The 113,056-nt window shown below is 72.6% G+C and carries 105 protein-coding genes (1 of these 105 cut by a window edge); 48 read left to right on the top strand and 57 right to left on the bottom strand.

The genetic code is table 11. The features are described from left to right. From AC2H4J_RS19965 to AC2H4J_RS19925, 9 genes are all read left to right on the top strand, one after another. Positions 1-155, top strand: the 3' portion of a protein-coding gene (locus AC2H4J_RS19965; RefSeq protein WP_487466652.1) for a zinc-dependent alcohol dehydrogenase. 901 nt of this gene lie to the left of the window's left edge; only the last 155 of its 1,056 coding nucleotides appear in the window; its start codon lies beyond the left edge, outside the window; it ends in the stop codon at positions 153-155. A 28-nt stretch (positions 156-183) separates the two neighbouring features. Next, positions 184-1,038, top strand: coding sequence for an FAD binding domain-containing protein (locus tag AC2H4J_RS19960; protein WP_487466651.1), 855 nt, complete (start codon positions 184-186; stop codon positions 1,036-1,038). Further along, entirely contained in the window at positions 1,035-1,532 is a 498-nt protein-coding gene (locus tag AC2H4J_RS19955; RefSeq protein ID WP_487466650.1) for a (2Fe-2S)-binding protein, read from the top strand. Before AC2H4J_RS19960 ends, AC2H4J_RS19955 begins: the two co-directional genes overlap by 4 nt. Beyond that, positions 1,529-3,862, top strand: a complete 2,334-nt coding sequence (locus AC2H4J_RS19950) for a xanthine dehydrogenase family protein molybdopterin-binding subunit (protein WP_487466649.1) — start codon at positions 1,529-1,531, stop codon at positions 3,860-3,862. Before AC2H4J_RS19955 ends, AC2H4J_RS19950 begins: the two co-directional genes overlap by 4 nt. A gap of 37 nt (positions 3,863-3,899) precedes the next feature. Continuing rightward, positions 3,900-5,186, top strand: coding sequence for a Tm-1-like ATP-binding domain-containing protein (locus AC2H4J_RS19945; protein ID WP_487466648.1), 1,287 nt, complete (start codon positions 3,900-3,902; stop codon positions 5,184-5,186). 80 nt (positions 5,187-5,266) lie between these two features. Next, positions 5,267-5,923, top strand: coding sequence for a histidine phosphatase family protein (locus AC2H4J_RS19940; RefSeq protein ID WP_487466647.1), 657 nt, complete (start codon positions 5,267-5,269; stop codon positions 5,921-5,923). Positions 5,924-6,163: 240 nt separating this feature from the next. Further along, positions 6,164-7,036 (top strand): MBL fold metallo-hydrolase, encoded by an 873-nt coding sequence (locus AC2H4J_RS19935; RefSeq protein ID WP_487466646.1) that lies wholly within the window; start codon positions 6,164-6,166, stop codon positions 7,034-7,036. Between the two features lie 23 nt (positions 7,037-7,059). After that, positions 7,060-7,845, top strand: coding sequence for an SDR family NAD(P)-dependent oxidoreductase (locus tag AC2H4J_RS19930; RefSeq protein WP_487466645.1), 786 nt, complete (start codon positions 7,060-7,062; stop codon positions 7,843-7,845). Next, positions 7,842-8,957, top strand: coding sequence for an NAD(P)-dependent alcohol dehydrogenase (locus tag AC2H4J_RS19925; protein WP_487466644.1), 1,116 nt, complete (start codon positions 7,842-7,844; stop codon positions 8,955-8,957). The genes AC2H4J_RS19930 and AC2H4J_RS19925 overlap by 4 nt, the downstream gene beginning before the upstream one ends. Positions 8,958-9,031: 74 nt before the next feature. Here the strand turns inward: AC2H4J_RS19925 and AC2H4J_RS19920 are convergent, their stop codons facing one another. From AC2H4J_RS19920 to AC2H4J_RS19895, 6 genes are all read right to left on the bottom strand, one after another. Further along, positions 9,032-10,132, bottom strand: a complete 1,101-nt coding sequence (locus tag AC2H4J_RS19920) for a transaldolase family protein (RefSeq protein ID WP_487466643.1) — start codon at positions 10,130-10,132, stop codon at positions 9,032-9,034. Between the two features lie 79 nt (positions 10,133-10,211). Beyond that, on the bottom strand, positions 10,212-11,588 hold the full coding sequence (locus tag AC2H4J_RS19915) for an ABC transporter substrate-binding protein (protein WP_487466642.1): 1,377 nt from the start codon (positions 11,586-11,588) through the stop codon (positions 10,212-10,214). Between the two features lie 234 nt (positions 11,589-11,822). Next, positions 11,823-13,313, bottom strand: a complete 1,491-nt coding sequence (locus tag AC2H4J_RS19910; RefSeq protein ID WP_487466641.1) for a CoA-acylating methylmalonate-semialdehyde dehydrogenase — start codon at positions 13,311-13,313, stop codon at positions 11,823-11,825. 40 nt (positions 13,314-13,353) lie between these two features. Then, positions 13,354-14,061 carry a GntR family transcriptional regulator gene (locus tag AC2H4J_RS19905; RefSeq protein ID WP_487466640.1) on the bottom strand — a complete coding sequence of 236 codons (708 nt, stop codon included), beginning with the start codon at positions 14,059-14,061 and terminating at the stop codon, positions 13,354-13,356. 155 nt (positions 14,062-14,216) lie between these two features. Further along, entirely contained in the window at positions 14,217-15,044 is an 828-nt protein-coding gene (locus AC2H4J_RS19900; protein ID WP_487466639.1) for a phosphoenolpyruvate hydrolase family protein, read from the bottom strand. Beyond that, positions 15,041-16,252 (bottom strand): Tm-1-like ATP-binding domain-containing protein, encoded by a 1,212-nt coding sequence (locus AC2H4J_RS19895; protein ID WP_487466638.1) that lies wholly within the window; start codon positions 16,250-16,252, stop codon positions 15,041-15,043. Before AC2H4J_RS19895 ends, AC2H4J_RS19900 begins: the two co-directional genes overlap by 4 nt. A gap of 171 nt (positions 16,253-16,423) precedes the next feature. Here AC2H4J_RS19895 and AC2H4J_RS19890 point away from each other — a divergent pair, with 171 nt between their 5' ends. Genes AC2H4J_RS19890 through AC2H4J_RS19875 form a run of 4 tightly spaced genes read left to right on the top strand, consistent with a single transcriptional unit; the run spans position 16,424 to position 20,019 of the window. After that, a complete protein-coding gene (locus AC2H4J_RS19890; RefSeq protein WP_487466637.1) occupies positions 16,424-17,449 on the top strand; it encodes a branched-chain amino acid ABC transporter permease in 1,026 nt (341 codons plus the stop codon). A 59-nt stretch (positions 17,450-17,508) separates the two neighbouring features. Then, the gene (locus AC2H4J_RS19885) at positions 17,509-18,540 is read left to right on the top strand and encodes a branched-chain amino acid ABC transporter permease (RefSeq protein WP_487466636.1); all 1,032 of its coding nucleotides are present in this window, start codon (positions 17,509-17,511) and stop codon (positions 18,538-18,540) included. Further along, positions 18,540-19,301: an ABC transporter ATP-binding protein gene (locus tag AC2H4J_RS19880; protein ID WP_487466635.1), complete on the top strand. Its 762-nt coding sequence runs from the start codon at positions 18,540-18,542 to the stop codon at positions 19,299-19,301. Before AC2H4J_RS19885 ends, AC2H4J_RS19880 begins: the two co-directional genes overlap by 1 nt. Further along, on the top strand, positions 19,294-20,019 hold the full coding sequence (locus AC2H4J_RS19875) for an ABC transporter ATP-binding protein (RefSeq protein ID WP_487466634.1): 726 nt from the start codon (positions 19,294-19,296) through the stop codon (positions 20,017-20,019). Before AC2H4J_RS19880 ends, AC2H4J_RS19875 begins: the two co-directional genes overlap by 8 nt. Positions 20,020-20,039: 20 nt before the next feature. Here AC2H4J_RS19875 and AC2H4J_RS19870 read toward each other — a convergent pair whose 3' ends face one another. Next, a complete protein-coding gene (locus AC2H4J_RS19870) occupies positions 20,040-20,702 on the bottom strand; it encodes a GntR family transcriptional regulator (RefSeq protein ID WP_487466633.1) in 663 nt (220 codons plus the stop codon). Positions 20,703-20,974: 272 nt separating this feature from the next. On the opposite strand from AC2H4J_RS19870, the gene AC2H4J_RS19865 reads away from it, so the two are divergent. Genes AC2H4J_RS19865 through AC2H4J_RS19845 form a run of 5 tightly spaced genes read left to right on the top strand, consistent with a single transcriptional unit; the run spans position 20,975 to position 26,192 of the window. Next, positions 20,975-22,738, top strand: coding sequence for a PEP-utilizing enzyme (locus AC2H4J_RS19865; protein ID WP_487466632.1), 1,764 nt, complete (start codon positions 20,975-20,977; stop codon positions 22,736-22,738). A gap of 6 nt (positions 22,739-22,744) precedes the next feature. Beyond that, positions 22,745-23,608, top strand: coding sequence for a PEP/pyruvate-binding domain-containing protein (locus AC2H4J_RS19860; RefSeq protein WP_487466631.1), 864 nt, complete (start codon positions 22,745-22,747; stop codon positions 23,606-23,608). A 5-nt stretch (positions 23,609-23,613) separates the two neighbouring features. Then, positions 23,614-24,492, top strand: coding sequence for a fumarylacetoacetate hydrolase family protein (locus AC2H4J_RS19855; RefSeq protein WP_487466630.1), 879 nt, complete (start codon positions 23,614-23,616; stop codon positions 24,490-24,492). A 1-nt stretch (position 24,493) separates the two neighbouring features. Beyond that, positions 24,494-24,787: a putative quinol monooxygenase gene (locus AC2H4J_RS19850; RefSeq protein WP_487466629.1), complete on the top strand. Its 294-nt coding sequence runs from the start codon at positions 24,494-24,496 to the stop codon at positions 24,785-24,787. Further along, positions 24,780-26,192 carry an NAD-dependent succinate-semialdehyde dehydrogenase gene (locus AC2H4J_RS19845; RefSeq protein ID WP_487466628.1) on the top strand — a complete coding sequence of 471 codons (1,413 nt, stop codon included), beginning with the start codon at positions 24,780-24,782 and terminating at the stop codon, positions 26,190-26,192. Before AC2H4J_RS19850 ends, AC2H4J_RS19845 begins: the two co-directional genes overlap by 8 nt. 68 nt (positions 26,193-26,260) lie before the next feature. Here the strand turns inward: AC2H4J_RS19845 and mgrA are convergent, their stop codons facing one another. After that, positions 26,261-27,292, bottom strand: coding sequence for an L-glyceraldehyde 3-phosphate reductase (gene mgrA, locus AC2H4J_RS19840; protein ID WP_487466627.1), 1,032 nt, complete (start codon positions 27,290-27,292; stop codon positions 26,261-26,263). A 108-nt stretch (positions 27,293-27,400) separates the two neighbouring features. On the opposite strand from mgrA, the gene AC2H4J_RS19835 reads away from it, so the two are divergent. Continuing rightward, complete coding sequence (locus AC2H4J_RS19835; RefSeq protein WP_487466626.1) at positions 27,401-28,927, top strand: alpha/beta hydrolase family protein; 1,527 nt, start codon at positions 27,401-27,403, stop codon at positions 28,925-28,927. A gap of 5 nt (positions 28,928-28,932) precedes the next feature. Here the strand turns inward: AC2H4J_RS19835 and AC2H4J_RS19830 are convergent, their stop codons facing one another. Then, positions 28,933-29,628 (bottom strand): hypothetical protein, encoded by a 696-nt coding sequence (locus tag AC2H4J_RS19830; RefSeq protein WP_487466625.1) that lies wholly within the window; start codon positions 29,626-29,628, stop codon positions 28,933-28,935. A gap of 133 nt (positions 29,629-29,761) precedes the next feature. Here AC2H4J_RS19830 and AC2H4J_RS19825 point away from each other — a divergent pair, with 133 nt between their 5' ends. Genes AC2H4J_RS19825 through AC2H4J_RS19815 form a run of 3 tightly spaced genes read left to right on the top strand, consistent with a single transcriptional unit; the run spans position 29,762 to position 31,905 of the window. Next, positions 29,762-30,274, top strand: coding sequence for a hemerythrin domain-containing protein (locus tag AC2H4J_RS19825; protein ID WP_487466624.1), 513 nt, complete (start codon positions 29,762-29,764; stop codon positions 30,272-30,274). 60 nt (positions 30,275-30,334) lie between these two features. Continuing rightward, positions 30,335-30,505 (top strand): hypothetical protein, encoded by a 171-nt coding sequence (locus tag AC2H4J_RS19820; RefSeq protein ID WP_487466623.1) that lies wholly within the window; start codon positions 30,335-30,337, stop codon positions 30,503-30,505. A gap of 53 nt (positions 30,506-30,558) precedes the next feature. After that, a complete protein-coding gene (locus tag AC2H4J_RS19815; protein WP_487466622.1) occupies positions 30,559-31,905 on the top strand; it encodes an adenylate/guanylate cyclase domain-containing protein in 1,347 nt (448 codons plus the stop codon). 6 nt (positions 31,906-31,911) lie between these two features. Here AC2H4J_RS19815 and AC2H4J_RS19810 read toward each other — a convergent pair whose 3' ends face one another. Genes AC2H4J_RS19810 through AC2H4J_RS19800 form a run of 3 tightly spaced genes read right to left on the bottom strand, consistent with a single transcriptional unit; the run spans position 31,912 to position 34,349 of the window. Then, on the bottom strand, positions 31,912-32,490 hold the full coding sequence (locus AC2H4J_RS19810) for an MBL fold metallo-hydrolase (RefSeq protein ID WP_487466621.1): 579 nt from the start codon (positions 32,488-32,490) through the stop codon (positions 31,912-31,914). A 24-nt stretch (positions 32,491-32,514) separates the two neighbouring features. Then, on the bottom strand, positions 32,515-33,177 hold the full coding sequence (locus AC2H4J_RS19805) for a response regulator (RefSeq protein ID WP_487466620.1): 663 nt from the start codon (positions 33,175-33,177) through the stop codon (positions 32,515-32,517). Beyond that, positions 33,174-34,349, bottom strand: coding sequence for a sensor histidine kinase (locus AC2H4J_RS19800; protein WP_487466619.1), 1,176 nt, complete (start codon positions 34,347-34,349; stop codon positions 33,174-33,176). Before AC2H4J_RS19800 ends, AC2H4J_RS19805 begins: the two co-directional genes overlap by 4 nt. Before the next feature lie 191 nt (positions 34,350-34,540). Here AC2H4J_RS19800 and AC2H4J_RS19795 point away from each other — a divergent pair, with 191 nt between their 5' ends. Continuing rightward, positions 34,541-35,191 carry a hypothetical protein gene (locus tag AC2H4J_RS19795; protein ID WP_487466618.1) on the top strand — a complete coding sequence of 217 codons (651 nt, stop codon included), beginning with the start codon at positions 34,541-34,543 and terminating at the stop codon, positions 35,189-35,191. Here the strand turns inward: AC2H4J_RS19795 and AC2H4J_RS19790 are convergent. The 8 genes from AC2H4J_RS19790 to AC2H4J_RS19755 form a co-directional block, all read right to left on the bottom strand. Continuing rightward, positions 35,119-36,000 (bottom strand): DUF817 domain-containing protein, encoded by an 882-nt coding sequence (locus tag AC2H4J_RS19790; RefSeq protein ID WP_487466617.1) that lies wholly within the window; start codon positions 35,998-36,000, stop codon positions 35,119-35,121. The genes AC2H4J_RS19795 and AC2H4J_RS19790 overlap by 73 nt on opposite strands. Before the next feature lie 70 nt (positions 36,001-36,070). Beyond that, entirely contained in the window at positions 36,071-36,772 is a 702-nt protein-coding gene (locus AC2H4J_RS19785; RefSeq protein WP_487466616.1) for a phosphatase PAP2 family protein, read from the bottom strand. Positions 36,773-36,940: 168 nt separating this feature from the next. Continuing rightward, positions 36,941-39,403, bottom strand: a complete 2,463-nt coding sequence (locus AC2H4J_RS19780) for a DUF6185 family protein (protein ID WP_487466615.1) — start codon at positions 39,401-39,403, stop codon at positions 36,941-36,943. A 180-nt stretch (positions 39,404-39,583) separates the two neighbouring features. Then, entirely contained in the window at positions 39,584-40,210 is a 627-nt protein-coding gene (locus AC2H4J_RS19775; RefSeq protein ID WP_487466614.1) for a PQ-loop domain-containing transporter, read from the bottom strand. A gap of 300 nt (positions 40,211-40,510) precedes the next feature. After that, entirely contained in the window at positions 40,511-43,399 is a 2,889-nt protein-coding gene (locus AC2H4J_RS19770; protein ID WP_487466613.1) for a vitamin B12-dependent ribonucleotide reductase, read from the bottom strand. Positions 43,400-43,559: 160 nt separating this feature from the next. Then, positions 43,560-44,045 carry a transcriptional regulator NrdR gene (gene nrdR / locus AC2H4J_RS19765; protein ID WP_487466612.1) on the bottom strand — a complete coding sequence of 162 codons (486 nt, stop codon included), beginning with the start codon at positions 44,043-44,045 and terminating at the stop codon, positions 43,560-43,562. 412 nt (positions 44,046-44,457) lie between these two features. After that, on the bottom strand, positions 44,458-45,204 hold the full coding sequence (locus AC2H4J_RS19760; protein WP_487466611.1) for a hypothetical protein: 747 nt from the start codon (positions 45,202-45,204) through the stop codon (positions 44,458-44,460). A gap of 176 nt (positions 45,205-45,380) precedes the next feature. After that, a complete protein-coding gene (locus tag AC2H4J_RS19755; protein WP_487466610.1) occupies positions 45,381-45,959 on the bottom strand; it encodes a LysM peptidoglycan-binding domain-containing protein in 579 nt (192 codons plus the stop codon). 198 nt (positions 45,960-46,157) lie between these two features. Between AC2H4J_RS19755 and lexA the strand changes: the two genes are divergently transcribed. Then, positions 46,158-46,913, top strand: a complete 756-nt coding sequence (lexA, locus tag AC2H4J_RS19750) for a transcriptional repressor LexA (protein WP_487466609.1) — start codon at positions 46,158-46,160, stop codon at positions 46,911-46,913. Positions 46,914-46,934: 21 nt separating this feature from the next. Here the strand turns inward: lexA and AC2H4J_RS19745 are convergent, their stop codons facing one another. Genes AC2H4J_RS19745 through hflX form a run of 3 tightly spaced genes read right to left on the bottom strand, consistent with a single transcriptional unit; the run spans position 46,935 to position 50,166 of the window. Next, positions 46,935-48,005 carry a hypothetical protein gene (locus tag AC2H4J_RS19745; protein ID WP_487466608.1) on the bottom strand — a complete coding sequence of 357 codons (1,071 nt, stop codon included), beginning with the start codon at positions 48,003-48,005 and terminating at the stop codon, positions 46,935-46,937. Beyond that, entirely contained in the window at positions 47,977-48,699 is a 723-nt protein-coding gene (locus AC2H4J_RS19740) for a phosphatase PAP2 family protein (RefSeq protein ID WP_487466607.1), read from the bottom strand. Before AC2H4J_RS19740 ends, AC2H4J_RS19745 begins: the two co-directional genes overlap by 29 nt. Before the next feature lie 51 nt (positions 48,700-48,750). Then, entirely contained in the window at positions 48,751-50,166 is a 1,416-nt protein-coding gene (hflX, locus tag AC2H4J_RS19735; RefSeq protein WP_487466606.1) for a GTPase HflX, read from the bottom strand. Positions 50,167-50,304: 138 nt separating this feature from the next. Here hflX and AC2H4J_RS19730 point away from each other — a divergent pair, with 138 nt between their 5' ends. Then, on the top strand, positions 50,305-50,517 hold the full coding sequence (locus AC2H4J_RS19730) for a hypothetical protein (protein WP_487466605.1): 213 nt from the start codon (positions 50,305-50,307) through the stop codon (positions 50,515-50,517). 7 nt (positions 50,518-50,524) lie between these two features. Here AC2H4J_RS19730 and dapF read toward each other — a convergent pair whose 3' ends face one another. Genes dapF through AC2H4J_RS19715 form a run of 3 tightly spaced genes read right to left on the bottom strand, consistent with a single transcriptional unit; the run spans position 50,525 to position 53,045 of the window. After that, positions 50,525-51,403 (bottom strand): diaminopimelate epimerase, encoded by an 879-nt coding sequence (gene dapF / locus AC2H4J_RS19725; RefSeq protein WP_487466604.1) that lies wholly within the window; start codon positions 51,401-51,403, stop codon positions 50,525-50,527. Next, positions 51,400-52,323, bottom strand: coding sequence for a tRNA (adenosine(37)-N6)-dimethylallyltransferase MiaA (gene miaA, locus AC2H4J_RS19720; protein WP_487466603.1), 924 nt, complete (start codon positions 52,321-52,323; stop codon positions 51,400-51,402). Before miaA ends, dapF begins: the two co-directional genes overlap by 4 nt. Then, positions 52,320-53,045, bottom strand: a complete 726-nt coding sequence (locus tag AC2H4J_RS19715; RefSeq protein ID WP_487466602.1) for a class III extradiol ring-cleavage dioxygenase family protein — start codon at positions 53,043-53,045, stop codon at positions 52,320-52,322. Before AC2H4J_RS19715 ends, miaA begins: the two co-directional genes overlap by 4 nt. Positions 53,046-53,086: 41 nt before the next feature. Between AC2H4J_RS19715 and AC2H4J_RS19710 the strand changes: the two genes are divergently transcribed. Further along, complete coding sequence (locus AC2H4J_RS19710; RefSeq protein WP_487466601.1) at positions 53,087-54,775, top strand: DUF349 domain-containing protein; 1,689 nt, start codon at positions 53,087-53,089, stop codon at positions 54,773-54,775. Between the two features lie 24 nt (positions 54,776-54,799). Here the strand turns inward: AC2H4J_RS19710 and miaB are convergent, their stop codons facing one another. Next, entirely contained in the window at positions 54,800-56,251 is a 1,452-nt protein-coding gene (gene miaB, locus AC2H4J_RS19705; protein WP_487466600.1) for a tRNA (N6-isopentenyl adenosine(37)-C2)-methylthiotransferase MiaB, read from the bottom strand. Positions 56,252-56,399: 148 nt separating this feature from the next. On the opposite strand from miaB, the gene AC2H4J_RS19700 reads away from it, so the two are divergent. From AC2H4J_RS19700 to ctaD, 5 genes are all read left to right on the top strand, one after another. Then, entirely contained in the window at positions 56,400-57,152 is a 753-nt protein-coding gene (locus tag AC2H4J_RS19700; protein ID WP_487466599.1) for an amino acid ABC transporter ATP-binding protein, read from the top strand. A gap of 16 nt (positions 57,153-57,168) precedes the next feature. Continuing rightward, complete coding sequence (locus AC2H4J_RS19695; RefSeq protein ID WP_487466598.1) at positions 57,169-58,062, top strand: glutamate ABC transporter substrate-binding protein; 894 nt, start codon at positions 57,169-57,171, stop codon at positions 58,060-58,062. Positions 58,063-58,137: 75 nt separating this feature from the next. After that, positions 58,138-58,788, top strand: coding sequence for an amino acid ABC transporter permease (locus AC2H4J_RS19690; protein ID WP_487466597.1), 651 nt, complete (start codon positions 58,138-58,140; stop codon positions 58,786-58,788). Continuing rightward, the gene (locus AC2H4J_RS19685; RefSeq protein ID WP_487466596.1) at positions 58,785-59,690 is read left to right on the top strand and encodes an amino acid ABC transporter permease; all 906 of its coding nucleotides are present in this window, start codon (positions 58,785-58,787) and stop codon (positions 59,688-59,690) included. Before AC2H4J_RS19690 ends, AC2H4J_RS19685 begins: the two co-directional genes overlap by 4 nt. Before the next feature lie 188 nt (positions 59,691-59,878). After that, positions 59,879-61,633, top strand: a complete 1,755-nt coding sequence (gene ctaD, locus AC2H4J_RS19680) for an aa3-type cytochrome oxidase subunit I (protein ID WP_487466595.1) — start codon at positions 59,879-59,881, stop codon at positions 61,631-61,633. A gap of 11 nt (positions 61,634-61,644) precedes the next feature. Here ctaD and AC2H4J_RS19675 read toward each other — a convergent pair whose 3' ends face one another. The 7 genes from AC2H4J_RS19675 to AC2H4J_RS19645 all read right to left on the bottom strand — a co-directional run bounded on the left by AC2H4J_RS19675 (position 61,645) and on the right by AC2H4J_RS19645 (position 71,458). Then, a complete protein-coding gene (locus AC2H4J_RS19675; protein WP_487466594.1) occupies positions 61,645-62,145 on the bottom strand; it encodes a hemerythrin domain-containing protein in 501 nt (166 codons plus the stop codon). A gap of 79 nt (positions 62,146-62,224) precedes the next feature. Beyond that, positions 62,225-63,469, bottom strand: a complete 1,245-nt coding sequence (locus tag AC2H4J_RS19670; protein WP_487466593.1) for an MFS transporter — start codon at positions 63,467-63,469, stop codon at positions 62,225-62,227. A 150-nt stretch (positions 63,470-63,619) separates the two neighbouring features. Continuing rightward, complete coding sequence (narI, locus tag AC2H4J_RS19665) at positions 63,620-64,360, bottom strand: respiratory nitrate reductase subunit gamma (RefSeq protein ID WP_487466592.1); 741 nt, start codon at positions 64,358-64,360, stop codon at positions 63,620-63,622. After that, positions 64,357-65,061 carry a nitrate reductase molybdenum cofactor assembly chaperone gene (gene narJ / locus AC2H4J_RS19660; protein ID WP_487466591.1) on the bottom strand — a complete coding sequence of 235 codons (705 nt, stop codon included), beginning with the start codon at positions 65,059-65,061 and terminating at the stop codon, positions 64,357-64,359. The genes narI and narJ overlap by 4 nt, the downstream gene beginning before the upstream one ends. Further along, the gene (narH, locus tag AC2H4J_RS19655) at positions 65,058-66,776 is read right to left on the bottom strand and encodes a nitrate reductase subunit beta (protein ID WP_487466590.1); all 1,719 of its coding nucleotides are present in this window, start codon (positions 66,774-66,776) and stop codon (positions 65,058-65,060) included. The genes narJ and narH overlap by 4 nt, the downstream gene beginning before the upstream one ends. Continuing rightward, positions 66,776-70,477, bottom strand: a complete 3,702-nt coding sequence (locus tag AC2H4J_RS19650; RefSeq protein ID WP_487466589.1) for a nitrate reductase subunit alpha — start codon at positions 70,475-70,477, stop codon at positions 66,776-66,778. Before AC2H4J_RS19650 ends, narH begins: the two co-directional genes overlap by 1 nt. 252 nt (positions 70,478-70,729) lie before the next feature. Next, positions 70,730-71,458, bottom strand: coding sequence for a helix-turn-helix transcriptional regulator (locus AC2H4J_RS19645; RefSeq protein WP_487466588.1), 729 nt, complete (start codon positions 71,456-71,458; stop codon positions 70,730-70,732). Between the two features lie 87 nt (positions 71,459-71,545). Between AC2H4J_RS19645 and AC2H4J_RS19640 the strand changes: the two genes are divergently transcribed. Beyond that, positions 71,546-71,896, top strand: coding sequence for a cupin domain-containing protein (locus AC2H4J_RS19640; protein WP_487466587.1), 351 nt, complete (start codon positions 71,546-71,548; stop codon positions 71,894-71,896). Positions 71,897-71,906: 10 nt separating this feature from the next. Here the strand turns inward: AC2H4J_RS19640 and AC2H4J_RS19635 are convergent, their stop codons facing one another. Next, complete coding sequence (locus AC2H4J_RS19635) at positions 71,907-72,989, bottom strand: tellurite resistance/C4-dicarboxylate transporter family protein (RefSeq protein ID WP_487466586.1); 1,083 nt, start codon at positions 72,987-72,989, stop codon at positions 71,907-71,909. 52 nt (positions 72,990-73,041) lie between these two features. After that, a complete protein-coding gene (locus tag AC2H4J_RS19630; RefSeq protein WP_487466585.1) occupies positions 73,042-73,866 on the bottom strand; it encodes a DUF2249 domain-containing protein in 825 nt (274 codons plus the stop codon). 63 nt (positions 73,867-73,929) lie between these two features. On the opposite strand from AC2H4J_RS19630, the gene AC2H4J_RS19625 reads away from it, so the two are divergent. The 4 genes from AC2H4J_RS19625 (at position 73,930) to AC2H4J_RS19610 (ending at position 79,132) form a co-directional block, all read left to right on the top strand. After that, positions 73,930-74,658 carry a helix-turn-helix transcriptional regulator gene (locus AC2H4J_RS19625; protein WP_487466584.1) on the top strand — a complete coding sequence of 243 codons (729 nt, stop codon included), beginning with the start codon at positions 73,930-73,932 and terminating at the stop codon, positions 74,656-74,658. Continuing rightward, entirely contained in the window at positions 74,655-75,824 is a 1,170-nt protein-coding gene (locus AC2H4J_RS19620; protein ID WP_487466583.1) for a hypothetical protein, read from the top strand. The genes AC2H4J_RS19625 and AC2H4J_RS19620 overlap by 4 nt, the downstream gene beginning before the upstream one ends. Next, positions 75,821-78,442, top strand: a complete 2,622-nt coding sequence (locus AC2H4J_RS19615; protein WP_487466582.1) for a multicopper oxidase domain-containing protein — start codon at positions 75,821-75,823, stop codon at positions 78,440-78,442. The genes AC2H4J_RS19620 and AC2H4J_RS19615 overlap by 4 nt, the downstream gene beginning before the upstream one ends. 156 nt (positions 78,443-78,598) lie before the next feature. Beyond that, the gene (locus AC2H4J_RS19610) at positions 78,599-79,132 is read left to right on the top strand and encodes a flavodoxin domain-containing protein (protein WP_487466581.1); all 534 of its coding nucleotides are present in this window, start codon (positions 78,599-78,601) and stop codon (positions 79,130-79,132) included. Positions 79,133-79,157: 25 nt separating this feature from the next. Here the strand turns inward: AC2H4J_RS19610 and AC2H4J_RS19605 are convergent, their stop codons facing one another. The 5 genes from AC2H4J_RS19605 to AC2H4J_RS19585 all read right to left on the bottom strand — a co-directional run bounded on the left by AC2H4J_RS19605 (position 79,158) and on the right by AC2H4J_RS19585 (position 83,802). Further along, complete coding sequence (locus AC2H4J_RS19605; protein WP_487466580.1) at positions 79,158-79,808, bottom strand: regulatory protein RecX; 651 nt, start codon at positions 79,806-79,808, stop codon at positions 79,158-79,160. Between the two features lie 8 nt (positions 79,809-79,816). Continuing rightward, entirely contained in the window at positions 79,817-80,854 is a 1,038-nt protein-coding gene (gene recA / locus AC2H4J_RS19600; RefSeq protein WP_487466579.1) for a recombinase RecA, read from the bottom strand. Positions 80,855-81,051: 197 nt separating this feature from the next. Continuing rightward, positions 81,052-81,246, bottom strand: a complete 195-nt coding sequence (locus AC2H4J_RS19595; RefSeq protein ID WP_487466578.1) for a DUF3046 domain-containing protein — start codon at positions 81,244-81,246, stop codon at positions 81,052-81,054. Between the two features lie 145 nt (positions 81,247-81,391). After that, entirely contained in the window at positions 81,392-82,660 is a 1,269-nt protein-coding gene (locus AC2H4J_RS19590) for an MFS transporter (protein ID WP_487466577.1), read from the bottom strand. Next, positions 82,657-83,802, bottom strand: a complete 1,146-nt coding sequence (locus AC2H4J_RS19585; protein ID WP_487466576.1) for an acyl-CoA dehydrogenase family protein — start codon at positions 83,800-83,802, stop codon at positions 82,657-82,659. Before AC2H4J_RS19585 ends, AC2H4J_RS19590 begins: the two co-directional genes overlap by 4 nt. A gap of 148 nt (positions 83,803-83,950) precedes the next feature. Here AC2H4J_RS19585 and AC2H4J_RS19580 point away from each other — a divergent pair, with 148 nt between their 5' ends. Further along, positions 83,951-84,631 (top strand): LamG domain-containing protein, encoded by a 681-nt coding sequence (locus AC2H4J_RS19580; RefSeq protein ID WP_487466575.1) that lies wholly within the window; start codon positions 83,951-83,953, stop codon positions 84,629-84,631. Between the two features lie 45 nt (positions 84,632-84,676). Beyond that, positions 84,677-89,260, top strand: coding sequence for an ATP-dependent helicase (locus AC2H4J_RS19575; RefSeq protein WP_487466574.1), 4,584 nt, complete (start codon positions 84,677-84,679; stop codon positions 89,258-89,260). 81 nt (positions 89,261-89,341) lie between these two features. On the opposite strand, the gene AC2H4J_RS19570 is transcribed toward AC2H4J_RS19575, so the two are convergent. Next, entirely contained in the window at positions 89,342-89,923 is a 582-nt protein-coding gene (locus tag AC2H4J_RS19570; RefSeq protein ID WP_487466573.1) for an antibiotic biosynthesis monooxygenase, read from the bottom strand. 82 nt (positions 89,924-90,005) lie between these two features. On the opposite strand from AC2H4J_RS19570, the gene AC2H4J_RS19565 reads away from it, so the two are divergent. Then, complete coding sequence (locus AC2H4J_RS19565) at positions 90,006-90,857, top strand: DNA-formamidopyrimidine glycosylase family protein (protein ID WP_487466572.1); 852 nt, start codon at positions 90,006-90,008, stop codon at positions 90,855-90,857. Between the two features lie 28 nt (positions 90,858-90,885). Here the strand turns inward: AC2H4J_RS19565 and AC2H4J_RS19560 are convergent, their stop codons facing one another. Together AC2H4J_RS19560 and AC2H4J_RS19555 are read right to left on the bottom strand one after the other, a co-directional pair. Then, the gene (locus tag AC2H4J_RS19560; RefSeq protein WP_487466571.1) at positions 90,886-91,392 is read right to left on the bottom strand and encodes a cupin domain-containing protein; all 507 of its coding nucleotides are present in this window, start codon (positions 91,390-91,392) and stop codon (positions 90,886-90,888) included. A 19-nt stretch (positions 91,393-91,411) separates the two neighbouring features. Beyond that, on the bottom strand, positions 91,412-92,254 hold the full coding sequence (locus AC2H4J_RS19555) for a PspA/IM30 family protein (RefSeq protein ID WP_487466570.1): 843 nt from the start codon (positions 92,252-92,254) through the stop codon (positions 91,412-91,414). A 118-nt stretch (positions 92,255-92,372) separates the two neighbouring features. Between AC2H4J_RS19555 and AC2H4J_RS19550 the strand changes: the two genes are divergently transcribed. Next, positions 92,373-93,401: a PfkB family carbohydrate kinase gene (locus tag AC2H4J_RS19550; RefSeq protein WP_487466569.1), complete on the top strand. Its 1,029-nt coding sequence runs from the start codon at positions 92,373-92,375 to the stop codon at positions 93,399-93,401. Next, the gene (locus tag AC2H4J_RS19545; RefSeq protein ID WP_487466568.1) at positions 93,398-93,868 is read left to right on the top strand and encodes a GNAT family N-acetyltransferase; all 471 of its coding nucleotides are present in this window, start codon (positions 93,398-93,400) and stop codon (positions 93,866-93,868) included. The genes AC2H4J_RS19550 and AC2H4J_RS19545 overlap by 4 nt, the downstream gene beginning before the upstream one ends. Before the next feature lie 3 nt (positions 93,869-93,871). On the opposite strand, the gene AC2H4J_RS19540 is transcribed toward AC2H4J_RS19545, so the two are convergent. The 3 genes from AC2H4J_RS19540 to AC2H4J_RS19530 all read right to left on the bottom strand — a co-directional run bounded on the left by AC2H4J_RS19540 (position 93,872) and on the right by AC2H4J_RS19530 (position 95,478). After that, a complete protein-coding gene (locus AC2H4J_RS19540) occupies positions 93,872-94,378 on the bottom strand; it encodes a TetR family transcriptional regulator (protein WP_487466567.1) in 507 nt (168 codons plus the stop codon). A 70-nt stretch (positions 94,379-94,448) separates the two neighbouring features. Then, positions 94,449-94,856 carry a helix-turn-helix domain-containing protein gene (locus AC2H4J_RS19535; protein ID WP_487466566.1) on the bottom strand — a complete coding sequence of 136 codons (408 nt, stop codon included), beginning with the start codon at positions 94,854-94,856 and terminating at the stop codon, positions 94,449-94,451. Between the two features lie 148 nt (positions 94,857-95,004). Next, the gene (locus AC2H4J_RS19530) at positions 95,005-95,478 is read right to left on the bottom strand and encodes a CinA family protein (protein WP_487466565.1); all 474 of its coding nucleotides are present in this window, start codon (positions 95,476-95,478) and stop codon (positions 95,005-95,007) included. 107 nt (positions 95,479-95,585) lie between these two features. Between AC2H4J_RS19530 and AC2H4J_RS19525 the strand changes: the two genes are divergently transcribed. Next, positions 95,586-96,323, top strand: a complete 738-nt coding sequence (locus tag AC2H4J_RS19525) for an AfsR/SARP family transcriptional regulator (RefSeq protein ID WP_487466564.1) — start codon at positions 95,586-95,588, stop codon at positions 96,321-96,323. Positions 96,324-96,395: 72 nt separating this feature from the next. Here AC2H4J_RS19525 and pgsA read toward each other — a convergent pair whose 3' ends face one another. The 3 genes from pgsA to AC2H4J_RS19510 are packed head-to-tail and all read right to left on the bottom strand — an operon-like array spanning position 96,396 to position 101,095. Then, on the bottom strand, positions 96,396-97,067 hold the full coding sequence (pgsA, locus tag AC2H4J_RS19520) for a CDP-diacylglycerol--glycerol-3-phosphate 3-phosphatidyltransferase (protein WP_487466563.1): 672 nt from the start codon (positions 97,065-97,067) through the stop codon (positions 96,396-96,398). 5 nt (positions 97,068-97,072) lie between these two features. After that, a complete protein-coding gene (locus AC2H4J_RS19515) occupies positions 97,073-98,542 on the bottom strand; it encodes a MiaB/RimO family radical SAM methylthiotransferase (protein ID WP_487466562.1) in 1,470 nt (489 codons plus the stop codon). 57 nt (positions 98,543-98,599) lie between these two features. Further along, positions 98,600-101,095 (bottom strand): FtsK/SpoIIIE family DNA translocase, encoded by a 2,496-nt coding sequence (locus AC2H4J_RS19510; RefSeq protein WP_487466561.1) that lies wholly within the window; start codon positions 101,093-101,095, stop codon positions 98,600-98,602. Positions 101,096-101,184: 89 nt separating this feature from the next. On the opposite strand from AC2H4J_RS19510, the gene AC2H4J_RS19505 reads away from it, so the two are divergent. Next, entirely contained in the window at positions 101,185-103,119 is a 1,935-nt protein-coding gene (locus AC2H4J_RS19505; protein ID WP_487466560.1) for a prolyl oligopeptidase family serine peptidase, read from the top strand. Here AC2H4J_RS19505 and AC2H4J_RS19500 read toward each other — a convergent pair. The 5 genes from AC2H4J_RS19500 to AC2H4J_RS19480 are packed head-to-tail and all read right to left on the bottom strand — an operon-like array spanning position 103,091 to position 107,590. Beyond that, positions 103,091-103,663 carry a DUF1697 domain-containing protein gene (locus AC2H4J_RS19500; RefSeq protein ID WP_487466559.1) on the bottom strand — a complete coding sequence of 191 codons (573 nt, stop codon included), beginning with the start codon at positions 103,661-103,663 and terminating at the stop codon, positions 103,091-103,093. The genes AC2H4J_RS19505 and AC2H4J_RS19500 overlap by 29 nt on opposite strands. Continuing rightward, positions 103,660-105,360, bottom strand: coding sequence for a ribonuclease J (locus tag AC2H4J_RS19495; protein ID WP_487466558.1), 1,701 nt, complete (start codon positions 105,358-105,360; stop codon positions 103,660-103,662). Before AC2H4J_RS19495 ends, AC2H4J_RS19500 begins: the two co-directional genes overlap by 4 nt. Continuing rightward, the gene (gene dapA, locus AC2H4J_RS19490; RefSeq protein WP_487466557.1) at positions 105,357-106,256 is read right to left on the bottom strand and encodes a 4-hydroxy-tetrahydrodipicolinate synthase; all 900 of its coding nucleotides are present in this window, start codon (positions 106,254-106,256) and stop codon (positions 105,357-105,359) included. Before dapA ends, AC2H4J_RS19495 begins: the two co-directional genes overlap by 4 nt. A 9-nt stretch (positions 106,257-106,265) precedes the next feature. Further along, positions 106,266-106,772 carry a dihydrofolate reductase gene (locus tag AC2H4J_RS19485; protein ID WP_487466556.1) on the bottom strand — a complete coding sequence of 169 codons (507 nt, stop codon included), beginning with the start codon at positions 106,770-106,772 and terminating at the stop codon, positions 106,266-106,268. Beyond that, positions 106,769-107,590 carry a thymidylate synthase gene (locus AC2H4J_RS19480; RefSeq protein ID WP_487466555.1) on the bottom strand — a complete coding sequence of 274 codons (822 nt, stop codon included), beginning with the start codon at positions 107,588-107,590 and terminating at the stop codon, positions 106,769-106,771. Before AC2H4J_RS19480 ends, AC2H4J_RS19485 begins: the two co-directional genes overlap by 4 nt. A gap of 114 nt (positions 107,591-107,704) precedes the next feature. Here AC2H4J_RS19480 and AC2H4J_RS19475 point away from each other — a divergent pair, with 114 nt between their 5' ends. Continuing rightward, entirely contained in the window at positions 107,705-108,205 is a 501-nt protein-coding gene (locus tag AC2H4J_RS19475; RefSeq protein WP_487466554.1) for a ribonuclease E inhibitor RraB, read from the top strand. Here AC2H4J_RS19475 and thyX read toward each other — a convergent pair. Next, positions 108,192-108,944: an FAD-dependent thymidylate synthase gene (gene thyX / locus AC2H4J_RS19470; protein WP_487466553.1), complete on the bottom strand. Its 753-nt coding sequence runs from the start codon at positions 108,942-108,944 to the stop codon at positions 108,192-108,194. The two genes, AC2H4J_RS19475 and thyX, sit on opposite strands and share 14 nt — an antisense overlap. Positions 108,945-109,020: 76 nt before the next feature. Between thyX and AC2H4J_RS19465 the strand changes: the two genes are divergently transcribed. Next, positions 109,021-109,503 (top strand): toxin-antitoxin system HicB family antitoxin, encoded by a 483-nt coding sequence (locus tag AC2H4J_RS19465; protein ID WP_487466552.1) that lies wholly within the window; start codon positions 109,021-109,023, stop codon positions 109,501-109,503. A 29-nt stretch (positions 109,504-109,532) separates the two neighbouring features. After that, positions 109,533-110,357: a DUF4097 family beta strand repeat-containing protein gene (locus AC2H4J_RS19460; RefSeq protein WP_487466551.1), complete on the top strand. Its 825-nt coding sequence runs from the start codon at positions 109,533-109,535 to the stop codon at positions 110,355-110,357. A 6-nt stretch (positions 110,358-110,363) separates the two neighbouring features. Here the strand turns inward: AC2H4J_RS19460 and AC2H4J_RS19455 are convergent, their stop codons facing one another. Then, positions 110,364-111,593, bottom strand: coding sequence for a winged helix-turn-helix domain-containing protein (locus tag AC2H4J_RS19455; RefSeq protein ID WP_487466550.1), 1,230 nt, complete (start codon positions 111,591-111,593; stop codon positions 110,364-110,366). 108 nt (positions 111,594-111,701) lie between these two features. Here AC2H4J_RS19455 and AC2H4J_RS19450 point away from each other — a divergent pair, with 108 nt between their 5' ends. After that, positions 111,702-112,304 carry an N-acetyltransferase family protein gene (locus tag AC2H4J_RS19450; RefSeq protein ID WP_487466549.1) on the top strand — a complete coding sequence of 201 codons (603 nt, stop codon included), beginning with the start codon at positions 111,702-111,704 and terminating at the stop codon, positions 112,302-112,304. Further along, the gene (locus AC2H4J_RS19445; protein WP_487466548.1) at positions 112,301-112,969 is read left to right on the top strand and encodes a DUF2461 domain-containing protein; all 669 of its coding nucleotides are present in this window, start codon (positions 112,301-112,303) and stop codon (positions 112,967-112,969) included. Before AC2H4J_RS19450 ends, AC2H4J_RS19445 begins: the two co-directional genes overlap by 4 nt. Positions 112,970-113,056 lie beyond the last annotated feature (87 nt).

Raw genomic sequence — 113,056 nt, 5'->3', positions numbered from 1 at the left:
GCGAGATGCGGCGGGTCATGCCGTTCGTGGCCAACGGCCGGATGCGCGTGGACGAGCTGATCACCCACACCTTCCCGCTGTCGGAGTACGAGAAGGCGCTCGCCACGTTCAACGACCGCTCCAGCGGCGCCATCAAGATCATCATCCACCCCTGACCGGTCGCGACCGGAAAGGACGGCAACGATGCCGAAGTACTACCGGCCGACGACCCGGGCCGACGCGCTCGCCGCGCTCGCCGAGGCGGGCGAGCGGGCGCGGCCCCTCGTCGGGGGCACCGACCTGCTGGTCGGCCTGCGGCACCACACCCTCGAGCCGGACCTCCTCGTCGACCTCAAGGGCGTGACGGACCTGCCGGACCCGATCGCCGTCGGCGCCGAGGGCGTGCAGGTCGGCGCCACGTACACCCTGGGCGAGCTGGTCCGGCAGCCCACGGTCCAGGAGTGGTACCCGGCCCTGGTCGAGGCGGCGCTCACCGTCGGCTCGGTCGCCATCCGGAACCGGGCGAGCCTGGTCGCCAACTCGTGCAATGCGTCGCCGGCCGCCGACACCGCTCCCCCGCTGCTCGTGCACGGGGCCCGGGTGACCATCGCGTCGCTGGACGGCGACCGCACCGTGTCGCTGGACGACTTCTTCCTCGGTCCCCGCCGGACGCTCTGCGGGCCCGGCGAGCTCGTGATCCGGATCGACCTGCCCCGGCCCGCCCCCGGGTCGGGGTCGGCCTTCCGCCGCCTCACCCGGCGCCGTGGGGTCGACCTCGCGACGGTCAGCGTCGCGGCCGGTGTCGGTGGCGACGGCCGGCTCGTGCTCGGCATGGGTGCGGTCGGGCCGCGGCCGCTGCGCGTGGAGACGCCGGGTCCGGTCGACCTGGCCGACGACGCCGCCCTGGGGGAGGCGCTCGACCGGCTGGTGTCGGCGGCCACCCCCATCTCCGACGTCCGGGGCAGCCGCGAGTACCGACTCGCCACGCTCCGCGTCCTCGCCTTGCGCGCGGTGCTCTCCGCGGCGGCCCGACGGAACCCCGAGGAGATGGCCTCATGACCCACCAGCAGAGCGACGACGCGCTGCAGACGGTCACCCTGACCGTCAACGGCAGCGAGCGGACGGTCGCCGTCCCCACCCACCGCACCCTCCTCGACGGGCTGCGCGACGAGATCGGGCTGCCCGGCACCAAGAGCTGCTGCGCCGAAGGTGAGTGCGGCGCCTGCACCGTGCTGCTCGACGGCAAGGCGGTGAACTCCTGTCTCGTCCTCTGCGTCGAGGCCCAGGGGCACGAGGTGACGACCGTCGAGGGGCTGTCGGCCGACGGGCTCACCGACCTGCAGGAGGAGTTCCTCAACGCCGGTGCCGTGCAGTGCGGCTTCTGCATCCCCGGCCAGGTTGTCGCCGCGGAGTACCTGCTGCGCACGAACCCCTCACCCGACGAGGCCGAGATCCGCGAGGGGCTGTCGGGCAACCTGTGCCGCTGCGCCGGCTACCAGCGCATCGTCCGCGCGGTGCAGGCGACCGCCGTCCGGAGAGGAGCGGCGCGATGACCACGGCCCCGGAACGCGCCATCGAGCAGCGCGACGAGATGGGCGAGCCGTCCGACCTCTACCCGGGCGGCCAGGTCGGCCGGCCGGTGCTCCGGTACGGCGGCGGCGAACGGGCGTCGGGTGCCCAGCGGTTCCTGGCCGACCTCCGCTTCCCCGGCGCGCTGCAGGTCGCCCTCGTGACGGTGCCGGTCGGCTGCGCCGACGTGCTCGGCATCGACGCGACGGCCGCCCGGGCGATCCCCGGCGTGGTGGACGTCGTCACCGCCGCCGACCTGCCGTCGCCGATGCCGCGGTTCGGCGTCTCCCACACCGACCGTCCGGTGCTCGCCGACGGGCGGGTCAACTACCACGGCGAGCCGGTCGCGGCCGTCGTCGCCGAGACGCTCGACGCGGCCCAGGCCGCCGCGCGCGCCGTCGTCGTCGACTACCGGGAGCTGCCCGGGGTCTACACCCTCGACGCGGCCCTGGCCCCGGGCGCCCACCTCGTGCAGGACCCGTCGATCCGCCCCGGGCACGCCCTCGCCGAGACGAACGTGCTCGAGGACGCGCACTACGCGTGGGGCGACATCGAGGCCGAGGAGGGGCGCACGGCCGTCGTCGTCGAGAACACCTACACGTTCCCGATGGTCACGCACTTCCCGATCGAGCCGGGCGGCACCGTCGCCGTCCCGACCGAGACCGGCGGCCTCGACGTCTACTCGCCGGTGCAGCACCCCTACCTGCTGCAGCGCACCATCTCGTCGGTCCTCGGCCTGCCGCTGAACCAGGTGCGCGTCTTCGCGCCCGACCCCGGCGGCGGCTTCGGCGGCAAGCAGAACCCCAAGCTGGAGCCGCTGCTGGCCTTCCTCGCCCTGCACACCCGGCGGACCTGTCGGATCGTGCTGTCGCTGGAGGAGACCTTCCAGAGCATGCGGCGCGCCGGCTGCCGGATCCATGCCCGCACCGGCTTCACCGACGACGGCGAGCTCACCTTCCACCGGCTGGAGGCGGACTTCCAGATCGGCGCCTACGCCGACGTGGCGCCGCGCGTCATGGGCAAGGGCAGCTACGTCGCGGCCGGGCCGTACCGCATCCCCGGCGTCCGCATCGACGCCCGCGCGGTCATGACCAACACGACCCCGAGCACCGCGTTCCGCGGCTTCGGCGCCCCGCAGGTCTCCTGGGCGACGGAGTCGCAGCTCGACGCCGGGGCGCGGCTCCTGGGTCTCGACGGCCTCGAGATCAGGCGGCGGAACCTGGTGGCCAAGGGCGAGGCGTTCATCCGCGGCGAGTCGGCGGCCGCAGCGGACGGCGACTGGCGACAGAGCCTGGACAAGGCCGCCGAGCTGATCGGCTGGGGGACGCCGCTGCCGCCGAACCGGGGCCGCGGCATCGCGGTGGGCATCAAGCCCGGCGCGACCTCGGGCCTCTCGCAGAGCCTGGTGCGCCTGCTGGCCGACGGCAGCGCGATCGTCTACGCGGGCACGTCCGACATGGGCCAGGGCGCGCGCACCCTGTGGCAGCAGATCGTCGCCGACGAGCTCGGGGCGCCGCTGGAGCACGTCTCCGTGGTCAGCGGAGACACCGGGACCGTGCCGTTCGACCTGCAGACCTCGGCGAGCCGGTCGACCGTGTTCATGGGCTCGGCCGTCCTCGAGGCGTGCCAGGACGTGCGCCAGCGGGTGCTGGAGCTCTACGCCGAGTCGACCGGGATCGACGCCGACCATCTCGCGGAGCGGCCCGGCATGCTCGTCACCCCCGACGGCGACCTGCCCCTGCCCGAGGCCGCCCGACTCGCCCTCGGCTCCCTGCGCGGCGAGTTCATCGGCCAGGGGACGCGGCGGCTGCGCGGCAAGAGCAAGCACCCGCTCGGGGGCGACGCCGCGTTCTACGAGTTCAACGCCACCGCGATCGAGGTGGAGGTCGACCGCGAGACCGGTGAGCTGCTGCTGACCCGGCACGTGACCGTCAGCGACGTCGGCACCGAGCTGAACCCGCTCCAGGTCGTATCGCAGGACGAGGGCGCCGCGATCATGGGCCTGGGCCACAGCCAGATGGAGCAGCTGCTCCTCGACGACCACGGCCGCATCCGCAACCTGGGCGCGCTCGACTACCGGATCCCCACGTTCAAGGACGTCCCCGTGGAGCTGCTCAGCGCGGCCGTGGAGAACCACGACGGTCCCGGGCCGTACGGCTCCAAGGGCATCAGCGAGGGCGCCCTGCTGTGCACCGCGGGCGCCCTGGGCGCCGCGGTGGCCGACGCCATCGGCGTCGTCATCCGCGACCTCCCGCTCACTCCGGAGCGGGTCTGGACGGCGCTGCAGGACACAGGCGCCGACCGCTCCGAGTAACCCGCTCCACCCCCTCCCCCGTCACGAAGGAGTGACCATGTCCCGCAAGCCCGTCGTCTGCCTCGCCGGAACCCTCGACACGAAGGGGACCGAGTACGAGTTCGTGCGAGACGAGCTGCTCGCCAGCGACGTCGACGTCCTCGTCGTCGACTGCGGGGTCCTCGGCGAGCCGTACTTCACCCCCGACATCCCCTCCGCCGAGGTGGCCGCCCGGGCCGGCGTGGACCTTGCCGACTTCGCCGCCGGCGTCGAGGGCGGCGCCGGCGGCCGCAACGTGGCCATCACGAAGATGAGCGAGGGGCTGCGTGCGGTCGTCGCCGACCTGTGCGCGGAGGGCCGGATCGACGCGGTCCTGGGCCTCGGCGGCACCGGCGGCACCGACCTGCTCGGTGGCGCGCTGCAGAACCTGGGGATCGGCGTGCCCAAGCTGATCGTCAGCACGATGGGGTCCAACAACACCCGGCCCTACGTCGGGCACTCGGACATGATGATCATGAACGCCGTCACCGACATCGCCGGGCTCAACCGCATCTCCAAGCAGGTCCTCAGCAACGCCGCCCACGCGGCGGCCGGCATGGCCCGCGGCTACGAGGCCACCAAGGCGCAGGCCGAGGCCAGCAAGCCGCTCGTCGCCATCTCGATGTTCGGGGTGACCACGCCCGGCGTGATGCGGATCCGGGAGCAGCTGGAGGAGAACGGCTTCGAGGTCGTCACCTTCCACGCCGTCGGTGAGGGTGCCGGCATGGAGCACCTCATCGACACCGGGGCCATCGATGCGCTGATCGACTACACGCTGCCGGAGATCATCAACCACTGGAACAAGGGCATCTTCGACCCGGGCTGCGAGCGCATGGAGGCCGCGGTCCGCACGGGCATCCCGCTGGTCGTCGTACCGGGGGCGGCCGAGTGCTTCAACTTCGGGGCGCGGAACACCATCCCGGCGGAGTTCGACACCGACGAGCGCAACATCATCATCCACAACCCGAACATCACGTCGCTGCTCGCGACGCCGGACGAGATGCGGCGGCTGGGCGAGTACATCGCCGAGCACGTCAATGCGGCGCCCGGCCCGAGGGCGGTCGCGCTGCCGCTGAACGGCCTGGACAACTACTTCAAGGAGGGCAGCCAGTGGCACGGCGTGGACGTCTCGCCGCTGCTGGACGCCATCCGCGCGACCCTCGACACGGGTATCGAGGTGGTCGAGATGGACAACAACATCAACGACACCGCGTTCGCCGACGCCGTGTTCGAGCTGTTCACCAAGCAGTGGGAGCAGCGGCGGGCGGCCGGCGTCCCGGTGGCCACCGCGACGGCCGCCTCCTGACTCCCGGCCCCGCCCCGCGCCGGGACGCCGCCCCACGGGACGGCGTCCCGGCGTATTCGTCCCCCCACCTGGAGGCATCCATGACCCAGCGGCTGTTCCTGCTCCGCCACGGCGAGGTCAGCTCGCACCGCGGCGACGTCCCCGTCACCGAGGCCGGCCTGCAGACCGCCGTCGAGGTCGGCCGCCGCCTCGCCGGCCGGGCCGAGGGCGCGATCCGGGTGATCAGCGGCGAGACCCGCCGCACGCGGGACACCGCGGCCGCGGTCGCCCGGGGAGCCAGGGAGGCCGGCGCCGAGGTGCGGGAGGACGGCGTGGCCTTCGCGCTGCGCAACCCCGACCTCTACCTCGCCGGCGTCCGCGTCGACATGGTCAGCAGCGAGGAGGCCTTCGCCGCCCAGGTCCCGGGGTTCACCGAGGCCGACGTCGCCAAGGCCGGGTTCTTCGCCGACTGGCTGACGGTCCCCGACCGCGTCGGCTGGTGGGTGCGGCACCCCGAGCCGCCGGGTGACGACGCCGCGGCGGTGGCCGCCCGCATCCGCGCCTTCGCCGCCAGCCTCGCCGACCGGGAGGACGACACCGCGTTCACCGTGGGTGTCACCCACTCCCCCGTGCTGCGTGCCTGCGCCCTCGAGGTCGCCGACGGCGACATCGGCGAGCCGATGTGGCTCGCCGGGCTGGAAGCCGAGATCCGGGCGGATCGCTCGGTGAGCCTGCGCGTGCTCGCCGAGGCACCCTGACCACCTGCGCTCCCGGCCGACGATCGAGGGCCCGGCGACCGACGGATCACCGTGGGCCGCCGGGCCCTCCGCCGTCCGTCCGGGTTCGCCGAACAACATCCCGAGCACGGTTGACAGCCAAGGGATCGAGAATCGATTATAGGTGCGTACCGGTCAGCGCCGACCAGGCGGCAGCACCCGCTGCACCGGGAAGGTGGCGCCGGGGCGAGCCCGGCCGCCGGTGCTCAGGGAGGTTCCGTCGTGCAGCGCGTGACGCCCCATGTCTTCACGTCCACCGAGATCCGTGGCTGCAATCCGAGCTACGTCGTGACGTCGGCCGGCGTGGTGGTCATCGACACGCCTCAGCTGCCGACGAAGGCGGTCGCGATGCGCGCCGCGGCCGAGGAGCACGGGCCCATCCGGTACGTGGTCAACACCGAGCACCACGTCGACCACATCTTCGGCAACTACTGGTTCAAGGGCGCCGGCGCGGTCGTGCACCACCGGGGCGTCGCCGACAACTTCATGCTGCCCACGCCCGACCTGGACCCCTTCGCGTACGCCCTCGAGGCCATTCCCACCGACGACCCGGAGGCGGCCGGCATCGTCCCCGACCGGGACACCTACTACGAGGACCCGAACGCCGGCGACCTCGTGTTCACCGGCGACCTGGAGATGAAGGTCGGCGCGACGACCTTCCACCTGATCCACACCCCGGGGCACACGCCGGGCCAGGTCGCCGTCTACGTGCCCGACGAGCGCGTCGTGTTCACCGGCGACACCGTCTTCTCCGAGTGCCAGACCTGGCTCATGACCTCCGACATCGACCAGTGGGTCGGCGCCCTCGACCTGATCGCCGGCCTCGACGTCGACACCGTCGTCCCCGGCCACGGCCCGGTGACCACGCCGGCGTACCTGGCCACCCAGCGGGCCGTCCTGCTCGAGTGGACCAGCGCCGTCGCCGAGGCCGTGGCCAAGGGCTGGTCGCGGGAGGAGACGATCGCGCGGGTCGACTTCCGCGACAAGTTCGGGCCGGTGGACGTCGGCCAGGGCTACATGATGGACCACATCCAGACGCTCAACGCGGCCTCGCTGTGGGACAAGTTCACCGCCAAGCGCGCCCCCGTCCGCTGACGTCCCGGAGGAACCGACCAACCATGGATGAACTGCAGCGCTTCACCCTCGCCGACCGCGTGGCCGTCGTGGCCGGCGGCTCCGGCGGCGTCGGCGTGCGCACCTGCGGCGCCCTGGCGGGCGTCGGTGCGAAGGTGGCCATCATCGGCCGCTCGGAGGAACGGCTGGCCGAGGCCCGCAAGGCGGTCGAGAACGCCGGCGGCGAGGCCCTCGTCGTGACCGGCGACATGACGGACGAGGCCACGGCGAACGACGCGATCCAGCAGACGCTCGACGCGTTCGGCCGGGTCGACATCCTGGTCAACGGCATCGGCGGGGGCGCCGGCACCGCGCTCCACCCGGCCGAGGACTACCCGAAGGCGGAGTGGGACCGCATCCTCGACCTGAACCTGACGACGGCGCTGCTCGTCTCCCAGGCCGCCGCGCGAGCGATGATCGCCGGTGGCCGCGGCGGATCGGTGCTGAACATCAGCTCGGTGCGCGGCCAGCTCGGTATCGACGCCGGCTACTCCGCCTACGTGGCCGCGAAGGGCGCGATGGACGCCGTCACCCGGCAGCACGCCACCGAATGGGCCAAGCACGGCATCCGGGTCAACGCGATCTCGCCGACCTTCGTCCGCACCGAGCAGGCGGCGGCGCTGCTCGCCCAGCCGGGCTTCTACGACAACCTGGTCGCCCGCATCCCGCTGCGCCGGATCGCAGACACCGACGACCTGGTCGGCGCGCTGCTGTTCTTCTGCTCCGACGCCTCGTCGTTCGTGACCGGGCAGATCCTCACCCTCGACGGCGGCCTCACGGCGACCCAGTGACCGCCGGCCACGCGGCGACCTGCGCGGTCGCCCGGGTGCCGGGCGGGGCGTTCTCGCTCGAGCAGGTGGAGCTGGCCGGGCCGCGACCGGACGAGATCCTCGTGGAGATCGTCGCGTCCGGCATGTGCCACACCGACCTGCTCGTGCGCGATTCCCGGCCCGAGTCGCTGCCCGCCGTCCTGGGCCACGAGGGCGCCGGGATCGTCCGCGAGACCGGGAGCGAGGTCCGCGGGCTCGCTGCCGGCGACAAGGTGGTGCTCAGCTTCCCGTCGTGCGGCTCCTGCATCCGTTGCCGCACCGGCCGCTCGGCCTACTGCGACACGATCGCCGCGCTGAAGTTCCGCTGCGCGCGCCCCGACGGATCCGTCGCCACGACCGACGCGGCGGGCCGGCCGGTCGGCGACCACTTCTTCGGGCAGTCGTCCTTCGGCACCCTGGCGGTCGCCTACGCCCGCAGCGCGGTCAAGGTCCCCGACGACGTCGACCTGCGCATCGCCGGCCCGCTGGCGTGCGGGGTGCAGACCGGCGCGGGCACCGTCCTGGACGTGCTCCGGGTGGCGCCGGGGTCCTCGGTCGCGGTGTTCGGTGCCGGGTCGGTCGGGCTGTGCGGGATCATGGCGGCCCGGCTGGCGGGCGCGACGACGATCGTGGCGGTCAACCGTCGTCCGTCCCGCCTCGCGCTGGCCGCCGAGTTCGGCGCCACCCACCTCGTGAGCCCGACCGACGTGGATCCGGTCGAGGCGGTCCGCGAGGCGACCGGTGGGCGGGGCGTGGACTTCGCGTTCGAGACGACCGGCGTCCCCGACGTGCTGACCCAGGCGGTGCACTCGCTGGACTCGCTGGGCACCTGCGCCTACGTCGGCACCGCGCCCCCCGGCGTTCCCGGTGGCATCCCGATGCTCGAGGCCATGACCAAGGGCCTGACCGTGCGCGGAGTGCTGCAGGGCGACAGCACGCCTGCCCGGACCATCCCCCGCCTCTGGGAGCTGCACCGCCGCGGACTGCTGCCCTTCGACCGGCTGATCACGCACTACCGGCTGGACGAGATCGACCGGGCCGCCGCCGACACCGAGGCGGGCGACGTCGTCAAGCCCGTCCTGCTGATGCGCTGACCGCCGAGTGCGACGAACCGGTGGCGATCAGAGGGTGATGGCCACCGGTTCGTCGCACTCGGTGCGAGCTCCGCTCAGCGGGCGGGGTCGGGCAGGAGCACGTCGCGGACGACGCCCTCCAGGTCGTTGCAGGCGGTCAGGAACTGCCGCAGCGTCTTCCGGGTCGCCCCGAAGTCCTGGAACTCCCCGATCGCCATGCCGTCGGCCTCGTACGCCCGGCGGAACTCGGGGAACCTGCCGTACAGGGTGTCCTGGACGCCGGCGGCGACGGGCTCGTCGATGCGCGGCCGGGGCTCGATGCCGCTGGCGTTGAGCCGGACCTGCCACTCGAACGGCGGGGAGATGACGACGTCGCCGCCGACGAGCTCGCTCCAGTGCATGTGGTTGCGGAAGGCGGCCGACAGCAGCCGGGTGCGGAAACCCTGCTCGCGGTAGATCTGGTACGCCCGCTTGAACACCGCGACGCCCGCCCACTCCAGGACGCCGGGATCGACGGTGACGGCGTCGCGAGCGGCCACCGCCTTCAGCCAGTCGTCGAGGCGACCCACCATGATCGTGCAGACGGGGCCCATCGTGCTCACGTCCGCGCCCTCGGCCTCGCGGCGGCGCAGGCCGCGCTCGATCGCCTCGGCCACGGCGACCGCCTGCGGGACGGTGAAGGAGACCGTGGCGTTGATGCTCACCCCGCGGTAGGTCGCCTCCTCCATCGCGGCGATGCCCGCCTCGGTCGCCGGGATCTTCACGATCACGTTCGGGGCCAGCGCGTCGAACTCGAGGGCCTGGGCGACGAGTGCGGCCGTGTCCCGGTACAGCCGCGGATCGGTCTGCACCGACAGCCGCCCGTTGCGGCCGCGGTGCTCGGTGAAGGCGTCGGACAGCAGGGACGCGGCCTCGACAGAGAGCTCCTTCACCATCGCCCAGCCGATCGCGGATTCCGACGCGGTCGGGTGCTGCTCGGCGTGCTCCCGGATGCGCTGCCGCCAGCGCGGCAGGTCGCTGTTGAGGGCGCCGAGGGCGATGACCGGGTTGCACGTCGCACCCACCGCACCCCAGCCGATGGCCGCCGACAGCTCGGCCGGGGTCGCCGAGTCGTTCCAGAGCCGGGTGGGTGTCTCCCGCGTCATGCGCAGCAGCGGCGGTGCGGGAGGCGCGGCGGTCGTCACCTGGTCGGTCATCTCACTCCTCACGAAGAGCTGTCGGCACGGTGCGCGGTGCGCGCACCGTGCCGACAGTGGTGTTCAGCCGGTCAACAGCTCACTTCGTCGCCCACGGCGGCGGGTTCCCCGACGCCTTGGCCGGCTCGTCGCGGCTCGGGTTCGGCGAGTCGGGCCCGAACAGACCACCGAAGGTCTGGTCGACGTCGTCGATCGTGGAGACCAGCTTGAAGCCCAGGTCCCCGCCCTTCTTGACGATCTTGACGACGTAGTTCGGCTGAACCGAGTTGCGGTTCTCGTCCAGGGTGACCGCCCCACGGGGGAAGCTCGGTGCCAGCGAACCCAGGGCCGACTGGAAGGCGCTCGGGTCCTCGATCTTCCCGCCGGTCTTGTCGAGAGCCTCGAGGATCACCTGCATGCCGTCGTAGTAGAGCGCAGTGAACAGGCTCTGACCGTCGACGTCGGGGAACTGCTTGTGGAACCCGTCGAGGTACTTCGTCCAGTCCGCGGAGTCACTGCCGACCGGCACCGGCGAGGCGCCGACGAGACCGTCGAGCTGGTCGCCCACGGTGAAGGACGTCGGGTCCATGACGACCGCCCCGCCGAGCAGGAAGTCGCCCGGCTTCTTGCCGATCTGGATGAACGCCTTCTCGGCCGCGATGGTGTTGGACCCACCGGTCAGCAGCAGGACGCCGTCGACGTCACGGGGCAGCTGCGCCACCGGGGAGGACCAGTCGGTCTGCGTCAGCGGCACCCAGGTGCGGCCCGTCACCTCGCCGCCCAGCGAGGTGAACTCGCTGACGAACCCGGCGGCCTGCGTGTACGGGAACGAGTAGTCCTCGCCCAGGATGGCGACCTTGCGCCAGCCCTTCTCCTTGTAGGCGTAGGTGCCCAGACCCGCCAGCCACTGCGCGCCGTCCCCACCGAAGCGGAAGAAGTTGGGCGCCTTGACCTGCAGGGTCGTGGCCTGCGCACCGGAGGTGCCGTTGACGAACGTGACGTCGGGCTGCTTCTTCGCGTACTCCGCGACGGCCACGCCCTCGTCCCCCGACAGGGGGCCGAGGAGGATCTTGACGCCGACCTGCTCGACCAGCCGGCGCGCCTCGGCCACCGCCTTGTCCGGCGTGGCGTCGGAGCAGCCGTAGCTGATGGCCAGCGGGGTGCCGCCGACGGTGGCTCCCTTCACCTGGTCCTGAGCCTTCGTCCCGTCGGCCTTGCCGCCCGCCTTCTCGATCAGGGCGTACTTGGCACCCGAGAACGACTGCGCCTCGAACGTGGCGAAAGGGCCACCGCAGGTGGTCAGCACGCCGATCTTGATGGCCCCCGCGGGAGCGTCCGCCGGCGCGGCCGCCGACTCCGACGATCCGGAGGACGAGCTGCCGCCGCTGCCACCGCAGGCGGCCAGCACGAGCATCGCGGCACTGGCGACAGCGACGGCTGCGCCGCGCCCGCTCAGCCGGCTCCTGGAGTTCCTCATTGACTCTCCTGCTCCCTGGCTGTGGAGCGGCCTCCGCCGCCCGCATCGGATTCCAACCGATAATCGATTGGCGATCAACGCGGATGATAGGGATCACAATTTCGTGCCGTCAAGAGCCCGGATGCGCGAGTTCCGATCGGTCCCGTGACCGGCTGGAGGACCCCGGGCACGGCGAAGCGGCGGTGGGCCCTCCCGGCCCACCGCCCGTCCTGCCGCGCGCGCTCCTGGTGCCGGCTACCGCGCCGTCGGCATGTCGAACGACGCGTCCTGCTCGAGCTCGGGCCAGCGCTGGGTGACCACCTTCGCGCGCGTGTAGAAGCGCACGCCGTCGGCCCCGTGGACGTGGTGCTCGCCGAACAGGGAGTTCTTCCACCCGCCGAACGAGTGATACGCCATGGGAACCGGCACCGGCACGTTGACGCCGATCATCCCCACCTTCACGCCGCGCACGAACTTCCGCACGGCGCCGCCGTGGGAGGTGAAGATCGCCGTGCCGTTGCCGTAGGGGTTGGAGTTGATCAGGTCGATCGCCTCGTCGACGGTCGCCGACCGCAGCACCGACAGGACCGGGCCGAAGATCTCCTCGCGGTAGACGTCCATCTCGGGCGTCACCTGATCGACCAGCGTCGGGCCCACGAAGAAGCCGCTCTCGTGGCCGGGGACGACGAGGTCGCGGCCGTCGACCACGACCTTCGCGCCACTCTGCTCGCCCGAGGTGATCAGGGAGACGATCCGGTCCTTCGACGCCTGGGTGACGATGGGGCCCATATCGCTGCCGGACTCCCGGCCCGGGCCGACCCGCACCGCGCGACTGCGCCGGTCGAGCACGTCGATGAGGTCGTCGCCGATCGAGCCGACGGCGACGGTCGCGGAGATCGCCATGCACCGCTCCCCCGCCGAGCCGTAGGCCGCGGCGGCCAGGTGGTCGGCGGCGAACTCCAGATCGGCGTCGGGCAGCACGATCGCGTGGTTCTTGGCGCCACCGAGGGCCTGCACCCGCTTTCCCGCTCCGGTGCCCCGCTCGTGCACGTACCGGGCGATCGGCGTCGAGCCGACGAACGACACCGCCGCGACGTCGGGGTGGTCCAGCAAGCCGTCGACGGCGACCTTGTCGCCGTGCAGGACGTTGAAGACCCCCGGCGGCAGACCCGCCTCGGCCCACATCTCGGCCAGCAGCACGGCCGCGGAGGGGTCGCGCTCGCTGGGCTTGAGCACGAAGGTGTTCCCGCAGGCGATGGCCACGGGGAACATCCACATCGGCACCATCGCCGGGAAGTTGAACGGGGTGATGCCGGCGACCACGCCGAGAGGCTGGCGGAAGCTGTAGCTGTCGACGCCGGTGGAGACCTGGTCGCTGTACTCGCCCTTGAGCAGCTGCGGGATGCCGCAGGCGAACTCGACGACCTCCAGGCCCCGCTGCACCTCGCCCGTGGCGTCGGAGAGCACCTTGCCGTGCTCGTCGGTGATCGCCGCCGCCAGCTCGCCCTTGCGCCGCTGCACGATCTCGCGGAAGGCGAACAGGATGCCGGTGCGCCGGGACAGCGACGACTCGGACCACTCCTCGAACGCGGCCGCCGCGGCGGCGACCACGCGGTCGACGTCGGCCGGTTCGGCGAGGACGACCTCGGCCTGCTGCTCTCCCGTCGCCGGGTTGAACACCGCGCCGCGGCGGCCGCCGGACCCGGTGGTCTCGGCGCCGTCGATCCAGTGCTGGATGGTCCTCACGCTGCGGTCTCCCTCGTCGTCCTGGGTGGCGCGGCCGTCCTCAGGACGTCGCGGTGGCTCTCGGGTCGTGCGTCTGGGTCTGCTGCTCGGCGGCCCCGGAGAGGGAGCCGGCGAGGCGTTCGCGGACCTCGTCGAAGTGACGCTCGATGGCGGCCACGACCGCCTCGGTGTCGCGCTCGCGGATCGCGTCGAGCAGCGGGTCGTGCAGCGCCGCGGTCCACTGCGGGTCGGAGCCGGGGCCGACCAGCGTGATGTACGTGCGCGACATCGGCTCCAGCGAGCGCCACACCCGCAGGAGGGTGCCGTTGCCCGAGAGCTGGATCAGCTTCTCGTGCAGGCTCGCGTCGACGATGGCCAACGCGCGCCCGTCGCCCTCGCCGGCCGCTCGGCGCATGTCCTCGCCGATCGCCAGCAGCGCCGCCACGTCGTCATCGGTGATGCGGGCCATCGCCAGCCGGGCGCCCAGCACCTCGATCGCGGAGCGGACGGCGTAGGCCTCGAGCAGCTCGGCGGCGTCCAGGCGACGTACGCGGGCCCCGCGGAACGGCATGATCTCCACGATGCCCAGCGCCTCGAGACCGCGCAGCGCCTCCCGCACCGGCGCCTGGCTGGTGCCGAGCTCCTTCGCGACCGCCGTCTCGACGATCCGGGAGTCCGGCGGGTAGGAGCCGTCCAGGATGGCCTCGAGCAGCCGCTCCTTGACCTGGTCGGCGAGCACGCTGCGGGTGAGGGCGTCGGGGCCGGACATGGCCACCTCCAGTTCCTGACTGGTCGAGGAAGCGCGGCGACGGCCGCTGCCCCGACGATCCCACTTCATCGCGCACGCTCCGGCACCCGCCGGGCCCCGTTCCCCCACTACGGTGGTTCTTCGATAATCGATCATCACCCCTGGAGAGGCCTGGGTCAAGCTGAGGCGCGCACCGCCTTGAACCGGCGCATGTTCTCGGTGAGGGCGATCTCGGTGGGCAGCCGCTCCATGCTGGAGGCGCCGAAGAAGCCGACCACCCCGCGGGTGCGCTCGAGGACGTACTGCGCGTCGTCGGGCTCGGCGATCGGGCCGCCGTGACAGAGCACTAGCACGTCGGGGTTGATCGCCACCGCCGCGTCGCGCATCTCCTGGATCAAAGTCACGCAGTCGTCGAGGGTCTTCGACGTGTGCGCGCCGATGCTGCCCTTGGTGGTCAGGCCCATGTGCGGGACGAGGACATCGGCGCCGGCCCGGGTCATCGCCTCGGCGGACTCCACGTCGAAGACGTACGGAGTGGTGAGCAGCCCGCGCTCGGCGGCCAGGCCGATCATCTCCACCTCCTGCGCGTAGCTCATCCCGGTCTCCTCGAGGTTGGCCCGGAAGACGCCGTCGATGAGCCCGACCGTCGGGAAGTTCTGCACCCCGGCGAACCCCGCGTCCTCGATCTGGCGCAGGAACCGGTCCATCAGCCGGAACGGATCGGTGCCGCACACCCCGGCCAGCACCGGGGTGTCCCGGACGACGGGCAGCACCTCCGCGGCCATCTCCAGCACGATCGCGTTGGCGTCGCCGTAGGGCATCAGGCCGGCGAGCGAACCGCGTCCGGCCATCCGGTAGCGGCCGGAGTTGTAGATGATGATCAGGTCCGCCCCGCCGGCCTCCGCGCACTTCGCCGACAGGCCGGTGCCGGCGCCCGCGCCGACGATCGTGCCGCCGCCGTCCCGCGTCGCGCGCAGCCGCTGCCGCGCCAGGTCTCCGTTCACGCATGGCCTCCCAGGAAGTCGTCGAGCCGCTGCGCCATGGCTGCGGCGAATGCGGGGTCGTTCACGTGCGTGTCCACCTCGTGCACCTCGACCGACGGGGCGAGGGTCTCGCGGAGTCCGGCCAGCAGCGCGGCGTCGGCGTCCGCGTCGAAGAAGGGGCCGCCGTCGACGGAGATCGCCGAGACGCCCCGCAGCGGCACGAACAGCGCGACGGGACCGGTGGCGGCCGACAGCTTGGCACCCACCCGCCGGCCGAGCTCACGGCACTCCTCCGGCGTCGTGCGCATGAGCGTGACGCTCGGGTTGTGCACGTACAGGTTCCGGTCGGCGAACCGTTCCGGCACCGACTCGCGAGAGCCGAAGTTGACCATGTCCAGCGCGCCCAGCGAGACCACCTGCGGCACGCCCCGGCGGCCGGCCGCCTCGAGCCGGTGCGGCCCGGCCGACAGCACGCCACCCACCAGGTCGTCGGCGAGCTCGGTCGTCGTGACGTCGAGGACGCCGGTGACGAACCCGCCCTCCACGAGGCTCTCCATGCTGCGGCCGCCGGTGCCCGTGGCGTGGAAGACCAGCACCTCGTAGCCGCGGCGCTCCAGCTCCTCCCGGGCGGCGGTGACCGCCGCGGTCGTGACGCCGAACATCGTGGCCGCGACGACCGGGCGCGACTCCCCCAGGTCCACCGGGGGCGCGGTGACCATGCCCGCCATCGCGGCCGCGGCGTTGGCCAGGATCCGCGCCGAGACCGAGTTCAGCCCGGCCACGTCCGTGACCGCGGGCATGAGCGTGACGTCGCTGATGTCGACGTAGGCGGATGTGTCGCCCGAGGCCATGGTGGAGACGACGAGCTTGGGCACGCCCACGGGCAGCGCCCGCATCGCGGCGGTCGCGATCGCGGTGTTGCCGGATCCGCCCGCCGCGAGGATCCCGTGGCAGCGGCCCTCGTCGAACAGCCGCCGGACGACGACCGGGGCGGCCGCGCACATCGCCTCGACCGCCGCCCCGCGGTCGGTCAGCTCGGCGAGGTCGAACCCGCCCGCCGCGGCCACCTCCTCGCGCGGGACGTCGGGGTCGCAGGTGGGTTCCCCTTGCGTGCCGACGTCGACCAGCAGGGTGTCCACCCCGGCCCGCCGGAGCCGGTCGCGGAGGAACGCGTACTCCGTCCCCTTGGTGTCGAGCGTGCCGACGAGGACGACGGTCGGGGGGCTCACGGGGCCACCTCTCTGCGGCTGTCTGCGGCTCCGGGGGGCCGGCACGGAACGGCACGCCGTCGCCGCACCATCCGGCGTCCGCGCACTCCTTGACGTGATCCAGACCATATGGTGACATGCCTAATCGATTATCGGTACCCGCGAGGGAACGCGAAGGGCTCGGTGCACTGGATGGCCACACAGACGGCGGTGCCCCGCCGCTCCGTCCACCGCTTCCGCCTGCCGGTGGCCGCGACGGCCGCCGTCCTGGTGGGAGCGCTCGGGCTGTTCGGCGTGCTGTGGCAGGCGTTCGAGGCGGGCTGGGGCACCGAGGGAAACGTCCCCACCTTCATCCTCATCACGCTGAACGGGCTGACCCTGGCCGGCCTGTACTTCATCAGTGCCAGCGGGCTGACGCTCATCTTCGGCCTGCTCCGGGTCACGAACCTCGCCCACGGGGCCCTGTTCCTGCTCGGCGGCTACGTGGCCCTCACGCTGGCCCAGGACGCGGGCATGTCGTGGGGCCTGGCCGCCCTCCTGGCCATGGTGGTCAGCGGGATCGTCGGCCTGGTCATGCACCAGCTGTTCCTCCGCTGGAACCAGGGCCAGGACCTGCGGCAGGCGCTCATCACCATCGCGGTGTCGTTGATCCTCGCCGACCAGATGCTCGCCTATTTCGGTGCGGCGCCCACCGCGATCGTGCCCCCCGAGTTCCTGGCGCAGCCCCTCCCCCTGGGCGTCTACGACCTCGCCTACCCGACGTTCCGCATCGCGATCCTGGTCGCCGCGCTCGTCGTCGGCGCGCTCTTCTGGCTGGTCTACAAGCGGACCCGGATCGGCATGGTGGTGCGCGCGGGCGTCGACGACACCCAGATGACGTCGGCGCTCGGCGTGAACGTCCAGCGCGTGTTCGCGGTCGCGTTCTTCGTCGGCTCCGCACTGGCCGGCCTGGGCGGCGTCTTCGCCGGGACGTCGCTGTCACTGGCCCCCGGGCAGGACCAGTCGTTCCTCGTCAGCGCGCTCGTTGTCGTCATCGTCGGCGGCATGGGGAGCCTGGGCGGCGCCGCACTGGGCGCGCTGCTCCTCGGCCTGGTGGACCAGTACTCCAGCGCCTACCTGCCCGCCGGCTACGCGAACCTCTCCGCCCTGCTCACCTTCGTGCTGCTCGCCGCGATCCTCGCCATCCGGCCGACCGGCCTGTTCGGGAAGGCGCTATGACTCCCCCGACGACTCCCCCGACGACTCCCCCGACGACTCCCCCGACCACCTCCGGCGGCTTGACACGGACCTGGGCCCTCGGCACCCGCGCAGTCCTCGCGCTCGTCCTGCTCGTGGTCGTTCTCGTGCCGGTGCTGTTCTCCACCTTCGTCACCAGCCAGGTCGGTCTCACCTCCCTCTGGCTCGGCATCGCCGCGGTCAGCCTCACGTTCCTGTCCGGCCACGGCGGCATGGTCTCGCTGGCCCAGACGGCACTGTTCGGGGTCGCGGGCCTGATCGCGGCGAAGCTGTCGGTGGAGGCCGGCTGGAACCCGTGGGCGGCCGCACTGGCCGGGATCCTGGTCGCCACCGCCGTCGGGCTGCTCTTCGGCGCGGTCGCCAGCGGCAGCCAGGGCATCTACTACCTGATCATCACCCTGGCGTTCGCGCAGGTGACCTACTTCTACTTCGCCGCGGTGCCGACGTTCGGCGCGCACGAGGGCATCAACGGCGTCCACCCACCGGCCGTCATCGGCGACCCGGTGCAGCACCCGACGCGCATGTACTACTTCGTGCTGGCGGTCGCGCTCGCCGTCTTCCTCGGCCTGCGCTACATCTCCCGGACGGCGTTCGGGCTGGCGCTGCAGGGCGTGCGCGACGACCCGGTGCGCATGGCGGCGCTCGGCTACAACGTGCGGCTGCACCGCACCCTCGGGTTCACCCTCGCCGCGCCCGTCGCGGGGGCAGCCGGCGTGCTGGCGGCCTGGTCCAACACCCGCATGTCGGCCGGCTCCATCTCGCTGGGCGTGGCGATCCTGGTGCTGACCGCGGCAGTCATCGGCGGCCTGAACCGGCTGGAGGGCGCCTGGGTGGGCGCCCTGCTCTACACCCTGTGCGACACCTACCTGCGCGGCTGGACCGATCGCTTCACCACCTGGCTGGGCGTCGTGTTCCTGGTCATCGTCCTCGTCTCCCCCGGTGGCGTGGTCGGCGCGCTCGGCTACGTCGGCTCGTGGGTCCGACGGCACCTGCCCGGTGGTCCGGTCGAGCCGGCGATGCCGGCCACCGCGCCCGCCCCGCCGGTCCCGGTCTCCTCGAACGGAGCGATCTGATGGACAGCGCTGTCGGGAATGCCGTCCTGCGGGTCCGCGGGCTCAGCCGTCGCTTCGGCGGCGTGGTGGCGGTGAGCGACGTCGACCTGGACATCCCGCGCGGCGAGCGGCGGGCTGTGCTCGGCCCCAACGGCGCCGGCAAGTCGACGCTGTTCAACCTGATCGCCGGGGCGGACACCCCGACGTCGGGCAGCATCGAGCTCTTCGGCGAGGACGTCACCCACCTGGGCGCGCGGCGGCGCACCCGGATGGGTCTGTCGCGGACGTTTCAGACGTCGCGGCTGCTGACCGGGCTGACCGTGGCCGACAACCTCTACCTCGCCGCGATCGGGGTGGACGGCGGCCGGTTCCGGCTGGTGCGCACCGGCCGGGACGCCGCGGCCCGGGAGCGGGCCCGGCGGACGGCGGCCAGCGTCGGCATGGGCGACCGGCTCGACACCCTCGCCGGCGACCTCTCGCACGGCGAGCAGCGACAGCTGGAGATCGGCCTCGCACTGATCGCCGAGCCGCGGCTGCTGCTGCTCGACGAGCCGGCGGCCGGGCTGTCCCGCGCGGAGCGACAACTGCTCACCCAGCTGCTGCTCTCGCTCGACCGCGACGTGACCCTGCTGCTGATCGAGCACGACATGGACGTGGCCCTGACCGTGGCGGAGCGGGTGACGATGATGCACGACGGCGTCGTCATCGTCGAAGGCTCCCCCGCCGAGATCCGGGCCGACCAGCGCGTTCACGACCTCTACCTGGGACGGGCACATGTCTGAGCACGTGCTGGAGATCTCCGGCCTCGACGCCTACTACGGCAGCGCCCACGTACTGCACGAGCTGTCGTGCTCCGTGGGGCAGCGCACCACCGGCATCGTCGGGCGCAACGGCATGGGCAAGTCGACGTTGTGCAAGGCGATCATGGGGCTGACCCCGCCCCGCACCCGCGGCTCGATCCGCTTCGCCGGTGAGGAGATCCTCGGGCGGCCCTCCTACGACATCTGCCGGCGCGGTGTGGCGTACGTGCCCCAGGGGCGGCGGATCTTCCCGTCGCTGACCACCGACGAGCACCTGCGCATGCTCGGCAGGTCGCTCGCCGGCCGAGGGCAGTGGTCCGTCGACGCCGTCTACGACCTCTACCCGCGCCTCGCCGAGCGCCGGAAGGTCAGCGCGGCGATGCTGTCCGGCGGCGAGCAGCAGATGCTCGCGATCGGACGGGCGCTGCTGACCAACCCGACCCTGCTGGTCATGGACGAGCCGTCCGAGGGCCTGGCGCCGGCCATCGTGGAGCAGCTGACGGAGACCTGCCGGACGCTCGTCGCCGAGGGCCTCACCCTGCTGCTGGTCGAGCAGAACCTGGGCATGGCGACGGCGGTCGCCGATCGGCTGCTCGTGATGGTGCACGGCGAGGTGGCCCTGGAGACGACGTCGGCCGCGCTGCTCGCCGACGAGGACGCCCAGCGCCGCTACCTCGGGGTGGAGCCCACCGCCGCATGAGGACGGACAGGGTGCCCTCCTCAGGCGGTGGGGCGCCCCAGGTGGCCGATCACGGAGGCGCCGAAGAACTCGATGTGGGCGCGCATCTCCTTGCCCAGGAGATCGGGGTCGCGGAACTCGACCGCCTGCAGGACCGGCCGATGCAGCTCGGCGATCGCGTGCAGGTCGGAGTGGCTCTTCAGCGCGCTGACCAGGCTGCGGGCCTCGACCCGCAGCGACCGCCAGACGTCGAGCAGCACCTGGTTGCCCGAGGCCTCGACGATGATCTCGTGGAAGCGGGTGTCGTGGAGCATCAGGGCGTGCAGGTCGTCGTCCTCGGCGGCCCGCCGCATGCCGGCGAGCTCCTCGCCGAGCAGCGCGAGCTCGCGCTCGGTGACGCGGGGCGCCGCCTCGCGACCGGCGACCTCCTCCAGGGCGGCCCGAACGGGGTAGATCTGCACGAGCTCCTGGCTGGTCACCTCCCGCACGCGGGCGCCCCGGTGTGGCTGCGACTCGACGAAGCGCATCGCCTCGAGGTCGCGCAGCGCCTCCCGCACGGGCGCCTGGCTCACCCCGAACTCCGCGGCGACGGCGCTCTCGACGATGCGCTCCCCCGGACCGTAGGTGCCGTCCAGGATCCGCTCGACGATGCGCTCCTTGATGGAGTCGCGGAGCAGGACGGTCCGCTGCGGTCCCCGCGGCATGTCCACCGCCTCTCATCGATGCTCCGCACCGAAGTGGTGCCGTTATCGATAATTAGCCCCTCAGGGCCGCCTGCTGTCAAGCAATCCGCCCGCCTGCGGGCGATCGGGTGTTCAGGCCCCAGCCTCTCGTCCGCGGCGTGGCGGCAGAGGGTTGACGCCGCGTCCCGCCGCATGCTTGATTATCGATTGTTGTTCGTGAGGACCGTCACAGGCTCTCGCCGCACAACTCCCGCCGCTACGGCACCGGACCTACGACTCACGACGGAGTGGGCATGAGCGACGACAAGGTACTGGCGACCTTCCACGGGGACGACGAGTTCCCCGTGCAGTGGCAGGAGGGTCAGCAGGAGCTCTTCTGGGTGCACGACGACCTGCACATCCCCAACCCGATCTCCCCCATGTACGCCGACATCGGCGGCTGGTGGCTGAAGTGCGACTACATGTTCCGCCGCTTCGGGACGCCGTTCGCCGCCGACTGGATCTCCAAGATCGTCAACGGTTACGTCTACACCGCCGCCATCCCCGCGACCCCGGGCCTGTCGGCCGAGGCGTCGGAGTACGGCACCCGCTACACCCCGCGCGTGCCCCTGGACCCGCAGGACCCGGCCGAGCTCGGCGCGTACATGGGCTGGACGCTGCCCTACTACGCGGAGAACTTCCTCGACTGGTGGCGGGACCGGCTGCGCCCGGAGATGGAGCACAACTTCGTCCGGTTCGACGAATACGACTACGACGGCGCAAGCCTCGTCGAGCTCGCGATCCTGCTCGAGGACGCGATCGACATGCACGACCGGCACTGGTCGATCCACTGGGTGCTCAACTTCGCCCAGTTCTCCTCGACCCTGGCGCTCAACGCCGCGGTGGCCGCCGCGAAGGGCGACGGTGACCACTCCTCGCTCATGGGCCGGCTGCAGAGCTCGACGGTCAACCGCAACTGGGACTCCATCGAGGAGCTCTGGAAGATCAAGGAGAGCGTCAAGAAGGAGCAGGGCGACGTCGCCCGCGCCTTCGAGAAGGCCACCGCCGGCGACGTCATCCGCGCCCTGCAGGGCACCGACGCCGGCCGCGCCTTCCTCGCCGAGCAGATCGAGCCGTACCAGAAGGCGTTCGGCTTCAAGTCGATGTACGCGCACGAGTTCTCGTTCAAGACCTGGCGCGAGGACCCGACCCCGATCGTCGAGGCGATCCGCGGCTACCTCGAGAGCGACTACGACTACCCGGCCGAGCTGCAGTCCGTCGCCGACGACCTGGAGAAGGCGAAGGCCGAGGTGTTCGAGGGCGTCGAGCCGGGCCCGGCCCGCGACGAGCTGGAGCGGGCGCTCGAGCTGTCGCTGCGGATGAACCCGCTGACCCCCGACCACCACTTCTACATCGACCAGGGCACCAACGCCCGCGTGCGGCTGGTGCTCGTCGCGATCGGCCGCAAGCTCGTCGCCGAGGACCGGCTCGACGACCCCGAGGACGTCATGTACCTCAAGTACAACGAGCTGCGCCGCCTCATGGCCGGCAGCAACTCCTTCGACGCCAAGGAACTGGTCGGCGACCGCCGCGACGCCCGCGAGGACGCCTACGAGGTCCGCCCGCGCGACTGGATCGGCACCGCCACCGAGGCGTCGGTCGGCTTCCCGTACTGGTCGCTGTGGGCCTTCCCCGAGAAGCTCAACCGGCCGGCGCCCTCCCACGAGGGCGAGATCCCCGGCCTGCCGGCCTCCGCCGGCGTGGTCGAGGGCACCGCGCGGGTCGTCCTCTCCGCCGAGCAGTTCGGCGAGGTGGAGCGGGACGAGATCGTGGTGTGCCGCATGACCAGCCCCTCCTGGGTCGTGCTGTTCACCAAGATCGCCGGGCTGGTCACCGACGCCGGTGGCATGGCCAGCCACCCCGCCGTCGTCTCGCGGGAGTTCGGCATCCCGGCCGTCGTCGGCACGTCCGACGCCACCCGGCGGATCAAGACCGGTGATCGCATCCGCGTCAACGGGTCCACCGGCCGCGTGGAGATCGTCGGCGACGTCCGCAGCGCGCCGGCGCAGGCGCTCTGAGGCCCGATGACCGCCACCCTCACCGAGGAGACCGCCGTGCCGACGCCCGCCGCTCCGCTGGTGCTGCCGTTCGCCGACCCCCGCTGCCAGGTGGTCGAGCTGACCGGCGGCAAGGGCGCCAGCCTCGCGACCATGACCGCGCAGGACCTGCCGGTCCCGCCCGGCTTCGTCATCACCTCGGCGGCCTTCGCCGCCGCGGTCGACGAGGAGTCCCTGCGGGAGGCCATGCGCCGCAAGGACGTCGAGGCCGCCCGCGCGCTCGTCGCCGCGGCGCAGCCACCCCGCGAGCTGATCGAGGCGGCGTTCGCGGCGCTGAAGGGCCTGGTCGCCGTCCGCTCGTCGGCCTGCGCCGAGGACTCCGACGGCGCCAGCTACGCCGGCCAGCAGGAGACCTTCCTCAACACCGACGGCCTCGAGGCGGTGCTGCACAACGTCGTGGAGTGCTGGCTGTCCTTCTTCACCGACCGGGCGGTCTTCTACCGGCAGGAGAAGGGGTCGCTGGAGGACGTCGCCATGGCCGTCGTCGTGCAGCAGATGGTCGACAGCCAGAAGTCCGGCGTCCTGTTCACCGTCGACCCGGTGCACGGCCGCAAGGACCGCATGGTCGTCGAGGCCGCCCGGGGGCTCGGCGAGGCGGTCGTCTCCGGCGAGACGACGCCGGACAACTACACCCTGTCCCGCGAGGGCGTGGTGAAGAAGTCGAAGATCGTGGACGCCGAGCCCGTGCTCGCCGACGACGAGTGCGCGGCGCTGGCCCGGATGGGGCAGAAGCTCGCCCAGCTGCACGGCTGCCCGCAGGACATCGAGTGGGCCTTCGACGCCGATGGCGACCTCTATCTCCTCCAGTCCCGCCCGATCACCACCATCTAGCGCCCGTGAAGTTCGTGACCTACGCCGTCGGCGGCGCGCCCTCGCGGGTGGGCCGGCTGGACGGCGAGACGGTGCTCGACGTCGGCTTCGACGGCGACATGGTGGCGTTCATCGAGGCCGGGGCGCCGATCGGGGACGAGCGGGCGGTGGCCGGCGCCCGGCTGCTCGCGCCGCTGGTGCCACGGTCGTTCCGCGACTTCCTCGCCTTCGAGGGGCATCTGAAGAACGCGTACAAGAACCTCGGCCGGGAGGTACCGGCCGAGTGGTACGAGGTGCCGGTCTACTACCGGAGCATGGGGACGACGGTCATCGGTCCGGACACCGTGCTGCCGTGGCCCTCCTACAGCCGCCAGCTCGACCACGAGCTGGAGCTCGCCGCGGTGATCGGCCGGCCGTGCCGTGACGTGGCGGCGGCGGACGCGCTCGACCACGTCTTCGGCTTCACGATCTGGAACGACATGTCCGCCCGCGACGTGCAGCGCCGCGAGCTGCCGGTCGGCATGGGCCCGGCCAAGGCGAAGGAGTGGGACGGCTCCAACGTGCTGGGCCCGTGCATCGTCACGTCGGACGAGATCGACCTCGACACCCTCGAGCTCGAGGTGCGGATCAACGGCGAACGGTGGGGCGGGGACCGGATCGCGGCCATGCATTACTCGTTCGGCGACCTCATCGCCTACGCGGCGCAGGACCAGACCCTGCTGCCGGGTGAGGTGCTCGGCTCGGGCACCGCCACCGGCGGCTCCGGCCTCGAGCTGGACCGCTGGATCCAGCCCGGGGACGTGATCGAGATGGAGGCCGGCCCGATCGGCGTCCTGCGCAACACGGTCGGCACACGCTCCACCCAGCCCCGAGCCACTCCCATCCCCGATCGAAAGGACCACTGACATGGCATTCGTCGTCGCAGCCACCTGGAAGGCCAAGCCCGGAGAGGCCGAGCGGGTCACCGAGGTGATCAGGAAGATGACGCCGCTGTCCCGGGCCGAGGACGGCAACGTCTTCTACCAGGCGCAGGTCAACCCGGAGGACCCGGAGACCTTCTTCCTGTACGAGCAGTACACCGACGCCCAGGCCTACGAGGACCACAAGGCCACGCCGCACTTCCAGGAGAACGTGTTCGGCTACATCCTCGAGTATCTCGCCGAGCGCAGCGTGAAGACCTACGAAACCATCGATGCCTGACGTCACCACGGTCGATCCGTCGACCGGGGAGGCGCTGGCCACCTACCCGGCCACGGACGTCGACGGAGCGCGCCAGGTTCTCGGGGCAGTGCACGCGGCGCTGCCGGCATGGGCCGCCCGTCCCGTCGGGGAGCGCGCCGAGATCGTCCGTGCGGTGGGCGCCCAGCTCCGCAAGCAGGCCGACGACCTGGCCGGGCTCATGACGGCGGAGATGGGCAAGCCGATCGGCGAGGCGCGCGCGGAGGTGGAGAAGTCCGCCACCGCGTGCGACTACTACGCCGACCGCGGCCCGGGGTTCCTCGCGCCACGCCCGGTCGACGTCGGCACCGGCCGGCGCGCCTGGGTGGGACACGAGCCGATGGGCGTCGTCCTCGCGGTCATGCCGTGGAACTTTCCGTTCTGGCAGGTGCTGCGCTTCGCGGCGCCCACCCTGATGGCCGGGAACACGGCGATCCTGAAGCACTCCCCCAACGTGACCGGCTGCGCGCTGGCGATCGAGCGGGTGATGACCGACGCCGGAGTGCCCGACGACGTGTTCCGCAGCATCGTCGTCGCGGAGACCGACGTGCCCGAGGTGAGCCGGGTGCTCATCGAGGACGACCGGATCGCCGCGGTCAGCCTCACCGGCAGCGAGGGCGCGGGCGCGGCCGTCGCGGCCGCGGCCGGCCGGGCGGTCAAGAAGAGCCTGCTCGAGCTGGGCGGGTCTGATCCGTTCGTGGTGCTGGCCGACGCCGACCTCGACCTGGCCGTGGCCGGCGCGGTCCGCAGCCGATACCTGAACTCCGGGCAGAGCTGCCTGGCCGCGAAGCGCTTCGTCGTGCACCGGACGGTGGCCGAGGAGTTCGGCCGGCGGTTCGCCGCGGCGGTGGCGGAGCTGCGGGTGGGGAACCCGCGCGAGGAGACGACTGCCGTCGGGCCGATGGCGCGGATGGACCTGCGCGACGGGCTGGACCGGCAGGTGCGCGAGTCGGTGGCGGCGGGTGCCACCGTGCTCGCCGGGGGCGCGCCTCTGGCTGGCCCCGGGGCCTTCTTCGCGCCCACCGTGCTGGTCGACGTGACCCTCGAGATGCCGGTCATGGCGGAGGAGACATTCGGTCCCGTCGCGGCGGTGATCCCGGTGGACGACGACGACGAGGCGGTGCGGGTCGCGAACGCCACCCGCTACGGACTGGGCGCCAGCGTCTGGAGCGCCGACCCGCAGCACGCGCTCGCCGTCGGTGGGCGGATCACCTCCGGCGCCCTGTTCGTCAACGCGGTGGTCGCCTCCGACCCCCGCCTGCCGTTCGGCGGCACCAAGCGCAGCGGCTACGGCCGCGAGCTCGGCGAGGCCGGCGCGCTGGAGTTCACCAACGCTCGCACCTACGTCGTCGGCGGCGGCGTACCCGACGGGCCCGCGACCGAGTGACGCCGTGATCTCGGCGTCCGCCCCCTGACCACACGGGGGCGGAAGCCGACCCCGATGACGGACACCGCTCAGGCCGTGCGGGGTCCCTGCCAGAGGTCGATGCCCGCGTCGATGGCGTGCTGGTCGATGGCGGCCAGCTCGTCGTCGGTGAGGGCCAGGTTCTCCAGCGCACCGAGGTTCTGGTCGAGCTGCTCGACGCTGCTGGCCCCGATCAGGACCGTCGTCACCCGACGGTCGCGCAGCGCCCAGGCCAGCGCGAGCTGGGACAGGCTCTGGCCGCGCTGTCGGGCGATGTCGTTCAGCGCCCGGACGTGCGTCAGCGCCTCGTCGGTGAGCAGGTCGGGCGACAGCGACTTGTCCTGGCTGGCCCGCGAGCCCTCCGGGATCCCGTCGAGGTACTTGCCGGTGAGCATGCCCTGCGCCAGCGGGGAGAAGGCGATGCAGCCGGCGCCGACGTCCTCCAGGGTGTCGAGCAGGCCCTCGGTCTCGATCCAGCGGTTGAGCATCGAGTACGAGGGCTGGTGGATCAGCAGCGGCGTCCCGAGGCCCCCCAGGATCTCCGCCGCCTTCGCGGTGTCCTGCGGCGAGTACGAGGAGATGCCGGCGTAGAGCGCCTTCCCCGACCGGACGGCGGTGTCCAGGGCGCCCATCGTCTCCTCGAGCGGCGTCGTCGGGTCGGGACGGTGGCTGTAGAAGATGTCGACGTAGTCCAGGCGCATCCGCGAGAGGGACTGGTCGAGGCTCGACAGCACGTACTTGCGCGACCCGCCGCCCTGACCGTACGGGCCGGGCCACATGTCGTAGCCGGCCTTGGTCGAGATCACGAGCTCGTCGCGGTACGGGGCGAAGTCGTCGGCGAGGTGACGGCCGAAGTTCGTCTCGGCCGAGCCGTAGGGAGGTCCGTAGTTGTTGGCGAGATCGAAGTGGGTGACGCCGCGGTCGAAGGCGCGGCGCAGGATCGCCCGCTGCCGGCCTGCGGGCATGTCGTCGCCGAAGTTGTGCCACAGGCCGAGGCTGATCGCCGGCAGGTCGAGGCCGCTGCGGCCGGTGCGCCGGTAGGTCATGGAGTCGTAGCGATCGTCGGCTGCGCGGTAGCTCATGGCTGCATCGTGCCCGGCCGGCGCCTCCACCGGTACCTGTGTCAGGCGGTAACCGCATACGTCCCGGCTCGTTGGGACAGGACGCCGCCCGCCGTCCCAGGAGTCCTGATGCGCCGACCACGCACTGCCGTCGTCCTCGCCCTCGCGTTGTCCGCCGTCGTCGCCGGGACCTCCGGCGCGGCAGCGGCCCCCGGCGGCCCGACGCCGGGGACGCCGGAGTACCTGGCGCGCGACGCGCAGAACATCGCCGATGCCTACGGCCGGCAGACCGCTCCGGACGGGCAGCTGTCACCGGCGTACGGACTGGCGAGCGCGCAGTACCTCAACCCGGTCTTCGCCGCCGACCTGCAGGCACAGGCCGCCAGGCCGAACCGCCCGGCGCTCACGCCGGCCACGGCCGTGCCGGGCTGGAACAGCGGCAACCCCTACCGCAAGGACTGGGCGGGCACCCGCGGCACGATGACCGCGGTCTCGTTCACGAACCGGTACGGCGCGCTGCTCCAGGGCGACGTCTTCGCCCCGCTGCCGGGCGCGCACGACCCGTACACCGGCCGGGAGCTGACCGGCCCGTTCCCCGGCGTCGTCATCACGACCGGCTCGGTGCAGGGCAGCGAGCGGATGTACTGGTGGCTCGCGCAGGACCTGGCCGAGCGGGGCTACGTCGTCCTCACCTACGACGTGCAGGGGCAGGGCCGCAGCGAGACGTTCCCGCACACCGGCGACGCCCTGGACCTCCCCTACTGCGACCTCTCCGCGGCACCGCTCGCCGGGGAGCAGACCTCCTGCCCCGGTGCGCCGTCCCAGCAGACGTCGAACTTCGTCTACGGCACCGAGGACGCGATCGACTTCTTCCTCTCGACGCCCTCGGCTCCCTACGGCAACCCCGGCGCCGGGAGCGCCACGGTCGACGCCTTCAACCCGCTGTGGCAGAAGTTCGACCGCTCCCCCGACCCCGTCTCGGCGACGCCGGGGCGGACGACGCGGCTGGCGCTGGTCGGGCACTCCCTCGGCGCCCTCGCCGTCTCCTACGTCCAGGGGGTCGACGACCGCGTGGCGGCGGTGGTCGCGCTCGACAAGCTCTCCACCACGGCGTCCATCGGCGGCGCGCCGGAGTTCGACGCGCAGGGCCCGCTGACCCCCGTCGTCCCCGGGCTGGGGGTGCAGTCGGAGTACGGCTTCACCGTCGCGCCCTACGTCGCCAACTCGGGTCTGTTCGACCCGGCCGGCGTGGGCTCCCCGACCGAGGCACCGGATCCCTACCGCGAGGAGAAGACCGGCTACCAGGGCTGGAAGAAGGCCGGCGTCGACTCGATGGTCGTCGTGCCCCGGGCCTCGACCCACCTGGAGTACACCGACATCGCCTACGTGCTGCCCGCGTCCCGGTACGGGCAGGACGTCGCCAGCCACTACACGCAGGCCTGGCTCGGCAAGTACCTGCAGCACGACCCGGCCGCCGACGACGCGCTGCTGGCGACCTCGTTCACCTACCTGGAGCCGACCAGCTCCGGCGCGTGGAAGTCGGTGACGCTGAACCGGGCCGACCGCCTCTCGTTCTACTTCTGCTCCGGTTACGACATCGGAACGGCGTCCGGCCGGCAGGTCGACGACGACGTCGCGGGCGTCGGCTGCGGCTGAGCCCGTCAGCCCAGCGGCACGCAGATCGCCGCGGGGTCGTCGGGGCAGACCGCCCCGCGCCCGAGCGCTCCGGGAACCAGGGTCCGTCCCGCGCCGGCGGGGTCGGACAGCATCCGGAGGTGCGAGATCTGGAGCTGCAGGGTCGGGAAGACCTCCGGGCGCCCCTCCGGCGTGGCCGGGGTGACCGCATGGTCGAGAACGACCCAGGCGGTGATCGTGGGGGCACCCGACTGGTTCCAGAACGTGTCCCGCGTCGGCAGCGGCGGGAAATCGGTGCAGTACACCTGATCGCCGCCGTTGGACTCGACGAAGATGCCGACGTCGCCGATGTCGGTCGGCGTGGCCGGCCCGGTGCTGATCTCGACGTGCGCGGCCAGCCCCGGCGGGGTGGCGAACCGGACCGGTACGTACTCCAGTGACGGGCCGTCGAAGTGGCAGGCCTCGGCGTCGGAGACGGGGGGCACCAGACCGGTCCGGGATCGATCGAGCGTGACGCTCAGATGGCCGCTCGGCGCGCCGCTCGACATCTGCAGGTCGGCGTCGACGACGGGCGGAGGTGGCGCGGGGGTCGTCGTGGCCGGTGGCGCGGCGGCGGTGGCGGACTGCGGCCCGGGCGCCTCGGGGTGGGAGAGGTCGTTCAGGAACCCGCACCCCGCCGTCGTCACCACGACGGCGACGAGCACCGGCACCACGCGCCGCACCCACTCCCCCTCGCCGTCGAGATCCGAGCCGGTAGCGTCTCATGACCTGGGGTCGGAACCGGCGCTGACCTCGTTCTCCGGCCGGATGTCACCCGAACGTGCTCGTCGAAGCTGCCGGGGGTAGACCTGCGGCGTGGACATCACCGAGCTGATCCTGACCCAGCACCACGAGCAGCGACGCACGTTCGCGTTGCTCGACGAGCTCGCCGACGACCGGGCCGCCTTGGCGGCGGTCTGGGAGCGGCTGACCGTCCTGCTCGAGGTGCACGCGAAGGCCGAGGAGCTGTACTTCTACCCCCGGCTGCTGGACGTCGGCACCGGGGGCGGCGACGCCGAGAGCGCCGCGAGCGAGACCAAGGACGCGATCAAGGACCACAACGAGATCCGTGACGCGATCTCCGAGGCCGCGAAGCACGAGGTCGGCTCCGACGCGTGGTGGAAGGCGGTCCGCGACTGCGACGAGGCCAACAGCGACCACATGGCCGAGGAGGAGCGCGAGGACCTGGTCGACTTCCGGCAGCACGCCGACCTGCAGACGCGGCACGACATCGCCGTCCAGTTCATCGTCTACGAGAACCAGCACGCTGCCCGTGGCATCACCCCGGAGGACGAGGACCCGGACACCTACGTCGCCGAGAACAGCTGAGCTGACAGCTCGGGGGCCTACTCTTCGGGACAACCGCACCACCGACGTCAGGAGGGTCCCGTGCTCCGCTTCCTCGGGTTGCTGCTGGTCATCTGGCTGGTGATCACCGTCATCGGCGCCGTCATCAAGGGCCTGCTCTGGCTCGCCGTCGTCGGCGCGCTCTTCTTCGTCGCCACCGCGGCGATCGGCTGGGTCCGGCGCGACAACAAGGCGCTGCCGCCGGGCCGCTGACCGGAGGCGCGTAGCCGCCCGGGCGGGGGCCGTCCGGGTCTAGGTTGCCGCGCATGCGGTTCGGTCCACCGGTCAGGTTCACCCGGGACGGGAACGGCGCGACGCTGGCCTACCAGGTCCTGGGTGAGGGGCCGGTCGATCTGGTGTTCCTCTTCGGCTGGCCGAGTCACGTCGCGCTGATGTGGGAGAACCCGGCGTTCGCCGACTTCCTGCACCGGCTGGCGTCCTTCTCGCGGCTGATCCTCTTCGACCGGGCCGGCAACGGGATGTCCGACCGCGGCCCGACCGGCCACGTCTTCGAGGACTGGATGGACGACGTCCGCACGGTCATGACGGCCGTGGGCTCGGAGCGCACGGCGTTCTTCGGCTGTCACCTGGGCGGCCGGCTGGCGCTGCTGTTCGCCGCCACCCATCCCGAGCTGACGACCGCAGTGGTGGCGTTCGGAGCCCACCCGGCGACCCTGCGGGACGACGACTACCCCTGGGGTTCGACGCCCGAGGAGCGCGCGCATCTCATCGAGATCGTCGGGGCCGGTGCACTGGAGGCCGACCGGCTGTTGTCCGACATCGCCCCGACGGACGCCGCCGATGCAGTCACGCGCCGGTGGTGGTCGACGTACTGGCACTCGGCCGCCAGCGCTCCCGAGTCGCGGGACGAGATCACCGCGATGGGGCCGGTGGACATCCGCGGGGTGCTTGCCGCCGTCCGGGCACCCGCCCTGGTGCTGCACCGCCGCGGTGACCGGATGGCCTCGGTCCAGGCGAGCCGGTACATGGCGGACCGGCTGGCGTCGGCGACGTTCCACGAGCTGCCCGGCGACGACCACTTCCCGTTCTTCGGCGACCAGGACACCGTCGTGGCGCTGACCCAGGAGTTCCTGACCGGCACCCTGCCGCAGGCCGAGCCCGACCGGGTCGTGCTCACCGTGCTGTTCACCGACATCGTCGGTTCGACGGCCCGGGCCACCGAGCTCGGCGACCGGCGGTGGCGCCGGCTGCTCGACGAGCACGACAGCATCGTCCGGGGGAACCTTGCGCGGTTCCGGGGCCGGGAGATCGAGACCACCGGTGACGGTTTCCTCGCCACCTTCGACGGCCCCGCACGGGCGATCCGCGCAGCCACCGCCATGCGCGACGAGCTCGCGGAGGTCGGCCTGGCGATCCGGGTCGGGCTGCACACCGGGGAGGTCGAGCTGGACGGCGACCACGTCCGTGGGATCGCCGTCCACATCGCCGCGCGGGTGCTGGCGCTGGCCGGCGACGGCGAGCTGCTCTGCTCGCGCACCGTGCGCGACCTGGTCGCCGGGTCGGGCTTCTCGTTCACCCCGCGCGGGAGTCACCGCCTCAAGGGCGTGCCCGACGAGTGGGAGCTGTTCGCGGCGGCCGTGACGGCGGGCTGACCGCGCTCAGCGGATCGTGGACGGGCCCGGGCGGAAGGCCGGGCCGTGCGCGCAGACGACGAGGGTCGCCAGGTCGAGCACCCGCTCGCGCTGCTCGCGCAGCTGGTCGCGGTCGGGAGCGTAGGGGTCGTCGGCCGGCCCCTCCTCGGTCCACCAGAGATGGGTCAGCGCCGCGACCTCGTCGGGCGTGCCGACGAGCGTGGTGACGTCCTGCGGCGTGTGTCCCGGGGTCGCCAGCAGCCGGATGCTCGGCGTCAGCTGGAAGCCCTCGGCGGCGCGGCGGGTGAACGTGTCGCCCTCGATGACGGACTGGAAGTCGTGCACCGGGACGACGGGGAACAGCGCGATGTTCACGGTGTGGTCGAGGTGGTGGTGGCTGACGACGACGTCCGTGACGTCCTCCGGCTCGACGCCGAGCGCGCGCAGCGGGCGCAGGATGAGGTCGCGGTCGGCGACCATGCCCGGGTCGACGACGACGACCCGGTCGGCGTCGCGGACGAGGCTCACCGTGCCCGCGACGTTCGGCATGCGGACGTAGCCCTCGACGAGGACGTCGAGGCGCGCGGTTCTCTCGAGGTCGGGCATGGCGCGGACGCTAGCGGACAGCGGTCAGCCCATCCCCGGCCGGACGAGACCGCACTCGTAGGCGAGCACCACCGCGTGCACCCGGTCGCGCAGCTGCAGCTTGGCGAGGATGCGGGTGACATGGGTCTTCACGGTGGGCTCGCTGAGGAACAGGGTCGCCGCGATCTCCGCGTTCGACCGGCCCTTCGCGATGAGCCCGAGCACCTCCAACTCGCGCGGGGTCAGGACGCCCAGCGCGTCCGGCGCGGCCGCGCCGGGCCGCGGCCGCCGCACGTAGTCCTCGATCATGGCGCGGGTGATCTCCGGTGCGAGGAGCGCGTCGCCTCCCGCCACGGTGCGGATGGCGCCGGCCAGCTCGCGCGGCGGTGCGCTCTTGAGCAGGAACCCGCTGGCCCCGGCCCGCAGCGCGTCGTAGACGTAGGCCTCCTGGTTGAACGTCGTGAGCATGAGGACGCGGGCCGGCGACGCGTGCCGCTCCAGGAGGAGCCGGGTGGCCGCGATGCCGTCCAGGCGCGGCATCCGGATGTCCATGACGACGACGTCGGGCCGTGTCGTGCGGGCGAGCTCCACCGCCTCCGCGCCGTCCGCCGCCTCACCCACCACGTCCATGTCGGGCTGGCCGGCGAGGATGGAGGCGAACCCGCCGCGGACCAGCGCCTGGTCGTCGGCGAGGAGCACCCGGATCATGCCGGCTGCGTCCGGGCCGCGGCGCTCACCGGGATGACGGCCTCGACGGCGAACCCGCCGCCCGGCCTTGGGCCGGCGTCCAGGGTGCCGCCGTAGAGGGCCACCCGTTCGCGCATGCCGATGAGGCCGTGTCCGAGGCCGGGATCGGAGGTGACGGCCCGGCCGTCGTCGTGGACGGCCAGCTCCACCCCGGCGTCGGCGTAGCGCAGGACGACGGTCGCGGACGCGCCCCGGGCGTGCTTGAGCACGTTGGTGAGTGCCTCCTGGACCAGCCGGAACAGCGCGACGTCGACACCCGGCGGCAGGTCCCGGGGGGTGCCTTCGACGTGGAGATCGACGCGGAGCCCGGCGTCGCGCACCTGGGCCACGAGCTCCGGCACCTGGGCGGCCCCCGGCTGGGGCAGCAGCGCGTCCGCCGGCGCGGCGCTCCGCAGCAGCCCGAGCATGTGCCCGAGTTCGGCGACGGCCTGCTGCCCGGTGTGCTGGACGGCACGCAGCGGCTGCCGCGCACCGGCGGGGTCGCGGTCGAGCAGGTCCTCCGCCGCCCCCGCCTGGATCACCATGACGCTGACGCAGTGCGCCACGACGTCGTGCAGCTCGCGGGCGATGCGTGCCCGCTCGGCGGCGACGGCGTCCCGGACCCAGGCCTCCTGCTCGTCGGCCAGGCGGCTCGCGCGCTCGCTCAGGGCGGCGTGGCTGCGGTCGCGCCGGCGCAGCCCCCGGCCGACCGCCGTCACCACCGCCAGGGGCACGACCGCGAACGGGACGTTCGCCGCCGTCCCGATGCTCGGCACCCGCAGGAAGAGGACGACGAACGCCACCACCGAGACCAGCAGACCGGACGCCGCCCGCTCGCGGTCGGCGTGCCGGACCACCGAGTAGGTGGCGACGAGCATCGGCAGGAAGTGGCCCCACAGCGTGATGGTGAGGACGACGAGCAGCTGGGGCCCGGCCACCGCGGTCGCGACGACGAGCATCGTGGCGAGCGGAGCGCGGCGCCGGAAGGCGAGCGCGGAGGTGGCGACGAGCGAGCAGAGGACGACGGCCCACTGCGGACCGAACCGCGTGGAGTTGTCGAGGCCGAGACGCAGATCGAGCTGGGCGAACGCCGTGACCGCGGCCGCGAGGGCGACGTCGGCCGCCATGCTCGCCGTCGGCCGCGTTCCCGCCATGCCGGGAAGGTAGCCGCCGACGGCGCGGCTGCGCGTCATCCCGTCGCATGACGCGGGGGCTACCCGGGTCGTAGCCCGGCCCACCGGTCCCCGACTGCGGGCCGAACGATGTCGCGACAGCGGATGGACGCCCCGCGGTGGCCCCGGGCAGCACAGTCGCCGTGCTTCCGCCCTCGACCCAGGAGAACGAGATGACCCGCACGACCTCCGACCCCCGCCCCTCCCCCGCTGCCGCCGTAGCCCCGCCCGGCGCCGACGCCCGGCTCGCCGGCCTGACGCTGATGGCCGGCTGCGTCCTGGCCGCGATCGGCTTCGTGGCCATCAGCCTCGCTGCGCCCGGGAGCGGCGACGACCGCTACGGCGATCCGCTGTGGCAGCCCCTGTACGGCGTGCTGCTCGCGGGCAGCGTGCTGGTGGTGCTCGGCCTCCCGGCGGTGCTCGCGGTGCACGGCCACGTCTCCCGCCGGCTGACCCTCGTCGGCTACGTGGGGGTCTTCGCGCCGCTGGTGATGCTCAACGTCGCCGAGACCACCATCGAGGCATTCGTCATGCCCTACCTGCTCCACCACGGGGGCATCCCGCAGGAGACCCCGGCCGGGCTCAACGCCTACGAGGCAGTGGCGCTGCTGCTCTACCTCGTGGGCAGTGTCTGCCTGGCGGTGGCCGTGTTCCGCGCCCGGGTGCTGCCGTGGTGGGTAGGGGCCGCCCTGCTCGCGTCCGTCGTGTCGGTGTTCCTCGTCCATGGCGGCCCGGCGGCGTTCATCAGCGACTACTTCGTGCTGGCGGCGCTGTTCTGCTTCGGCTGGTACGCGGTGCGCCCGCGGTCGGCTGCCTCCGTCTGACCGGCCGCGTCCCGGGGGCGCCAGCGTCCGGCGCGGAGCACCGTCAGGTCGTCGGGGGTTCCGTACAGCCGGCCCTCGTACGCCTTGACCGCGGCGACCAGGACGATGCTGACGACGACCAGCAGCGACCACGAGCCGACCTTCGCCGGGTGGACGAGCGTCCACACCGACGCCTGGGACGGGTACTGCCAGGCCCGTCCCAGGGTGGCGGCGTTCTCCGCGGCCCAGAGGAAGAAGCCGATGAGGACGAAGGACAGCGCCAGCGGCATCGCGTACCGGCGTCCGCCGACGGTGAAGTGCACCCAGGTGCGCCAGGTGGCGAGCAGCAGGGCGCCGGCCAGCGGCAGGCGCAGGTCCCAGATCAGGTGCGACGAGAAGAAGTTGAGGTACACCAGCGCCGCGACGAGCGCCGTCCGGCGCGCCCGGTAGCCGGTGATCCGCAGGTCGAACCGCCGCCACGCCTGACAGATGTAGCTGCCGACGGCGGCGTACATGAATCCGCTGTAGAGCGGCACGCCACCGATCGAGGCGGAGCCGGTGTCGGGGTAGGACCAGGAGCCCTGCCGGACCTTGAACAGCTCGAGCGCCAGCCCGACCAGGTGGAAGCCGAAGATCACCGCGACCTCGCGGCCGGTCTCCCAGCCGAGCAGCCACAGCGCCAGGGTGACGCCGAGGCTCCAGACCAGCAGCGCGTCGGCCGGGTCGACCGGCAGCGGGACGATCCGGACGACGGCCAGGCCGAGGAAGAACAGGACGGCGAACAGGCAGCACTGCGCCTCGACCCAGGCGAACCGCAGGAGCTGTCTCACCCGGAGGACGCTACGTACGACCGGGTGACATCCGCCGCTCCCGGCCGCCGCGTGTCGGGGCGGACGACTCCTATGGTTGCCGGCCGGCGCGTGCCGCCGTCGGCTCGGGTTGCCGGAGCCGGGCGAACAGTACGGCCACGAGCACCGTGAAGACGGCGCCGAGCAGCCATCCGGCCAGGACATCCGTGGGCCAGTGCACGCCCAGGTAGATCCGGCCGGCGCCCTCGACGAGCACCCACAGGATCAGCCCCGCCGTGACGGCGTACCGCCAGGCGTGGCCCACAGCGCGCGCGAGACCCAGACAGAGCAGGCCGGCGCCGAAGGTGGCCGTTGCGGTGTGCCCCGACGGCATGGCGAATCCGGCAGCATGCATCTCCCAGTCGGACTTCGGTGGGCGGCTGCGACCGACGGCGGCCGCCAGCGCGACCCGGACGCCCTGCTCCACCGCCATGAACACCAGACCGCCGAGCAGACCGAGCCACCACGGCCGCGGCAGCAGGGCCAGCATGGTGCCCACCGCCGCCACGGCGTACGCCAGGTACTCCGAGGTCACCGAGACCGCAATCGCCACCGCCGTCAACGCCGCCGTCCGGTGATGCAGGCCGGCGTCGTGCAGTGCCAGGTCGACGGCCGTCGGCCGCAGATGGGCTGCCAGCACCGCGATGACGACCGCCGTCAGGAGGACGACGAGCGCCACACCGAGCGCGACCAGTCGACGGACGGACCGGCCCTCCGCTCCCTGCTCGGCCACGGACATCGTCGAAGTGTCCACGCCCGCTCGGTGATGCGCTGGTCAGCCCGCCGCCGGTCCGAGCCCGGTCGACGGTCAGGTGCGAGGAAGCGACCGTCCCAGCCGGCCGACCGGGCCCGGCGCGGGTCGGCGGGCCGCCGCCGGACGCACCCGTGGTGCCCGGCCCCGCGCCGGCAGCCGGACGATCGGTCAGTGGCTCGCCTGGCCGGTCGGAACGGCGCTGGAACCGCTTCCCCGCTGCTGGTCGCCGGCAGTCTGGCTCGGGGGTGCCACGACCGTCGGCGGCTTGTCGATCTGCCCCCAGATGCCGACGACCGCGGCGACGAGCGGGACCAGCAGCGTGACGGTCGGGATCACCCGGTTGAGGCGGTAGTAGTTCGCGAAGAACCCCAGGGCCGGGCGGGTCGGCTCCTCCGCCGGACGCATGACCTGCAGATCCATGAGCAGTCCGGTCAACAGCAGCAGAACCAGCAGGATCAGGCCGCGGAGAAGGTACCCGGAGCCCACCGGTTCGTGCGCCACCGTTGTGGCGCCCTTCAGCAGCACCACGACCACGCCGACGGGCAGTGCGACCAGGAGCGCCTTGGTCGAGCCGCGCCTCCCCGGGATCACCGACCACAGGAGTCCGAGGCACAGACCGAAGCCGCTCCAGAAGGCCAGTTCCCCGAGAACCAGCTCGAGGCCGTAGCCCCGGAGGGCCGGCCCCGGATAGGCCAGCACGCGGACCACGACGAAGTAGGCCATCGGAAGCACAGCGAGTGGCAGCACCAGGCGCAGGGACGCCCGGGCGTTCTCGATCGCCGACAATCGCGGCCCGAGCGCCAGGGCGATGTCCAGCGGGTTGACGCGCGTGGGAAGGGCGTTCAGGGCCGGCGCGGGCTCCGGCCGGTCGCGCGGCCACCACCAGTTGTCGGGCCAGCGGTCCGGCCGCAGGCTGTCCGACGCCAGGATCGGCGGCAGGTTGCGCACCTCGTCGAGGTGGCTCTGCAGGGCGCGTTCCTTGGTGAGTTTCTCCCGCGCGGTGAGCTCCCCTTTGGATACCCGGGAGTCGAGGGCGCGGCGTTCGTCACGGAGAGTCCTAAGTACGCCCTCGGCCCGGACGAGGTCCGCCTGGAGCTGCACCGAATCAGCGGCCTCCTGCACCAGCTCCGGTTTCTCCAGCCGGGCGAGCACGGTCCGGGACCTCATCGCCGCGAGCATCCCGAGCCATGCGCCGGCGACGAGCAGCGCGATCAGTGGCAGAGCGGCGCCGATGTAGTACGGGAAGTCCCACCGCAGACCCAGAGTGATGGTGGTCGCGAGGAAAAGGGAGACGACGCCGGACACGTCGCGGACCTCCGCCGGCCCGGCGTCTCGCATGGTGAGCAGCCCCGCGGCCAGGACGCCCGCGAACAGCACCCAGACTGCCAGCCAGAGCCCGAAGGCGGGGCTGAGGAAATGGAAGGGGATGCCGAGCACCGCGGCGACGAAGACGACCCCTTGGAGGCGCCAGGGAGACCTGCGGATTGCTGCCAGCCCCGCGGGAGGTACCAGGGCGCCAGTCGGGGCGGCCCGTTGCCGGCGGACCGCCAGGGCCAGTGCGCCGAGCAGGCACAGAACGAAGACGGCGGCAGCGCCCTCGAGGATCCCCAACCCCACCGCCAGGACGTCGACCACCAGGCGCAGCCGCTTGCGCTGGGGAGGCTGCACGCCCAGATGGGGCGCCACCGGCAGGAGGAGCCCGACGACCGCCGCACCCACCGGGGCGAACCATGGGAAGTCGAAGAGGCCGAACATGTAGGGGAGGTCGCCGACCACCACGGCCAGGCCGGCGAGTGCGACAGCACGGCCGGCCACCCGCATCGGTTCGGGGAACGGCCAGGCCGGGTCCTGGCTCTCCCCGTCCTGCCCGCGCCTCCGCCGCAGATGCCAGAGGGCGATCCCGAACAGCCCGGCACTCGCGATCGCATCGATGACGTCGCCCGAGAAGCCCAGGTCCTGGCTGACGGGCTCGACGGCGGACCCCAGGGAGAAGTCGACGTGCGGCATGTCCTCGGGCCGCGCCACTGACACGTGGTGCCAGACGATCGTGCCCTTCCCGTCGTACACCGCGGGCGCCGGCGCCAGTTTGTGAACCGTGATGCCCTTACCTGTCTCGATGGTGACCGACGTCCACGTGATCGCAGAGCCGCTCTCGAACGAGATCCGATGACGGGTCGGGTACCAATCGACCGACCAGATCATGTCGTAGTGGTAGCGGGCGTCGTCACCCCTCGATGTCGACGACGAGGTGAGGGTGACCCCATCTCCTTCCAGCGCGGCGCTGTAACCGACATCGGTCGACCGACTGGCCTGCCCGCTCACGAGGGGCAGGCAGGCGAACAGCCCCTCAGGCTGTTCGTCGGTGAGGAGCAGTTCGATCGCATGGGCCGACGTCGTCGGCACGTGCAGCCGCACCGAACTCGTGACCGTGGGGGTGCCGTCGTCGCCCAGCGCCGCCGAGAGTCTCGCCGAGCCGGTGACCGTGGCTTCGTCGATTCCGGCGCAGGTGGGGTCCGGAGCCGCTCGCGCGGCGGCCGCGCCGAGCTGGGTCACACCCAGCGCGATCACGAAGGACAGCAATGCCTGCACGACGAGCCGAGGAGTCCGGTTGCCTACCCGGGACGTTCTCATGGACGCGACCTGCCACTCGTCCCTTCACCCCGACGCCCGGAAAGGCCGGCGGTGCCGTGACCCGGCGGCCGAACCATCGACGTCTCCCCGCCCGCTGAAGTGTCGACTGCGCTGGGCCCCGTGTGAAGCGGAGCGTGCGCGGCGCTCAGCCGGGTGTCCGTGCCGCGGAGTCGTTCACACTCACGCCGCGACGAGTGCCGGACGGGCGGGGAGGCGTGGCGACGGGATCGCGCCGACGACCGGGCGGCGCACACCCGTGGGCTGGGCCGTACGGCCGCGCAGCAGCGCGCACATGAGCAAGGAGCAGGTGAGCCCGAACCCGGCGCCGAGCGAGACGGCGGTCTGGTGGCCCAGCCAGCCGTAGCTGGTCCAGGAGGCGCATGCCCCGGCCCCGAGCCGCCACCGCGTGAGCGACAGTCCGGACACGTCCTGCGTGCGGTCCCGGAGCAGCCGCAGGGGTTGCGGGACGGCGGCGACCGAGCCGACGACGGCGATGACCGAGCTGAGCGCGGCGGCGACAGCGGCGGGGCGCGCCAGAGCGGGGCGGGTGCGCAGGTGCGGCTGGGTGAGCAGCAGGGCCGCGAGGACGGCGGTGTTGCCGCTGCCGACCACCGCGTTGGTGACGATCTGCGCCGGGTCGCCGGTGAGCGTGCCGAAGGTCAGCCAGCACACGTTCAGGGCGACGGCGAGCCAGGCGCTGGTGGGTGAGAGCCCGAGGGTGCGGCGGTGCCGGCAGGAGCGCCAGACCTGGGGCCAGACGACGGCGATGCTGAGGGTGGTGGCGAGGCAGCCGAGAGCGGCGATCATGGTGGAGCGGGAGTCCGTTCAGGCGGGGCGTCAGAGGGCGTGGCCATCGGCCGGCACGCGATGCACCGGACGGATGGGAACCCTCGTCACTGAGCGGAACCGCACGTTGTTGTTTCGATGACCACAGTCGTCATCGGCGCTATGAAGCCGGGACAGGAGTCACTTCCCCGTGATTCACCTGTGACCTTGCTCATCGCAATGTCGTGAGCACACAGCGCTACATCCACAGCGCCTGACGTCGCCGGAACGCCGCCGGCCCGGCCCTCCGAGGAGGACCGGGCCGGCGGTGTGCGGGCTGACTCAGCTGCAGCCGCTGGTGGAGCCGCAGCCCTCGCAGACGTAGCAGCTACCGGCGGGCCGCATCTTGGTGCCACACGTCATGCACAGCGGCGCGTCGGTGGCGGTGCCCGTGACGAGCTCCAGGAGCTCGGCCGAGGAGTGGGCCTCCTTGACCGACTTCGGACCCTCCGGCGTGACCTTCTCCTCCGTCTTGGCGGTCTCGATCGGCGCGGAGCTGCGCAGCTGCTCCAGGTCGACGTCCTCCTCCTCGGTGACGGCGGCGGTCGAGGCCGAGCTGCCGTACGAGCCGGCGACCTGCGCGGCCCGCTCCTCGGCGGTGAAGATGCCGAGGCTGGCCCGCTTCTCGACGGGCAGGTGGTCCAGCGCCAGGCGACGGAAGATGTAGTCCATCACCGACTGCGCGATCCGGATGTCCGGGTCGTCGGTCATGCCGGCCGGCTCGAAGCGCATGTTGGTGAACTTCGAGATGTAGGTCTCCAGCGGCACACCGTGCTGCAGCGCCAGCGAGATGCCGATCGAGAAGGCGTCCATGACGCCGGCCAGGGTCGACCCCTGCTTGCCCAGCTTCAGGAACACCTCGCCGAGGCTGCCGTCGTCGTACATGCCGGCGGTCATGTAGCCCTCGGCACCGGCGACGCTGAACGACGTGGTGACGCTCGTCCGCTTCTTCGGCAGCCGCTTGCGCACCGGGTGCGACAGCGCCGCCGGAGCCGCAGCGGCCTCGACCGTCGCCTCTTCCTTGGTCCCGTCGTTCTTGCCCTTGCCGCCGGACAGCGGCTGGCCGACCTTGCAGTTGTCGCGGTAGATCGCGAGCGCCTTGAGGCCGAGCTTCCAGCCCTGGAAGTAGATGTTGGCGACGTCCTCGACGGTCGCCGTCTCCGGCATGTTGACCGTCTTGCTGATCGCGCCGGAGATGAACGGCTGGACCGCTGCCATCATCCGGACGTGGCCCATCGGCGAGATGGCCCGCTCGCCCATGGCGCAGTCGAACACCTCGTAGTGCTCCGGCCGGAGGGTCGGGGCGTTGACGACGTGGCCGTGCTCGGCGATGAACTCGACGATCGCCTCGATCTGCTCCTCCTGGTAGCCCAGGCTCTTCAGCGCCCGCGGCACCGTCTGGTTGACGATCTGCATGGAGCCGCCGCCGACCAGCTTCTTGAACTTGACCAGCGAGAAGTCCGGCTCGATGCCGGTCGTGTCGCAGTCCATCATGAAGCCGATGGTGCCGGTGGGGGCCAGCACCGAGGCCTGGGCGTTGCGCCAGCCGTTGTCGGCGCCGATCGCGAGGCAGTCCTGCCACTCCGCCGTCGCGGCCTTGAGCACGTCGGCGTCGTCGGCACCCACCGGACGGATGGCGTCGTTGGCCGCGGCGTGTTTGCGCATGACCCGGGCATGGGCGTCGGCGTTGCGGGCGAAGCCGTCGTAGGCCCCGACGATGCCGGCCAGCTCGGCCGACCGGCGGTAGGCGGTGCCCGTCATCAACGAGGTGATGGCCGCGGCCAGCGTCTGCCCGCCGCGGGAGTCGTAGGCGTGACCGGTCGCCATGAGCAGGGCGCCGAGGTTGGCGTAGCCGATGCCCAGCTGGCGGTAGGCCCGCGTCGTCTCGCCGATCGGCTGCGTCGGGAAGTCGGCGAAGCAGATCGAGATGTCCATCGCGGTGATGACCAGCTCGACGGCCTTCACGAAGTTCTTGGTGTCGAACGTGCCGTCGTTCTTCAGGAACTTCATGAGGTTCAGCGACGCCAGGTTGCACGAGCTGTTGTCCAGGCTCATGTACTCCGAGCACGGGTTGGACGCGTTGATGCGGCCGGTCTCGGGGTTGGTGTGCCAGTCGTTGATCGTGTCGTCGTACTGGATGCCCGGGTCGGCGCACTCCCACGCGGCCTGGGTGACCTTGTTGAACAGCGTCTTCGCGTCGACGGTCTCGATCACCGAGCCGTCGATGCGGGCCCGCAGGCCGAAGTCGGCGCCGTCCTCGACCGCGCGCATGAACTCGTCGGAGACCCGGACGGAGTTGTTGGCGTTCTGGTACTGGACGCTGGTGATGTCCTTGCCGCCGAGGTCCATGTCGTACCCGGCGTCACGCAGGGCGCGGATCTTGTTCTCCTCGCGCGCCTTGGTCTCGATGAACTCCTCGATGTCGGGGTGGTCGATGTCGAGGACGACCATCTTCGCGGCGCGACGGGTGGCGCCACCGGACTTGATGGTTCCTGCGGACGCGTCGGCGCCGCGCATGAAGCTGACCGGACCCGACGCCGTACCGCCGGAGGAGAGCAGCTCCTTGGACGAGCGGATGCGGGAGAGGTTGAGGCCGGCACCGGAGCCGCCCTTGAAGATCAGGCCCTCCTCGCGGTACCAGTTGAGGATCGAGTCCATCTCGTCGTCGACGGCCAGGATGAAGCACGCGCTGACCTGCTGCGGCGCACTCGTGCCGACGTTGAACCAGACGGGTGAGTTGAAGCTGAAGTACTGGTGCATGAGCATCCAGGTCAGCTCGTGCTCGAAGATCTCCGCGTCGCCCTCGCTGGCGAAGTACCCGTGCTCGCGGCCGGCCGCGCCGTAGGTGAGGACGACCCGGTCGATCAGCTGACGCAGGCTGTTCTCGCGCTGGCTGCTGCCCACCGCCCCACGGAAGTACTTGGTGGTGACGATGTTGGTGGCGTTGATGCTCCACTCGGCGGGGAACTCCACGCCGCGCTGCTCGAAGTTGATCGAGCCGTCACGCCAGTTGGTCATGACGACGTCGCGGCGCTCCCAGGTCACCTCGTCGTAGGGGTGCACACCAGCGGTGGTGAAGACGCGCTTGATCTTGAGGCCCTTGCCCCGGTTCGTCGCCTTCGCCGTGCGGCGGGTGCGCGAGCCGGCCAAGCGGTCGTCGGTCTCGGTCATGGTGTGGAGCTCTCCCTGGTCGTCGTGCGCGGTGTGGCGTCGTGCGCTGCGTGTTCTAGCGGTGTTCTCGATGCGTGCTGCGCGGTGCGCGGTGGATCGGGGGCTGGGGAAGAGCCGCGATCGGGTCTGACTGCTGTGTAGCGGGTGGGTACGACAGTTCTCAGGCGCTGCTGGGGACCGCTGGGTGCTCGGTGGCTCCGGGCTGCCGGGCCTTCAGTTCGGCGATCTCCTTCTCGAAGTCCGCCACCGAGGTGAAGGACCGGTAGACGCTCGCGAAGCGCAGGTAGGCGACCTCGTCGAGCTCGCGGAGGGGCCGGAGGATGGCCAGGCCGACCTCGTGACTGGGGACCTCCGCCGCGCCGGTGGCGCGGATGGCGTCCTCGACCTGCTGGGCGAGTAGTTGGAGCTGGTCCTCGTCGACCGGCCGGCCCTGACAGGCGCGCCGGACACCGGCGACCACCTTGGAACGGTTGAACGGCTCGCTGACCCCGCTGCGCTTGACCACGGCGAGGACCGCCTCCTCGACGGTGGTGAACCGGCGGTTGCACTTCGGGCAGGACCGACGGCGACGGGTGGTCGCCCCCTCGTCCGCCTCGCGCGAGTCGATGACCCTGCTGTCGGCGTTGTGACAGAACGGGCAGCGCATCGGCGGTTCACCTCCTTCCTGCTCCGGGTTCCCGGGTGTCCGGAACTCCCCGCCGGCCGCTTCCCGACCCTTCCCTGTGGACCGTTCTGGGGACATCCGGTGGATGCCACCAGGGACAACCTGGGGACGGGCCTGTGGACGGGCTTACAGCGATGTAACTACTAGATGTAGGGGAACCCTAGGCCGCTCCACACAAGATGTGCAAGCGATTCGGCGGTCGGCGTGTTCCACTCAGACACTGCCGTCACCTGGGAGAACACCGGTCCCCACCCGTCACACGACACGCCGCGGCGACGCGCCGAAAGGACTTCTGGAGGACGCGATGCGGTCACTGCGACGGGGCGCCGCGGTGCCACGCCGGCCACGGGAAGGGCCGTCACCCCGCAGCGGGATGGCCGGCGGTTCGCTCGACTCAGACGGTGAGCGAGCCGCCCAGCCGGGGACGGCGGGACTGCATGTGGTCGCTCAGCCGCATGGGGCGCGTCAGCAGTTCGGCCTCGAGGCCCTCGGGCTCGGTCCAGCCGACCGTGCGCGACGCAGGCAGGGCCACGGGGGGACGCCCCGTGTCGACCGCTCCGGGTGCCCGATGCCGCCCGGCAGCGCCGGGGGCCGGGGTCGCGGCGACGGCGCCTTCAGGAGCGCGCCGGCGGCCACCCGTCGACCCGTGGGTCGCCTCCGGTGCGCGACGGCGACCGGTCACGGGGAGCTCGCCGGTGTCGGGAGCGCGGCGACGACCCACGGACGCGAACTGTGCGGTCTCGTCGGCGGTCCGCCGGCCACCCGCGGACGGTGAACCCGGCACGACGGAGAGCTCGGGGACCTTCGGCAGGCTGCCGGTGGCGGCCTCGCTGTCGACGGAGCGGGCCCGGCGGCCGGAGGGGTGCCGGGCGACCGACATCTCCTGCGTGGCCGGGCCACGGAAGGGCGCGGGGGTCGCGACGGAGAGGTGCCGCTCCGGGAGGCGCAGGGTCGCGAGATCCGTCCAGGCGGTCTCCTCGATACCGCCCAGGACCACGCGCACCCAGACCTGGCACCCACCATCGGCGTCGTGCCGCCACCCCAGCAGCTCACCGGCCCACCAGGTGCCTGCCTGATAGACCTCGACGGCCTGGGGCTGGCTCGTGAACACCGCTGCTCGGTTCTCCATGGCGCCTGACACGTGACGACCGTAAGCGTTGGAGTGACCACACACGGTGAACGCGCCCGCACTGAGGGTTGACGAAGTCGACCGCCGACGTTGTGAGTCTCTTGTCGTGACGTGGGTCACGACAACGCGTAGGCGTGGCGGCGAGCCGACGGCCACCCCTCCACGGGGTCGCCGGCGCTGCGAGGCGCTCACGGCAGTTCCAGGACCTGACCGGGGACGAGCACCGTGCCGTCGAGGGCGTTGAGTTCCTGGATCCGGTCGACGACCTGGCGGACGTCCGCTGTGCCGGCGACGTCAGCGGCGATGGACCAGAGTGTGTCGCCCGGCTGTACGACGACACTCTGTGTCCCGGCGAGCCGCAGGTCGCCGTCCTGCCCCGCGAGCAGTGGGCCCAGCCACGAGCCGATCGCCACGCCGAGCGCGAGGGTGAGGACCGCGGCCAGCAGGCGCGCCCGGCGGGTGAGCCGGACGCCGCCCCGAGCGGGGCGGCGCGCCGGTGCCGGCTCGCGCACCGCGGGACGCGGCTCCCCCGGCCGGCCCGCAGTGGCCCCCGCACCGCGCCGCGCGAGGCCCCCGTCCCGCGCCGGCGCCTCGACCGGGCGACAGACGCCGACCCGCGACGAGCTCCGCCCCGTCTGCCGCGGCCGCCGCGGCCACGCCTCCTCGGGGCCGGTGTCGCCACCGGCCGCCACCCCGACCAGCCGGGGCCGCCACGGCACCTGGATCTCCTCGTCGAAGTCCAGGACCGCCTGCTGCACGAGACCCATGACCCGTCCTCCCGTCCATCCGCTGCATCGAACGCCTGTTCGATTCGAACTGCTGTTCGATGTCTACCGCAAGCCACCGACGAAAGCGACACCGAACACGGCACGACTTCGAACATGTGTTTGATCCGCGGCCCTCGGCGCGCTACCGTCCGTCGGAGGACACATCTGCGCTGCGCGAGCAGCGGACAAGGAGGCGACGTGGCGGAGAAGAGCGGGACGGCAGGGGGCCGCAGGACGGCCGGTGGCGCCTCCGCGAACACCGAGACGTCCACGGTGCGCGCATTCCCCGACCGTGAGGCCGACGGTGACGGGCTGACCCAGCGTCAGCGCCGCGTCCTGGAGGTCATCCGCGACTCGATTGAGCGGCGCGGCTATCCCCCGTCGGTCCGGGAGATCGGCGAGGCGGTCGGCCTGTCGTCGGCGTCCTCGGTCGCGCACCAGCTGTCGGTGCTGCAGAAGAAGGGGTGGCTGCGCCGGGACCCGAACCGCCCACGGGCCCTCGACGTCCGGCTGCCGGGCGACAGCCCGCACTCGGCTGCGGCGGCAGAGCTCGCTGCCGGCGGAGAGTCCCCGGCTTCCGCGCCGACCTACGTCCCGCTGGTCGGCCGTATCGCCGCCGGTGGCCCGGTGCTCGCCGAGCAGGCCGTCGAGGACGTCTTCCCGCTACCCCGCGAGCTCGTCGGCGAGGGCACCCTGTTCATGCTCAAGGTCGTCGGTGACTCGATGGTCGAGGCCGCGATCTGCGACGGCGACTGGGTGGTCGTGCGCCAGCAGCCGACCGCGGAGAACGGCGAGATCGTCGCGGCGATGATCGACGGAGAGGCGACGGTCAAGACGTACAAGCGGCGCGACGGCCACATCTGGCTGTTGCCGCACAACCCCGCGTACGAGCCGATCCCCGGTGACGAGGCGACCGTGCTCGGCCGCGTCGTCAGCGTGCTGCGGCGCGTCTGAGACAGCCCGCCGGCCGGCGGTTCAGTGCCTCCGGTCGGCGGGACGACGATCGACGGGATGACGCCGGAGCTTGCCGCCGATCCAGACGATGACCGTCGCGGCGGCCGCCGCGATCAGACCGTTGGTGATCGGTGAGAGCCCCGACCGGCTCAGATCGGTGAAGCTCGGCACCGGACCCGCCGCCGGAGTCGCCGCAGGCGCGGCAGCGGGCGCGAGCGGTACCACCGTCAGGTCGCTCGGCAGCCCCTCGCTGGCGACCACCAGGCTCTGGTTGTCCGGCGCGAAGGTGATGGCCTCCCCCTGCCGCGAGTCGGGGAGCGGCGTACGTACAGGGGTACCGGCCAGCGCAGCCGGCACGTCGGAACCGGTCAGCGGCCACACGTAGGCGTCGGTGTAGGTGCGCAGGGCGATCGCGCTGCCGTCGCGCGCGACCGCTCCCCCGGTGACCAGGAGCTGGCCTGCCTGCCCGACCGGCCCACCCACGGTGCCGGTGAAGGTGAAGTTGACGCCGGCGACCTTCGCCAGGGCCACCGTCCCGCCGTCGACCAGGGCCGTTCCGGGCCGGTAGACGCCGCTGGCCCCCAGGATCTCCTTCGTCACGATGTACGGGGTGCCGTCCGGCGCGAGCAGCAGCGCCTCGGCGTCGTGCGCGCCGTCCGGGTAGGTCAGGCGGTAGATGCTGGTGGATCCGTCCGGACGGAGGGCGATCAGCGCCACGGTGGACCGGATGGAGTCGTTGTCGCCGGTGTCGGCCAGCCACACCGTCCCGTCGGCGGCGACCGCCAGGTCCTCGGGGTCGTAGGGGTCGACGGCGGCGGTGTGCACGTCGACGACCTGGCACGTGGCGTCCAGCAGGAAGACCGAGACCTGGTCGCCGCCGTCGTTCATGGCCAGGAACTGGCCGTCGACCGCCACCAGTCCGGAGAGCTCGGGCAACCGGGGGTCGGTGATCTGGCACTGGGCCGCCGGCGCGGTCGTCCCGGCGGACGCGGGCAGGGGGCAGCCGAGGACGAGGACGGCCCCGAGGACTCCCCCCGACGCCAGCAGTCGCCCCCGCGAGCCGCTACGCGGTCTGCCGGCCTGCTCGGGCACGTACCCAGCGTGACAGAACCATTGCGTTCAGTGCGTGAACCACGCCCAAGAGGACGATGCCCACGCAGGCACCCACGACCGCGTCGGTGAGCCAGTGGAAGTCGAGCGAGACCATGGCTGCGCCGGTGGCCACCGGCCCGACCACGCTGAGCAGCCAGAAGACCCGCTGCACACGGGCGGGCAGTCCGTACGCCACCGCCTGCCAGCGGGCGATCCCCCACATCAGGACGGCATTGGCGACGTGGCCCGAGGGGAACGACTGGCCGTCGGCATGGAAGAAGAAGACGCCGGGATAGCCCGGCGCCGTCCGCCCGGTGCCGTGCTTGATGGCGTAGACGGCGACGGTCAGCAGGCCGAGCGCGACCAGCACCCGGACCAGCGGCAGCCAGGTGCGCCGGCGCCAGGCGAGATGGCCGATGAGTGCGGCGAGGACGACGAGGATCGTCACCCGGCCGCCGAGCTGCGTCACCACCCAGATGAAGGGAAAGGCGGCCGAGTCGCGCAGGCCCCAGCCGCTGATCACGGAGGAGACGTGCAGGTCCATCTGCTCGAGCCAGCCGCGGGCCAGCACGTCGGCGGTGACGAGGGCGCCCACGACCAGGGCGGTGAGCATGACCCACCACGCCGGGCGGCCCGCGGAGACGACCCGAGGGCGATCGGGTGCGCCGGCGTCCCTGATCACGCCGCTCGTCACCCGGTCACCGTACCGGCCCGTGACCTGACCGTGATCTGCCCGACCCTGTTCTCACCCGACCGGGACGGCGAACTCCCCGAGGGTCGCGGCCAGGGCGCCATCCACCCGTGCGCTCAAGCGGGTGCCGGACTCCTCGTGCCGTTCCTCGAGCACCTCGCCGTCGCGGTGCACTCGGGCCACGAGGTCACCCCGGTCGTAGGGGACGAGCACCTCGACCTCGACGTCGGGGTGCGGGAGGCGGGCGGCGATGAGCTCGCGAAGCCCCTGGATGCCCACGCCGGTGCGGGCCGAGACCCACACCGCACCGGGCAGCGCCTGGCGCAGGGTCAGCACGTCGTCCTCGGTCATGGCGTCGACCTTGTTGACGACGATGACCTCGGGAACGCTCGCCGCGTCGATCTCGCCGAGCACGATCCGCACCGCCTCGATCTGGCCCAGCGGATCGGGGTCGGAGCCGTCCACCACGTGCAGCAGCAGGTCGGCCGCCGCCACCTCCTCGAGCGTGGACCGGAAGGCGTCGACCAGCTGGTGCGGCAGGTGCCGGACGAAGCCGACGGTGTCGGTGAGCGTGTACTCACGGCCGTCGGGCGACTCGGCTCGCCGGACGGTCGGGTCGAGGGTGGCGAACAGCGCGTTCTCCACCAGCACACCGGCGTCGGTGAGGACGTTGAGCAGGCTTGACTTGCCGGCGTTGGTGTAGCCGGCGATCGCCACGCTGGGCACCGCGTTGCGGTCGCGGGCCGACCGCTGAGTCGCCCGCGCAGTGGCCATGCCCGCGATCTCGCGGCGCAGCTTGCTCACCCGGGAACGGATCCGGCGGCGGTCGGTCTCGATCTTCGTCTCACCCGGACCACGGGTACCGATGCCGCCACCGCCGGCGACGCGGCCACCGGCCTGCCGGGACAGCGACTCACCCCAGCCACGCAGTCGCGGCAGCATGTACTGCATCTGGGCGAGCTCGACCTGGGCCTTGCCCTCCCGGCTGGTCGCGTGCTGGGCGAAGATGTCGAGGATCAGCGCGGTCCGGTCGACGACCTTGACCTTGAGCACCTTCTCCAGCTGGTTGAGCTGGCCCGGGGTGAGCTCACCGTCGCAGATCACGGTGTCCGCGCCGCTCGCCGCGACGATGTCGCGGATCTCGATCGCCTTGCCCGAGCCCACGTAGGTGGCGGCGTCGGGCCGGTCGCGGCGCTGGCTGACCGCCTCGAGCACCTGCGAACCGGCCGTCTCGGCCAGCGCGGCGAGCTCGGCGAGGGACCGGTCGGCGTCGGCCTGGGTGCCCTCGGTCCAGACCCCGACGAGCACCACGCGCTCCAGCCGGAGCTGGCGGTACTCGACCTCGGTGACGTCGGCCAGTTCGGTGGATAGTCCGGCCACGCGGCGGAGCGCGCCGCGCTCCTCGCGGATGTAGGAGCCGGTCGTGTCGTCTGGCTCGTCGAACGGCACGGGCTCGGGGGCTGTCGTCATCGTCTCCAGCGTTGCACGCCCCAGCGGCTGGGGCACCTGAGTTGTCGTCATCGGCGGGTACAACACCGCAGAGGCGCGAGTGCATCCCTCCTCCGACGGGGTACCGGTGGGAGGACGTTCCGACGACAGGAGGACCAGATGAGCGACTCCGGATCCAGCAGCCTGGGTTCCGACGCCGAGATCGACGACCCCGGTCGCGACCCGAAGGGCCTCAATCCTCCACGCAACCTCTGGGGCGGTCCCGACCAGGACACCGGTCGCGGCGAACCGCGCGGCGAGGGCAACGTCGGGCCCGGGGACAAGCCGGAGGACCCGACCGACGAACCCGAGTCCCGCGCAGACACGCCCTGACGACGGGTCAGGCCCCCAGCCACTCCGCGCACAGCACGCCGGCCGAGACGATGACGGCCGGCCCGGTGAGGACCGTCGTCCGTTCGTCGACTGCCACCGTCAGGCGACCGCCCGGGACGTCGACGACGACGGTCCCCTCGGCGCGGCCGTCCGCCGCGAGGGCGGCGAAGGCGGCGGCGCATGCCCCGGTGCCGCAGGACCGGGTCTCCCCCACCCCGCGCTCGTGCACCCGCAGCCGGATGTGCGCGCCGGGCTTCAGAACGGTGATCAGCTCGACGTTCACGCCCTCGGGGAAGAGCGCGGCGTCGAAGGTCGGGGCGACCGACAGGTCGAGGGTGTCGAGGTCGACCTCGGTCAAGCAGGCCAGGTGCGGATTGCCCATCGAGACGGCGAGGCCGGCGAAGTCCCGCCCGGAGACGTGGGCGCGCCCCTCCCCGAACGGACGCGCCGGGCCCATGTCCACCCAGTAGTCGCCGTCGGGTGTGGCCCCGACCCGGCGCGGGCCGCCACGGGTGCCGACGAGCACGCCGCGCTCGCAGGAGGCGCGGTCCAGCAGCCCCTCGCTGACCAGCACGTGCAGGAACAGCCGGATGCCGTTGCCACACATCTCGGCGTGCGACCCGTCGGCGTTGCGGTGGTCCATGAACCACTCGCACTCCCCGAGGGCGTCGCCCAGGACGGACGGCGCGTCGGGCACCCGCGCCGAGCGGACGACGCGCAGCACGCCGTCGCCGCCGAGCCCGCCGCGGCGGTCGCACAGCCGACGGACCAGCGCCTCGTCCAGCCGGGACTCCGGCCACACCGAGCCGTCGGGGTCGGGCAGCACCACGAAGTCGTTCTCGGTGCCGTGCCCGAGGAGCACCCGGGGGGCGGTCTGGGATCTCACGGCTCGATCGTACGGTCGGGCATCGCCGAGGTGACCGCGTCGAGCAGGTCGGGTCGGGCGGCGTCGAACCAGGTCAGCTGCGGATCGCGGCGGAACCACGACCGCTGGCGGCGCACGAACCGGCGCGTCGTGCCGACGGTCCTCTCCCTCGCCTCCTCCGGCGTCAGGGTGCCGTCGAACTGGGCCAGGACCTGTGCGTAGCCCAACGCCCGGGAGGCGGTCGGCCCCTCGCGGAGGCCGTCCTCGGCGAGCGCGGCGACCTCGTCGACGAACCCTGCGGCCCACATGCGGTCCACCCGCCGGGCGATCCGCTCGTCGAGCTCGGCGGGGTCCCGGTCCAGGCCGACGACGACGGCGGGGTAGTGCGGCTGCGGCTGCGGAAGCTGGGCGCGGAACGGCCCGCCGGTGAGCTCGATGACCTCCAGGGCCCGCACGATTCGTCGTCCGTTGCTGGGCAGGACGGCGGCCCCCGCCGCCGGATCGAGTGCGGCGAGCCGGGCATGCAGTTGCGCCGGCCCCAGCTGCGTCAGTTCCTCCTCCAGCCGGGCCCGCACGGCGGCGTCGGTCCCGGGGAAGTCCAGCTCGTCGAGGACGGCGCGCAGATACAGGCCGGACCCGCCGACGAGCAGCGGCACGATGCCCGCCGCGCGGAGCCGGTCGATCTCGGCGCGGGCGAGGTCGCGGTACTCGGCCACCGAGGCGGCCTGACGGACGTGCCACACGTCGAGCAGGTGATGGGGCACGCCGCCGCGCTCGGCCTCGTCGGGCTTCGCCGTCCCGATGTCCATGCCCCGGTAGAGCTGCATCGAGTCGGCGTTGACCACCTCGCCACCGAGCCGGCGGGCGAGCTCGACGGCCAGGGCCGTCTTCCCGGTCGCGGTCGGGCCGACGACGGCGACCACCGGGGGCGGCGCGCTCACGCGGCCACCCAGTCCGCGACCAGGTAACCGACCCCGAACGGAGCGGCATCGAGGTGCAGGACGGCAGCGATCTGCCGACCCAGGAGCGCCGCGCCGACCGCTCGCCACGTCGCGGTCCCCGCCGCCAGGAGCCGCTCCCCCTCCGCGAGGTCGAGCGCGCCGAGCGCCGCAGCATCCCCCTGGGCCAGGGCCTCCGCCACGCCGGCGTCGAAGGGCGCGGCCGCCTCGTCCAGGTAACCGGGGGCCTTGACCGTCCGCCGGGCGGATCCGTCACCCATGGCGAGGATCCCGAGCGGGCCGGGCAGGTCACGCACGAGCTGCAGGAGATCGGTCGGTCCCGTCCCGACGCGGGTACCGGGAAAGCGCGCCTGGTCGAGCAGCCAGGCGCCGAGGGTGTGGGCCAGCGGGAGGTCCCGCCCGTCCGGGCGCGCGCGGCCGTCGAAGCCGATCTCCAGGTCGACGCCGAACCCGCGCAGGTCGCCGCGGTCACCGGCCCCGAACCGCACGCCGGCCGGCGCCCCTCCCCCGACCACCACGACGACCTCGGGGCGCTGCGCCAGCATCCGGTCGACCGCCTCCGCGCAGGCCCGCCGCAGGTCCGCGGTCTCCTCCGCCCCGCGTCCCTCGACCTCCGGGACGAGCAACGGCGGCGACGGGCAGAAGGCGACGGCAACGGTCGCGCGGGCATCCCGCGGGGACGGCTCATCGGGAACGGCGATCACGGCAGCAAGTGTCCCGGATGCGACGTGGGACACTGCCGGACGTGTCGAGCACGGACAGCCCCGACGTCGGGGCGCAGCAGGACACTCCGCCGATTGCGGAGAACCAGGACGCGACCGCCCCCGAGGCGGTCACCCCGGAGGCGGGTACCGCGGCCGCGCCGTCGCCCGGCGACGCGGCGCTGGCCGACCCGACGGAGCCCCCCTCCGCAGAGGCAGCGTCCGGGACGCCCGTGGGCAGGCACGGCGTGCCCGACGAGGAGGCCACCCCGCTGGCCGCCGAGCCCGCTCCGACGGCAGGGCGGCACGCAGCCCCCGCGGCGCAGCCGGAGCCCGCACCGGAGCCCGCGCCCGCACCGGAGGCCACGCCGGAGCCGGCGGCGGTCGCGGTGGCGGTGGCCACACCGCCTCCTCCGGTGCCCACGCCCAAGCCGATCCCGCGTCCCATGCCGCCCCGGCCCGCCGCACCGGCCCCGGTCGTGGCGCCCGTCGCGCCCGTGGAGGCCCCGGCCGCCGAGGTCAGCGATCCCACCGGCTGGGGCCGGGTCGACGACGAGGGCACCGTCTACGTGCGCACCGCCGACGGCGAGCGCGCCGTCGGCTCCTGGCAGGCCGGTGACCCCGCAGCGGGCCTGGCCCACTACGGCCGCCGCTACGACGACCTGGCCACCGAGGTCGCCCTGCTCGAGGCCCGGCTCAAGGCGCACACCGGCAACCCGGCCGAGATCAAGAACAAGGCGCACGTCCTCGCCGAGTCGATCCCCACGGCCGCGGCCGTCGGCGACCTCGACGGCCTCGCCGCCCGGGCCCGCGCGATGGTGGAGACCGCCGACTCGGCCGCTGCCGAGTCCCGCGCCGAGAAGGCCGCGGCGCGGTCGGCCCAGATCGCCCGCAAGGAGGCGCTGGCGGCCGAGGCGGAACAGATCGGCGCCGAGTCCACCGCGTGGAAGGCGGCCGGCGACCGGCTCAAGGCGATCGTCGAGGAGTGGAAGACGATCCGGGGCATCGACCGCAAGACCGACGAGGCGCTGTGGACCCGGTTCGCCGCGGCCCGCGACGCCTTCGGTCGCCGCCGGGGGGCGCACTTCGCCTCGCTCGACGCGCAGCGCGGCGAGGCCCGGTCGGCCAAGCAGGAGCTCATCAAGGAGGCGCAGAAGCTCGCGACCTCCACCGACTGGGGCCCCACAAGCGCCGCCATGCGCTCGCTGATGGACCGCTGGAAGGCGGTGCCGCGCACCGGTCGTGACGGTGACGACGAGCTGTGGAAGGAGTTCCGGGCAGCCCAGGACGTCTTCTTCGCCGCGCGCGCCGAGTCGGACAAGAAGCGCACGGGCGAGGAGCAGGCCAACCAGCAGCTCAAGGAGGAGTTGCTCGCCGAGGCCGAGAAGCTGGACCCGAACCTGGACCTGCGGGGCGCCCAGAACGCGCTGCGAAAGATCCAGGAGCGCTACGACGCGATCGGGCACGTCCCGCGCGGCGTCATGCGCTCGCTGGAGGACCGGATGCAGGCCGTGGAGCAGAAGGTCCGCGGGGCGTCGGACAGCTCCCGGGCCCGCACCGCGCCGGAGAACCCGATGGTGACATCCATGCGCGCGGCCGTCACCAAGGCCGAGGAGCAGCTGGCCAAGGCCGAGGCGGCCGGTGACCAGCGGCGGATCGAGGAGGCGCAGGCCAACCTCGTCACCCGCCGCGAGTGGCTGGCCGAGGCCGAGAAGAGCGCCGCCCGCCGCTGAGGGACTTTCTGTACAGAGAGTCCCTCAGGCGGGGGCGCCCACCCTCGGCATCCCCAGCAGGATGCCGGGGGTCGAGGGCCGGGTCCCGGCCTCGCTCGCGTCACCCGCCCGGGTGCGGCGGTGCGACAGCAGGGCGCCGTCGGCCACCAGGAAGTGGGGCTTGGCGTCGGTGAGGACGGTCTCGACGACGTCTCCGGGCCGGACGCCGTCCGCCGCGGTGAAGTGCACCAGCCGACCGTCCCGTGACCGCCCCGAGAGACGTCCGGTGGCGGCGTCCTTGCTGCCCTCCCCCGCCGCGACCAGCAGCTCGACCCGGCGCCCGACCAGGGCCCGGTTCTCCGCCCAGCTGATCTCGTCCTGCAGGGTGGTCAGCCGCAGGTAGCGCTCCTGCACGACCTCCTTGGGCAGCTGGCCGTCCATCTCGGCGGCCGGCGTGCCGGGGCGCTTGGAGTACTGGAACGTGAAGGCGCTGGCGAACCGCGCCTGCCGCACGACCGCGAGGGTCTGCTCGAAGTCCGCCTCGGTCTCGCCGGGGAAGCCGACGATGATGTCGGTGGTGATCGCCGCGTCGGGCATCGCGGCCCGGACCCGGTCGATGATCCCGAGGTAGCGCTCCTGCCGGTAGCCGCGACGCATCCGGCGCAGGACGTCGTCCGATCCCGACTGGAGCGGCATGTGCAGCTGATGGCAGACCGCGGGGGTCTCGGCCATCGCGGCGATGACGTCGTCGGTGAACTCCCGGGGATGCGGGCTGGTGAAGCGCACCCGCTCCAGGCCTTCGATGGCCCCGGTCGCGCGGAGCAGGTCGGCGAAGGCGCCGCGGTCGCGGAACTCGACGCCGTACGCGTTCACGTTCTGACCGAGCAGGGTCACCTCCAGCACACCCTGGTCGACCAGCGCCTGCACCTCGGCCAGGATCTCGCCCGGCCGGCGGTCCTTCTCGGCGCCGCGCAGCGACGGCACGATGCAGAACGTGCAGGTGTTGTTGCACCCGACGCTGATCGAGACCCAGCCCGAGTAGGCCGAATCCCGCTTGGCCGGCAGCGTCGAGGGGAAGACCTCCAGCGACTCCACGATCTCCACCTGCGCCTCGGCGTTGTGCCGGGCACGGTCGAGCAGCGCGGGCAGCGAGCCGACGTTGTGGGTACCGAAGACGACGTCGACCCACGGGGCGCGGCGGACGATGTCGCCGCGGTCCTTCTGCGCGAGGCACCCGCCGACGGCGATCTGCATGCCGGGGCGAGCGTCCTTCACCGGCCGCAGGTGACCGAGGTTGCCGTAGAGGCGGTTGTCGGCGTTCTCGCGGACGGCGCAGGTGTTGAGGACGACGACGTCGGCGTCGTCCCCCTCCGGCGCGGCGGTGTACCCGGCCGCTTCCAGGAGGCCGGACAGGCGCTCGGAGTCGTGCACGTTCATCTGGCACCCGTACGTACGCACCCGGTAGGTGCGCGCGGTTGCCTCCAGCTCGGTAGTCATGACGACAGCGAGGGTACGGCGCCCCGTCCTGGTGTCCGGCCGGCAGACCGTTGCCGAACCGTTAGCCGGACGCGGAACTCTTTCCGCTGTTACGCGTTCGTGACGACCTAGGTCGGTGCGGCTCACAGCCTTCTTCTAGGGTCGTCCGGTGACCAGTTCGACCGGAGAGCCTCTCGTCCGACTGTCCGGCGTCAACAAGTGGTTCGGCCCCCTGCACGTGTTGCAGGACATCGACCTGGAGATCGCCCGCGGCGAGGTGGTCGTGGTGATCGGCCCGTCCGGCTCCGGGAAGTCGACGCTCTGCCGCACGATCAACCGGCTGGAGTCGATCGAGAAGGGCGAGATCACCATCGACGGCCGGAAGCTGCCGGAGGAGGGCAAGGAACTCGCCCGCCTGCGCAGCGACGTCGGCATGGTCTTCCAGAGCTTCAACCTCTTCGCGCACAAGACGATCCTGCAGAACGTGACGCTCGGCCCGATCAAGGTGCGCGGCGCGTCGAAGGCGGACGCCGAGAAGCGGGCGCGGGAGCTGCTCGAGCGGGTCGGCGTGAGCGCACAGGCCGACAAGTACCCCGCCCAGCTCTCGGGGGGCCAGCAGCAGCGGGTGGCCATCGCCCGCGCGCTCGCCATGGACCCCAAGGTCATGCTCTTCGACGAGCCGACGTCCGCGCTGGACCCCGAGATGATCAACGAGGTCCTCGAGGTCATGACGTCGCTGGCCGGCGACGGCATGACGATGGTCGTCGTCACGCACGAGATGGGCTTCGCCCGCCGGGCGGCCAACCGCGTCGTCTTCATGGACGGCGGCCGGATCGTCGAGTCCGCCGATCCCGAGACGTTCTTCACCAACCCCAGATCCGACCGGGCCAAGGACTTCCTGTCCAAGATCCTCAACCACTGACCCCGAAGGGATCACCATGCGCATCACCCGATACGCGGCGTTCGCCGCGGCGGCGGGCCTGCTCCTCGCCGGCTGTTCGAGCGAGGCCGGCAACCAGGCGTCCGACGCCTCCAAGAGCACGGCCGCCGTCGCGACCGACGTGAACTTCCCCGCCGGATCGACCATGGCGCGACTGCACGACGCCGGGAAGATGACCATCGGCACCAAGTTCGACCAGCCGGGCTTCGGCCTGCTCAACCCGCAGACCCAGAAGCCCGAGGGCTTCGACGTCGAGATCGCCAAGATCATCGCCGGCAAGCTGGGCATCAAGGCCGACGACATCACCTGGACCGAGACGGTGTCGGCGAACCGTGAGCCGTTCATCGAGAGCGGCCAGGTCGACATGATCGTCGCGACCTACACGATCAACGACACCCGCAAGCAGCGGGTCGACTTCGCCGGGCCGTACTACGAGGCCGGGCAGGACATCATGGTCAAGAAGGGCAACCCCGACAAGATCGAGGGCCCCGAGGACCTCGCCGGCAAGACCGTCTGCTCGGTCGAGGGCTCGACCCCGGCGCAGAACATCCGGGACAAGTACCCCGAGGCGAAGCTCACCACCTACGACGTCTACTCCAAGTGCGCCGACGACCTGAAGAACGGCAACGTGCAGGCCGTCACCACCGACAACGTCATCCTCACCGGACTGGTGGCCGGCAGCCCCGACGCCTTCCAGCTCGTCGGCAAGCCGTTCACCAAGGAGCCTTACGGCATCGGCTTGAAGAAGGGCGACAACGACTTCCGCACCTTCATCAACGACACCCTCGAGGCGTCCTTCAAGGACGGCTCCTGGGCCAAGGCCTGGGACCGCACGGCCGGTGACATCAGCGGCCAGAAGGCTCCCGAGCCGCCCAAGATCGACCGGTACTGAGGCACTTCCCCGGTGGGGCCGGCCGTCGCCGGCCCCACCGGGCACGTCCGCTCGACCCGACCGTGAGGAGGTGAGATGTCCTTCGTCGCCGACAACTTCCCGCTGCTGCGGGACGCGTTCCTGACCACCCTGAGCCTGGCGGTGCTCAGCGGCCTGTGCGCCCTCGTCCTCGGCACCCTGCTGGCGGCCATGCGGGTGAGCCCCGTCCCGCCACTGCGCGGCGTGGCCACCTTCTACGTCGAGGTCTTCCGCAACACCCCGCTGACCGTGGTGTTCTTCTTCCTCGCGTTCGGCATCGTGCAGATCGACCTGCAGTTCCCCTCGCGATTCATCTCCGCGGTGGCCGCGCTGTCCCTCTACACCGCAGCCTTCGTCTGCGAGGCGGTGCGGTCGGGCATCAACTCCGTGCCTCCCGGGCAGGCCGAGGCGGCCCGCGCGCTCGGGCTCGGCTTCGGTCAGACGCTGGGCACGGTCGTCCTGCCGCAGGCGTTCCGGACCGTCGTCCCGCCGCTCGGCAACGTCTGGATCGCGCTGGCGAAGAACACCTCGATCGCGGCCGGCTTCGCCGTCACCGACCTCGCCGCCGCGCTGCAGCGGCTGGCCAACCAGAACGCCGACCAACTGCTGACCGTGTTCCTCGCGATCGTGGTCGCCTACCTGATCATCACCCTGCCGTCGGCCTGGCTGATCGGGATCATCGAGCGACGGACGGCGATCCTGCGATGACCTCCTCGACCGTCCTGTTCGACGTGCCCGGCCCCCGCTCCCGGCGGCGGCAGCGGCTCGGGACCGTGATCGGCCTGCTCGTCGTCCTCGCCCTGGTCGGCGTCGCGCTGCTGCGGCTGGGCTCCAACGGACAGCTGGAGCCGGCGCGCTGGTCGATCCTCTTCGACCCCAACAGCGGTGTCCCGCAGGCGCTGGGCCGGGCACTCGTCGACACCTTGAAGGTGGCCGCCGTCGGCATGGTGGCGGCGACGGTGCTCGGCGCGCTGCTCTCCTTCGGCCGGCTGTCCGACCACGCGTGGGTGCGCGTGCCGGTCACGGTGCTGGTCGAGTTCTTCCGCGCGGTGCCGCTGCTGATCCTGATCCTGTTCTGCCTGCTGTACCTGCCCGCGGTCGGCCTGCGGCTGGGCGCGTTCGGCGCGCTCGCCCTCGGGCTGACCCTCTACAACATGGCGGTCCTCGCCGAGATCTTCCGCGCCGGGATCCTCTCGGTCGACCGGGGTCAGCGCGAGGCCGCGCTGGCGCTGGGGATGCGCAAGTCCCAGGTCATGCTGCTCGTGCTGCTGCCCCAGGCCGTCCGCCGGATGCTGCCCGTGCTGATCGCCCAGTTGGTCGTCCTGCTCAAGGACTCCTCGCTGGGCTTCATCGTCGGCTACTTCGAACTGCTGCGGCAGGCGCGCAGCCTCGTGGAGTTCTTCAACTTCCGATTCGGCAACCTCTACACGTTCCAGCTCTACGTCGCCGCCGGGCTGATCTACATCATCGTGAACGTGCTGCTGTCCCAGCTCGCGCGCTACGTCGAGCGGCGGACCCGGCGCAACACGAAGGCGGCCGGCACGGCGGAGGTCGAGTTGCCAGCGGACGTGCAGATGGGTGGCGGGGGCGGAGCCGTCGCTCCCGTCTGATCGGCCCGTCCCGCCGATCTGCGTCGCCTCCCGGGTTTCCCTCGCGCCAAGGATGCGCGACTATGGCTGTGTCGCCCGGCTCGGGCCGGACCGATGTGCACTCTCCAGAGGCGCTGGTCGACGGCGCCGGAAGACCGGGGGCCGCTCATGCCAAGCGCAACGCAGACCGATCGGCGCGGGGTGCGGTCATGACCGCCGTCGCACCGCAGCCGATCATCAGCCGGCCGAGCCCCGTGCACATCGCGCGCAAGGGCTCGCGGCTGTCGAGTCTGCTGCGCACGACCGATCACAAGACGATCGGCCTGATGTACCTGACGGCGTCGTTCACGTTCTTCATCATCGGCGGCATCCTGGCGATGCTCATGCGCGCCGAGCTGGCGCGCCCGGGCATGCAGTTCCTGTCGCCGGAGCAGTACAACCAGCTGTTCACGATGCACGGCACGCTGATGCTGCTGATGTTCGCGACGCCGCTGTTCTTCGCGTTCGGCAACCTGATCATGCCGCTGCAGATCGGCGCACCGGACGTGGCGTTCCCGCGGCTGAACGCACTCTCGTTCTGGCTGTTCCTGTTCGGCAGCACCATCGTGGTCTCGGGCTTCTTCACGCCCGGCGGCGCGGCGGACTTCGGCTGGACCGGCTACACCCCCCTGTCGGACATCACCAACTCGCCCGGCGCCGGCGGCAACCTGTGGATCTGCGGACTGGCCGTCAGCGGCCTGGGCACGATCCTGGGCGGGGTCAACTTCATCACCACGATCGTCTGCCTGCGGGCGCCCGGCATGACCATGTTCCGGATGCCGATCTTCACCTGGAACACGCTGATCACCAGCATGCTGGCCCTGCTGGTCTTCCCGATTCTCACGGCGGCGCTGTTCGGCCTGCTGGCCGACCGGAACCTGGGTGCGCTGGTCTACTCCCGCGAGAACGGCGGGCCGATGCTGTGGCAGCACCTGTTCTGGTTCTTCGGCCACCCCGAGGTGTACATCATCGCGTTGCCGTTCTTCGGCATCGTCACCGAGATCATCCCGGTGTTCAGCCGCAAGCCGCTGTTCGGCTACAAGGGCATGATCGCCGCGACCATGGCGATCGGCTTCCTGTCGCTGGCCGTCTGGGCGCACCACATGTTCGCGACCGGCGCCGTGCTGCTGCCGTTCTTCTCCTTCCTGAGCTACCTCATCGCAATCCCGACCGGGCTGAAGTTCTTCAACTGGATCGGCACGATGTGGCGGGGCCAGTTGACGTTCGAGACGCCGATGCTGTGGTCGATCGGCTTCATGGTCACCTTCCTCCTCGGGGGCCTGACCGGTGTGCTGCTGGCCAGCCCGCCGGTCGACTGGCACGTCCACGACACCTACTTCGTCGTGGCGCACTTCCACTACGTCGTGTTCGGCACCGTGGTGTTCGCGGCGAACGCCGGCATCGCGTTCTGGTTCCCGAAGATCTGCGGCCGGATGCTCGACGAGAAGCTCGGCAAGCTGCAGTTCTGGATGACGTTCATCGGCTTCCACGGCACGTTCCTCATCCAGCACTGGCTGGGCAACGAGGGCATGCCCCGGCGTTACGCCGACTACCTGCCCAGTGACGGGTTCACCACGCTGAACACGATCTCGACGATCTTCAGCTTCGTGCTGGGTGCCTCGATAATCCCGTTCCTGTTCAACGTGGTGAAGTCGTGGAAGTACGGGCAGCTGGCGCTGCGCGACGACCCCTGGGGCCACGGCAACTCGCTGGAGTGGGCGACCTCGTCGCCGCCGCCGCGGCACAACTTCGTCGAGATCCCGCGGATCCGCTCCGAGCGGCCGGCCTTCGAGGCGCACTACCCGCACATGCTCGAGCGGATGCAGGCCGAGGCCCACGCGGGCCGCAACCACACCTACGCCAACAACGTGCTCACCAGCGACACGGGGCCGCGACAGGGACCCAACGACCCCGACCCCACCTGACGCCGGGGCGGTCAGCCCGCAGCGGTCGACGTCCGCCGCGCGCCGTTCTCGTCCTGCTCCCACCGGTCCATGGCGTCCCAGTCGGCGCCGTCCACGGTGGCCAGGGCCACGGGGAACAGACCGAAGTCCTCCTTGAACATGTGGTCTCCCAGCTCGTCGAGGATGCGCAGGACACCGGCGCGCCAGGCCGGGGTGGCCGCCTCGGAGACTCCCGCACCCGCGTCGTCGAGATCGTCGACCGCGTCGTAGAGGTCGGCGTGCTCGCCCTGGAGGACGTCGACGTGCTCCGCCAGCTCGGCCTCCCGGGCCAGCAGAGGGAAGAGGAAACCCTCCTCCTTCGCGACGTGCGGGGCCAGGACGCGGAGCACCTCGTCGAAGTGGCGCCGCGCGGCTTCGTCGTCTCCTGCAGCGAGGTGGCGGCGGATGTGGCCGGTCAGGTCCCGCAGCCGGTCGTGCTCGTTCATGAGCGCGGCGATGGGGGTGAGGTCACGACAGCCGCAGTGGTCGCACACGGGGGCTCCAGGAAGTCACGTGGGTGGTCCGCTCCGGTCAAGGACCGGGGACGGCGGATGATTCCCCGTTCGGCGGCGATCAGCCGGTGCGCGCCGGCCGCCCCTCCACCCGCATGCCCCAGGCCGTGAAGCACGCGGCGACCGCCGCGGTGATGGCGAGCAGCCACAGTCCGGGCTCGTAGTTGCCGATCCACCCGTAGATGGCACCCATGATCAGCGGCGGCGCGAATCCGCCCAGGCCGCCGGCAGCCCCGACGATGCCCGTCACGGCACCCACCTTCCCCGGCGGCGCCGCGATGGACACCAGCGCGAACACCGCTCCGGAGGAGGCCCCGAGAGCCGCCGCCATCCCGAGGAAGGCCACGGTGCCCACGGGGGCCAGCGGCTGCTCGAGTGCGGACACCGCCGCGAAGACGGTGACGACCGTGAAGCACACCGTCAGGACCGGCACCGGGTGGAACCGGTCGGAGAGGAGGCCGCCCACCGGACGCATGACCACGGCCAGGACCACGAAGCCGGCGGTCCGGAACGCGGCGTCGGCGGCGTCGAGGGAGAAGGCGTCCTTCAGATAGGTGGGCAGGTAGACGCTGAACGCCACGAACCCGCCGAAGCCGACCGCGTACAGGAACGACAGCTGCAGGGTCACCGGCAGCGCGAAGGTGTCCCACGTCCGCCGCAGGAAGCTGCCCCCGGCCGGCGCCGGCCGGTTCGGGGCGTCGCGCAGCAGCAGCCAGGAGACGACGGCGTAGGCGGCGAGGAGGACGGCGACCAGCGTGAACGGGAACTCCAGGCCGATGCTCCTGCGCAGCGGCACCGTGGTGAACGCCGAGATCGCGGTGCCACCCATGCCGGCGCCGAAGATCCCGAGCGCGGTCCCCCGCTTGGCGGGCGGGAACCAGGCGTTGACCAGGGGGATACCGATGGCGAACGTGGTGCCGCCCAGGCCCAGCACGAACCCACCGAGCAACATCAGCGCGTAGGAGTCCGCCGCGACGTACCCCACGAAGAGGACCGGCAAGATCGTCAGCGCGCTGATCAGCGGGAACATGGTGCGCGCCCCGAACCGGTCGGTGAGGGCGCCGACGGGGATGCGCCCCAGCGATCCGACGACGACCGGGACGGCCACCAGCAGCGACTTCTGCACGGCGCTGAGTCCGAGGGTGTCGGTGAAGAAGGCACCCAGCGGGCTGATCAGGGCCCACGCCCAGAAGTTGACGGCGAAGCCGACGGTCGCGATCGCCAGCATGATCCATGCTTGACGCGGCACCGCCGTCCCGCCCACCGTCGGCGTGCCGCCGCCCGCGGCCGCAGGGGCTGAAGACATTCCCGTACTCGCTTTCCTCAGGAACTCCAGGCCCGGGTGCGGGCGCCTCGGAGCGGACATCATTCCGTCACCGTCGTTCTACCCTCGGTGACGTCGCTTGGGCTGGGGCCCGAGGTCACCGATCGAGGGCCGATGGTCCCGGCGGTGCGCTCAGCGGCGATCACTCCCCACTCGGTCCCAGCCCCGGGGCGCCGCGCGATTCCCGAGCTGGGGGTCCCGGCTCCGATAGACGATGTAGGGCCGGGTGAAGTAGCCCAGCGGAGCGCTGAAGACGTGCACCAGGCGGGTGAACGGCCAGATCGCGAAGAGCAGCAGCGCCGACAGCGCGTGCAGCTGGAACCCGAGCCCCGCCTCGGTCATCAGCTCGGGCTGCGGCTGGAAGTAGAAGATGCTGCGGAACCACGGCGACACGGTGTCGCGGTAGTCGACGCCCTCGTGTCCCAGGGCGCCGAGCACCGTGTTGCTGAGCCCGAAGAGGATGGTCGCGGTCAGCACGACGTACATGAACTTGTCGTTCCGGGTGGTCGCCGAGAACACCGGGCCCACGGTGCGGCGCCGGTAGATCAGGATGGCCAGCCCCACCAGGGTGCAGAAGCCCGCGATGGCGCCGGTCACGAGGGCCACGACGTGATAGCCCGTCTCCGAGATGCCCACCGCGCTGGTCCACGACTTCGGGATCCCCAGCCCCCCGATGTGCCCGAGGAGCACGAAGAGGATGCCGAAGTGGAACAGCGGGCTGCCCCAGCGCAACAGGCGGCGCTCGTAGAGCTGGCTGGAGCGCGTCGTCCAGCCGAACTTGTCGTACTTGTACCGCCAGTAGTGGCCCACGACGAAGATGGCGAGGCTGATGTACGGGAGGATGACCCAGAGGAAGATCTCGGTGGCGCTCATGCCGGGCCTCCTGCGGACGAGCTGGGCTGGGGGATGAACTCCGGAGGCGCGAACGGGAGCGCGCCGTAGGGGTCGAGTCCGACGTCCTCGCCGGGCGGTCCCTGCTGGGCCAGCCGCAGCACCGCGGCCTTGTCGGTGGCCGCCACCGGCGGCAGCGTCGCCGACACGGCCTGCAGCACCGCGGCGTACGGCGAACGGCGCTCCTCCAGCGCGAGCCGGATCAGCTCCAGCCCCGGGCGGTACTCCGTCAGCAGCCGCTCGCCCCGCGCCGGGTCACCGAGGGCGGTGAACTCCAGCACGACCGCCAGGTGGTCCGGCAGCTCCTCGTCCGACAGCGTCATGCCGGCGCGGGAGTAGAGGTGCTTGAACTGCACCAGCGCCATTCCCCGCTTGCGGGTGTCGCCGTGGGTGAAATACGTGAGGTAGAGGCAGCAGCGGCGGCGCAGGTCGAACGTCTCCACGTACTCGGCCTGTTGCCGGCCCAGCGGCGTGGTCTCGATGTGGTCGAGGAGGCGGCCCAGCGGACCGGCCATCTCCGACGGCAACGGCGCCACCGCGGCCCTGAGCAGGGGCAGCCGGGCCAGCAGGTCCTCGTCGGGATAGCCGAGCAGCAGGGACGCCGCCTGGCGGGCGGTGGCGAGCTGCGCCGCCCCCTGGGCCGAGGCGGCCCTGGGCCGGCGTGAGAGAAGTCCGCGGCTCATGGCTTGGGGTCCGTGACCGCGGGCGACCCGGCGCTCTCTCCCCCGCCGTCCCAGGCCACGGAGCCCTCCGGCCGGGAGGGGAACAGCCCCTCGGGCGCTCCCTTGCCGTCCCAGTTCAGCAGGTTGACCCGCTGGGCCTTGTCCCCGGGCGCGGCCATGGTGTCCGTGGTCTGCCGCGCGGCGAGCATGTGGAAGTTCTCCACCGCGATCGGGGTCGAGCCACCCGAGGTCTCCCCGAAGGGACCCCAGCCCCCCATCCCCGGGCCCTCGTCGTAGTCCAGGGAGCAGCCGGTGTCGAACTCCTCCTGGCCGGGGCCCTGCTCGGCGCGCGCCAGCGGGATCACGTACCGCTCGTCGTACTTCGCGATGGCGAGCAACCGGTGCATGTCCTCGATGTCCCGGCCGGTCATCCCCACCGCGGCGGCGATCGACTCGTCCGCGGGGCGGCCCAGGTTCAGGTCGCGCATGTAGGAGCGCATCGCGCCGAGCTTCTTCAGCACCCCGGTGACCCGGTCGGTGTCGCCCGCCGTGAACAGTTCGGCCAGGTACTCCACCGGGATCCGCAGCGACTCGATGGCGCCGAAGATGTTGCCGGCGTCCTCGCCGTCGTGCCCCGTCTCGGTGAGCGCGTCGACGACCGGTGACAGCGGTGGGATGTACCAGACCATCGGCATGGTCCGGTACTCCGGGTGCAGTGGCAGGGCGACCTCGAACCGGTTGATGAGCGCGTAGATCGGCGAGCGCTGCGCGGAGTCGATCCACTCACGGGAGATGCCCGCGTGCTCGGCGGCCCGGATGACCTCCGGGTCGTGCGGGTCCAGCAGGATCGAGCGCTGAGCCGCGTAGAGGTCCTGATCGTTCGGGGTGGACGCGGCCTCGAGCACCCGGTCGGCGTCGTAGAGGACGATGCCGATGTAGCGCAGCCGGCCGACGCAGGTCTCCGAGCACACGGTCGGGATGCCCACCTCGACGCGCGGGAAGCAGAAGGTGCACTTCTCCGCCTTGCCGGTGCGGTGGTTGAAGTAGACCTTCTTGTAGGGGCACCCCGTGACGCACTGCCGCCAGCCACGGCAGCGGTCCTGGTCGACGAGGACGATGCCGTCCTCGGCCCGCTTGTAGATCGCGCCCGACGGGCAGGAGGCCGCGCACGACGGGTTGATGCAGTGCTCGCAGATCCGCGGCAGGTAGAACATGTAGGTCTGTTCGAACTTCTCCTTGATCTGCGCGGAGATCTTCTTCAGCACCGGATCGTCCTGGGTGAGCTCCGGCGCGCCACCGAGGTTGTCGTCCCAGTTGGCGCTCCACTCGATGTTCATCGGCTGGTTCGTCAGGAGCGAGCGCGGCCGGGCGACCGGGGTGTGCTCCTGCACCGGAGCGCTGGTCAGCGTCTCGTAGTCGTAGGTCCAGGGCTCGTAGTAGTCGTTGATCGACGGCTGCACCGGGCTGGAGAAGATGGTGAGCAGCCGCTTGAGCCGGCTGCCGGTGCGCAGCTGAAGATTGCCGTTGCGGCCGACCTTCCAGCCGCCCCGCCACTTCTCCTGATCCTCGTACGTGCGCGGATACCCCTGCCCCGGCCGGGTCTCCACGTTGTTGAACCACACGTACTCGACGCCGCTGCGGTTGGTCCACGCCTGCTTGCAGGTGACCGAGCAGGTGTGGCAGCCGATGCACTTGTCGAGGTTCATCACCATGCCCATCTGGGCCATGACGCGCATCAGTACTGAACCTCCTGGTTGCGGCGGCGGATGACGGTGACCTCGTCGCGCTGGTTGCCGGTCGGGCCGAGGTAGTTGAACGCGAAGGACAGCTGCGCGTACCCACCGATGAGGTGCGTGGGTTTGAGGAACAGCCGGGTCAGCGAGTTGTGGATGCCGCCGCGCTTGCCGTTGGTCTCGCTCAGGGGGACGTCGATGAGCCGGTCCTGCGCGTGGTGCATGTACACCGTCCCCTCGGGCATGCGCGAGGACACGACCGCGCGCGCCACGACGACGCCGTTGCGGTTGACCGCCTCGATCCAGTCGTTGTCGCGCACCCCGATCGCGGCGGCGTCCTGGGTGCTCATCCAGATGGTGGGGCCGCCCCGGGACAGCGACAGCATGAGCAGGTTGTCCTGGTACTCGGAGTGGATCGACCACTTGTTGTGCGGCGTGAGGTAGCGGACGGTGATGCCCAGTTCGCCCTGCGACCCGATCCGGGGTTCGCCGAACAACGTGTGCATGTCCAGCGGCGGCCGGAACACCGGCAGGTTCTCCCCCGCCTCGGTCATCCAGTCGTGGTCGAGGAAGAAGTGCATCCGCCCGGTCAGGGTGTGCCAGGGCTTGAGCCGCTCCACGTTGATGGTGAACGGGGAGTACCGCCGTCCGCCGTGCTCGCTGCCCGACCACTCCGGGGAGGTGATCACCGGGGTGGGCGCCGCCTGGGTGTCGGCGAAGGTGACCAGCTTGCCCTCGTGCTCGGCGGCCAGGTCGGCCATCCGCATGCCGGTGCGCTCCTCGGCCCGGTGGAATCCCTGGGTGGCGAGCCGCCCGTTCGTGGTCCCGGACAGCGCGAGGATGGCCTCGCACCAGTGCACGTCCCTGGCCAGGGCCGGCCGCCCCGCCGCGGCGCCGTCCCGGATGACGCCGTTCTTGTGCTTGAGGTACTCGACCTCCTTGTCCGGCATCGTCGTGACGCCCTTGGTGGTCAGGCCGAGCTTCTCCACCAGTGGGCCGAGGGCCGACCACTTCGCGGCAACGGCCGCGTAGTCGCGCTCCTGGACGACGAACTTGGGCATCGTCCTGCCCGGCACGGGCTCGCACTCCCCCGCCTTCCAGTCCCGCACCACCCCTCGCGGGTTGGCCAGGGCGTCGGGGGTGTCGTGCAGCAGCGGCAGCGCCACGAGGTCCTTGCGGACGCCGAGGTGCGTGGCCGCCAGCCGGCTGAACGCGCGCGCGATCGTGCCGAACGCGTCGAAGTCGGTGCGGGTCTCCCACGGCGGCGCGATCGCCGGGTTGAACGAGTGCACATAGGGGTGCATGTCGGTGGTGTTGAGGTCGTGCTTCTCGTACCAGGTGGCGGCCGGCAGCGTGATGTCGGAGTAGACCGTCGTGCTCGTCATCCGGAAGTCCAGGGCCAGCAGCAGATCCAACTTGCCGGTGGGCGCCTCCTCCCGCCAGACGATGTCCTTCGGGCGGGACTCGACGGGCGCCTCCTCGGCGCGCACCGCGTTGTCGGTGCCGAGCAGGTGCTTGAGGAAGTACTCGTTGCCCTTCGCCGACGAGCCCAGCAGGTTGGCCCGCCAGATCGTCAGCACCCGCGGGAAGTTCTCCGGGGCGTCGGGATCCTCGGCGGCGAACCGCAGCCGGCCCTCCCGGAGCTCGTCGACGACGTGCTGACCGGGCTCCTTCCCGGCCGCGGCCGCCTCGTCCGCCAGGTCGAGCGGGTTGCGGTCGAAGGTCGGGTAGGACGGCATCCACCCCATGCGCGCGGACTGCGCCAGGACGTCGGCCGGCGTCCTGCCGGCGAACCGCCCCTCGCCCAGCGGAGAGGCGAACCCGTCCAGCGTCGTCTGGTCGTAGCGCCACTGGTCGGTGTGCAGGTACCAGTAGGCGGTCTGGATCATCTGCCGCGGCGGCCGCGCCCAGTCCAGCGCGGCGGCGAGGGCCGAGTACCCGGTGATCGGCCGGACCTTCTCCTGCCCGACGTAGTGGGCCCATCCCCCGCCGTTGACGCCCTGGCAGCCGGTGAGCGTGGTGAGCGTGAGGAACGCGCGGTAGATCGTGTCGGAGTGGAACCAGTGGTTGGTCCCGGCGCCCATGAGGATCATCGAGCGGCCGCTGGAGTCCTCGGCGTTCTGCGCGAACTCCCGGCCGATGCGGGTCGCGGCGGCGGCTGACACGCCGGTGAACTGCTCCTGCCACGCCGGCGTGTAGGGCTGCGAGGCGTCGTCCGGGCCGGCCGGCCACTCGCCGGGCAGTCCGGCACGGCCGACCCCGAACTGGGCGAGCAGCAGGTCGTACACCGTCGTCACCAGGTGCTTGCCGACCCGCCGGACCGGCACCCCGCGGCGCATCGTGCCGCCCTCGCCGCGGGCCGTGTCGAACCGGGCCAGATCGACGGTCACCGACTCGGTGGCGGCCTCGTGGAGGCTCAGCAGCGGGTCGACGTCCCCCAGGTCGAGGTTCCACTTCCCCTTTCCGGCCTCGCCGAAGCGGAAGCCCAGCGACCCGTTGGGCACGTGCGGCTCCCCGGTCGCGGAGTCGACGAGCACGGTCTTGAACTCCGCGCCCTCCTCGAGGTCGCCGAGGTCGGCGGCGGTGAGGAACTTGCCGGGCACGTAGCTGTCCCCGCGCGGGGTCAGCGTGAGCAGGAAGGGCAGATCCGAGTACCGCTTCACGTACTCCTGGAAGCGGGGCACCTGCCGGTCGACGAAGAACTCCTTGAGGACGACGTGGCCCATGGCCATCGCCAGTGCGCCGTCGGTGCCCGGATGCGGGGCGAGCCAGTCGTCGGCGAACTTGGTCGCATCGGAGTAGTCGGGGCTCATGACGACGACCTTCTGGCCGCGGTAGCGGGCCTCGGTCATCCAGTGCGCGTCCGGGGTGCGGGTCACCGGGACGTTGGAGCCCCAGAGGATCAGGTAGGCGGCGTCCCACCAGTCACCGGACTCGGGGACGTCGGTCTGGTCCCCGAACACCTGCGGCGAGGCCACCGGCAGGTCGGCGTACCAGTCGTAGAACGACAGCATGGGGGCGCCGATCAGCGCCATGAACCGCGCACCCGCGGCGTGCGACACCATCGACATCGCCGGGATCGGGGAGAAGCCGGCGACCCGGTCGGGACCGTACTTCTTGATCGTGTGCACGTGGGCGGCGGCGATCATCTCGGTCGCCTCGTCCCAGGTCGCCCGGACCAGCCCGCCCCTGCCCCGCTGCGACTTGTAGGTGTGCGCCTTCTCGGGGTCGTCGACGACGTCCGCCCAGGCCAGCACCGGGTCGCCGAGCCGGCCCTTCGCCTCCCGGTACATCTGCAGCAGCGAGCCGCGGACGTAGGGATAGCGGACCCGCGTGGGCGAGTACGTGTACCAGGAGAAGGCCGCCCCCCTCGGACAGCCCCGGGGCTCGTACTCGGGACGGTCCGGGCCGGTCGACGGGTAGTCGGTCTGCTGCGCCTCCCAGGTGATGATCCCGTCCTTGACGTAGACCTTCCAGGAGCACGAGCCGGTGCAGTTGACGCCGTGCGTGGACCGGACGACCTTGTCGTGGCTCCACCGGTCCCGGTAGAAGCTGTCGGCGTCGCGGCCGCCGATCTGGTACATGGCGCGAAGATCCGGGCTCACGTCGCCCTTGCGGAAGAACCGCGAGGTCTTCACCAGCGCCTCGGAGAGTGGGCCGTCGAGACCGGCGGCTCCGCTCCGTCCCTCGTGTGTCGCGGTCATGTCCAGCTCTCCATCTCTCGAGGGGCGGCGGATCTGCGCGGTCCCGGGGACCGGGAGGACTCACGTTCGCGGCGGGTGACCGGCCACGAGGGGGAAGGAACGGGCGCTGTCGGCGATGAACGCCGACCACAGCGCGGGGACGTCGGCCTCGTGAGGGATCGCTGCGCTGCACGTTTCGGCGATGACGTAGGTCACTTCGCGCTCCCCTCCGGGTCCCCCGACCGGCCGACGATTGGAGGGTAGCGGCGCTCGTTATCCGACGGCGTCCGGGGTGCGCCGGCCGACGGTGGCCCCCGTCGGCCGGGGAGCGGGGATCTCCGCCATGCACAGCTCGGGGGCGACGAACGGCTGCAGCTGCGCGGATCCGGCGACCTCCGGCAGACCCAGCCGGGACAACGCGCCGCGCAGGAGTCCGAGGTGCAGGGTGCACACGACCTCGGGATGGGCCCGGGCGACGTCGCGGAACGGGCAGTGCTCGAGGGCCATCCGGGAGCCCTCCGGGCCGAGCCGCCGCGGCGCGAAACCGACCCGGCCGAACAGCTCGCCGACGGCTTCGACCGCGTCGTCCCACGGAAGGCTCCTCGTGTCCGGCACCTCGCGGGCCGCCCACCGGCGTCCGGCCTGTTCGGCACGTCGCCGTCCCTGCGCCCCGCCGGCGCCGAGCGCGCCCGCCAGCATCTCGGCGAGCTCCCGGTGCGCGTCACCCCCACCGTCGCCGGCCGTCGGTGCATAGGACCGGCCGGGTCGCCCCGGGCCGGTCGGCTGCCGGTCCGTCGGGACGACGAGCCCGGCCGCCGACAGCACCCGGAGGTGTGCCCGGACGGTGGTCACGTGCAGCCCGACCGCATCGGCGAGCTGGGCGGCGCCGAGTGGCACCCCCGCGGCCCTGAGCACGTCGAGCAGCCGCCGACGCGACCGGACGCCGAGCGCGACGTACGGCCGGTCCGGGTCCGCGACCCTCGCGGGCGAGCGGTCGGCCATGGCAACAGTCTGGCCGACGCCGGGTCGGTACGCCTTCGTTCTCCCCTCCCCCTCGCCGACCCGGCTCCCGCCGGAGAGGATGGGCGGATGGATCACCCCCGAACCGTCAATCTGGACGAACTGGCCGGTCAGCTGCTCGCGGAGGCCGCCGGGCACAACGCAGGGCGGGCCGCCCACACGCTCGCGCACCCCGTGGACGGCCTGCGCCAGACGGTGATCGCCCTCGCGGGGGGCCAGGAGCTGGCGGAGCACGAGAGTCCCGGGCCGGCCAGCCTGCTGGTCCTGCGCGGGGCCGTGCGCCTGGTCAGTGACGAGGGCACCGACGTCCTGGGAGCGCACCAGATCTGCCCCATCCCCAACCGGCGGCACAGGCTGCACGCCGACGAGGACTCCGTCGTCCTGCTCAGCGTCGCCGTGCCGCAGCGGGCGCCCGCCTGACCGCTCCTGGTCAGTAGCTGCTCGCGTCGCTGCGCGGCTCCAGCGGCGGGGTGGCCCCGGCCGCGGAGCGTCCCAGGCCGGCGATCATCGCCACCATGACCAGTGACCAGACGGCGAACGCCACCCAGATGCCGACCGCCCCGACCACGCCCGCCAGGGGCAGGGCATCGGCCTGCGACAGGAAGGTGGCGGCGACGGAGTACATGCCCAGCGGGAACACCATGCTCCACAGCGACGGCTCGTAGCGCAGCGGCACGCGGTGGGTGTGGTGCCGCCACCAGCCCGCCGCCACGAGCACCGGGATCAGCCAGCTACCGAACAGCCAGATGGTGACCGACACTCCGGCGACCAGTCCGCGCACGGCGTCGACCATCGGCGTGCCGACCATCTCGACGATGCGCGCACCGGCGAGGACGGTGATGGCGCTGGCCCCCATGGCCACCCAGTACGGCGGGCTGAGGTCGGTCGGCCGCAACTCGTAGAGCAGCATCCGGGCGGCCACCAGGATGCCGACGGCCGGGTAGAGGAAGAGCCCCACCGACCAGGCGAAGACGGCCACGACGGCGAGCGCGTCGCGCAGCGCAGGAAGGGCCGGCTGGAGGGTGGCCGCCGATGCCGCCACGGACTGCGCGGCGACCACCCAGATGAACCACGTGCCGTTGGCCTTGGGCACCACGGGTCGCTCGACCCGGCTCAGGACCGACGTCCAGGGGACGACGTAGCCAAGCCCGACCCAGCCGACCAGCCCCGCGCCCAGCAGGACGGCGGCGGCGGTGTGGTGCCCGTCCATGGCGAGCCGGACGCCCAGGACGTTGCCGCCCGCCACGAAGGTGAAGAAGCCGAAGGCCCGTGCCGGGTCGGTGAAGTCGGAGACGACCTCGTCGCGGAAGGCCAGGATGCGCCAGATGTTCAGCGCGACGAGGACGACGAAGGAGACGGCGCACACGACCAGCAGGAAGACCGAGAGCCCGAGCTGGCCGTGCTGGCGCATGCCGACGGAGATGATGCCGCTGGCCATCACGAGGGCGAAGTAGCCCGGGGTCAGCGTCCGGACGCCGGCCGGACGGCCGCCCTCCGCGGCGCTCGAGGTCACCGCTGGAGGTTAGCGGCGGAACGGGCAGCGGACCGCCCGCTCCCCCGGCCGCTCAGACCCGCGTGAGGCGCAGCCGCCAGGCCTCGGGCCCGCGCTCCTCGTAGTCGACGGCCAGCGCCCCGCCCGCGCGGGCCGACAGCTGGCGCAGCAGCGGCAGCGGGTCGTGCGGCGCCACGAGCAGCAGCGATCCGCCGTCCGGGATGGCGTCGAACGCCCCGAACACGGTGGCGTGCCGGATGGCGTGCGGCACCGCGCGCACATCGAGCACCGGGACGTCGGCGTCGTCATGCCCGCCGCAACCACAGCTGCCCGGCCCCGGAGCGGCCCCCACCCCGTGCGCGGCGTGCTCGGCGTCCTGCGCGTGGTCCTCGAGAGCCTCGTGCATGTGCGCCAGGAGTTCGGCGAGCGAGACCGTCGGATCGGCGGCGAGGGCGGGGAGCAGCAGATCGTTCTCCTTCACCAGATGCGTGTCGAACAGCACGCGCAGCGCCCATCCGATGGCGGCTGCCCGCACAGGGTCGACCGCCGAACCCAGGTCCAGGACGAGCCGCTCGAGCACCCGGTGCTCGCCGGCCATGGCCTCCACCAGCAGCCGGAGCGGGTCCGAGCGCGCGGCGACGGAGTAGATCGCCCGCTCCTCGGCCGTCGCGTGGGGCAGGAGCTCGCCCATGGCGAACTGCAGCGTCGCGGCCCGCGCCTGCGCGGGACTGGTTCCGTCGAGGGCCGACGGTGCCGACATCAGCACCCCGACGTGGGCGGCGAGCCGCCCGGCGAGTTCGGCGTGGTGCTGCCGAATGGTCTCCAGGGCCGCGGCGTCGCCGGCGTCCGAGGCCAGGACGACGTCGGCAGCTGCGCCCGGGGGCAGGGTGACGGTCACGATTTCCTCCTCCTCGGTCGGCGCTGGTGGCCGACTCGTCCGCAATTTACTACGGTGGACCCCGTGGAAAACAAGTCCCGGGTCCCGGCTCTCGGTCCGGCGCCGGTCCGCGGCTCCGCGCGCCCGCTGTCCGGGCCACGCAGCACGGTCCTCGAGATCCTGCAGCGCTCGACCGGGCCACGGACGATCGCCGGCCTCGCCGACGAGCTCGGCCTGCATCCCAACACCGCCCGCGAGCACCTCGACGGGCTGGTCGCCCAGGGGCTGGCGACCCGCGAGCAGGCTCCGGCACAGGGCCGTGGACGGCCCGCATGGCGATACACGGCGGCGGCCGACCTGCTCGAGGCCGATCCCCGTGTCCGGGACTACGCCGGGCTCGCCGCGGCCCTCGCCGGTCATCTGGCGCGCACCTCCCCCGACCCGGCCGCGGACGGCTTGGCGGCCGGCCGCGAATGGGGCGCGACCCTGGTCGACAGCCGCTCTCCGCGGCCGTCGGGCCCGGGTGCGACGGCCCGGCACCGGGTGGTCGACCTGCTCGACGAGCTGGGCTTCGCGCCGGACGCCGACCCGGCGGCCACCACGGTCGCCCTCCGCCGCTGCCCGCTGCTGGACGCCGCCCGCCAGTACCCGCAGGTCGTCTGCCAGGTGCACCTCGGCATCGTCCGGGGCGCACTGGAGCGCCACGGCGGCGATCCCGAACCCACCGCCCTGCTGCCCTTCGCCGAGCCGGGCGCGTGCCGTCTCCACCTGGACACTGGATCCGAGCCGGTCCCCCGGGGAACGCAGCGATGACCCAGCGGACGGCGGAGCGCGCCTCCGCCGGCCCGGTCCCCGCTCCCGGGACGCGGACGGCCCCGGGGTCGCCCGGCTCCCGGCAGCTCCTCGGGCGCCTGCTGCTCCTGCTGCCCGGCGGCGTGGCACTGCTGGCCGGGCTCGATGCCGCCCTCATCCTGCTGGGGCTGCCCGCCCCGCTGCGGTTGGACCGGCTGCCGCAGGTGCACGGCATGCTCCTGGTGCTCGGGTTCGTCGGCACCCTCGTGGCCCTCGAACGGGCCGTCGCGCTGAATCGTCCCTGGGGCTTCCTCGCGCCCGCCGGACTGGGGGCCGGGGCGCTGCTGCTGATCTCGTCGCTGCCGCTGTTCGTCGGCGCCGGGTCACTGGTGGTGGGTTCGGCAGCGCTCACCGCCGTCTACGTGCCGCTGTGGCGGCGGCAACCGGCCGGGGCCGTGGCGGTGCAGGCGCTGGGTGCCGTGCTGGCGACCGGTGCCGCCCTGCTCTGGCTCGGCGGGGTGCCGGTGCCGAGGCTGCTGCCGTGGCTGGCCGGCTTCCTCGTGCTGACCATCGGCGGGGAACGGCTGGAGCTGGCGCGGGTGGGCGTCCTGACGCCCCGCGCCGAGAACGGGGCGGTGGCCCTGGCGGCCGGCGTCGCGGCGGGGGCGCTGGCGTCCCTGGTGTGGCCCGCCGCCGGTTCGCCGGTGCTCGGTGCGTCGGTCGTGGGCCTGGCCGGCTGGCTGCTGCGGTACGACGTGGCCCGCCACACCGTGCGGTCGACGGGGCTCCCCCGGTTCATGGCCTGTTGCCTGCTCGCCGGTTACGCCTGGCTGTCCCTCGCCGGTGCCGTGTGGGTGCTGGTCGGACCGGTGGGCAGCGGCGCGGGTTACGACGCCGTCGTGCACGCCGTCTTCCTCGGCTTCGTGCTGTCGATGGTGATGGCGCACGCACCGGTCATCCTGCCCGCGGTGCTGCGCCGGCCGCTCCCCTACCGGCCCGTGATGTACGGCCCGGCCCTCCTGCTGCACGCCTCGCTCGTGCTGCGGGTGGTGGTGGGGGACGCGCGTGGCGTGGCCTGGGGCTGGCAGGTGGGCGGCGCGCTGAACATCGTCGCGGTCCTGCTGTTCGTCGCGGTCGCGATCTGGTCCGTCGCCACCGCTCGCGGCCCGCGGGGCGCTACCCGATGAGCAACCGGCCGGGCGCCGCCCGCGGGTTCTGGCCGCTGCGCGACCTGCCGGTGCCGCTGTGGCTGATCGCAGCGCTCGTCGTCGCGCTCGCCCATCCCCTGTTCCCGGCGCCGCGCTGGCTGCTCATCCACCTGCTGCTGCTCGGGGCGGTGAGCCACGCGATCCTCGTCTGGAGCCGCCACTTCGCCGACGCCCTGCTGCACACCGCGCCCCGGGACGGCGACCGGCGGCGGCAGTCGGCCCGGCTGGTGCTGCTCGATGCCGGCGCGCTGCTGGTGTTCATCGGCGTCGTCGGGGCCGTCTGGCCGGTCACCGTGGCCGGCGCCGCCGGCGTCGCCACCGCGGTCGTCTGGCACGGCGCGGCGCTCGCGGCGCAGGTGCGACGTGCGCTGCCGGGCCGGTTCCGGTCGACCGTCCGCTACTACGTCGCGGCCGCGTGCTTCCTGCCCGTCGGCGCGCTGCTCGGCACCCTGCTCGCCCGCGGGCTGGGGGGTCTGCACGACCGCGCGCTGCTGGCCCATGCGGTGATCAACGTGCTCGGGTGGATGGGGCTGACGGTCGTCGGCACCCTGGTGACGCTGTGGCCGACCATGCTGCGCACCCGGATCGCCGACGGAGCCGAGCGAGCGGCCCGGCGTGCCCTGCCCGTCCTGGTGGTCGGGATCGTCGTGGCCGCGGGTGGCGCCCTGGCCGGTTCCCGCGCGGTCGCTGCCCTGGGTCTCGCCGGCTACGTCGGCGGCCTGGGCATGGTCGCCGGAGTGCTGGTCGAGACGTCGCGCCGGCGACCGCCGTCCGCGTACCCGACCTGGTCGGTCGCCGCCGGTCTCCTGTGGCTCACCGGGTGCCTGACCGCGGCAGCCGCCGGGGTGGCCACCGCCGGGTCCTGGGCGCAGGCGGGCGAGCGGTTCACGTGGTTCACCCCGTTCCTCGCCGCGGGCTTCGGCGCCCAGGTGCTGCTCGGCGCGCTGTCCTACCTGGTGCCGGTGGCCCTCGGCGGCGGCGCGGTGCCGGTGCGTGCGGCGAACGCGGTCCTGGACCGCGGCGGGGCGTTCCGGATCGCCCTGGTGAACGCGGGCCTCCTCGTGTGCGTCCTGCCCGTGCCGAGCCTGGTGCGCGTGTCCTGCTCGGTGCTGGTGCTCGGAGGCCTGGGGAGCTTCATCCCGCTGCTCTTTCTCGCCATCCGCGCCGCCCGCAGGGCGACGGCGCCCTCGCCGGACGAGGTGCCCGCACCCCCATCAGCCCCCGCGGTCGTCGCGCCGGCGGCTGCGCAGCGCCGGCTCGGCGCCGCCGTGGCCGGTCTCGCCGCCGTCCTGCTCGCGGCCGCCGGCGGGGTGGCCGCCGATCCGACGGCCCTGGGCGTGGCGACCGCCGCGGGTGCCGACGTCGCGGCCACCGGGCACACCACCACCGCGCAGGTCCGGATCGAGGGGATGCACTTCGTCCCCGACGTCATCGAGGTGCCGGTGGGCGACCGGTTGGTCGTGGCGCTCACCAACGGCGGCGACCAGGCCCACGACCTGGTGCTCGCCAACGGAGCCCGCACGGACCGTCTGGCACCGGGCGGTCGGACCCACCTGGACGCCGGCGTCATCGGCGGCGACCTGGACGGCTGGTGCTCGATCGTCGGGCACCGCCAGGCGGGGATGCAGCTGCAGGTGCGCGCGGTGGGCGCCGCGGCGGCCCCGGGCCCGACCGCCACCGCGCATCACGGCGCGGCGGCGGAGGGCCCCTCGGCCGCCGAGGACATCGATCCGGCGGCAGAGCCCGGACCCGGGTTCACCGCCTACGATCCGCTCCTTCCGCCGGTCGGCGAAGGGACGACTCACCGAATCACCCTGCCCGTCACCGACGTCGAACGCGAGGTCGCTCCGGGCGTCCGGCAGACGCTGTGGACGTTCGGGGGCAGCGCCCCTGGCCCGACCCTGCACGGCCGGATCGGCGACGTCTTCGAGGTGACCCTCGTCAACGACGGCTCGATCGGGCACTCCATCGACTTCCACGCCGGGGCGCTGGCCCCCGACGGGCCCATGCGGACGATCTCGCCCGGGGAGTCGCTGACCTACCGGTTCACCGCCACCCGCAGCGGCATCTGGATGTACCACTGCTCGACGATGCCAATGTCGCTGCACATCGCCAACGGGATGTTCGGCGCGGTGGTGATCGACCCTCCGGACCTGGCGCCGGTCGACCGCGAGTACCTCCTGGTGCAGTCGGAGATGTACCTGGGCCCGCAGGGGGGCACCGCGGATCCGGTCCGGGTTGCCACCGGCGACCCGGACCTGGTCGTCTTCAACGGCTACGCGCGGCAGTACGACGCGGCGCCGCTGACGGCTCGGACCGGTCAGCGGGTACGGATCTGGGTTCTGGCCGCCGGGCCGAACCGCGGCACGTCCTTCCACGTCGTCGGGGGCCAGTTCGACACGGTGTACCGGGAGGGCGCCTACGACCTGCGCGCGGCGGCCGGCGACACCGGCGGCAGCCAGTCGCTGGGTCTGCTGCCCGCCCAAGGTGGCTTCGTCGAGCTGACCTTTCCCGAGCCGGGCAGCTATCCCTTCGTGACCCATGCGATGTCGGACGCCGAGCGCGGTGCGCACGGGGTGTTCCGGGTGACGCCGTGAGCGAGGCGGTCGCCCGGGTCGGGCGGGACGCTGGGGAATGCGCGCGGGAACTCGTAAGGTCCGGACCACGAGCCACGCGGAGGAGGCACCGTGCAGGGGAAAGACGACACGGCTGACGGGCCGGGCGACCCGGACCGGGTGAGGTCCGGTCCACGGGTGCTCGTGGTGGTGGAGAGCAAGCACGGGTCGACCCGGGGGATCGCCGAGGCGTTGGCCCGCGACCTGGCCGACAGCGCCGCCGGCCGCTCGGTCGGCCTGACCGCCGTCGCCATCTCCGTGGAGCAGCAGCCCGACCCGACGGCCTTCGACGTCGTCGTGCTGGGGAGCGCCGTCTACGCAGGCCGCTGGCTGGAGCCCGCCCGGCAGTTCGCGAGCAGCCACATCACCCCGCTGCGGTCACGCCCCGTGTGGCTGTTCTCCAGCGGGCCGATCGGGCAGCCGCCGTTCCCCCCGGACGAACCCCACGATGCCCAGCCCATCGGCGCCATGCTGGCCGCCCGTGGGCACCGCGTCTTCCCCGGGCGCCTGGACAAGGACCTGTTGTCGGTCGGCGAGCGAGCCATGGTGACGGCGATGCGCGCTCCGCTGGGCGACTTCCGCGACTGGGGACTGGTGCGGTCGTGGGCCGAGGAGATCGCCTCCGCCATCGCCCAGGACGCCACTTCGGCTCCTGCCCGCGACCCGCACTGAGCCCTGGGCCCTGGGCCCTGGGCCCTCAGAGAGCCGGGTCTGCCTCGTCGAGGTCGTCGAGTCCGTCGTTGTCCCCCTCGCCGTCCTGGACATTGTCGAGCGCCTCACGCACGACGGCCGCCGCCAGTCCGCTGCCGTATCCCTTGCGGGCCAGCATGCCCACCAGCCGACGGGACGCCGTGGCCCGGTCGAGACGCCGCATGCTCGCGACGCGACGCTCCACCAGCCGCTGCGCCGCGGCGCGTTCGTCCTCGTCGTCGACGGTCTCGACGGCTTCGGCGGCGACCTCCGGGTCGACGCCCTTGGCGCGGAGCTCGGCGGAGAGTGCGCGACGGGCCAGCCCGCGGCCGGCCTGCCGCGAGCTCACCCAGGCCCGCGCGTAGGCGGCGTCATCGATCAGTCCCACCTCGGTGAAGCGGTCGAGCACTGTCTCCGCCGCGTCGTCCGGAACACCGCGCTGGGCGAGCAGGTCAGCCAGCTGCTGCCGCGTCTTGGGTGCGCCGGTGAGCGCACGCAGGCAGATGCCCCGCGCGACGGACTCCGGGTCGCCCATGTCGTCCTCCGGCGACCCCGCCACGACGTCCGGGTTCAGGGGATCGTCGTGCGAGGTCGCCGGCCGCCGCGGACGCGAGCCGAAGCTCGACCTCGGCCGGCGGGTGGACGACCGGTCGGTCATCGGGCGGCTCAGAAGTCGGTCGGCGCGGCCGGGGCGACGGGCGCGTCGAGCGTGGCACCGATGCCGAGCTTCTCCTTGATCTTCTTCTCGAGCTCGTCGGCGAGGTCGGGGTTGTCCTTCAGGAAGTTGCGCGAGTTCTCCTTGCCCTGACCCAGCTGGTCGCCGTCGTACGTGTACCAGGCGCCGGACTTCTTGACGAAGCCCTGCTCGACGCCGACGTCGATGAGGCCGCCCTCGCGGCTGAAACCCTGACCCCAGAGGATGTCGAGCTCGGCCTGCTTGAACGGCGCGGCGACCTTGTTCTTGACGACCTTGATGCGGGTACGGCTACCGACGGCGTCGGTGCCCTGCTTGAGGGTCTCGATGCGGCGCACGTCGAGGCGGACCGACGAGTAGAACTTCAGCGCGCGACCACCGGTGGTGACCTCGGGCGAGCCGTAGACGACGCCCACCTTCTCGCGCAGCTGGTTGATGAAGATCGCCGTCGTGCCCGAGTTGCTCAGGGCGCCGGTGATCTTGCGCAGCGCCTGGCTCATGAGGCGGGCCTGCAGACCGACGTGACTGTCGCCCATCTCGCCCTCGATCTCGGCGCGCGGCACCAGCGCGGCCACCGAGTCGATGACGAGGATGTCGAGCGCGCCCGAGCGGATCAGCATGTCGGCGATCTCGAGCGCCTGCTCACCGGTGTCGGGCTGGCTGACCAGCAGGGCGTCGGTGTTCACCCCGATGGCGCGGGCGTACTCGGGGTCAAGCGCGTGCTCGGCGTCGATGAATGCGGCGATGCCGCCGGCGGCCTGCGCGTTGGCCACGGCGTGCAGCGCGACCGTGGTCTTGCCGGAGGATTCGGGGCCGTAGACCTCGACGACCCGTCCGCGCGGCAGGCCGCCGATGCCGAGCGCGATGTCGAGGGCGATCGAGCCGGTCGGGATGACCTTCATGGCCACCTCGGGGCTGTCACCCAGGCGCATGACGGAGCCCTTGCCGAACTGCTTGTCGATCTGGGCGAGGGCCATGTCGAGGGCCTTGTCGCGGTCGAGCGTTGCCATGATGGCCACCTTCGAAGTTCTGGGGAAGTTGTCGGGAACGACGCTAGGACGGGGGTCCGACAATTCCGGGGCCCCGGCGGATCTGTGGAGAACGGATCTGGCTGTGGACGCCACTGTAGGACGAACAGGTGTTCGATCGCCAGGTCGACACGCCGCCCCACCCCGGCCGCCCCACCAGCCCCGCGGGGAGTGCTGGGTCAGCGCTCCCTGACCGGCACGTCGTACTCCTCGCAGATGGCCAGCCAGACCTTGCGGACCGGGACCCCGGCGTCGATCGCCTCGACGGCGCTGCGCCCGCCGAGGGCGGAGAAGATGTGGTCGCGCGCAACGCCATAGGCACGCATCGGCCCGAACTGACCGTCGAGCCGGGACCAGAACTCCTGCAGGCGCACCACCCGACGCTAACCCGGGGCCGCCCTCGCGCGCCGCATCCCTCCTAGTCTCGGACCATGATTCCCGGCACGGGTTCGCCGACGCTGGACGTGGTGCTGCAGATCGCGATCGCCCTGGCGCTGATCGTGTCCGTCGTCCTGCTGATCAAGAACTTCCGGGACCGCTGAGCCGGACGTCCCTCAGCCACACGCCGACCAGTGGCAGGACGAGCAGGGCCGACACCGCCGACACCAGCCCGAACCCGCCGACGGCGAGCAGCGGCCCCCCGATCGCCCCGGCCACCGCGGCGCCCAGCCCCATCAGCAGGTCGGTGCCGCCCTGCGCCGTCGGGCGCAGCTCCATCTCCACGGACTCCGTCACGAGGGTGGAGCCGGCGATCAGACCGCAGGACCAGCCGAGACCGAGCAGCAGCAGCCCCGCGCCGAGCTGCACCGCAGCGCCCGGTGGCGCGGTTCCGGCCAGGGCGGCGGCGGCAAGCAGCAGGCCCGCCCCCACGGCCACCGTCGTCCGTCGGCCGAACCGGTCGGCCAGCCAGCCGATCAGCGGCGAGAAGAGGTACATGCCCGCCACGTGCACGCTGATGACCAGGCCGATGATCCGCAGCGTCGTCCCCTCCGGGCCGCCGGCGTGCCCCATGTGCACCGGCGTCATGACCATCACGCCGACCATGACGGAGTGCGAGACGACCACGGCGGTCAGGCCCAGCCGCCCGTCCGGCGACGACCACACCGCACGGACGGCGGCCCCCGTGGCCCCGCGCCGACGGACACGCGCACCGCCGCTGCCCAGCCGGCGGGCGAGCAGCAACGGGTCCGGGCGCAGCAGGGTCAGCACCGCGAGGCCGACCAGCACGAAAACCGCCGCCGAGACGGCGTAGGCGCCCCCCAGAACGGGCAGCCCCAGGGAGGCGCCGAGGTCGGCGCCCGGGCCGGCCAGGTTGGGTCCGAGCACCGAGCCGATCGTCGTCGCCCACACCACCAGCGACAGATCCCGTCCGCGGTGCTCCGGCGCGGAGAGATCCGCCGCGGCGTAGCGCGCCTGCAGGCCGCACGCCGACGCCGCCCCGAAGCCGAACAATCCGACGAGCAGCAGGGGGAGGGAGGACAGCGTGGCGGCCACGATCGCCAGGAGCGCCCCCAGGACCGCGACCGCGTACCCGGAGGCGAGCCCTGCCCGCCGGCCCCACCGATCGCTGATGCCGGCCAGGGGCACCGCGATCACGGCGGCACCCAGGACGCCCGCCGTCTGCCCCAGTCCCGACGCGGAGTCGGTGCCGGCGACGTCGCGGGCGAGCAGGCCGCCGACGGTGACGCCGACGGTCACCCCGAGCCCGGCGAGGGCGACGCTGCCGCTGAGGACGCCGACCGTCCGGCGCTGGACGACGTCCCGGTCGACGTCCGGAATCGTGGTCACAGGCCCAGGGAGCGGCCGATGATCTCCTTCATGATCTCGTTCGTGCCGCCGTAGATCGACTGGACCCGCGCGTCGCGCCAGGCCTTCGAGACCGGGTACTCGTCCATGTAGCCGTAGCCGCCGTGCAGCTGCAGGCAGCGGTCGGCGACCTTGTTCTGCAGCTCCGTCGTCCAGTACTTGGCCATCGACGCGTCGACCGCCGTGAGCTCCCCGCTGTTGAGCTGCCGCACGCACTCGTCGACGAACGTGCGGGCGATCGTCGTCTCGGTGTGCAGCTCCGCCAGCACGAACCGCGTGTTCTGGAAGGAGGAGACCGGGCGCCCGAACGCCGTGCGACCGGTGACGTACTCGCGGGTGTGCGCCAGCACCGTCTCGGCCGAGGCCACCGCGCCGACGGCGATCGACAGCCGCTCCTGCGGCAGGTTCTCCATCAGGTGGTAGAAGCCGCGGTTCTCGGTGCCGAGCAGGTTCTCGGCCGGGACCCGCACGTCGTCGAAGAACAGCTCGGCCGTGTCCTGCGCCTTCAGACCGATCTTGTCGAGGTTCCGGCCGCGGCGGAAGCCGGGCATGTCCCGCTCGACGACCAGCAGGCTGATGCCCTTGGACCCGGAGGCGTCCGGATCGGTCTTCGCGACGACGATGACCAGGTCGGCGTTGATGCCGTTGGTGATGAACGTCTTCGACCCGTTCAGCACCCAGTCGTCGCCGTCGTTGCGGGCCGTCGTCCGGATGCCCTGCAGGTCACTGCCGGCACCGGGCTCGGTCATCGCGATCGCGGTGATCAGCTCTCCCCTGGTGAAGCCGGGCAGCCACCGCTTCTTCTGCGCGTCGGTGGCCAGGTCGCGCAGATAGGGGCCGACGACGTCGTTGTGCAGCCCGAATCCGACCCCGCTCGCGCCGATGCGGGTCATCTCCTCGTCGAGGACGGCGTTGTAGCGGAAGTCGCGCACCCCGCCGCCGCCGTACTCCTCCTCGACGTCCATGCCGAGCAGGCCCTGCGCGCCCCCGGAGAGCCACACCTCCCGCGGAACGATCCCGTCCTTCTCCCACTGCGGGTGGAACGGAACGACGGTCTTCTCGGCCCAGGCCCGGACCATGGCACGGAAGTCGTCGTGCTCGGCCGCGTAGAGGGAGTGGCGCATGCCGCGCATCCTGCCCGAGCCGCCCTGTTCCGCGACGGGCGGCCGACCAGTACCCCCCGCCCCCGATCAATCGCACAGGTGACGCACAGGGAGCTGTCAGAAAGCCGCACCGCCCGGTAGCTTTTCGTCCTCGCGAACGGGGGGACCCATGACCTGCACCGTGACGGTGGGCCGGCTCAGCACGATCGTCGCCGTGATCGGCACGATCGTTCTCGGGACACTCGGGCCGGCCCAGGCGGCGACGGTCGTCGCCTCGTGGAGCATGAACGACACCGGCGGCACCATGGCCGACGCAACGGGACGGGGGCACACCGGAACGCTGCACAACGTGGCGGTCGGCCAGCCGGGTGTCTCGGGGACGGCGTACGGGTTCACCAGGAAGGCTGCCTACGTGACGGTGCCGTCCTCACCCGACTTCTCCCCCGGCGCCGGCAACTTCCGGTTCACCCTGAGCGTCCGCTTCGGCGCCCCACCCTCCGCGGCGGTGGCCGACTTCGACCTCCTGCGGCGCGGGCTGTCCTCGACACCGGGCGGCGACTTCAAGGCGGAGATTCTCAGCTCCGGTCGCGCTTTCTGCTTCTACCGCGGCAGCGCTGGAGCGGTCTCCCTGATCGCGGGGCCCAACCTGGCCGACAACCGGTGGCACAAGATCACGTGCGCTCGGGTGAACGAATCGGTCGTGCTCACGGTGGATGCGACGTCGTGGAGCAAGGCAGGGCGGATCGGTTCGATCACGAACTCCGAGAGCGTCTTCATCGGGGCGAAGAACAGTGCCGGGGAGGACCAGTTCACTGGTCTGATGGATGCGGTGTCCGTCACCAAGGGCTGATCGGGGCACCGGCGGACTGTCGTACCCCCGTGGACACTGGACGGCGTGTCCGCACTCGACCGGTTCTCCGAGGCCACCCGCGCGTGGTTCACCGGTGCCTTCCTGCGGCCGACGCCCGCCCAGGACGGCGCGTGGGATGCGATCAGCAGCGGTGAGCACGCTCTCGTCGTCGCACCCACCGGCTCCGGCAAGACCCTCGCCGCGTTCCTCTGGTCGCTCGACCGGCTGGCCGCGGCTCCCCCGCCCGCCGACGAGCAGCACCGGTGCCGCGTCCTCTACGTCTCGCCGCTGAAGGCGCTGGCGGTCGACGTCGAGCGCAACCTGCGCGCGCCGCTCACCGGTATCGGCCAGGCCGCCGCCCGGCTCGGGCTGACCCGGCCGGAGATCCGCGTCGGCATCCGCTCCGGTGACACCCCCGCCGACGAACGACGCGCGATGGCCCGCCGGCCGCCGGACATCGTGATCACCACCCCCGAGTCGCTGTTCCTGCTGCTGACCAGCTCGGCCCGGGAGGCGCTGCGGGGTATCGAGACCGTGATCGTCGACGAGGTGCACGCCGTCACCGACAGCAAGCGCGGCGCGCACCTGGCGGTCTCCCTCGATCGGCTCGACGAGCTCCTCGACCGCCCCGCCCAACGGATCGGGCTCTCCGCCACTGTGCGCCCGATCGAGGAGGTCGCCACCTATCTGGCCGGGGGCCGGCCGGTGCGGATCGTGGCACCGCCGTCGCAGAAGGAGTGGGACCTCTCGGTCGTCGTCCCGGTCGAGGACATGAGCGAGCTGGGCCAGCCGACCGGCGAGCTGGAGGGGTCGGCCGCCGGCAACCAGCCACGGACGTCGATCTGGCCGGCGGTCGAGGAGCGGGTGCTCGACCTGGTCCAGGCGCACCGCAGCACGATCGTGTTCGCCAACTCCCGGCGGCTGGCCGAACGGCTGACCAGCCGGCTCAACGAGCTGGCCTACGAGCGGGCGACCGGTGAGACGGTCCCGCCGGGCACCAACGCCGCCGCGCTCATGGCGCAGGCCGGCTCGGGCGGCGGCATCCCCGAGGGCATCCAGCCGGTGGCAGCGGCGCACCACGGCTCGGTGTCGCGAGAGCAGCGGACGATCGTCGAGGAGGCGCTGAAGTCCGGCCGGTTGCCCGCGGTCGTGGCGACCTCCAGCCTCGAGCTCGGCATCGACATGGGCGCGGTCGACCTCGTCGTCCAGGTGGAGGCGCCGCCGACCGTCGCCTCGGGGCTGCAGCGCGTCGGCCGGGCCGGCCACCAGGTGGGCGCGGTCAGCCGCGGGGTGCTGTTCCCGAAGTTCCGTGGCGACCTCGTGCAGTGCGCGCTGGTGGCCGAGCGGATGAAAGCCGGCGCGATCGAGTCGATCCGCTACCTGCGCAACCCGCTCGACGTCCTGGCCCAGCAGATCGTCGCCATGGTCTCCGAGCGGCCGCGGACCGTCGACGAGGTCGCCGAGGTCATGCGACGGTCGGCCGCCTTCTCCTCGTTGCCCGACTCGGCGCTGCACGGCGTCCTCGACATGCTCGCCGGCCGCTACCCGTCCGACGCGTTCGCCGAGCTGCGGCCCCGGCTGACCTGGGACCGGGTCACCGACACCCTCACCGCCCGGGCAGGCGCCCAGCGGCTGGCGGTCACCAGCGGCGGCACGATCCCCGACCGCGGCTTGTTCGGCGTCTTCCTCGTCGGCTCGGAAGGGACCGGCGGACGGCGGGTCGGTGAGCTCGACGAGGAGATGGTCTACGAGTCACGGGTGGGCGACGTGTTCCTGCTCGGCTCGTCGTCCTGGCGGATCGAGGACATCACCCACGACCGCGTGCTGGTCACCCCCGCACCCGGGCAGCCCGGGAAGATGCCGTTCTGGCACGGCGACTCGCAGGGGCGCCCACTGGAGCTCGGCCGGGCACTCGGCGCGTTCCTCCGCGAGGTCGGCTCGGCCACGCCGGAGGCCGGCCTGGAGCGGGCCCGGGCAGCGGGGCTCGACGAGTGGGGTGCGGCCAACCTGCGGGCGTACCTCGCGGAGCAGAAGGCGGTGACCGGCCACCTGCCCGACGACCGGACGCTGCTGGTCGAGCGGTTCCGCGACGAGCTCGGCGACTGGCGGCTGGTCGTCCACTCCCCCTTCGGCGCGCAGGTCAACGCCCCGTGGGCACTGGTCCTCGCCGCTCGGCTCCGCGAGCGCTACGGGGTGGACGTCGCCTCCATGCACTCCGACGACGGCATCGCGCTGCGGCTGCCCGACACCACCGGTGAGCCGCCCGAGGCCGACCTCGCCGTCCTCGACCCGGACGACGTGGAGCGCGAGGTCACCGCCGAGGTCGGCAGCTCGGCACTGTTCGCCAGCCGGTTCCGGGAGTGCGCCGCGCGGGCCCTGCTGCTCCCCCGCCGCGACCCCCGGCGGCGTACGCCGCTGTGGCAGCAGCGGCAGCGCGCGGCCCAGCTGCTCTCGGTGGCCAGCGAGTTCTCGTCCTTCCCGATCACCCTCGAGGCGGCCCGCGAGGTGCTGCAGGACGTGTACGACGTCCCGGGGCTCGTCGAGCTGATGCGGGACGTGCGCTCGCGCAAGGTTCGCGTCGTCGACGTGCAGACCGACAGCGCCTCACCGTTCGCGCAGTCCCTGCTGTTCGGCTACGTGGGCCAATTCCTCTACGAGGGCGACGCCCCGCTGGCCGAGCGGCGTGCCCAGGCGCTGGCCCTGGACACCGGCCTGCTCGCCGAGCTGCTCGGCCGCTCCGAGCTGCGCGAGCTGCTGGACGGCCAGGCCCTGACCGAGGTCGAGGCCGAGCTCCAGCGGCTGCCGGTGCAGCGGCATCCCCGGGACGTCGACGGCGCCTCCGACCTGCTGCGCGGCGTCGGGGACCTCACCGCCGCCGAGGCGGCGGCGCGCGGGGTGTCGCAGGAGTGGCTGAACCAGCTCGTGGACGCCCGGCGCGCCCTGGTCGTGCGGATCGCCGGCGAGGAGCGCTACGTCGCCATCGAGGACGCCGGGCGGCTGCGGGACGCGCTCGGCACCGCCCTGCCGGTCGGGGTTCCCGAGGTCTTCACCGAGCCCGTGGCCGATCCGCTCGGTGACCTGGTCGGCCGGTACGCCCGCACGCACGGCCCCTTCCAGCCCCCCGAGGTGGCGGCTCGGTTGGGGCTGGGGGTCGCGGTCGTGACCGCCACCCTGCAGCGGCTCACCGCGACAGGCCGGCTGGTCGCCGGCGAGTTCCGGCCGGGCGGCAGCGGCCAGGAGTGGTGCGACGCCGAGGTGCTCCGCTCGATCCGGCGGCGCAGCCTGGCGAAGCTGCGCCAGGAGGTCGAGCCGGTGCCCATCGGCACCCTGGCGCGCTTCACGCCTTCCTGGCAGGGAGTCGGCGGGCGGATGCGCGGCACCGACGGCGTGCTGGCCGTCGCCGAGCAGCTGGCCGGGGCACTGGTGCCCGCCAGCGCCCTGGAGACCCTCGTGCTGCCGGCTCGGGTGCGTGACTACTCCCCCGCGATGCTCGACGAGCTGACCAGCGCCGGCGAGGTGCTGTGGGCCGGTGCCGGCGGTCTGCCGGGGGGCGACGGCTGGATCAGCCTGGTGCCGGCCGACCTCGCTCCACTGCTGCTGCCCGAACCGCTGGACGTGCCCGAGGGCGCCGGCCCGATCCTCGAGCAGCTCGCCGGTGGGCAGGCGCTGTTCTTCCGGGGGCTGTCCGACCTCGTGGGCGCCACCGACGACACCGCGATGGCCGACCTGATCTGGGACCTCGTCTGGGCCGGGGTGCTCACCAACGACACCCTCGCCCCGCTGCGCACCCGGCTGGCCGGCGGCGGCACGCATCGCAGCAAGCCCGCCGCGCCCCGCGCCCGAGCCGGCGTCTCCCGCTACGGACGCGGGCGGCTGGGACGCCCGGCCATGCCGACCCGGACAGGGCCGCCGACGGTGGCCGGACGGTGGTCCCGGCTGCCCGATCGCGAAGCGAACGCCACCCGCCGGACGACGGCGCGCACCGAGGCGCTGCTGGAACGGCACGGTGTTCTCACGCGGGGCGCGGTCATGGCCGAGCAGGTGGTCGGCGGCTTCCCGGCCGTCTACCCGGTGCTGCGGGCCTTCGAGGAGAACAACCGCGCCCGACGCGGCTACTTCGTCGAGACCCTCGGCGCCGCTCAGTTCGGGACGCCCGGCTCCATCGACCGGCTGCGCACCTTCGCCTCACCCGACCGCGTCCCGGGCGGCGCGGTCGTGCTGGCCGCCACTGATCCGGCGAACGTCTACGGCGCGGCGCTGCCGTGGCCGGAGCGGCCGGCCGCGGGTGACCCGGAGGCGATCGACGTCGGGGAGGGCACCGCAGCCACCGCCAGGACGTCGGGCCACCGCGCCGGGCGGAAGGCCGGCGCGCTGGTCGTCCTGGTCGACGGGGAACTGGTGCTCTACGTCGAGCGCGGTGGCAAGACGCTGCTGTCGTGGACCGAGGACGAGCACGTGCTCAAGGAGGCCGCCACGGCGCTGTCCAGCGCGGTGTCGGCGGGCGCGCTGGGGCGGATGGTCGTCCAGAAGGCCGACGGCGCGAGCGTGCACGAGTCGACCCCGCTGTCCGCGGCGCTCCAGGCAGCCGGATTCGCCGCCACCCCGCGCGGCCTCCGCCTCCGGGCCTGACCTCGCTCCTGGGGTGTCATGGACGCTTCCGGGGTCCTGCCCGACTCCCGGAGCGTGCACAACACTCCAGGAGCGATGGCCTCAGCGGGTCGGGTGCAGCCAGCGGGCGAACAGGCGGGTCAGCGCCGGCATCAGCACATGTCCCAGAAGCAGCACCACGATGACCGCCGACAGCAGCAGCCGCGCCTCGAGCGGCCAGCTCCCCAGGTGCGGGAACACGAACAGCTGCAGCGGCGAGGTGATCGCGAAGACCGCGACGATCGTCAGCACGGTCATCCGCCAGCGCGGGCCGGGCGTCGCCGAGCGGGTGAAGAAGCTCTCCAGTCCCGCGACGCGGTTGTAGCGCTCGTCGTCCACCATGGTCTCGACGTGCGCGAGCGCTGCCCGCCGCTCGGACGAGCGCTCCCAGGCGGCCAGCGACTCGTCGTCCTCGAAGCGGTAGACCAGGTGGTACTCGAAGCTGTCCGGGCCCGGGTGCAACAACGAGGCGCCCAGGTTGCCGGGGAAGCTCGCCGCGACCCCCAGGACGTCGTCCGCCCACCTCTCGAAGGCCTCACGCTGGTCGGGTCGCACGACCCGGGCCACCGTCACGGTGACCGGCTCGGCCGGCGGGGTGGACACCTCGGCGCCGAAGGCGGCACGCAGACGCAGGGGAACGCTCACGCGACGATGCAGCGCTGCCGGCGCTGCTGGTCATCCCCGTTGTCGGCCGACTCACACCGTGGGGACAAGGGAGACTGAGCGCGTGCCCGAGGGAGACACGGTCTGGCTGGCCGCGCAGCGGATGAACACCGCGCTGGCGGGCGGCACGCTGCGCCGGGGCGAGTTCCGCATCCCCCAGCTGGCCACCCTCGACCTGACCGGCGCGGGCGTCCGGGAGGTCGTCCCCCGCGGCAAGCACCTGCTGATCCGGCTGGACGACGGCCGCACGCTGCGCACCCACTTCCGCATGGACGGCAGCTGGCACATCTACCGGCCGGGAACGAAGTGGCACGGCGGTCCGGCCTACGACATCCGACTGGTCCTCGCCACCGACGACTGGGAGTGCGTCGGCTACCGGCTGCACGATATCGATGTCGTCCCCACCGCCGAGGAGGACCGGCTGGTCGGGCACCTCGGCCCCGACGTGCTCGGGCCCGACTGGAACCTGGACGAGGCGCTGCGCCGCATGCACGAGCACCCGGAGGAGCAGATCGGCGTGGCGCTGGTCGACCAGCGCAACCTCGCCGGCGTGGGCAACCTCTACAAGGTCGAGTCGCTGTTCATCCGGGGTGTGCATCCCTGGACGCGGGTCGCCGACGTCACCGACCTGGACCGGCTGGTCGAGCGGGCCCGTGCGCTCATGCGGGCCAACCTGCACCACCCCGAGCAGAACACGACGGGCGATCCCCGCCGGGGCCGCGACCACTGGGTGTTCGGCCGGAAGGGCAAGCCGTGCTTCCGCTGCGGTACCCCGATCCTGCTCGGCGAACAGGGGCCGCCGACCCAGGAGCGGGTCACGTGGTGGTGCCCGACGTGTCAGGCGGCCGGCTCGCCCATCGACCCGCAGGCCCGCACCGGCGAGCCCGACCACCCCCGGCCGCTCACGGTCCGCTGAGCAGGGTCAGCGGCGGCGCGGTCGCCGATCAATCCTGGTCCACCCAGAAGGTGTCGTGCCGGAGGAAGAACGCCGTCCAGTCGTCCTCGCCCATGGCCTCGCGCCGGGCGGCGTCGGCGAGCGTCTCGAAGTAGTCCTCGCGCGGTGCACCGGGGGTGAACAGGAGGAGCATCGAGGCCGCCTCCCCCGACTCGTTGCGGAAGCCGTGCACCCCGCCGATCGGCACGTGGAAGAAGTCGCCGGGCCCGGCGTCGCGCCAGCCGCGCCCGTCGTGCAGCCGCACCGCGCCGCTCAGCACGTAGAACGACTCGGTGATGCCGCGGTGGAAGTGGGGCGACGGCCCCGAGGGCCGCGGCCCCATCTCCCAGCGGTACAGCCCGAAGGCACCGCCGGTTGTCTCGCCGGTCGCGAGGTAGTGAGCGGCTGCACCCCCGCCCATGGGCAGCTCGGCGGGCGTGGCCGCGCCCCGGATCCAGGCGCTCGCCTCCCCCGCCGAGCCGGTGTAGCTGGGCGGGGGGTACTCCGGACCGGACATCGGGACGACCGGCGCGGGATCAGGCGGTGGTGTCGGGACGCTCGGCCGGCTGGGCGTCGCGCTGCTCGGTGGCCGGCTGCTGCACCGGCGGCACGCCCTGCTCGATGGCCTGCGCCTGGCTGCCCTCGACCGCCGCGGGACCGGCGCTCATCGATGCACGGATCTGGTCCAGCCGCGAGGCGCCGGCGACGTCGAGGGTCGCCTTCTGCACCTCGATCATCCGACCCTCCACCGAGGTCTGGGCGAGCTCGGCTTGCCCCAGCGCGTTGGCGTAGCGGCGCTCGATCTTGTCGCGGACCTCCGTCAGGCTCGGGGTGTTGCCCGGTGCGGAGAGCTCGTTGACCTGCCGCATCGACGCGGCCACGTGCTCCTGCATCTTGGCCTGCTCCAGCTGGCTCATCAGCTTGGTGCGCTCGGCCAGCGTGGTCTGCAGGCGCATCCGGCTCTGCTCCACCGCGCCGCGCGCCTGCTCAGCGGCCTGCAGGGCCTCGTCGTGGCTGCGCTTGAGGTCCTCCATCGACTGCTCGGCGGCGACCAGCTGGGTGGCGAACGCCTGCGCGGCGTTCTCGTACTCGGCCGCCTTGGCCGCGTCACCGCCGGCGCGGGTCTTGTCGGCGAGCACCAGCGCCTGGCGGGCGGACGACTGCAACTTCTCCACCTCGCCGAGCTGCCGGTTGAGCCGCATCTCCAGCTGCCGCTGATTGCCCAGGACCGCGGCCGCCTGGTTCGCGAGGGCGGCGTGCCGGTTCTGCTCGGCCTCGATCGCCTGCGCGATCTGGATCTTCGGGTCGGCACGCTGGTCGATCTGGGCGTTGGCGGAGGCCGTGAGGTACTTCCACAGCTTCACTAGCGGGTTGGGCATGGGTCCTCCTGCTCCGGCGCAGCGGCCGGCCCGGTGATGCTCGTCGGTCCCATCGTCCCAGGTGATCGTGCCCCGTAGCCAACGCGGCCCACCGGTTCCCGCCACTAGGGTCTTCGCCGTGCCCACAGGCGACCCGATGCTCTGCGTCCTCGGCGAACTGGTCGTCGACCTGATCCCCGTGCCCGGCGCCGGCGCCGGGCCGGAGGGCACCGCGCCGCAGTACGTCGCCCGCCCGGGCGGGAACGCGCTCAACGTCGCCGTCGCGGCGGGCCGGCTCGGGGCACCCGTGCGGCTGCTCGCCCGGGTCGGCACCGGGCCGCTCGCCCCCCACCTCCGCCGGCACGCGGAGCTCTCCGGCGTCGACCCGGGCGGGTTCGTCGAGGCCGACGAGCCGGTGAGCCTCGCCGTCGTCGGCCTGGCGCCCGACGGCTCCGCCGACTACGGCTTCCACGTCCTGGGGGCCGCCGACTGGCAGTGGACCGACGACGAGATCGCCCACGTCGTGCCGGCCGCGACGGCGATCCTGCACGTCGGCTCGATCTCCAGCTGGACCGCACCCGGCTGCGAGGCGATCGCCCGCCTGGTGGAGCAGCTCTCCGCCGGGGGGAGCGCGCTGATCAGCGTCGACCCGAACGTCCGCCCGATGCTCGCCGACGGTCCGGTCGGCTGGTCACTCGGCAACACGGCCGAGATCGTCCGTGCGCGGCTGGACCGGCTCGTCGACTCCGCGGACATCGTGAAGGTCAGCGCGGAGGACCTGGCCTGGCTCGAGCCCGGGACGACGTCGGCCGGTGCGCTCGACGCCGCCGCCCGCGCCTGGGCCGAGCGCGGGCCGGCCCTGGTTCTGCTCACCGACGGCGGAGCACCCTTGCGGATCGCGCGCCCCGGTCACGCCGTCCTGCACTGGCGGACGCCGCGGGTGGCCGTCGTCGACACCGTCGGCGCCGGGGACTCCCTGGCAGCCGGCCTGCTCACCGGGCTGCTGAAGTCCGGGGTGACCGACCGGGCGGCGCTCGCGGCCCTGCCCGACGAGGAACTGCTCCGCCTGGTGGACGACGCCGCCCTGGTCGCCGCGCTCAACTGCACCCGGGTCGGCGCCGACCCGCCCACCCTGGCCGAGCTCGCGGCCGCCCGAGCGGACCGTTGACGGCGCCGGACGGCATCGGCATCGTCGGCTTCGCGGAGCTCTCCGCGACCGCGGCGCGGGCACGGCTGCTGGACGCCCATGACCGGTTCTGGGACGTCGACACCCGGGCGCTGCACGAGCCGGTCTGGTTCCACCAGTTCGGCGGCTTCGGTGCGGTGGCCCGCACGCCCGGAGGCGAGGACGTCGGCTACGTCCTCGGCGTGGTCACCGCCGACCGTCTCGCCTACCTGCACCTGCTCGCCGTGCGGGAGGACCACCGACGCGCGGGCCTGGCCCGGCGCCTGTGCGGCTGGTTCGACGACCTCGCGGTCAGCACCGGCGCCCGCGTCGTGCAGGCGGTCGTCGCGCCGGAGAACGCGGCTGCGCTGGCGTTCTTCCGCGCGCTCGGCGTCAGCGAGCACCTGTCGGCGGACCACGAGGGCCCGGACGCGGACCGCGTGGTGCTCACGCGGTCGCTGCACTCCTGAGCATCAGCCGAGCGCTGCGGCGAGCCGCCCGGCCAGCCGGTGCCGCGTGCTCGACCGTCCGGGCTGCAGGACGACGCCCAGCAGCCACCGGCCGGCCAGTTCCGCGCCGTCGCCGTCCACGCGCAGCGCCGCACCCAGCCGCGCGGTCAGCTCGGCCCACCGTTCGGTGTCCACGGCGACCAGCGACATGAGGATCTCCGGTTCGGTCTCGGCCAGGCGCCGCAGCACCGGGTGGCCGCCGAGCTCGTCGGAGAGCGCAGCGAGACCCTGCTCGCGCGGCAGGGTCCCGGCCAGCGCGGTGAGCCGGTCGACCTCGAGCGCGAGCAGCGCGGAGGCGACCTCGTCCTTGGTCCGGAAGTGGTTGTACAGCGTCGCCTTGGCGACGCCCGCGGCCGCCGCGATCGACTGCATCGTGCTGCGCCGGAGCCCGTGCTCGGCGAACGCGCGGGCGGCACCGGCGAGCAGCCCGGCCCGGGTGCGGCTCATCGCGTTGCTGGCGCGCGTGTGCAACCCGGGCAGCATGCCCCTGTCTGGCACGGGACGAGACCCCGGTCAAGGACCCGGGTGGGAGTGTCGCGCCTCAGGCCGCCAGGGAGACGGTCTCGCCGCGGCGCAGGCCCGCGCGGGCGGGCGCGCCCACGAGGGCGAGCGCGGGCTCGGCCACCGGCTCGGCCGGGGCCGGCTGCTCGCCGGCCGGCTGGTCGTCGGTGGCGGGCGCGTCGGACGGCGCCGTCAGCGGGCGGACGGCGGCGCTGTCGATCCCGCGGAGCTGGAGGCTGACCTCGGCCAGCAGGTCGGCGAGCTCGAGCTCGAGGGCGTCGCAGATCGAGGCGAGGAGCTCGGAGGAGGCCTCCTTCTGCCCGCGCTCCACCTCGGAGAGGTAGCCGAGGCTCACCCGGGCCGCCCCGGAGACGTCGCGCAGCGTCCTGCGCTGGCTCAGCCGGTGGCCACGCAACGTGTGACCGAGCTGCGTGCGCAGCAGCGTCATGGCCGTCTCCTGTCCTGCGAGCTGGGAAGCGGCGGCGCCGCAGGCGGGCGCCGTGTGTTCACGGTACGCGGCGCGCAGCGCATCGGTCCGACCGACCGGCGCGCGTCCGCTGACGGCGTAACACCTGCGGCGGTCGACAGCTTCCCACTCACCCCAGCCTGGCCAGCAGCTCCTGCATCGCAGCCGCGACGGCCCCGGCGCGCACCGCGGGCCGGTCGCCGGGCAGGTCCAGCCCCACGACGTCAGTCCTGGCGGCGCTGGAGATCCCCAGGTACACCCGGCCCGGACCGTGCCCGTCGACCGGATCGGGCCCGGCGACCCCCGTCAGGCCGATGCCCCAGCTCGCCGCGCACCGGCGCCGGACGCCGTCGGCCAGCGCGCCCGCGGTCTCCGGGCTGACCGGACCGTGCGCGGCCAACAGGTCGACGGGCACGCCGGCCAGCGCGCTCTTCAGCTCGGTCGCGTAGACGACGACGCCGCCGCGGAGCGTGGCGCTCGCACCCGGAACGGTGGCCAGCGTCGCGCAGAACAGCCCCGCGGTCAGCGACTCGGCGGCGGCGACGGTCTCGCCCCGGGCGAGCAGCGCGCGGTGCAGGCGGGCGGGCAGATCGGCGTCCGGCACGTGCTCCATCCTGCCCGCGCAGCTGTACCTTCCCGGGTTCGGTCGCCCTCAATAGAGTGCGGTTCGGACATCCCTCCGGCGCACAGCTCCTTCTCGGGAGGCGTGGGATGCACATCGAAGCCCCGGCCTCGGTCCCGCACGTCGGCGTCCTGGGCGGACTCTTCCTGACCTGCGACGGACGGCGGGTCCCGGTGCCGCCCGGCAGCCGCCGCCTGCTCGCCTACCTCGCGCTGCACCCCGCGGGCGTCGACCGCCGCGTGGCCGCCGGCGTGCTCTGGCCGGACGTCGAGGACGGCCGGGCCGCGGGAAACCTGCGTTCGGCTCTGTGGCGACTGCAGCAGGTCGGCTGCCCCCTGGTGGTCGCCGAGCAGTCCTGGCTGGGCCTCGCCGAGGACGTCGAGGTGGATCTGGCCCACCTGGAGGCGTGGGCGAGCCGGGTACTCGCGCAGTCCCCCGCGCCCGGCGACCTCGGCGTCGATCCCGGCCCCATCGCCGAGGTCGAACTGTTGCCCGGCTGGTACGACGACTGGGTCCTCGCGGTCCGCGGGCGGTTGCAGTTGCGGCTGCTGCACGCGCTGGAGGCGCTCAGCCGGTTGCTCCGGCGGGCGGGCCGGCCGGCCGCGGCCGTCGAGGCGATGCACGTGGCGGTGCTCGCCGAGCCGCTCCGGGAGAGCGGGCAGCTGGCGCTGATCGAGGCCCACCAGGCCGCCGGCGACTGGATCGCCGCCCAGCGGCAGTACGACGCGTTCCGCAGCATCCTGCGCCGCGAGATCGGCGTGGAACCCAGCGCCGAGCTCACCGCCGCCGCGCGATCCCGCCTGGCCCCGTCCCGGGGCCCGCGCTGAGCTCGCGAAAGAAAACACCCCCTGCCCCCCGCCACTCGCAGGCTCGCGGCGGGACCCTGCAGGGGGACGTCCTCAGGCGGCGGTGTCCGAGCGCGCGCCGCTGGACCCGCTCGGCCCGGCGGCCCGCCGCGCGGCGGCGGCCCGCATGGCGCGGGCGCTGGTCTGACGCAGGGTCAGCGCGCGGTACACGTAGTCCAGCCCGGACAGGACGGTGAGGACGACGGCGACCGCCATCAGCCACCAGCGGCCGGTGGCCAGCCAGCCGTCCAGCGGCAGGATGTAGAAGCCGATCGCGAGCGCCTGGACGACGGTCTTGGCCTTGCCGCCGCGGCTGGCCGCGATGACCCCGTGCCGGATCACCCAGAAGCGCAGCAGCGTGACCCCGACCTCGCGGATCAGGATCGTGACGGTCACCCACCACGGCAGCAGCGCCAGGATCGACAGCCCGATGAGCGCCGTGCCCGTGAGCGCCTTGTCGGCGATGGGGTCGGCCAGCTTGCCGAACTCGGTCACCTGGCCGGTCCGGCGGGCGATCATGCCGTCGTAGCGGTCGGTGATGATCGCCAGCGCGAAGACCAGGGTGGCCCAGTAGCGGCCGCCCTCGTCCAGCCCGCCGTCCTGCAGGAGCAGCACCGCGAACAGCGGGACCACGGCCAGCCGGAGCACGGTGAGGGCGTTCGGCACGTTGACCAGCTTCACCGACGACGGCGGCGTGGCGGCCGGGTCCGGGGCGACGTCGGTCATGGGGGTCACCTCCCGGCCGGTGCGGGTACCAGTGCGTGCGCGAGCAGGTCGACGCCCTCGGTGTCGACGACGTCGGCGCCCAGGAGCTGACCGGGGACGGCGTCGGCCGGCACACCGGAGATCGTCGTCGTCCCGTCGGAGTCGGGGTCCTGGTGGGCGGCGTGGCCGAGCCAGACGCCGGGCCCCTCGGACGCCGACAGGTCCTCGGTGAGCAGTACCTCGATTCGCTCACCGATGCGGTCCTCGGCGCGCTGGGCGGTGAGCTCCTCGACGAGGTCGGTGATGCGCCGGACACGGGCGTCGATCTCGGCCTGGTCGAGCTTGCCGGGCAGGCCGATCGCCTCGGTGCCCTCCTCGTCGGAGTAGCCGAAGACGCCGACGGCGTCGAGGCGGCCCTCGGTGAGGAACCGCTCGAGCTCGGCCACGTCGTCCTCGGTCTCGCCCGGGAAGCCGAGGATGACGTTGGTGCGGAAGCCCGCCCCGGGGGCCAGGGTCCGGGCGCGCTCGATCAGCCGCAGGAAGTCGTCGGTGCCGCCGAACCGCCGCATCCGGCGCAGCAGCGTGGGTGACGAGTGCTGGAACGACAGGTCGAAGTACGGCGCGATCCCCGCGGTGCCGGCGATGACCTCGGCCAGCCCCGGCCGCAGCTCGGCCGGCTGCAGGTAGGCCACGCGGACGCGCGCGATGCCCTCGACGGCGGCCAACTGCGGCAGCAGCGTCTCCAGCGAGCGCAGGTCGCCGAGGTCCTTGCCGTAGGAGGTCGAGTTCTCGCTGACCAGCACCAGCTCGGTCACGCCCTGCGACGCCAGCCACCGCGCCTCGCCGAGCACCTCGGCCGGCGGCCGGGAGACGAAGGCGCCGCGGAACGTCGGGATGGCGCAGAACGCGCACCGGCGGTCGCAGCCGGAGGCGAGCTTGAGCGCCGCGGTGGGACCGGACGCCAGCCGCTTGCGGCGGAGCCAGTCGTGGCCGGGGATGACCGGCGCGTCGGCGGCCGCGGTCGCGGCGGTGCGCTGCACCGGGCTGATCGGCAGCAGGGTGCGCCGGTCGCGGGGCGTGTGCGGGACCAGCGGGCGGCCCGCGAGGACGTCGTCCAGCCGGTCGCCGATCGCCCCGTAGTCGTCGAAGCCGAGGACGGTCGCCTCGGGGAGCGCACCGGCCAGTTCCGAGCCGTACCGCTCGGCCATGCAGCCGACGGCGACCACGGCCGCGCCGGAGTCGGTGGCCGCCAGGATCGCGTCGACCGAGTCCTTCTTGGCGGTCTCGATGAAGCCGCAGGTGTTCACCAGGACGGCGTCGGCGTCGTCTGCGTCGTCCACCAGGTCGTAGCCCTCGGCGGCGAGCCGGCCGGCGAGCTCCTCGGAGTCGACCTCGTTGCGCGCGCAGCCCAGGGTGACCATCGCGACCCGCCGTCGCGACCCTGCAGGGAGCGCCCCCTCGGGGACGAGAGAGGCAGGGCGGGGCAGCGGTGTCACCGGGCCATCCTAGTTGCCGGAGTCACCCGCGTCGGCCGATGAGCGGTGTGAGCCGCGTCAGGCCTCGGGAATCGCCCCGCCGCGCAGGGTGAACAGGGTGTTCTCGAGCTCGTCGGGCTTGATCAGCACGTCGCGGGCCTTGGACCCCTCGGAGGGGCCCACGATGCCGCGGCTCTCCATCAGGTCCATCAGCCGGCCGGCCTTGGCGAAGCCGACCCGCAGCTTGCGCTGCAGCATCGACGTCGACCCGAACTGGCTGGTCACGATGAGCTCCACGGCCTGCAGGAGGAGGTCGAGGTCGCCGCCGATGTCCTCGTCGACCTCCTTCTTCTCCGCGGCGGCCGCGGTGAAGACCTCTTCCCGGTACTCGGGCTCGGCCTGCCGCTTGGTGAACTCGACGACCGCCTCGATCTCGGTGTCGGAGACGAAGGCACCCTGCACGCGGATCGGCTTGCCGGCGCCGATCGGCATGAAGAGGGCGTCGCCCATCCCGATGAGCTTCTCCGCGCCCGGCTGGTCGAGGATGACCCGGCTGTCGGTGAGGCTGGACGTCGAGAAGGCCAGCCGCGACGGCACGTTGGCCTTGATCAGGCCGGTGACGACGTCCACCGACGGCCGCTGCGTGGCGAGCACCAGGTGGATGCCGGCGGCGCGCGCCTTCTGCGTGATCCGGACGATCGACTCCTCGACGTCACGCGGGGCGACCATCATCAGGTCGGCGAGCTCGTCGACGATCGTGAGGATGTACGGGTAGGGCGCGTAGACCCGCTCGCTGCCGGGCGGGGCGGTGATCTCGCCCTTCTCGACCTTGCGGTTGAAGTCGTCGATGTGCCGGACGCCGGTGGCCCGCATGTCCTGGTAGCGCTGCTCCATCTCCTCGACCAGCCAGGCCAGCGCGGTCGCCGCCTTCTTGGGGTCGGTGATGATCGGCGTGATCAGGTGCGGGATGCCGTCGTAGGGCGTCAGCTCGACCATCTTCGGGTCGACCAGGATCATCCGGAGCTGGTCGGGGGTGGCCCGCAGCAGCAGCGAGGTCAGCAGCGAGTTGATGCAGCTGGACTTACCGGCACCGGTGGCACCGGCGACCAGCAGGTGCGGCATCTTGGCGAGGTTCGCGCAGACGAAGCCGCCCTCGATGTCCTTGCCGAGGCCCACCAGCATCGGGTGCGGGTCCTGCTTGGCGGCCTGCGAGCGCAGCACGTCGCCGAGGCTGACCTTCTCGCGGTCGGTGTTGGGCACCTCGATGCCGACCGCGGACTTGCCCGGGATCGGCGCCAGGATGCGGATGTTGTCGTTGGCGACGGCGTAGGCGAGGTTGCGGGTGAGCGCGGTGATCTTCTCGACCTTGACCGCGGGGCCGAGCTCCACCTCGTAGCGGGTGACCGTCGGGCCCCGGGTGAAGCCGGTGACGGCCGCGTCGATGTTGAACTGCTCGAGGACGCCGGTGATCGCCTCGATGGCGACGTCGTTGGCCTTCGAGCGGGCCCGGGGCGGGTCACCGGGCCGGAGCGTGGTGAGCGCGGGCAGCACGTAGTTCCCGGCCACCGGCTGGATCGTGAGCTGCTGGGGCTCGTCGATGGGCGGCAGGTCCTCCGGCGGGGCCGTCCGGTCCTCCACGGGCGGGCGCAGCGGCGCGCGCAGCGTCGTGTGCTCCGGCTCGGTCATGATCGTCGCCGCGGCCGCCCCCTCCATCGCGCCGTGGTCGATCGGGCCCGTCGCGAGCATGTCCTCGGACTGCGCCTTGCGACCGAACCGGCGACCCTTGGCCGGTTCGGGCTCGTCGTCCTCGTCCTCGTCGTAGTCCTCGTCGTCGTAGTCGTCGCGGCCGAGCAGGCGGTCGGCGAGCTCCTGCAGCCGCTCGGGGATCTGGTGGACCGGCGTGGCCGTGGTGACCAGCAGCCCGAAGAACGCGAGCAGCGACAGCAGGACGACGGTGACGATGACACCGATGCCGGCGCTCAGCGGCGTGCCGACGGCCCAGCCGAGCAGGCCGCCGGACCCGGGGACGCCGCCCTCGGGATCGGCGTGCTCGCCGACGATCTGCGCGATGCCGAGCACCGAGGCGATCATCGACAGCCAGCCGATGACCAGCCGGCCGCGCGCTTCGGGGCTCGGCGGACGGCGCAGCAGTCGCAGCGCGGTGAAGAACAGCACGACCGGCAGCACCATGACCAGCGAGCCGATGATCCAGCGGATCGCCTGGGCCACGCCGGCACCGACGGGCCCGATGCCGTTGCTCCAGGTGGCCGCGCCCAGCACGATCGCCAGCCCCAGCACGGCCAGTCCGACGCCGTCCCGGCGGTGCTCCGGAGCGAGCGGCTCGGCCTCGTCCGGACGCGCGACCGAGCGGGCGAGTCCGCCCGCGCCACGGGCGAGCAGGTTCCACCCGCCGGCGGCGATCCGGAAGAGCCCGGTGCCCGACTGCTTCTTCTTCGCGGCGGGGCGGCGGTTGGTGGTGCGCTTCGCGGCCGGCCGCTTCTTGCTCGCAGCCGTCGATCCCGAGCGCCCCCGGGAGGACGCCGGCCGTCGCGTCGACGTGGTGCGGGCAGGCATGCGTCGGACGGTAATCGCCTTCTCCGCCCGAACCCCGCAGGCCGGGGCTCGTGTCCCGCTCCGATCTCCGGCCACCTAACGTCACAGACATGACGTTCCCCACCCCCGGCGGCTGGCCCACACCGATCACCTCCGAGCTCGTCGTCCGGGCGGCGGCCCGGCTCGGCGAGGTGGTCGTCGACGGAGACGACGTGTGGTGGTCGGAGTCGCGGCCGGCCGAGGGCGGCCGTTCGGTGATCGTCCGGCGATCGGCGGACGGCACGCTGACCGACGTCCTGCCCGCCCCCTGGAACGCGCGCACCCGGGTGCACGAGTACGGCGGCGGCGCCTGGACGGTGTCGGAGGGCACGCTGTGGTTCACCGAGTTCAGCGACCAGCGGCTGTACCGGCTCGACCCCGGCAGCGACGCCCCCGTCGCGGTGACGCCGGAGCCCGCGGTCCGGTCGGGTGTGCGCCACGCCGACTTCCAGCTCGTGCCGGACGGTCTGCTGGCGGTCCGGGAGACCCACGCCGAGGGCGACCGCCCCGTCGACGTCGTCAACGAGATCGTGCGGGTGACCCCCGACGGCGCGGAGGTGCTGGTCTCCGGCCCGGACTTCGTCTCCGACCCGCGACTCGCGCCCGACGGCGTCACGCTGTCGTGGCTGCAGTGGAACCACCCGGACATGCCGTGGGACGCAGCCCAACTGGTCGTGCGCGCTGCCGACGGCTCGGAGCACGTGATCGCCGGCGGGCGCGGGGAGTCCGTCGTCCAGCCGGTCTGGGGCGACGACCTGGCGCTGTGGTTCTTCAGCGACCGCACCGACTTCTGGTCGCTGTACCGCAAGCGGCCGCACGAAGCGCCGGAACTGGTGGTCGACGTGGGCGGCGACATCGCCGGTCCCCAGTGGGTGTTCGGGCAGAGCCGGTTCGCGTTGTTGTCGGACGGGCGCGTCGCCTTCGCCTACGGCCGCGACGGCGCCGACCGGCTCGCCGTCCTCGAGGCCGACGGCAGCATCCGTGAACTCGACCTGCCGTTCGGCGTCTTCCGGTGCCTCCGGGCCCAGGGGACGCAGGTGGTGTGCGTCGCGGGCGGCCCGGCGAGCGAGCCGGTCGTACTGCGCGTGGACGTGGACGGCGGGGAGTCGGAGATCCTCCGCCCGGCGCGTGTCCTCGGTCTCGATGCGGCCTGGTTCTCCGAGCCGGAGCACGTGACGTTCCCGACCGAGGACCGCGGCACCGGCATCGGCGTCGCGCACGCGCTGGTCTACCCGCCGGCGAACCCGGACGTGTCCCTCGCCGACGGCGTGCTCCCGCCGCTGATGGTCGTCGTGCACGGCGGACCGACGGCGAACGCCGTGCCCGTGCTGAACGTCGAGGTGCAGTACTGGACGTCGCGGGGCTTCTGCGTGGCCGACGTCGACTACCGCGGCTCCACCGGTTACGGCCGCCGCTACCGGGACGCGCTGCAGGGCCGGTGGGGCGTCCTCGACCTCGACGACGTGGTCGCCTGCGCCCGCTTCCTCGCCGACAGCGGCCGGGTCGACCCGGCGCGCATGGCCATCCGTGGCGGCTCGGCCGGCGGGTACACGACCCTGGCGACGCTCAGCATGCGGCCGGGCGTCTTCACCGCCGGCGCGAGCCACTACGGAGTCGCCGACCTCGGGGCGCTGGCCGCCGAGACGCACAAGTTCGAGTCGCGCTACCTGGACGGGCTCGTGGCGCCCTGGCCGGCCGGGCGGGCGGTCTACGACGAACGCTCCCCCATCAACCACGTGGACTCGTTCGACACCCCGCTGGCGGTCTTCCAGGGCGACGAGGACGCGGTGGTGCCCCCGGACCAGGCCGAGGCCATCGTGGCCGCCCTGGCCGAGAAGGGCGTGCCGCACGCCTACCTGCTGTTCGCGGGGGAACAGCACGGCTTCCGCAAGGCGGAGAACATCCGTGCCGCGTTGGACGGCGAGCTGTCCTTCTACGCGCAGGTGTGGGGCTTCGACCTGCCGGCCGAGGAGGGCATCACCCCGATCGACGTGGTCCGGGGCTGAGCCGCTCCCCCACGGCGGCCAGCCGCCGGACGGTGCTCCAGGCCCGCGTCGTCGCCACCCGCCTCCAGGGCGGCGGCAGCAGGTAGGTCGCGCCCGGCCGCCGGACGTCACGGCGGCCGGCCATGACCAACTCGTGCGGCCGGACGCCGACCGCCTCGAGACCGTCGATCCGGGGCACCCGGGCGGGATCGAGCGGCGTCGTGTCCAGGGGTAGGAAGGCGACCGCGATCTCCCAGCGGTCCCCCGGATGACCCGCGAAGGGTTCCTCAGCAGTGAATGCGCGGATCCAGGCCGCCGTCCGCACGACCACCGGTTCCCGGCGCCCGATCACCTCCGCGAGGTCGTGCTCGAGCCGCCGCACGACGGCGTCCAGTTGCGCGGGATCGGTCTCGAACGTCAGGTTGCCCGTCGCCAGGTGGGACGCGGCGGACCGGGCGCCCGCCTCGTCCGCCAGTCGGAGAAGGACGTCGCGGCGCAGGCCCTCGCGGCCCAGCATCACGTTGCGCACCAGCCCGACGTAGCGCATCGCCGGGCCGCCGGTCACACCTCGAGGACGGTGGGGATGATCATCGGCCGGCGGCGGTAGGTGTCGCTCACCCACTTGCCGAGGGTGCGGCGGATGACCTGCGAGAGGCGGTGCGGGTCGACCTCGTCGTCCTGGAGCGCCCGACGGAGGTTCTCCTCGACCAGCCGCACCGCGTCGTCGAACGCGGCCGGGTCGTCGGAGAACCCGCGCGTCGACAGGTGCAGGTCGCGCACGATCGTCCGGGTCGACAGCTCGATGACGACCGTCAGTGCGACGAAGCCCTCGTCGCCGAGGATGCGCCGCGCCTGCAGCGACTCCTCCCCCACGTCGCCGACGTTCAGCCCGTCGACGTAGACGTTGCCGATCGGCACGCTGCCCACGATCGAGGCCTTGCCGTCGACGAGGTCGACGACCACGCCGTCCTCGGCGAGCAGGACCCGGTCCCGGCTCATGCCGGTCTCCTCGGCCAGCGCGGCGTGCGCGCGCAGATGCCGCCACTCCCCGTGCACGGGCATGAGGTAGCGCGGCTTGGCGACGTTGAGCAGGGTGCGCAGCTCGCCCGCCGGGGCGTGCCCGGACACGTGCACCCGCGCCGTCTCCTTGTGCACGACGGTGGCCCCGAGCCGGGCAAGTCCGTTGATCACCTTGTAGACCGCGGTCTCGTTGCCCGGCACCAGCGACGACGCGAGGACGACGGTGTCCCCCGCCTCGATGGTGACCTGGCTGTGCTCGCCGCGGGCCATGCGGCCGAGCGCCGACAGCGGCTCCCCCTGCGAACCGGTCGAGACGAGCACGACCTGCTCGGGGGGCATGGCGGCGGCCTCGTCGAGGGACACCATCAGGCCGGGCGCCACGTGCAGCAGCCCGAGGTCGCGGGCCACGCCCATGTTGCGGACCATCGAGCGGCCGACCAGGGCGACCTTGCGCCCGTGCATCGCGGCGGCGTCGAGGACCTGCTGGATGCGGTGCACGTGGCTGGCGAAGCTGGACACGATCAGCCGCTGGGTCGCCCGGCGGAACACGTCCTCGAGCACCGGCCCGATCGCGCGTTCCGGGGTGACGAAGCCGGGCACCTCGGCATTGGTCGAATCGGCGAGCAGCAGGTCGATCCCCGACAGCCCGAGGCGCGCGAAGGCGCCGAGGTCGGTGAGCACGCCGTCGAGCGGCAGCTGGTCCATCTTGAAGTCGCCGGTGTGGACGAGCGTGCCGGCCGGAGTGTGCACGGCGACGGCGAGCGCGTCGGGGATCGAGTGGTTGACCGAGACGAACTCGCAGTGGAACGGGCCGGCCACGTGGTCGTCGCCGGCGGCGACCTGGACCAGCGTCGGGTCGATCCGGTGCTCGCGCAGCTTGGCCGCGACCAGCGCCAGCGTGAACCGCGACCCGACCAGCGGGATGTCGCCACGCATGCGCAGCAGGTACGGCACGGCGCCGATGTGGTCCTCGTGCCCGTGGGTGAGGACGACGGCGTCGATGTCGTCGAGGCGGTGCTCGATCACCCCGAAGTCGGGGAGGATCAGGTCGACGCCGGGCTGCTCGGCCTCGGGGAACAGGACGCCGCAGTCGATCACCAGCAGCCGTCCGTCGAACTCGAGGACGGCCATGTTGCGGCCGATCTCGCCCAGGCCCCCGAGCGCCATGACGCGCAGTCCGCCGGCGGGCAGCGGCGGTGGCACCTGCAGGTCGAGGTGCGGCTGGGTGGCCTGCCCGCTCACAGCCCGATGCCGCCGGCGGCCAGGTCGACCCGCAGCTGCGCGACCTCCTCGGGGGTCGCGTCGACCAGGGGCGGCCGCACCGGGCCGGCCGGGAGGTTGAGCAGCTTGAGCGCCGCCTTGATCATCATCGCGCCCTGACCGGCGCCCATGACGCCGGCGTAGACCGGCAGCAGGCTCTCGTTCACGGCCCGGGCCTTGACCAGGTCGCCGGACTCGACGGCCGCGATCAGCTCGGCCAGCCGCGGTCCGACGATGTGGCCGACGACGCTGACGACGCCGACCGCGCCGAGCGCGAGCAGCGGGAAGTTCAGGACGTCGTCCCCGCTGTAGTAGGCGAGGTCGGTGCGGGCCAGCGTCCACGCCACCGCCCCGAGGTCGCCCTTGGCGTCCTTCACCGCGACGATGTTCGGGTGCTCGGCCAGGCGGACGAGGGTCTCCACGTGGATGGGCACCTGCGACCGCGGCGGGATGTCGTAGAGCATCACCGGCAGGTCGGTGGCGTCGGCGACCGCGGTGAAGTGCCGGATCAGCCCGGCCTGGCTCGGCCGGTTGTAGTACGGCGTGACGACGAGCAGGCCGTGGACGCCGAGCTGCGCGGCCGAGCGGGCGTTCTCGATGGAGTGCGCGGTGTCGTTGGTGCCGACTCCGGCCACGACGGTCGCCCGGTCGCCGACGGCGTCCATGACGGCCTCGAGGACGGCGTGCTGCTCGCCGTCACTGATCGTCGGAGACTCCCCGGTCGTGCCCAGGACGACCAGGCCGTCGTGGGCCTGACGGTCGACCAGGTGCGCCGCGAGCTCCTGGGCGCCGGCGAGGTCGATCGAGCCGTCCTCGGCCAGCGGCGTCGCCATGGCCGTGAGCACGCGCCCGAACGGCCGGACGGGGTCGGTGGTCATGGGGAGAATCTACTCAGCGAGGCCGACTGCTACCCGCGCGTACTCGCTGACCGCGTACCGGAGTCCCGTCGTCGACGTCGCCCAGCCGCCGTCCGGCGTGCGTGCGGTCCGCGTCCATCCCGGCCCGATCTCGGGGGCCCACGTGTCGCCGTCGACCTCGAGGTCGACCTCGGTGACGACCAGCCGGTCCGCGTGCGGCAGGAACGCCGTGTAGACGGCGCCGCCGCCGATGACCCAGGGCTCCTCGTGCTCGGCCAGCACTTCCTCGACCGAGGCGGCGCGGGTGGCGCCGTCCGCCGACCACTCCGGATCGGACGTGAGGACGACGTTGGTGCGTCCCGGCAGCGGACGGAACCGCTCGGGCAGTGACTCCCACGTCCGGCGGCCCATCACGACCGTGGAGCCGGTGGTGAGGCGGCGGAACAGCGCCATGTCCTCGGGCAGGTGCCAGGGCAGCGCGCCGTCCGCACCGATCACACCGCTGTGCGCCTGCGCCCAGATGAGCTGGACACTCACACCGCCACGGCTGCCCGGATCGCGGGGTGGGGGTCGTAGTCGTGCAGCGTGAAGTGCTCGAAGGTGTAGTCGTACAGCGACGGCGCGGGGGCCAGCTCCAGGGTCGGGAACGGGTGGACCTCGCGGGAGAGCTGCTCGCGGACCTGCTCGGTGTGGTTGCTGTAGATGTGGCAGTCGCCGCCCACCCAGACGAAGTCGCCGGGGCGCAGCCCGACCTGGTCGGCGATCATGCGGGTGAGCAGGGCGTAGCTGGCGATGTTGAACGGGACGCCGAGGAACATGTCCGCGCTGCGCTGGTAGAGCTGGCAGGAGAGCCGGCCGTCGGCGACGTAGAACTGGAAGAACGCGTGACACGGCGCCAGCGCCATGTCCGGCAGCGCCGCGACGTTCCAGGCCGAGACGATCATCCGGCGCGAATCGGGGTCGGAGCGCAGCGTGTCCAGCAGGGCGCCGATCTGGTCGATCTGGCCGCCGTCCGGCGTGGGCCACGACCGCCACTGCACGCCGTAGACCGGCCCCAGCTCTCCGTCGGGTGCGGCCCACTCGTCCCAGATGGTGACGCCGTTGTCGCGCAGCCATCCGACGTTGCTGTCGCCGCGCAGGAACCAGAGGAGCTCCACCGCGATCGAGCGGAAGTGCACCTTCTTCGTGGTGACCAGCGGGAAGCGCTCGGAGAGGTCGTACCGGAGGCGCTCGCCGAACAGGCTGACGGTGCCCGTGCCGGTGCGGTCCGCCTTGGGCGTGCCCTGCTCCAGGACGCGCCGCAGGAGGTCCTCGTACTGGGTGTCGATCGGTGCTGCGTTGTCATGGTGGCCCACGCGCCCGAGGGTACGGGCGGCCACCGACGGTCCGGGAGTCGCGTGACCCACCCGCACCACCGACCCGCGCGGTGAACTCTTGCCCCGGCCCCGAGGACGTCCGACGCTGCCTGGATGGCTCCCGACGGCGACCGGCACGCGACCGCGCTGATCGGCCTCACCGCGGTGCTCGAGGGGCACCTGCTCGCGGGCGACCTCGACCAGCACGTCGTCGACCACCTGATCGGTTGGTTGCGGTCGGCCGGCGTCCTGACCGCCGGGGACGGACCGCCCGAACTCCGGCTCCTGCTTGCCCAGCTGAACCAGGCGCTGCGCGTTCGGGTGGGCGAAGACGCCCCGCTCGCTGGCGCGGGTCAGGCCGACCATCTGGTGGGCTTCGCCCACGAGGCGGCGGCGCGCAACTTCGCCGCGGCGCTGGGTATCGGCGGCGACCCGGTCGAGGTGGACGGCCTGGCGTACGACGGTGCGGTCCGGTGGCAGGTCGCCGTCCGGACGTCGGAACTGCCGCTGTCCGCGGAGTTCGACGTCCACGTCCGCCGGCTGCGCGGCCTGGCCGCGGAGCACGGCGGCACGTACGGGGGCTGGGGATCGGCGGCGGGGATCAGCCCTCGGTGACGTACGGGCTGGCGGCGACCTCGGTGCCGTCGGAGAGCGCGCTGATCCGGAAGTCGCGGAACACGTTCGGCGCGACCCGCTGCAACTCGCGCAGGCAGGCGAGGGCCAGCCGGCGGATCTCGACGTCGGCGTGCTCGCTGGCACGCATGGCGATGAAGTGGCGCCACGCGCGGTAGTTGCCGGTGACGACCATCCGCGTCTCGGTGGCCGTGGGCAGGACCGAGTTGGCCGCCTGGAGCGCCTGCTTGCGGCGCAGGGTCGCGTTCGGGACGCCGTCCAGCCCCGTGGCGAGCGCCCCCAGCAGGCGACGATGAGCGTCCAGCGCGGCATCCGCAGCGGCGAGGAACTCGTCGTGCAGCGCGGGGTCCTCGGCGATGACGGCCGGCTCGACGAAGGTGGCGTCCCCCTGCGGCACGTACCGCTGCGACAGCTGGCTGTAGGAGAAGTGCCGGTGGCGGGTCAGCTCGTGCGCGAGCGAGCGGGACAGACCGGTGAGGTACATGGTCACCGAGGCGTGCTCGAGGACGGCGAGGTGGCCGACTTCGAGGACGTGCCGCAGGTAGCCCTCGTTCGTTGCCGTGGCGGGATTGACCTTCTCCCAGGCCTGGTAGCACGCGCGGCCCGCGAACTCGGCGAGCGCCTGGCCACCCTCGGCGTCGGTGTCCCACGGGATGTCCGCCGGGGCGCTGAACCGGGTCTGGGCGACGACCTGCACGCGGAGCGGAGCGATCTCGGGCACCCGCCGAGACTACGGCGGTGATCGTGGCGTCGGAATGACGCTTGCTATGGCATCACTTTGATGTCACGATGGTGTCATGGACCTCACCGAGTACGTCGAGGTGTTGCGCAGTTCCCTCACGGCGGCTGCCGCAGCGGGCGGCGAGCAGGCTCGGGAGACGGCCCGCCTGCTGTCCGACGTCATGGAGCCGGCCGTGCGGCTCACCGTCACCGACGCGCTCGCCGCCATGGCCGCCGAGGTGACCGCGGCCCTCGAGGGCGTCGCCATGGTCGACATCCGTGTCCGGGGCCGCGACCCCGAGGTCGTCGTCGTGCCGGCCGAGCACCCGGCGCCGGGCGAGCCGGTCGACGAGCCGACGGCGGACGACGGCTCGACCGCCCGGATCAGCCTGCGCCTGCCGGACGGCTTGAAGTCGCGCGCGGAGGCGGCGGCCGCCGCGTCCGGGAACTCGCTCAATACCTGGCTCGTCCGTGCGGTCACCGCCGCGCTGCGCGAGCCCCCGCCGTCGCCGTCCGCCGGACGCGGACCACGTCGCTACACCGGGTTCGCCCGCAGCTGATCGCCATGTCCATCCCAGGAGAGGCCGCCATGTCCGTGTACCAGCAGGTTCCCGTCGTCGCCGGCCCCTCGCCGCGGATCGAGGTCCGCAATGCCGCCGGCTCCATCACCGTCGAGGCGCTCGAGGGCGCCGACCAGCTCACCGTCCGGGTCGAGGCGCTCGACGAGAGGGCCGAGGAGTTGCTCGACCGGGTCGAGATCGACCTCCGCGAGGGTGACGCGAGCTCGCCCGCCCGGCTGCGGGTCGCGGTACCCGAGCGGCGGTTGCTACGCACGCCTGCCTTCGCCGTCCGGATCAGCACGCCGCCCGAGGCTGCGGTCCGGATCGCGGCCGCCTCCGCCGGCGTGGCACTGACCGGCGCCCTCGGCGAGCTGGAGATCATGACCGCCAGCGGCGACGTGGGTGTCGAGCGCGGAACTCAGGTGCAGGTGCGGACGGCCAGTGGCGACGCCCGTGTCGCGACCCTGACGGGCCAGGGGTCGTTCGCGACGGCGTCCGGAGACATCCGGATCGGCCGGGGGCTCGGTCCGCTGAAGCTGCGCACCGCCTCCGGCGACGTCTCCGTGGAGCACGCCGGCGGCGCCACCACGGTCAAGACCGCCTCCGGCGACGTGACGGTCGGCGCGGCCGCGGGCGAGGTCGTCCAGGCGCAGACGGCGTCAGGCGACATCTCCGTGGGCGTGCCCCCCGGCCGACGGGTGTGGCTCGACCTGCACAGCGTCTCCGGCCGGATGAACTCCGACCTCGCCGCGGAGGACGGCGATGCCGGCGGAACGCCCGAGCTCACGATCGCGCTCTCGTCGGTGTCCGGCCGCATCCGCATCGGGCGCACCTGCCCGGCGCCCGTGGTCTGACCTCGCTCAGCCGGCCATGGCCGCGCCACCAGTGGCACGCACGAGATCGGCGGCCAAGTCGCCGCGGTCGAGCACGTCGACGTCCTCCAGCTCCAGCCAGTCGGCCATCAGCCGCAGCTCGTCCGCCAGCGCCGCGGCGACCAGGGGGCGGTCGACGCCCTCCTCTCCGTGCGCGGCCTGCACGCGGAGGACGCCCGCCTGCCGATCGGCCTTGAGGTCGACCCGGGCGACCAGCTGGTCACCGAGCAGGAACGGCAGCACGTAGTAGCCGTGCACCCGCTTGTGCGCCGGCGTGTAGATCTCCAGCCGGTACCGGAAGCCGAAGATCCGCTCGACCCGCGGGCGCTCCCAGACCAGCGAGTCGAACGGGCTGAGCAGGGCCCGGGCCCGGATCCACCGCGGGCGATGCGCCTGCGGATCCAGCCAGGCCGGCGCACCCCAGCCGGCGACCGCGGCCGGCAGGAGCTCGCCGGCGCCCGCCAGCTCCGCGATCGCCTGCCGGGCCCCGGCGACCAGCAGCCGGAAGTAGTCGCGGAGGTCGCGCTCGGTGGCCACCCCGAGCGCCCGGGACGCGGTACGGACCAGCTCGCGCACGGCATCGGCGGGCTCGGGAGTCGGCGCATCGACGATCTCGCGTGGCAGCACCCGCTCGGTCAGGTCGTAGACCCGCTCGAATCCCGCGGTCCGGGTACGGGCGGTCAGGGCGCCGGTGAAGAACAGCCACTCGAGCGCGACCTTGCCGGCATGCCAGTTCCACATCGTGCCGGGGCGATGGGGCCTCGGTTCGGCGAGCTCGCTGGCCTTCAGCGGCCCCTCTGCGCGCACCCGGTCGAGAACTTCCGCGATGTACCCGGGCTGCTCCCGCTGGAGCCGCACCATGTTGCCCCAGGCGTGCTGCTCGGCGGCCGCCATGCGCCAGCGCAGGTGCGGCTGCAGGCGCACCGGCAGGTAGGACGCCTCGTGCGCCCAGTACTCGAACAGGTGCCGGCGCCGCGAGGCGAGTTCGTCGAGCGCAGCACGGGGGTAGGCGCCCAACCGGCTGAACGCGGGCAGGTAGTGCGACCGCGACAGGACGTTCACCGAGTCGATCTGGACGACGGCCAGCCGATCGGTCGTGCGGCGCAGCTGCCGCGTACCGACGACGGACGACGGGCGCGGCTCGGCGAACCCCTGGGCCGCCAGCGCGATACGCCGGGCCAGGGCGGCCGGCAGCTGCTCGACGTCGCTGGCGCTCACGGGGAAGATCCTGCCCGGCGGGTGCGACATTCTCTCGCGGGGCCGTCGTCGCGGGCTCGACCGGGACGGCCGCGCGGTCCCCGGGTACCGGCCACCTACGCTGCCCGGGTGGACCCCTCCCCGTTCCCCCGGATGACCGGGACGGCGGATGTGTCGGTGCGCCCGGCCCGTCCTGCCGACGCCCCCGAGATCGCCCGCATCCAGGCGGTGACCTGGCGGACTGCGTACCGCGGTGTGCTGCCGCGCGAGGTGCTCGACGACTGGGACGAGGCGACCGCCACCGCCGCCTGGCACGCCGCGATCGCCTCACCGCCCACTCCGGGCCACGGGGTCCTCGTCGCGCTCGAAGGGCAGACGGCTGTGGGCTTCGCCGCGTTCGCGCCCCCGGAGCTGACCGGCGCCGAGCAGCAGGACCCGGCGGGACCGACCACCGAGGTCTCCACCCTCCTGGTGGAGCCGCGCTGGGGCCGCCGCGGCCATGGCAGCCGGCTCCTGTCCGCGGTGGCGGACCTCGCCGAGTCGGCCGGCGCCGCACGGCTGCAGGTGTGGCTGCTGGAGACCGACGCGGTGTCCACGGACTTCTACGAGTCGGCGGGATGGGCGCCGGACGGGTGGGCCCGCACGCTCGACACCGGCGACGAGCCGTTGCGCGAGGTCCGTTGGCATGCGCTCCTCGGAGCGGAGACCGAGATGAGAGGGAACGGGCAGTGAGCTTCGAGGGCTTCCCGGACGAGGGGCTGGTCTTCTACGAAGGCCTGGAGGCGGACAACTCCAAGACGTACTGGATTCAGCACAAGGCCACCTACGAGGCCCACGTCCGAGCACCCCTGCTCGCCCTGCTGGAAGAACTCGCGCCGGAGTTCGGGACGGCGAAAGTGTTCCGTCCCTACCGCGACGTCCGCTTCAGCAACGACAAGACGCCGTACAAGACACATCAGGGCGCCGTCGTGCACGCCGACGGGCAGGGCACGGGCGCCTGGTACCTGCAGATCTCCGCCGATGGATTGCACGTCTCGGGAGGCAGCTGGCGCCTGGAGAGCGACCAGGTGGCGCGGTACCGGCGGGCCGTTGCCGACTCCGTCCAGGGTCCGCGCCTCGAGGCCGAGGTGAACCGGCTGGTCGGCTCGGGCTGGGAGATCCGGGGCGAGAAACTCATCCGGGTACCCGCCGGCTACTCCGCGGACGCCGAGCGCCTCGAACTGCTCAAGCACAAGTCGCTGCACGCGAGCCGGGACTGGGAGCCCACCGACTGGTTGCACCAGCGCCGGGCGCTCGACGAGGTCCGCACCGCCTGGCGTGACCTGCGGACGCTGAACGCCTGGCTCGCCGACAACGTGGGCGCGACCACGAAGGAACCCCGCCCCCGCGGCCGCTGACCGCGGGGGCGGTTTGTGCACTAACCGCCGCGACGGTTAGTGCACAAACCGCCGTCGGCCGTTGTTTCCGGGGACGACGAAGGGGCC

This window comes from Blastococcus sp. OS1-29, from assembly GCF_057628075.1.
The sequence above is the reverse complement of the archived record's forward strand: the minus strand, read 5'-3'. Positions and strand labels throughout refer to the sequence as shown.

Bases quoted from the DNA above. Each gene is read 5' to 3' on its own strand.
- AC2H4J_RS19960 (WP_487466651.1), top strand. From the start codon at position 184: ATGCCGAAGTACTACCGGCCGACGACCCGGGCCGACGCGCTCGCCGCG.
- AC2H4J_RS19955 (WP_487466650.1), top strand. From the start codon at position 1,035: ATGACCCACCAGCAGAGCGACGACGCGCTGCAGACGGTCACCCTGACC.
- AC2H4J_RS19950 (WP_487466649.1), top strand. From the start codon at position 1,529: ATGACCACGGCCCCGGAACGCGCCATCGAGCAGCGCGACGAGATGGGC.
- AC2H4J_RS19945 (WP_487466648.1), top strand. From the start codon at position 3,900: ATGTCCCGCAAGCCCGTCGTCTGCCTCGCCGGAACCCTCGACACGAAG.
- AC2H4J_RS19940 (WP_487466647.1), top strand. From the start codon at position 5,267: ATGACCCAGCGGCTGTTCCTGCTCCGCCACGGCGAGGTCAGCTCGCAC.
- AC2H4J_RS19930 (WP_487466645.1), top strand. From the start codon at position 7,060: ATGGATGAACTGCAGCGCTTCACCCTCGCCGACCGCGTGGCCGTCGTG.
- AC2H4J_RS19920 (WP_487466643.1), bottom strand. From the start codon at position 10,132: ATGACCGACCAGGTGACGACCGCCGCGCCTCCCGCACCGCCGCTGCTG.
- AC2H4J_RS19915 (WP_487466642.1), bottom strand. From the start codon at position 11,588: ATGAGGAACTCCAGGAGCCGGCTGAGCGGGCGCGGCGCAGCCGTCGCT.
- AC2H4J_RS19905 (WP_487466640.1), bottom strand. From the start codon at position 14,061: ATGTCCGGCCCCGACGCCCTCACCCGCAGCGTGCTCGCCGACCAGGTC.
- AC2H4J_RS19890 (WP_487466637.1), top strand. From the start codon at position 16,424: ATGGCCACACAGACGGCGGTGCCCCGCCGCTCCGTCCACCGCTTCCGC.
- AC2H4J_RS19880 (WP_487466635.1), top strand. From the start codon at position 18,540: ATGGACAGCGCTGTCGGGAATGCCGTCCTGCGGGTCCGCGGGCTCAGC.
- AC2H4J_RS19875 (WP_487466634.1), top strand. From the start codon at position 19,294: ATGTCTGAGCACGTGCTGGAGATCTCCGGCCTCGACGCCTACTACGGC.
- AC2H4J_RS19870 (WP_487466633.1), bottom strand. From the start codon at position 20,702: ATGCCGCGGGGACCGCAGCGGACCGTCCTGCTCCGCGACTCCATCAAG.
- AC2H4J_RS19865 (WP_487466632.1), top strand. From the start codon at position 20,975: ATGAGCGACGACAAGGTACTGGCGACCTTCCACGGGGACGACGAGTTC.
- AC2H4J_RS19860 (WP_487466631.1), top strand. From the start codon at position 22,745: ATGACCGCCACCCTCACCGAGGAGACCGCCGTGCCGACGCCCGCCGCT.
- AC2H4J_RS19850 (WP_487466629.1), top strand. From the start codon at position 24,494: ATGGCATTCGTCGTCGCAGCCACCTGGAAGGCCAAGCCCGGAGAGGCC.
- AC2H4J_RS19845 (WP_487466628.1), top strand. From the start codon at position 24,780: ATGCCTGACGTCACCACGGTCGATCCGTCGACCGGGGAGGCGCTGGCC.
- mgrA (WP_487466627.1), bottom strand. From the start codon at position 27,292: ATGAGCTACCGCGCAGCCGACGATCGCTACGACTCCATGACCTACCGG.
- AC2H4J_RS19835 (WP_487466626.1), top strand. From the start codon at position 27,401: ATGCGCCGACCACGCACTGCCGTCGTCCTCGCCCTCGCGTTGTCCGCC.
- AC2H4J_RS19815 (WP_487466622.1), top strand. From the start codon at position 30,559: ATGCGGTTCGGTCCACCGGTCAGGTTCACCCGGGACGGGAACGGCGCG.
- AC2H4J_RS19810 (WP_487466621.1), bottom strand. From the start codon at position 32,490: ATGCCCGACCTCGAGAGAACCGCGCGCCTCGACGTCCTCGTCGAGGGC.
- AC2H4J_RS19805 (WP_487466620.1), bottom strand. From the start codon at position 33,177: ATGATCCGGGTGCTCCTCGCCGACGACCAGGCGCTGGTCCGCGGCGGG.
- AC2H4J_RS19800 (WP_487466619.1), bottom strand. From the start codon at position 34,349: ATGGCGGGAACGCGGCCGACGGCGAGCATGGCGGCCGACGTCGCCCTC.
- AC2H4J_RS19795 (WP_487466618.1), top strand. From the start codon at position 34,541: ATGACCCGCACGACCTCCGACCCCCGCCCCTCCCCCGCTGCCGCCGTA.
- AC2H4J_RS19780 (WP_487466615.1), bottom strand. From the start codon at position 39,403: ATGAGAACGTCCCGGGTAGGCAACCGGACTCCTCGGCTCGTCGTGCAG.
- AC2H4J_RS19775 (WP_487466614.1), bottom strand. From the start codon at position 40,210: ATGATCGCCGCTCTCGGCTGCCTCGCCACCACCCTCAGCATCGCCGTC.
- AC2H4J_RS19770 (WP_487466613.1), bottom strand. From the start codon at position 43,399: ATGACCGAGACCGACGACCGCTTGGCCGGCTCGCGCACCCGCCGCACG.
- nrdR (WP_487466612.1), bottom strand. From the start codon at position 44,045: ATGCGCTGCCCGTTCTGTCACAACGCCGACAGCAGGGTCATCGACTCG.
- AC2H4J_RS19755 (WP_487466610.1), bottom strand. From the start codon at position 45,959: ATGGGTCTCGTGCAGCAGGCGGTCCTGGACTTCGACGAGGAGATCCAG.
- hflX (WP_487466606.1), bottom strand. From the start codon at position 50,166: ATGACGACAGCCCCCGAGCCCGTGCCGTTCGACGAGCCAGACGACACG.
- AC2H4J_RS19730 (WP_487466605.1), top strand. From the start codon at position 50,305: ATGAGCGACTCCGGATCCAGCAGCCTGGGTTCCGACGCCGAGATCGAC.
- miaB (WP_487466600.1), bottom strand. From the start codon at position 56,251: ATGACTACCGAGCTGGAGGCAACCGCGCGCACCTACCGGGTGCGTACG.
- AC2H4J_RS19695 (WP_487466598.1), top strand. From the start codon at position 57,169: ATGCGCATCACCCGATACGCGGCGTTCGCCGCGGCGGCGGGCCTGCTC.
- AC2H4J_RS19690 (WP_487466597.1), top strand. From the start codon at position 58,138: ATGTCCTTCGTCGCCGACAACTTCCCGCTGCTGCGGGACGCGTTCCTG.
- AC2H4J_RS19685 (WP_487466596.1), top strand. From the start codon at position 58,785: ATGACCTCCTCGACCGTCCTGTTCGACGTGCCCGGCCCCCGCTCCCGG.
- ctaD (WP_487466595.1), top strand. From the start codon at position 59,879: ATGACCGCCGTCGCACCGCAGCCGATCATCAGCCGGCCGAGCCCCGTG.
- AC2H4J_RS19670 (WP_487466593.1), bottom strand. From the start codon at position 63,469: ATGTCTTCAGCCCCTGCGGCCGCGGGCGGCGGCACGCCGACGGTGGGC.
- narI (WP_487466592.1), bottom strand. From the start codon at position 64,360: ATGAGCGCCACCGAGATCTTCCTCTGGGTCATCCTCCCGTACATCAGC.
- narJ (WP_487466591.1), bottom strand. From the start codon at position 65,061: ATGAGCCGCGGACTTCTCTCACGCCGGCCCAGGGCCGCCTCGGCCCAG.
- narH (WP_487466590.1), bottom strand. From the start codon at position 66,776: ATGCGCGTCATGGCCCAGATGGGCATGGTGATGAACCTCGACAAGTGC.
- AC2H4J_RS19650 (WP_487466589.1), bottom strand. From the start codon at position 70,477: ATGACCGCGACACACGAGGGACGGAGCGGAGCCGCCGGTCTCGACGGC.
- AC2H4J_RS19645 (WP_487466588.1), bottom strand. From the start codon at position 71,458: ATGGCCGACCGCTCGCCCGCGAGGGTCGCGGACCCGGACCGGCCGTAC.
- AC2H4J_RS19640 (WP_487466587.1), top strand. From the start codon at position 71,546: ATGGATCACCCCCGAACCGTCAATCTGGACGAACTGGCCGGTCAGCTG.
- AC2H4J_RS19620 (WP_487466583.1), top strand. From the start codon at position 74,655: ATGACCCAGCGGACGGCGGAGCGCGCCTCCGCCGGCCCGGTCCCCGCT.
- AC2H4J_RS19615 (WP_487466582.1), top strand. From the start codon at position 75,821: ATGAGCAACCGGCCGGGCGCCGCCCGCGGGTTCTGGCCGCTGCGCGAC.
- AC2H4J_RS19605 (WP_487466580.1), bottom strand. From the start codon at position 79,808: ATGACCGACCGGTCGTCCACCCGCCGGCCGAGGTCGAGCTTCGGCTCG.
- recA (WP_487466579.1), bottom strand. From the start codon at position 80,854: ATGGCAACGCTCGACCGCGACAAGGCCCTCGACATGGCCCTCGCCCAG.
- AC2H4J_RS19585 (WP_487466576.1), bottom strand. From the start codon at position 83,802: ATGCGCCACTCCCTCTACGCGGCCGAGCACGACGACTTCCGTGCCATG.
- AC2H4J_RS19580 (WP_487466575.1), top strand. From the start codon at position 83,951: ATGACCTGCACCGTGACGGTGGGCCGGCTCAGCACGATCGTCGCCGTG.
- AC2H4J_RS19560 (WP_487466571.1), bottom strand. From the start codon at position 91,392: ATGTCCGGTCCGGAGTACCCCCCGCCCAGCTACACCGGCTCGGCGGGG.
- AC2H4J_RS19555 (WP_487466570.1), bottom strand. From the start codon at position 92,254: ATGCCCAACCCGCTAGTGAAGCTGTGGAAGTACCTCACGGCCTCCGCC.
- AC2H4J_RS19535 (WP_487466566.1), bottom strand. From the start codon at position 94,856: ATGACGCTGCTGCGCACGCAGCTCGGTCACACGTTGCGTGGCCACCGG.
- AC2H4J_RS19525 (WP_487466564.1), top strand. From the start codon at position 95,586: ATGCACATCGAAGCCCCGGCCTCGGTCCCGCACGTCGGCGTCCTGGGC.
- pgsA (WP_487466563.1), bottom strand. From the start codon at position 97,067: ATGACCGACGTCGCCCCGGACCCGGCCGCCACGCCGCCGTCGTCGGTG.
- AC2H4J_RS19510 (WP_487466561.1), bottom strand. From the start codon at position 101,095: ATGCCTGCCCGCACCACGTCGACGCGACGGCCGGCGTCCTCCCGGGGG.
- AC2H4J_RS19505 (WP_487466560.1), top strand. From the start codon at position 101,185: ATGACGTTCCCCACCCCCGGCGGCTGGCCCACACCGATCACCTCCGAG.
- dapA (WP_487466557.1), bottom strand. From the start codon at position 106,256: ATGACCACCGACCCCGTCCGGCCGTTCGGGCGCGTGCTCACGGCCATG.
- AC2H4J_RS19475 (WP_487466554.1), top strand. From the start codon at position 107,705: ATGGCTCCCGACGGCGACCGGCACGCGACCGCGCTGATCGGCCTCACC.
- AC2H4J_RS19465 (WP_487466552.1), top strand. From the start codon at position 109,021: ATGGACCTCACCGAGTACGTCGAGGTGTTGCGCAGTTCCCTCACGGCG.
- AC2H4J_RS19460 (WP_487466551.1), top strand. From the start codon at position 109,533: ATGTCCGTGTACCAGCAGGTTCCCGTCGTCGCCGGCCCCTCGCCGCGG.